Origin of the sequence: Enterobacter cloacae complex sp. IR53030, from assembly GCF_049238365.1 — a bacterium.
GTDB lineage: Bacteria > Pseudomonadota > Gammaproteobacteria > Enterobacterales > Enterobacteriaceae > Enterobacter > Enterobacter kobei.
The window spans coordinates 1-115343 of sequence record NZ_JBMKHA010000011.1 but is presented as its reverse complement, the minus strand read 5'-3'; the positions used below and the strand labels follow the sequence as shown (position 1 = coordinate 115343).

Here is a 115343-nt window from a genome sequence, read left to right as displayed (position 1 = left end):
TGACGCGGGCCCGGCGTGACGGTGATGACCCATCCGCCCGGCTTCACCACGCGAGCCAGCTCTTCCGCCTTGCAGGGCGCATAAATGCGGATAACAGCATCCATGCTGGCATCGTCAAACGGCAGCCGGTGGCTGGATGCCACGCAGAACGTCACGTCCGCGTAACGCTTTGCCGCCGCGCGAATGGCCACTTTCGACACGTCGAGACCGAATGTTAAGGCCCCCTTCTCACGCACCACTTCCGCAAACCGCGCGGTGTAGTATCCTTCTCCACAACCGATATCCAGCATGGCGGACGCCGAATCAGGCAACATATCATCCAGCATCTGCGCAACTGTCTCCCGCAGCGGCAGATAGTGTCCGGCATCGAGAAATGCACGGCGTGCCTGCATCATCTCCGCACTATCGCCCGGATCGCGGGAGCGCTTATGCTGCACCGGCAGAAGATTCACATATCCTTCTTTCGCCATATCAAACTGATGTCCCTGCGGACAACGATAACTTTTATCTGAGCGCATCAGCGACGCATGACAAAGGGGGCAACTGAAGGACATGGCAACTCCGGGGCATAAACCAAAGGGCGAAGTGTACCGCTATTCGCCCCGCTATAAAACGGCTGGATTACCGCATGACGATAAGGTGGTCAGAACCGGCCGGGAGGCCATCAGGTTTTATATTCTCCAGGCGCAGCACGTTGCCCATGATTTCGCTGAAAACCGGCGCTGAAACCGCTCCACCGTAGTACGCCCCGTTTTGAGGCTCGTTAATCACCACGACCAGCGCAAAACGCGGATCGCTCGCAGGCGCGACGCCCGCGGTATAGGCGACATATTTATCGACATATTTGCCGCTGTCATCAATCTTCTTCGCCGTACCGGTTTTTACCGCCACGCGGTAATCACGCACCGCGGCCTTAACGCCACCGCCACCGGGTAGCGCAACGCTCTCCATCATATGCTCCACCTCATGCGCGATCTCCTCCGGCATAAAGCGGTGCCCGATAACGGGGGGATCGATGCGGGTGATGGACAGGGGACGCTCCAGTCCAAATCCGCCAATCGTCGCATAGACGTGGGCAAGCTGGAGCGGCGTCACCATCAGGCCATAGCCGAAGGCAAAGGTCGCGCGGTCGAGCTGGCTCCAGTACTTACGCTGTGGCAACAGACCCGCGCTCTCCCCCGTTAAGCCAAGACCCGTGTTCGTGCCAAAACCAAAGTTCCGGTAGGTATCAAGAAGGTGCTGTATGGGCATCGCCAGCGAGAGCCGGGAGACTCCGGTATCGCTCGATTTCTGCAGGATCCCGGTCATCGTCAGCTCCGGGTAGTAGCCCACGTCGCGAATACGGTGTCCATCAAGTGTATAAGGATGGGTGTCAATCACGCTGTCCGGCTGGACCAGCCCCTGCTGCAGCGCCGTCATCAGCACCAGCGGTTTAACGGTCGAGCCGGGTTCGAACGTATCGCTAATAGCCCGGTTACGAAAATCGTTAATTGTCGCGCCTTCCCGGTTATTGGGGTTGAAGTCCGGGTAACTCGCCATGGCGAGTATTTCGCCGGTTGGGATATTGATCAATACCGATGCCCCTGACTCGGCCTTATTCCAGGCCACGGCATTATCCAGCGCGTCTTCGGTAATGGTCTGTAGCCGCTCGTCGATGCTGAGCTGAATGTTATGCGCTGGCGTGGGCGCAACTTCCGTCAGGTTTTCAACCACCCGGCCGTAGCGATCCTCCCTTACCTGTCGGACACCCGCTTTACCCGTCAGCTGAGTATTAAAGCTTTTTTCCACCCCTTCAATGCCCTGCCCGTCAATATTGGTGAAGCCAATCAGATTGGCCGCCACGTGGCCTGCCGGGTAAAAACGGCGCGATTCATCACGCAGGTTAATTCCCGGCAAATTCAGTTTATCAATCCATTTGGCCTGCGCAGGATCAACCTGACGAGCCAGGTAAATGAACCGGCCCCTGGGATTGGCGTTAATGCGCGAAGAGAGGGTATTCAGGGAGAGATGAAGCGCGCTCGCCAGCGCCTGCCAGCGATCGTCAAAACCAACGCCCCCTTTTGCGAGTACCGTTTTAGGGTCGGCCCATACGGCTCTGACGGGCACGCTGACCGCCAGAGGTCGGCCTTCACGATCCGTGATCATCCCTCGTGGAGCATCAATCGTCAGCTGACGCAGCGATCGCATATCTTCCTGCTTCACCAGGTTGTCTGGTTTGATGATTTGTAGCCAGGCAACACGACCCAGTAAAAAAGCCAGACTGCAGAAAATAGCAAAACAGAGCAGCGCAAAACGCGCTGGTGTGAAATTACCAGCGCTCATAATTAATTTCTTTTTCACCTGAACCCCAGAGCTGTTAAACAACGCTCTGATTTAACGGGAAAAGATGCGCTGAGGGAGGCGAAACTGTGCTTCTAACCTCGCAGCTTTGCAACAAGTTGCTAACGAGACAGAGGATAGTCATATTTTGAAAGATAGGGGCATAAAAAAGCCCCGCATTGTGCGAGGCTTTATGTCTGAGATTGAAGTGCTACGCGCTTCAGTCAGCAGCGGTTCGATCAGATAGCAGTTACGTTAACTGCAGCTGGGCCTTTCTGGCCGTCCTGAATTTCGAACTCAACGTTCTGGCCTTCAGCCAGAGTTTTGAAGCCGTTACCCTGGATTGCAGAGAAGTGTACGAACACGTCTTTGCTGCCGTCAGCAGGAGTAATGAAACCAAAACCTTTAGACTCGTTGAACCACTTAACTTGACCTTTAATCTTTGCCATTTGCAAAATTCCTTAGAGTGTTTTCTTAGCCCGCAGGCATTGACTGAGATAAAACTGAGACATTACTGCATGAGGCACTAATATAAGGTTCGGCAGAGAAGCGGTATTCAACGACAACGTGTTTACTCAGGACTTCTTTACTGAAAATGCCACACATAAACAGAACTGTACCTCGTTTGACCCAAAACGTGTTATCACACACTATGTTTAATATGGCAAGCCATTTTTAAACATGTCTCGATCCGCCGCACAAATTCGAACACTGTCTGTAAGGATTTGCACAATTATGCGCGATACACACAGACAGCTTAACGCTCTTACACAGGCTCTACGGTGCTTTCGCAAGCACTGTAATCTAAGACTTTTTTAACATAGCTCAATCATTACAATGCGTCCAGCAACCGTGAAAAGAAATCTTCGGAATTGATTGAGTTAGAACAAATTGTGAAAACTTATGCTTAAATCATTGCAACGGGGGCGTAATGTTTCAGGAAAAACTCAATGTTAATAATCCGCACCGAACTGTATTAAAATGCAGCAGGTAATAAGGAGGGTTATGCACCAAAATAATGAAATTTTTATGACGCTGCATCAAAACAAGGCAAGCAAAACGTTTCGATAAAAATAAAACATTTTTGAGCGTAGATACATACAGAATATATGCAACAATTCATCGCTTCGTTTATAAGGATAAATAATCGCCAGTTTTCAGTATCCTGAAAGTACTATTAACTGGTGCTAAATTATCTGCCTTACCACTTAACGCGTTTTCAGGGAGGGATTACACCTGGACTGAACCAGACCACAGTCCCTCCCGGGACACGGCAATCAGCGCTCAGCCACCAGACGGATAAAATCGTCCTGATCCTGGTTGTTTTCAGCGACAGCCTCTTTTGACTCGTCTTTCCCTTCCGGTTCGTTAGCCTCGCACAGACGACGCAGCAGCGCATTCTGACGCTTTTGCTGATCGAGCAGCGCTTCCAGCAGTTCAATCTGCTCGTTTGTACGGGAACTGGCACGGTTCACGAAAAACCAAATGACCAGACCCACCAGCAGAACAACCAAAGAGATCATCAGGGATGCTACATTCAGCAACCCTGAGTTCAGTAACTCACCCATTTCACCACCTCAATAAAAACGCCTATTTTACCACTGGTGCGAAGGAAGGAAATCACCTTAAGAAAAAATGCGTGCTACCACGGGATAAACTTATTGATTGCGCAAACGCCGCTAAAAAACTGTACATCCTGATCGCACATCACATTGATCGTCTGCGTCCATAACACCACGCACGCTATCAGTACGACAATCAGAATCACCCAGCGTATTTTTTTCACTCCACACTCCGTCTAAAGACCTGATACAACCAGGTTATCACGGTGACCTTAAACAAGGACTAACTGTACCAACATCAGGTCTTTTTCAGAATCCTGCACTTGTTTCATTACGTAAACCGTTTAGGCTAGCCTCATGATAACAACGATAAAAGAGGTAACAATGCGCGTAATTATTCGAACGATTATAGTACTGGCGATACTCTGGATTGGACTTTTGTTAACCGGCTACGGTGTGCTTGTGGGAAGCACCGAAAATGCAGCAGGCTTAGGTATTCAGTGTAAGTACGTAACAGCACAAGGCGTAAGCACGGCGCAGTATCTCCATTCTGATAGCGGCATCATTGGTTTAACCAACTGCCCGGTACTGAGAAAGATGTCCGTCGTGGTTGATAATGGCTAACTGGCCTGGTTAACCACTGACGAAAAACGCCGCAGAAAATGCGGCGTTTTTTTATGCTAAAACGCGTTAAAAGGGATAGTCGTGATAGCCCATCTGCTCGGAAATCTTACGCGCGGCAGTGTGCAGAATAGCCACATACTCGTGCAGACGCTCTTCTGAGAATCGCAGGGTTGGGAAAGAGATACTTAAACCCGCGATCACCACGCCAAAACGGTCAAACACCGGAACGCCGATGCAGCGCAGCCCTTCTTCCTGCTCTTCGTTATCTTCGCCGTATCCTTGTTCACGCACCTTGTCGAGTACCGTTAACAGTTCATCAGTATTGGTAATGGTTCGTTCCGTGCTGCGTTTATATTCCACACCATCAAGGATCTGCTTCACCTCTTCGCGATCGCGCCACGCCAGCAGAACCTTGCCAATTGCCGTGCTATAAAGCGGGTTGCGGCGGCCAATGCGCGAATACATACGCAGGTTGTACATGGAGTCGATTTTATGGATGTAAACAATGCTGTCTTCATCCAGTGCACCCAGGTGGATGGTCTCTTTGGTCAGACGGGAGATCTCACGCATCTGAATGTCCGCGCTGCGGATCAAATCAACGTTTTGCAGCGCCCGGGCACCCAGTTCGAACAGCTTTAGCGTCAGAGAGTATTTTTCAGACTCTCCTTCCTGCGCTACATAACCCAGTGACTTCATGGTTTGCAAAAAGCGGTAAACGGTGCTTTTCGACATCATCACACGCTGCGACAACTCTGTAATACCAATTTCACGCTCTTCTCCGAGCGCCTGTAAGATGCCAAACACTTTCAGCACGGAAGAAACAGAATCTGGCTGTTTATCCAAATCCGCAATTGCCATTTACCACCTCATAGAGAGTGTTTTATAAAAATCAGAACCGGTTTTTATTATAAATTCCTGTGATGTTACCTGCAATCAATGCGCGTTTGTTTCGTTACAAATCTGCGACATATAACGGCGTTAACAGTGCTAAAATCGTTACCCTGAGAATAATTTCACCCTGAGCTTTTTATCCCCGATGGAAAAGAACCTTTCCGATGGTCTGCCTTTGCCCCTGCGGTACGGCGCCATTGCTACGATTATTATTGGGATCTCAATGGCCGTCCTCGATGGCGCGATTGCGAACGTTGCCCTGCCCACTATCGCCAGCGACCTGCAGGCCTCCCCGGCCAGCTCGATATGGATTGTTAACGCCTATCAGATTGCGATTGTGATTTCCCTGCTCTCCTTCTCTTTCCTCGGCGACATGTTCGGCCACCGTCGGGTCTATCAGTGCGGCCTGGTGGTGTTCACCTTTACCTCGCTGTTATGCGCCCTGTCTGACTCATTGCACACGCTGACGCTGGCGCGCATAGCGCAGGGCTTTGGCGGTGCGGCGCTGATGAGTGTAAATACGGCATTGATCCGCTTGATCTATCCGCAACGCCACCTTGGACGCGGGATGGGGATAAACTCGTTTATTGTCGCGGTTTCCTCCGCCGCCGGACCAACAATTGCAGCAGCCATACTTTCTGTTGCCTCATGGCAATGGCTCTTTGCCATAAACGTGCCGCTGGGTATCGTGGCTATCTTCTTTGCCCTGCGTTTTCTTCCTGCTAACGGCCCCAAAAGTACCATGCCGCGTTTTGACGTCCCCAGCGCAGTGATGAATGCACTGACCTTTGGTCTGCTGATTACAGCCCTGAGCGGCTTTGCTCAGGGGCAATCCATGGCGCTTACCGGCATCGAGCTTATCGCCCTGCTGGTAACAGGATTCTTCTTTGTTCGCCGTCAGCTCGCCCTGCCCGTTCCTTTGCTGCCGGTAGATCTGCTGCGTATCCCCCTCTTTTCGCTCTCCATCTGTACGTCCATTTGCTCGTTCTGCGCTCAGATGCTGGCGCTGGTTTCTCTGCCCTTCTTTCTGCAAAGCGTGGTAGGACGTTCGGAGGTGGAGACCGGGCTGCTGCTAACGCCCTGGCCACTGGCGACGATGGTGATGGCGCCGCTAGCGGGTTACTTAATTGAACGTATCCATGCCGGTTTGTTGGGTGCGGTGGGACTGGCCGTCATGGCAACCGGCCTTTTCGCGCTGGCACTGTTACCGTCATCACCCAGCGATCTGGACATCGTCTGGCGCATGATCCTCTGTGGTGCGGGGTTCGGCCTGTTTCAGTCCCCCAATAATCACACCATCATCACCTCTGCGCCCCGTCACCGCAGTGGCGGCGCCAGCGGGATGTTGGGAACTGCGCGCCTTCTGGGGCAAAGCAGCGGCGCGGCGCTGGTTGCCCTGATGTTTAACCTTGCCGGGCAAAACGGTAACCACGTTGCGCTGCTCACCGCCGGCGCGCTTGCCACCCTCGCGGCCATCGTCAGCGGTCTGCGCGTTACCCAGCCCAGGGTTCAGGCATAAAAAAAGCCGGGCGGAGAATACGCCTGCCCGGCTTATTGTGACGCTTCGCGTTACTTCAGGTATTCCCCACTGCGCAGCGCTTCAATACGTTTATCCAGCGGCGGGTGAGACATAAACAGCTCACTGAGCGACTTTGATTTACCGTTGATGCAGAAGGCCATCATGCTGTTCGCTTCCTGCGGCTCGTAGCTGGTTTTCAGGCGCTGCAGGGCAGCAATCATCTTCTCGCGTCCCACCAGTTTCGCAGAGCCGGCATCCGCGTGGAATTCACGGTGGCGCGAGAACCACATGGTGATAATACTCGCCAGAATACCGAACACCAGTTCCAGCACCATCGACACGGCGAAGTAGATCAGCGGGTTACCGTTGCTCTCTTCACCTTCATCACGGTTGCCGCCCATAAAGCCCGCCGCAATCTGCGCCAGGATACGGGAGATAAAGATAACGAAGGTGTTCACCACGCCCTGAATCAGCGTCATGGTCACCATGTCGCCGTTGGCAATATGGCTGATTTCGTGAGCGATGACCGCTTCGGCTTCGTCACGGCTCATGTTTTGCAGCAACCCGGTGCTGACAGCAACCAGCGATGCATCACGACGGGCACCCGTGGCAAACGCGTTAATATCGGGCGCATGATAAATGGCCACCTGCGGCATGGCGATCCCGGCCTGACGGGATTGCTGAGCCACCGTATTCATCAGCCACTGTTCCATATCGTTACGCGGCTGCTCAATCACCTCACCGCCGACGGATTTCAGCGCCATCCACTTTGACATCAGCAGGGAAATGAACGAGCCACCAAAACCAAACAGCAGCGCCATAATCAACAGACCCTGAACGCTGCTCGACTGAATTCCTGTCAGGCTTAGCACGAGCCCGAAAACCACCATCACCGCCAGGTTGGTGAGCAGGAAGAGCGCGATTCGCATCATAATTTTCTTTTAACCTCAGTTTAACAAAGCGCACTATGCGATTACCCACATCGTATGGGTATTGCGGCTATTTTCAAGCATCCGGAGGGCGTAAGTCACCAGAAAGACACAACTTTACACAATTGGAAATCTGCCTGACGGAAGGATGCGGAACAAAAAGAAACAGGCACAATTTCTTGTGCCTGTTGGGGGATTATTTCGCCGGAGCGGGTTGCTCGGCAGGCTTATCTTTTTCCAGATTCGCCAGGTCGAGGGCAATATTCACCGTCTCGTCCAGGTAAGGATCCGGCTCCTGGTAATCTTTTGGCAGATCGTCCAGTTTCTTGAGCAGAGGCTTACCTTCACGCTTGAAGCGGTCGTTGATACGGGCCAGACGCGTGGCATCGTCTTCGTTGTTCTCTTTCTCACGCTGGGCGTAGTTCAGAGAAACAATATTCCGTTTATCCTTCAGGGCATTGAAACGCGCAATGTCCTTCATGATGTACTGGAATTCCGGATCTTTCGCGATGCGGTCGTTATGCGCTTTCAGCAGTTCAGGGCCAAATTGCGTCATATCACCCGCTTTCACGTAGGTCGCAGCATTGATGCTGTCCCACGGTAACGCGTTATCTTCAAACTTCTCGCCCGTTTCGGTCTCTTCCGTACCTGTCGGCATCATGATATCCGGCGTGACGCCTTTACGCTGCGTACTGCCGCCGTTGACGCGGTAGAACTTCTGAATGGTGTACTGCACTGAACCCAGCGCAGGCCATTCCGGACGCAGCATCTGATCGTAGATACGGTTCAGCGATCGATACTGCTGAACGGTGCCTTTACCAAAGGTTGGCTCACCCACGATCAGCGCACGGCCGTAGTCCTGCATTGCCGCGGCAAAGATCTCAGACGCAGACGCACTGAAGCGGTCGACCAGCACGACCAGCGGGCCTTTGTAGTAGACCACACCGTCGTTGTCGGCATCTTCACGGACTTTACCGTTGTTATCACGCACCTGAACCACAGGGCCAGACGGGATGAAGAGGCCAGAGAGCGATACCGCTTCTGTCAGCGCACCACCGCCGTTGCTGCGCAGGTCAATGATGACGCTGCTGACGTTCTGTTTCTCAAGTTTCTGCAGCTGAACCTTCACATCGTCGGTCAGCCCTACGTAGAAGCCAGGGATATCCAGGACACCCACCTTCTCTTTACCCACGGTTTTCACCGACATTTTCACCGCGCGGTCTTCCAGACGGATACGCTCACGGGTCAGGGTAACGATACGGGTTTTAGTGCCTTTACCCGCTGGTAGAATTTCCAGACGAACTTTGCTGCCTTTCGGACCTTTAATCAGCGCAACCACGTCGTCAAGACGCCAGCCAATGACATCGACCATGCCTTTACCGGTTTGTCCGACCCCGACAATGCGGTCACCTACGCTGATCGCTTTGCTTTTGGAGGCCGGGCCACCCGCCACCATGGAATTGATCACGGTGTAATCATCATCCATCTGCAGTACCGCACCGATACCTTCCAGAGACAGGCTCATTTCGGTATTGAACTGTTCGGTGTTGCGCGGGGAGAGATAGTTGGTGTGCGGATCGATTTCGTGCGCAAAGGCCGTCATTGCCAGAGAGAAGACATCCTCACTGTTGGTCTGCGCCAGACGACGAATGGCAAATTTGTAACGACGCGTCAGCGTGTCACGGATCTCTTTTTCATCTTTGCCGGTCAGCTTGAGACTCAGTTCGTCGTATTTGACCTTTCCGTCCCACAGCGCATTCAACTCGGCTTCATCTTTCGGCCACGGCGCTTTGCTGCGATCAAGATTAAAATTGTCGTTGCCGGTGAAGTCCATCGGACGTTCGAGCACTTTCAGGGCGTACTGATAGCGTTCAAAGCGGCGCTTTTGCGACAGGTTGTAGAGGTCATAGAAAAGATCCAGCTTGCCTGACCGCAACTCATCACCCACTTCGGATTTGCGCTTAGCGAACTGCTCGACATCACTGGCGAGCAAAACGTTATGGCTGTAATCCAGCAAGTTCAGATAGCGGTCAAAGATTTTGGCCGAAAAGGCCTGATCGAGATCGAACTGACGATAGTGCGAGCGGGTGAAACGAGACGTCACGCGCTCGCTCACCGTCGCGTGCTGCGTCTCTTCCTTGAGTACCGGAATTTGATCAACACGCGTGATATCGTCCACTGCGAAAGCATGGCCTGTTATAGCAAACAGACCCGCCAGCGCGGTGAGCTTAAAAAAAGTGTTCATGCCAGGCTTGGCCTCCGTTTCAGAACAACAAGTGTTCTGCGCGTACAATCATTGACATACCAGAAGTCAGCTGTACACGAACGCCATCTTTGGTGATTTCCAGTACGGTGGCGTCCATAGCATTGTTGCCCGCTTTGACCTTCAGCGCCTGACCCACGCTCAGCGCGTTGATGTCAGAAACCGGGGTATGGCGCGGCTCTTCACGAGGCGCACGTGGGGCTTTGGCTGCTGGTTTGTCTGCACGCGGTTTGCGATCGTTATTATCGTGACGACGCGGCGCAGGGCGCGGTTTACGCTCACGACGAGGCGCTTCTTCCTGGCCGTTTGCCGCTGCGGCTTCGCGTTTTTTCGCTTGCTGTTCTGCACGTTGTGCCTGAACGCGTGCTTTGGCTTCTTCAAGCTGCTTGCGTGCGTGTTCAACGTGCTGCTCGTCCAGCTCACCACAAGGGTTGCCGTCGAGATCCACGCGAGTCGCGCCCGGTTTGATACCGTACAGGTAACGCCAGCTCGAAGTATAAAGACGTAAGGCAGAACGCAACTGAGTTTTGCTGAGGTTCATTTCCCCCTCAACGCGCGCTACCAGATCCTGAAAAATACCGACTTTCAGGGGACGAGCTTCACCTTCCGCGCTGAAGCACTGCGGGAAACGCTCGGCCAGAAATGCGATAACTTCTTTACTGCTATTCAACTTAGGTTGATTTTCCATGAAATTTCCTGATTACAACGGACGTTGCCAACAAGCGCAGGCATGAACAGGCGTCATTATAATGACGCTATCAGTAAATGCTACGTTATCCGTTGATTATCCTGCGACGCTCGCAAAGAATTTTTGATAATCGGTGCCGGCAAGGACGTTTTCCAGATTCGCCACCAGCTCGCGCAGCCCTTGCTCGTCCTCGGTTGTGAAGCGACTGAAGACGGTACTGTCGATATCCAAAACGCCAATAATCTGATTTCTTACCACCAGCGGCAGTACGATCTCAGAATTACTGGCGGCATCACAGGCGATATGCCCGTCAAACGCATGAACATCTTCCACACGCTGTACCTGATTCTCGGCCACCGCAGTACCGCATACACCGCGCCCGACCGGAATACGCACGCAAGCCAGTTTGCCCTGGAACGGGCCAAGTACCAGCGTGTCACCTTCCAGGAGGTAAAAGCCAGCCCAGTTCACGTCAGAGAGACGTTCGAACAACAATGCGCTAGTATTTGCCAGAGTGGCTAAGAAGCTGGTCTCACCCGCCATCAATGCCTTAAAATCGCGGTTCAGATCCGCGTAGAATTCTGTTTTGTTCATTATTCAATCACTTAGTTGTCTTACAAAATTACCGCATAGCCTATTAAAATAAGCATTAAATGCGCTCATGCTCAAGATGAATCCGTTCATGAGTTAATATAACGTTCAACAATACTTATTTGTGCGCAGCTGATGGCCTTAAAAACAACCAAAATTACGCCGACAAAAAAGATAACGGTCCATACGGTAAGAGACGCTTTGCCTCGTGCACATTATCAGCGTTGCCCCCAGTGCGATACGCTTTTTATGTTGCCGAAGATGAAATCGCACCAAAGTGCCTTTTGCCCCCGATGTGACGCGAAAATTCGTGACGGCCGAGACTGGTCGTTAACCCGTCTGGCCGCCATGGCCGTCACCATGCTGCTGCTGATGCCCTTCGCCTGGACCGAGCCCCTGCTGAAGCTCTACCTGCTTGGCGTACGCATTGATGCCAACGTGCTGCAGGGAATCTGGCAGATGACCCGCCAGGGCGATCCGATTACCGCTGCCATGGTGCTGTTTTGCGCCGTTGGCGCGCCACTGGTGCTGGTTGCAGCCATTGCCTATCTGTGGTTTGGCAACATCCTGGGGATGAATCTTCGCCCGGTGCTGCTGATGCTGGATAAACTCAAAGAGTGGGTGATGCTGGATATCTATCTGGTCGGTGTGGGCGTGGCATCAATTAAAGTGCAGGATTATGCTTTTCTGCAGCCGGGCGTCGGGCTTTTTGCCTTTATCTGCCTGGTGCTGCTCAGCATCCTGACGCTGATCCACCTGAACGTTGAGCAACTCTGGGAGCGTTTTTACCCTCAGCGCCCTGCCACCCGTCCGGATGAGAATCTCCGCGTCTGTCTGGGATGCCATTACACCGGGTTGCCCGATCCCCGTGGGCGCTGTCCGCGCTGCCACATACCCTTGCTGCATCGACGCAATAACAGTCTGCAAAAATGCTGGGCGGCGCTGATTGCCTCCCTGGTGTTCTTGATCCCCGCCAATATGCTGCCGATTTCCATCATTTACGTGAATGGTGCCCGTCAGGAGGATACAATCCTCTCCGGCATTATCTCCCTGGCGCACAGCAACGTTGGGGTGGCGGCCATCGTCTTTATCGCCAGTATCCTGGTTCCTTTTACCAAAGTCGTGGTGATGTTCACCCTGCTCATCAGCATTCACTTTAAGTGTGAACAAGGATTACGAACCCGAATACTGCTTCTGCGATTTGTCACCTGGATTGGCCGCTGGTCCATGTTGGATCTGTTTGTGATTTCGCTGATGATGTCGCTAATAAATCGCGACCAGTTACTTGCTTTTACTATGGGACCCGCAGCTTTTTATTTCGGCTCTGCGGTGATATTGACTATTCTTGCTGTGGAATGGCTGGATAGCCGCTTACTTTGGGATGCACATGAGTCAGGAAACCCCCGCTTCGCCGACTGAAGCGAGAATTAAAACTAAACGCCGCATTTCGCCATTCTGGTTGCTGCCTGTCATCGCCCTGATGATTGCAGGCTGGCTTATCTGGACGAGCTATGAAGATCGCGGAAGTACCGTCACCATTGATTTCCAGACCGCCGACGGCATCGTCGCCGGACGAACCCCCGTTCGTTTTCAGGGGGTTGAAGTCGGTACGGTTCAGGACATCTCACTCGGAAAAGGGCTGAACAAAATTCAGGTGCGGGTCAGCATTAAATCGGACATGCAGGACGCGCTGCGCAGCGAAACGCAGTTCTGGCTGGTTACGCCGAAGGCGTCTCTGGCGGGTGTCTCGGGGCTGGATGCGCTGGTTGGCGGTAACTACATCGGTATGATGCCAGGCAAAGGCGAACCGCAGGATCACTTTGTCGCGCTGGATACGCAGCCAAAATACCGTCTCAATAACGGCGATCTGATGATCCATCTGCAGGCGCCGGATCTCGGCTCACTGAACAGTGGCTCGCTGGTCTATTTCCGAAAAATTCCGGTGGGTCGCGTTTACGATTACGCCATCAATCCGAACAAACAGGGCGTGACCATCGATGTGCTGATCGAACGCCGATTCACCAACCTGGTGAAAAAAGGCAGCCGCTTCTGGAACGTGTCTGGCGTAGATGCCGACCTCAGCCTGAGCGGTGCTAAAGTGAAGCTGGAGAGCCTGGCCGCACTGGTAAACGGGGCGATTGCCTTTGACTCCCCGGAGAACTCCAGCCCTGCTGCTGCCGATGATACGTTCGGGTTGTATGCTGATCTGGCGCACAGCCAGCGAGGGGTGATCGTCAAACTTGTTCTGCCCGATGCGAAAGGTCTGAAAGCCGGATCAACACCGCTGATGTATCAGGGTCTGCAGGTAGGTCAGCTCACCAAAATGACGCTCAACCCTGGCGGCTCGGTGACGGGCGAAATGACCGTCGACCCCAGCGTGGTCGATCTCCTGCGCGAGAAAACGCGTATCGAGATGCGCAGTCCGAAGCTCTCTCTTAACGATGCCAGTCTCAGCACTTTGCTGACCGGCAACACGTTTGAACTGATCCCCGGAGAAGGAAAGCCAAGCAACAACTTCGTGATCGCCCCGGCGGATAAAGCCCTGCTGCAAAAACCGGGCGTTGTGACGGTTACGCTAAATGCACCCGAAAGTTATGGTATTGAAGCCGGTCAGCCGCTAATCCTCCACGGTGTCCAGGTGGGTCAGGTTCTGGAGCGAACGCTTTCCGAAAACGGCGTGAGCTTCTCGGTAGCGATCGATCCGCAATACAGCAACCTTGTCCATGGCGACAGTAAATTCGTGGTAAACAGCCGCGTCGATGTGAAGGTAGGCCTGGACGGCGTAGAGTTCCTTGGTGCCAGTGCCAGCGAATGGGTTAACGGCGGCATTCGCATTTTGCCGGGCGATAAAGGCCCCATCCGCGAAAATTACCCGCTGTATGCCAACCTGGACAAAGCGATTGAAAACAGCCTGAGCGATCTGCCGACGACCACGCTGACCTTGAGCGCCGAGACGCTACCGGACGTCCAGGCGGGTTCTGTGGTGCTGTATCGCAAGTTTGAAGTCGGGGAAGTGATCGCCGTTCGCCCGCGTGCGGACGCGTTTGATATCGAACTGCATATCAAGCCGGAGTATCGCAAGCTGCTGACGCCAAACAGCGTCTTCTGGGCCGAAGGCGGCGCGAAAGTTCAGCTTAACGGTAACGGGCTGACCGTGCAGGCCTCCCCGCTCTCACGCGCGCTGCGCGGCGCCATTAGCTTCGATAACCTCAGCGGTGCAGGCGCAAACCTGCGTAAGGGCGATAAGCGTATTCTCTTCCCGTCCGAAACCGCCGCGCGTGCCGTGGGTGGGCAGATTACCCTGCATGCGTTTGATGCCGGTAAGCTGGCGGAAGGCATGCCGATTCGCTACCTGGGCATTGATATCGGCCAGATCCAGAAGCTGACGCTGATCACCTCCCGCAACGAGGTACAGGCCACCGCGGTGCTCTACCCGGAATATGTGCAGACCTTCGCCCGCACCGGTTCCCGCTTCTCGGTAGTGACGCCGCAGATTTCGGCCGCAGGCGTTGAACATCTCGACACTATTCTGCAGCCCTATATCAACGTCGAACCCGGCCAGGGCAATGCACGGCGTGATTTCGAACTGCAGGAAGCCACCATCACCGATTCGCGCTACCTCGGTGGCCTGAGCATTGTGGTGGAAGTCCCGGAAGCAGGCTCACTAGGCATCGGCACGCCGGTTCTGTTCCGCGGTATTGAGGTGGGTACGGTAACGGGTCTGACGCTTGGAACGCTCTCCGATCGTGTGATGGTGGCGTTACGTATCAGCGACCGTTACCAGCACCTGGTACGAAATAACTCGGTATTCTGGCTGGCATCTGGCTACTCGCTGGACTTCGGCCTGACGGGGGGCGTGGTGAAAACCGGTACCTTCAACCAGTTCATCCGTGGCGGTATTGCGTTTGCCACCCCGCCGGGCACGCCACTGGCGCCAAAAGCGCAGTCGGGGAAACACTTCCTGCTGCTCGAAAGCGAACCGAAAGAGTGGCGTGAATGGGGAACGGCTCTGCCGCGTTAATCTGAAAGGCTCCGGTGTCAACGCGCCGGAGCCTTTATGTTACACTGCGCACCTGAACTTTTCCCTGTGGTGTGCACGTGGCTCAAAACTCCGTATTTCTTCCTGAACAATTCCTTGCGCAAATGCGCGAGGCGCTTCCCTCTCACCTGTCGTTAGATGATTTTATCGCCGCCTGCCAGCGTCCGTTACGCCGGAGCATTCGCGTCAACACGCTGAAAATCAGCGTCGATGATTTTCTGACGCTGGTTTCCCCCTACAACTGGCAGCTTACGCCGGTGCCCTGGTGTGCAGAGGGGTTTTGGATCGAGCGCGATGACGAAGATGCCGTGCCGCTGGGAAGTACCGCAGAACATCTGAGCGGTCTGTTTTATATTCAGGAAGCCAGTTCGATGCTGCCGGTTGCCGCCCTGTTCGCAGAAGGCAACGCACCTGAACGCGTGATGGACGTTGCCGCCGCGCCCGGCTCGAAAACAACACAAATTGCCGCCCGGATGGGTAATCACGGGGCGATTCTTGCCAACGAATTTTCCGCCAGCCGCGTGAAAGTCTTGCATGCCAACATCAGCCGCTGCGGTATCCAGAATGTCGCCCTGACGCATTTTGACGGACGCGTGTTTGGCGCCGCCTTGCCGGAAGCGTTCGATGCCATTCTGCTCGACGCCCCCTGCTCCGGCGAGGGGGTGGTGCGTAAAGATCCCGATGCGTTAAAGAACTGGTCTGTGGAAAGCAATCTTGAGATCGCTGCCACGCAGCGCGAACTGATCGACAGCGCCTTTCACGCCCTGCGACCCGGCGGCACGCTGGTGTACTCCACCTGTACCCTCAACCGCGATGAAAACGAAGACGTCTGTCTGTGGTTGAAAGCGCAATACCCGGATGCCGTTGAGTTCCTGCCACTTAACGATCTGTTTGCCACGGCAGATGAGGCCGCCACGCCGGAAGGTTTCCTGCACGTGTTCCCACAGATTTACGACTGCGAAGGGTTCTTTGTGGCTCGTCTGCGCAAAACTCAGGCGGTGGCTCCCCTGCCAGCCCCGAAATTTAAGGTCGGCAATTTCCCGTTCGCCCCGCTGAAGGGCCGCGATGCTGTGCAACTTAAAGCCGCCGCCAACAAGGTTGGGCTGATCTGGGATGAGAATCTGCACCTCTGGATGCGTGATAAAGAGATATGGCTGTTCCCGGCACCCATTGAGCCGCTTATTGGTAAAGTCCGTTTTTCACGTATCGGGATCCGCCTAGCGGAAGTGCATAATAAAGGGTACCGCTGGCAGCACGAAGCGGTCATCGCCCTGGCGGACAGCGATAACACGTTTGAACTGACGCATCAGGAAGCCGAAGAGTGGTATCGTGGTCGCGACGTTTACCCGGAAACTACCCCGTCTCAGGATGAGGTTATTGTGACGTATCAGGGCTTCCCGTTGGGTCTGGCGAAAAAGGTCGGCTCGCGGCTGAAAAATAGTTATCCGCGGGAGTTGGTCCGCGATGGCCGGTTGTTTACGGGTAACAGTCCCACCGACTAAAAAAAAGCGCATTTTTTTACTGGCGATTTTGCTCTCCTTGTCTACGATCAAAAATGGATGCCCATACTGGTCATACCAGATTCTGAAAACCGACCCGGAGAGCACTATGACGAAAACCAGCGTGCGTATTGGCGCTTTTGAGATCGACGACGCAGAGCTGCGCGGCGAAGCACAAGGCGATCGAACGTTAAGTATTCCCTGCAAGTCCGACCCGGATTTGTGCATGCAACTCGACGCATGGGATGCGGATACCAGCGTCCCGGCGATACTTGATGGCGAACACTCTGTTCTTTACCGTGAGCATTACGATAGCAAAACCGATGCCTGGGTCATGCGCCTTGCCTGACCTAAAGAGAACCCGCCCGAAGGCGGGTTATTTATTACTGTAGCTGTGCCAGCGTGAAGTAACCGTCGAACACCGCTCCGGTATCAATATAGTGCAGGTTATCAAAATCATACCGCCTGTCGACGGGCGTATGCCCGAACCAGAAATGATCCGCACCGCTAATCCCCTGCCCTTTGCCCACCATAAAGCCCATCAACCTGTCGCGATCCCACAGCACGCGCTGGGCGCTCACCGGTTTTTGCCAGCGGTATTCCGCGGCGGGGTAATCTGCGTGCGCAATAACATTGAGACCGTTTGCGCAGGTTATCTCGATAATATGCGGCAATTCGCGGCAGGCGTTTAGTAACGTTCGCGCCAGCGCCTGCTGCTCGCGATCAAGGCGCGTAAACCACACTCCACCATTCATCGCCCACAGCGCAGAATCGTTATTGTCCAGACTTTCCATTGCCATTTGCTCATGGTTACCCCGCACGGCTCTGAACCATTTCTCATTGATGAGCTGCAGTGTTTTTACGCTGTCAGGACCGCGATCGATCAAATCGCCAACGGAAATAAGCAAATCCTCATACGGATTAAAATGGCGGCGTTTCAGTTCGTCCATAAGCCAGTGATAACAGCCATGTATATCGCTGACAACCCAGACGTGACGCCACATCCCACCCTCTATTCGCTGATACATAAGGCCTCCTTTAAACAGTATAGCCGCCGTATAAAAAGCAAAAGACGGGAGCGGTTCTTACAAAGTCAAACAAACGGTAAACCAACCAGAAATAAAGATCCTCACACTATTAATCCCTTATTCCTGGCTCCTTAGAATAGAGGCAGAAAAAAACGAGGGATCTTCACGTGTCTAATACACACCTGCATAACGATGTGTTCTACCCACATCGCACAAATATAATTTCCGAGCTGGTGAACGGCGAACGTGTCCCGGGACCCATCTGGCGGAAACGCGATTATCGGCTGAAGTTCCTTTTACGTTCGCTTCTGTTCTGGTCTTCCACCCGTCGCATGCTGGAAGCCCTTTCAGGGCGTGACGATTTCGACAAACTTCTCGCCGCTCAAATTACATTGCCCAGCAAGACCCATCGGCAGTATCTGATGCGTGGCCTGACCGCGAACGATCGCGCCGACGCTATCGTTAACCATTATTACTGGATCGATAGCCTGAAAGAGCGCGCCCTCGCCCAGGCGCTGACCAGCCCGCAGGAACAAACCGTTGTTCAGTTCCATGCAAAAGAGGGCGTGATCTATACGGTTAATGCATCCTCTGCCGGGAAAGCCGAGCGCGAAGGTGAGAGCACACTGTGGCTGCGCGATAACGAGGATACTTTGCTTGCCAGCCTGACCTTTAGCGTAGCCCGCAGCAACGGACAACGCGTAATAGTGATTGGCGGGCTTCAGGGCCCCCGCCGCTGCGTGTCGCGGGACGTCATTAAACAATCCACCCGCGCCTGTCACGGCCTGTTCCCTAAACGCGTGCTGATGGAAGTTCTTTTCCAGCTGGCCTTACAGTCATCTGTTAAGGCGATTTTTGCCGTCAGCGACGAGGGACACGTTTTCCGCGCATTGCGCTATCGCCTCAGCAAAGGCCGCCATTTCCACGCCAGCTATGACGAATTCTGGGATTCTCTGGGCGGTAAAAAGGTCTCCGGCTTCTGCTGGCAGCTCCCGCTGCAGATGGAACGCAAATCTCTCGACGAGATCGCGAGCAAGAAGCGTGCGGAATACCGCCGTCGTTTTGAATTGCTTGATGAAATTGAGGCGTCGGTAAAATCCCGCTTTTAACCGCAACAAGCACTTCCGCTAACATTACAAAGTATTCACGCTGTTTAAAAAAAGACTTATCAAGCCGAGCACCCTTGCTTATGTGTAGGGTGCTCAGTTAGCATTGTATGAAATGAAACAAGCTAATGCGTTGGAAAAAACGCGACGTAGACGGAAAAATTAAGGACTTCGATGATGGTTTATGACTGCTTCTTGTATTACGACGAAGATATGCTATTGGATATCAGGCTGAATACTCTAGGGGATGTGGTTGATCGCTTTGTTATCGTTGAATCAACGCATACTTTTACCGGCAAGAAGCGGCAACTGCACTTTGACATAAATAAATATCGTCAATTCGAAGATAAAATTATTTACGTTGTGCATGACGAAAAACCTATTATGAAAACATCTGACGATGAAAAGCAGATTCAAGATGCTATCACCGGGCAACATGATGGTCTTGTTGTGGATGCATGGGCGAATGAAGCTGCACAGAGAAATGCCATTATGCAAGGTTTGAAGCATGCCGAAGATGATGATTTGATTTTAATTTCCGATGTTGATGAGATCTTCTCACCTTCGGTTATCACATCTATAAACCCAAATAGGCTCTGCACAACCCTATATCAAAACTTTTATAATTATCAGTTTAACCTGCAGGTCTTTAATATCGATAATACCCCAAGAAAATGTAAATTACCTAGAGCCACAAAATATAAAAATCTCGTTGACTTTTTTGGCGGTGAACCTGAATCATTCAGAAACCTCAAACGCACCAGGAAAGTCAAAAGCTGGTCATGGTTTAAATGGAACTGGTTTAAGTTAAACAATCGAATTATTGACAATGGCGGATGGCACTTCTCATGGGTTATGACGCCTGAACGCATTTCTGAAAAAATGTCCACAATATCCCATACTGAATATGATCTTCCTGAGTTTAACAATCCAGAACATATTATGAAGGTTATTAAAAACGCGGAAGATATCTGGGGACGAGACAGGAAGTTAATCAAGCAAGAGCTGACAGCTCAAAACTTTCCTGAGTATCTTGTTAATAATAAAGTGAGCTTCAGAGATTTCATTATTTGATTTATGATTGCTGGATTTTCAGCGGGGCGGGGAGCGGGTTCGCCAACGTCCTACTGGCACCCCTTTTGCCTGATCAAAAATTTTTAACAAAGATCTCAAAAAACTCTGGACGTACGCAGTCCTGAGTATGTTATGGTTTGGAGAAGACAGGGAGTTGTCCAGCTATTATCTTGAGCTTCGGAGCATAACCGAAGAACTCCTTTGAGAAACATACAGATAAAAAGAGACCGAATACGATTCCTGTATTCGGTCCAGGGAAATGGCTCTTGGGAGAGAGCCGTGCGCTAAAAGTTGGCATTAATGCAGGCTAAGTCGCCTTGCCTTTTAAGAATAGATGACGACGCCAGGTTTTCCAGTCCACAGTTAAAGCGGCCAGAAAAAAAGCGTTAAATCATCATCAAAAACAAAAAACCGCAGTGCTTTCGCGAGCATCTGCGGTTTTTTATTGGAAACCTGAACGCTAGCAGAGCTTGTCAGCGCGTTCGATAAACGGTGTCAGGCTCATCTTCTGCCCTGGGTGAGCCGGGTCATCAATCTGGATCACGCTGATGGGCTGGCCGCTGCTCTTGCCGCTGGCCACCTGCTGCTCTGCAACCTCATTCAACGGGTATTGCACCAGCGTACTCGGGTTGATCGCGTATAACGCATGGCCCGGACGACAGGTCAGCATCACCTCTTCGCGATTAAACGCCCACTTGTCTTTACCCACTTCAAAACGGCTGACGGTGATCACCTGCGGCGCGGCCAGAGCGCTCCCCGTGCAGGCCAGCAATAAGAGCGAAAGTACTGTTTTTTTCATATGTTAGTTAACCTTGTCAGAAGGGTTCCCAGGTGGCGAACAGGCTGACCGCTGCCAGAACCAGCGCTCCCAGCACCACTTCTGCCTGTGTCATCCTGATAAAAAGCTGTTGTGCCCACCCGGAATCCGGACGAAACCGTGGCACCAGAAAATACCGATTTGCCAGCGCAATTGCCACCATCAACGCCACCAGCGCACATTTGAACAATAAAAGCTGCACGTAGCCAGCCTGCCAGGGAATATGGACGCCCAGAATCAAGAGCGAATTGATCGTCCCTGTGAGCAGCACGCCCGCGACGGCATAGTGGCCTACGCGAGAGAAACGCATCATGGTGTAGATGGCCGCGTTCTGCCAGCGCCCTTTTGCCAGATGCATGCAGAACAGCAGCGGCAGTAATCCGCCGAGCCAGGTTGCGGCACATAACAGATGAACGGCATGATTGAGACGCTGCACAGCCCCCAACGGACCTTCGTTCATCGTCGCGTGGCCTACCCCTGCCAGCAGGACAAACTGCCCCATTGCGAGCAGTAGCAGCCGGGAGCCTTTCAGCGGCGCAAGCCACGCGGCAGCAACCGTAATGGAAGCCAGGATAATTTGCCACAGCCAGACGCTGCCAAACTGCGTCCCCAGTACGCCGTGCCAGACTTGCGGGTTAAACACATCTCCCCAGCCATCGCCCATTAATCCGCCCTGAAGCATGAACATCAGAAGCGCAGCGGCCAGGCTGATTAAAGATGCCACCCGCTGCTGTAGCGCGAAACGCAGAGCCATCAGACGGTGGAGAGAGGAAGGCGCCAACCAGACGCTGTATAGCGCATTACCAAAAACGAGCATCAGCGCCGCGAAATGGATAAAGCGCAACCCAACATAGACCAGTGCCAGCATGCTATTTCACGCTAAAGTGATAGCTGCCTTTGGTTTTGTGGCCGTCGACGGAAACCACATGCCAGTCCACCCGGTAGGTTCCGGTCGCCAGCGTTTGCGCCAGCGGAACGATCAGTTGAGCCTTGTTCTTTTCGTCTCGCGTTACGGCTCCCGTTTTGACGACCTGCTTGTGCGCATCCGTCACCACCACACCGCTAAATCCCGGTTCGATACCTTCCGAAAAATTCAGCGTCAGTGACTGCGGAGCGCTCACCACGCTGTCTGCTGCCGGGCTCTGCTGTTTAAGATGCGCATGCGCCAGCACAGTAGGTGAGATAACGACTGATGCCAGAAAAACCAGCGCGCATACCGTGCGTGAAGTGGAAAATCCCATCGCGATCATTCCTTTTTGTTATGTCTTTATGCTAAAGAATAACGCTGTATAATAGACGAGTCGAGGATCATCCCACCTCCGCTTGTCATCGTCGCGCAATCGCGGTAACGTTGCCGCCGCATAAACAGGAGAAGGAAATGAAAATCAATCTGGCCGCCCTTCCTCAGGACGAGATGGATAAAGTGAATGTCGATCTCGCAGCCGCTGGCGTTGCGTTCAAAGAGCGTTACAACATGCCCATCGTGGCTGAAGTTGTGGAACGGGAACAACCCGCCCATTTGCGCGACTGGTTCCGGGAAAGATTAATTGCTCACCGTCTCGCTTCGGTCAACCTCTCTCGTCTGCCGTACGAGCCTAAAGTTAAATAAGCTTAACGAGTCGTTACACTTCCTTACGCGAAATCTGGCAGGATAAGAAAACCCTGATTAAATTAGGTGTATTCTTAAATCCCTGCGACTCAGTGTATAAGGAAGTCACGATGTCACAATGGAATATAGCGGCAGCCCAGTATGGCGGGCAGTATCACAGTGTTGATGAGCACGTTACCCATCACCTACGCTTCATTGCCGAAGCGGCACAGCAGCAGTGCGATCTGCTGGTCTTCCCGGAACTCTCCTTAACCGGCTCAGGCACAACGACGTTACCTCCCCCACCGTGCGACGCACAGCTGGAACCCTTGCTTGATGCGGCACATTTTTACCAGATTAGCGTTATTGCCGGGCTTCCCCTTGAGCGGAATGGCCAGCGTCAGAAAGGTCTCGTGCTCTTTACGCCCTCTCGGCCGAGCATCGTGCGCTATCAGCAAGGCGGCGGTGCGAGCCTGGTTCCGGGGGATAAACAGCTCACCATCATTGATGCGCAGGGCGATTCCCCCAATCTCGATCCGCAAGCAACGCTGTTCACCAGCAGCCAGTCGGTAAGGGACAACCGCTGGCGGCAGTCCATCAGCACCTTGCAACGCTTTGCACACAAATATGCCATTGCGGTATTAATGGCGAACGCCAGCACCGGCAGCGCATTATGGGATGAAAAAGGCCAGTTGATCGTGCGGGCGGATAAAGGCGAGCTGCTGTTGACCGGCACGCTTAACCGACAGGGTTGGCAAGGCGATATCATTCCTTTAGGCTAAGCGTTTTAAGCTCAGGAGATTTTCATGCTGCGCGTCATTGATACCGAAACTTGCGATCTTCAGGGCGGAATTGTGGAGGTCGCCTCGGTCGACGTCGTTGACGGAAAAATAGTCAACCCGATGAGCCATCTGGTGCGGCCCGATCGCCCTATTAGCCCGCAGGCCATGGCTATCCATCGCATCACTGAATCAATGGTGGCGGATAAACCCTGGATAGAAGACATTATCCCGCACTACTATGGCAGCCCATGGTATGTCGCCCACAACGCTAGCTTCGACCGTCGGGTTCTCCCCGACATGCCCGGGGAATGGATTTGCACCATGAAGCTGGCGCGTCGCCTGTGGCCTGGGATCAAATACAGCAATATGGCGCTGTATAAATCCCGCAAGCTCAGCGTCAGAACGCCTGAAGGGCTGCACCATCACCGCGCCCTGTATGACTGCTATATCACCGCTGCGCTGCTGATCGATATTATGAATACTTCCGGCTGGACACCGGATGATATGGCGACGATTACCGGCCGTCCTGCGCTGCTGACGACGTTCACCTTCGGAAAATACCGCGGGAGAGCAGTATCGGATATTGCAGATAAAGATCCGGGCTATCTGCGCTGGCTGTATAACAACCTCGACAAGATGAGCCCGGAGCTACGCTTAACCCTGAAGCATTATCTGGGTGAAGCTTAACGTTCAGCCTGGCCTGGAAGCGTATCCTGCGCCAGGCCGATCAAAAAGGCGTATTCCAGCGCCACCCCTTCATAAGATTTAAACCGCCCCGACTTCCCTCCGTGCCCGGAGTCCATATCGGTACAGAGCAGCAGCAGGTTGTCGTCGGTTTTCAGTTCCCGCAGCTTCGCCACCCATTTCGCCGGTTCCCAGTACTGCACCTGTGAATCGTGCAAACCGGTGGTCACCAGCATGTGCGGGTAGGCTTTCGCTTCCACGTTATCGTACGGGCTGTACGCTTTCATATAGCGATAATAGGTTTCATCCTGTGGATTCCCCCACTCTTCAAACTCCCCGGTCGTGAGCGGGATAGATTCGTCGAGCATGGTGGTGACCACATCGACAAACGGTACCTGCGCAACGATGCCCTTAAAACGCTCGGGACGCTGATTGATCACAGCGCCCATCAGCATGCCGCCCGCGCTGCCGCCCATGCCAAAGCAGAGCTGCGGATCGCCATAGCCTTGTTCAATTAAGGCGTCGCAAACGTCGAGATAATCATTGAACGTGTTTTGCTTTTTCAGGAATTTCCCGTCTTCATACCAGTGCTGGCCCAGCTCACCGCCGCCGCGAATATGAGCGATGGCAAAAACAAAACCGCGATCGAGCAGACTTAATCTGCTGCTGCTGAAGTCGGCATCCATGCTGGAACCATAGGAGCCGTAGCCGTAAACCAGGATAGGGTTTTTACCTTTCTGAAAATGCGCCTTGTGATACACGAGCGAAACCGGCACCTCGACACCATCGCGCGCGGTAACCCACAGGTGTTCGCTACGATAATTGTCGGATTCAAATCCCTTCACTTCTGTTTGCTTCAATACCTGGCGCTGGCCGGTATCCATATCCAGTTCGAACAGCGTATCCGGCGTGGTCATCGACGAGTAGCCATAGCGCAGCCGGGACGATTCAGGCTCAGGATTAAAACCAATCCAGGTGACGTAGGCCGGGTCGTCAAACGCGATCCCTATCACCTCGCGCGTTTTGCGGTTGATTTGCCGGATACTGGTCAACCCCCGCTGACGCTCTTCCACCACCAGCCAGTCGGTAAACAACGTGAACCCTTCGAGCATCACCTGTTCCCGCGCGGGAATAAGCACCTCCCACTTGCGCTCGTCGCGCACCTTGGTCTTATACAGGCCAAAGTTTTTTCCCTCGCGGTTTGAGCGCAGATAAAAGCTGTGCTGGAAGTGATCCAGACTGTACTCATGGTCTTTTCGGCGCGGCAGAAAGCAGAGCGGCTGGGCATCAGGCAGCTCGGCATCCAGCAGCAGCACCTCTGAGGTGGTAGCGCTGGCAAGGAAAATAATCACATAGTGGCGCGAGGACGTTTTATGCAGGCTGACATAAAACGTTTCGTCTTTCTCTTCATAGACCAGTTCGTCATCGGCGGAGTCCGTGCCTACACTGTGGCGCCACACCTGATAAGGCAGCAGCGTGGCGGCGTGCTTTTTAACGTAGTAGACCGTCTCGGAATCGTTCGCCCAGACAAAATCCGGGGAGACGTTTTCCAGCATTTCCGGATACCAGTTACCGGTATCCAGATTGCGGAATCGCAGGCCATACTGACGACGGGAGAGATAATCCTCCGCCAGCGCCATAATGGTGTTATCCGGGGAGATGGACATACCGCCCAGCGTATAAAACTCGCTGTGGGCGGCACGCTGGTTGGCATCCAGCAGAATATCCCATTCATCCCACTCGGCGCTTAATACCGACTGTCGCTGATAGATGGGATATTCACAGCCGGGCTCGTAGATATGCCGATAACGATAGCCGTTTTTGGTCCAGGGCGCGGAGATATCGCGCTGAGGAATGCGCTGCACCATTTCGTTCAGCAGCTGGTCCTGAAGCGCCTGCTGGCTGGACATGACCTTGCGACCGTAATCGTTTTCTTCATGCAGGTAGTCGAGTACCTCTGGCCGGGAACGTGAATCGTCCCGTAGCCAGTAATAGTTATCTATAAGCGTATCGCCATGGGTGGTGATCGCATACGGAGTACGTCGGGCTTTCGGTGGCATGACATCATTCTTTTAAGTTTTACACCCTATAAGGTTGGCAAAACCCGCGCATGATGCAAGCGAAACATGGCTACATCAGCGATAGCTAGCCCTGTAGCGTCTGTTTTTGCTCCCGGATATCCTGCTCGATCCCCTCGCGAACATCCTGAGGAATTTTCAACGCATCGCCCAGGGCGTTGAGATAGCTGCGTTCCATAAAGTGGTCAATATCAATGGCGGCACAGCTCAGGAAATAGAGTTCCAGCGCCTCTTCCTCATTCTGCACGCTTTGCGCCAGACGCTGCGGATCGAGCGGCTGCTCAATGGCCTGCGCCACCAGCGTTCTGCCCTGCTCCTCCACGCCGGCTTCTCGCATCTGCTGCTCGATAGCCGCTCGTTCTTTATCATCAATATGCCCGTCGCTTTTTGCGGCAAACACCAGCGCAAGAATGAGCCGCTCCGTACGCAGATCCAGCGGCGAAGTATCCTCCCCAAAGTGGGGTTCATCCTGGTGCGCCGCGCGTACCCTGTCCTTGTACTTATTCCACAGCACGGTACCGGCGATAGCGCCGCCACCGGCCAGCAACGCGCTGGTACCGTACTTTGCCAGCAGCTTACGTGAGGATTTATTGGCGACCAGCAGCCCTGCCAGCCCTCCGAGCGCCCCCGGTACCAGCAGTTTGCTTAGCCCCTGGTCGCCGGAACCTGATGTTTTCTGCCCTAACATGGATTGCAGTTGATTTAACCAGCCTGACATAGTTTCCCTCACTTAACGGTTAACATTTCCACAGCGTAAGCGAGCAGGCGTCAGGAAATGTCCGTCGAGGCTAAAGAAGCGCAAATTTCTCGTCGGCCTTTTTGCCCTGCGCAAGACAGACGCAAACGTTTTCGTTTATACTGCGCGCATCTTTTTCAGGGGGAATGTTATGACTCGTTTAGGAACCGCGCTGCGACCTGCGGCGACGCGTGTGATGCTGTTAGGATCGGGCGAGCTGGGGAAAGAAGTCGCCATTGAGTGCCAGCGTTTAGGGGTAGAAGTGATTGCCGTAGACCGCTACGCCGACGCGCCCGCCATGCATGTTGCCCATCGTTCTTATGTGATTAACATGCTGGACGGAGAGGCTCTGCGGACACTCATCACGCAGGAGAAACCGGATTTTGTGGTGCCGGAGATTGAAGCTATCGCGACCGATACGCTGATCGCGCTTGAACAGGAAGGTCAGCGCGTGGTGCCTTGCGCCAACGCAGCGAAACTGACCATGAACCGCGAAGGTATTCGCCGCCTGGCGGCAGAGGAGCTGGGGCTGCCCACTTCAAGCTACCGTTTTGCGGGCGATAAAACCGCATTCCTGCAGGCCGTCGACGAGATGGGTTACCCGTGCATCATTAAACCGGTGATGAGCTCCTCCGGAAAAGGACAGAGTTTTATCCGCGACAGCAGCACGCTGGACAAAGCCTGGGATTATGCGCAACAGGGTGGCCGTGCCGGAGCAGGCCGCGTGATCGTCGAGGGGGTGGTGAAGTTTGATTTCGAAATCACCCTGCTTACCGTCAGCGCCGTGGATGGCGTCCATTTCTGCGATCCGATTGGTCACCGCCAGGAGGATGGCGATTACCGCGAATCCTGGCAGCCACAGCAGATGAGCGCCCTGGCGCTGGAACGTGCCCAGGATATCGCCCGTAAAACCGTTCTGGCGTTAGGTGGTTACGGTCTGTTCGGCGTGGAGCTGTTTGTCTGCGGCGACGAGGTGATTTTCAGCGAAGTCTCCCCTCGCCCGCATGACACCGGTATGGTGACGTTGATATCGCAGGATCTCTCCGAGTTCGCCCTGCATGTTCGCGCCTTCCTTGGCCTGCCGGTTGGCGGTATTCGTCAGTACGGCCCGGCGGCCTCGGCGGTGATCCTGCCGCAGCTGACCAGTCAGAACGTGACGTTTGATAACGTCGAGGGCGCAACGGGCGCCGGGTTACAGGTACGTTTGTTCGGTAAGCCGGAGATCGACGGCACCCGTCGTCTGGGCGTGGCGTTAGCAACCGGGAATAACGTCGACGAGGCCATCGCACGCGCTAAAGCGGCGGCAGCGAACGTTAAGGTAGCAGGATAAAAAAAACGGGCCGAAAGGCCCGTTTTTCATACGATAAAAACTTATTGCTTCGCGCCTTCAACCGCTTCGCGAGCCAGTTTCGTGATGCGATCCCAGTCGCCCGCTTCCAGCGCATCCGCTGGCACCAGCCATGAACCCCCGATGCACAGCACGCTTTTCAGCGCCAGGTAGTCACGGTAGTTCGCCGGAGAGATACCGCCCGTCGGGCAGAAACGCACCTGAGAGAATGGGCCTGCAATCGCCTGCAGCGCTTTGGTGCCGCCGTTGGCTTCTGCCGGGAAGAATTTGAACTCTTTCAGGCCGTAGTCCATGCCCAGCATCAGTTCAGACACGGTGCTGATACCCGGGATCAAAGGAATAGTGCCTTCGGTCGCTGCTTTCAGCAGCGGCTCGGTCAGGCCAGGGCTGATAGCGAACTGAGCTCCGGCCTCCGTGACTTCTGCCAGCTGTTGCGCGTTGAGAACAGTGCCCGCACCGATGATGGCGTCCGGCACTTCTTTGGCGATAGCGCGAATCGCATCCATCGCGCAGGCGGTACGCAGGGTCACTTCCAGAACACGAACGCCACCCGCAACCAGCGCTTTCGCCATTGGCACAGCGTGCTCCAGCTTGTTTACCACGATAACCGGCACGACAGGGCCAGTGGTCAGGATTGCTTCTGCACTTGTTTTCCAGTTTTTCATCAGAGTTTTCTCTCGCCAGATCGTTAAAATCAAGTCGTCTTAAAACGTAATACAGGTCGCGCCCTGCTCCGCACCGGAGAGTTTCTCACGCAGCGCGCTGAACATTTCGCGTCCGGTCCCCACGCGCGATGCGCTCAGGTCAGGAATATGTGGCTGACGTGCCGCCAGCTCTGCTTCATCCACCAGCAGGGTTAACTCACCTGTCTGACCGTTCACGCGGATCATGTCACCGTCGCGCACTTTCGCCAGCAAACCGCCGTCATAAGCTTCCGGCGTGACGTGGATGGCTGAAGGCACTTTGCCGGATGCACCGGAGAGGCGTCCATCGGTCACTAACGCAATTTTGAAACGGCGGTCCAATAATACACCAAGTGGTGGCATAAGTTTATGTAATTCTGGCATGCCGTTCGCTTTTGGCCCCTGATGACGCACTACCACCACACAGTCTTTATCAAGCAGACCCGCGTCAAAAGCGGGTAATACGTCGTGCTGGCTTTCAAACACCACAGCCGGCGCTTCAATAACCTGGTTCTCTTCCGGTACAGCAGACGTTTTCATCACCGCACGACCGAGGTTGCCGCTCAGCACTTTGGTGCCACCATGAGGAGAGAACGGATTGTCGATGGTGGCAATCACCTGCGCATCGAGAGAGGCGGTCGCCCCGTCGCGCCAGTCCAGCTCGCCATTGTTCAGCCACGGCTCCTGGGTATAGCGCTTCAGGCCAAAGCCTGCCACGGTGTTGACGTCTTCATGCAGCAAACCGCCTTTCAGCAGCTCGCGCATCAGCAGCGGTACGCCACCCGCAGCCTGGAAGTGGTTGATGTCCGCCGGACCGTTCGGGTAAAGACGTGCCATCAGCGGCACCACGGAAGAGATCTCAGAGAAATCATCCCAGTTGATCAGAATGCCCGCCGCGCGCGCCATGGCCACCAGGTGCATGGTGTGGTTGGTCGAACCGCCGGTGGCCAGCAGAGCCACGATACCGTTGACGATCACTTTTTCGTCGACCATTTTGCCCATCGGCATCCATTCATTGCCGTTTCCGGTCAGACGCGTCACCTGACGGGCAGCGGCCTCAGTCAAGGCCTGACGCAGAGGTGCATCCGGCTGGATAAAGGACGAGCCCGGCAGCTGCATGCCCATAAATTCCACCACCATCTGGTTGGTGTTGGCCGTGCCGTAGAATGTACAGGTACCCGGCGCATGGTAGGACGCGGCTTCCGCCTCCAGCAGCGCCTGACGGTCTGCTTTTCCTTCCGCATACAGCTGGCGAATACGCACTTTTTCTTTGTTCGGCAGGCCGCTTGCCATCGGGCCAGACGGCACAAAGATCGCGGGCAGATGGCCAAACGACAGCGCTGCCATCACCAGTCCCGGAACGATCTTGTCGCACACGCCCAGGTACAGTGCGCCATCAAACATGTTGTGTGACAGGCCTACTGCAGCAGACATCGCAATCACTTCGCGGCTGAGCAGCGACAGCTCCATACCATCCTGCCCCTGGGTCACACCGTCGCACATAGCCGGCACGCCACCCGCGACCTGACCTACCGCATTCACGCTGTGCAGCGCGTTACGAATGATATTGGGATAGACCTCATACGGCTGGTGGGCGGAGAGCATGTCGTTATAGGAGGTAATAATGGCGATATTGTTACGCAACATGCTTTTCAGGGAGGCTTTATCATCGGGCTGGCAGGCCGCGAAGCCGTGCGCCAGGTTACCACAGGCCAGCTGGGAGCGATGGACGGTATTGCTCTTTGCCTGTTCAATCCGGGCGAGGTAGGCCGAACGGGTCTCCTTCGAGCGCTCAATAATGCGTTGTGTTACGCGTAACAATGTCGGATTCATAAAAGCTCCTCTAATTTATCTGTCCGGGCTCAGGAGTTTACAACGTCGCTGGCAGTTGTTAACACCGCTGAAACGCTTGCCGTCCGGAGCTCTGGGGCAAAATCACTTCCGGCAGTGTAATAAAAAAAGCGCCGCGGGGAAATCCACGCGGCGCTTAAAAGAATAAAAATTGTGCCACTAGCTGTGTTAGATCATGTTACCGGTAAAATAACACTTTCGGGCTAGTGGATTATCCTACTCAAACTCGTTCCAGGAGCGGCCATCACGGGTGATCATGGCCACCGATGCAACCGGCCCCCAGGTGCCCGCCTGATACGGTTTTGGCGCATCCTGATCGGCTGCCCAGGCTTCGGTAATGGAATCGACCCATTTCCACGCCTCTTCCACTTCATCGCGACGCACGAACAGCGCCTGGATACCACGCATGGTTTCCAGCAGCAGACGCTCATAAGCATCCGCGAGGTGCGTCTGGTTGAAGGTTTCGGAGTAGCTCAGATCCAGTTTGGTGGTCTGCAGGTTATGCTTGTGATCCAGGCCCGGCACTTTGTTGAGGATCTGGATATCAACCCCTTCGTCCGGCTGCAAACGAATGGTCAGTTTGTTCTGCGGCAGCTCCTGCCAGGACTCTTTGAACAGGTTCAGTTCCGGGTTTTTGAAGTAGACGACGACTTCGGAACATTTGGTTGGCAGACGTTTACCGGTACGCAGGTAGAACGGCACGCCCGCCCAGCGCCAGTCATCGATATCCACGCGGATCGCCACAAAAGTCTCTGTGTTGCTGGATTTGTTCGCGCCCTCTTCTTCCAGGTAGCCCGGCACTTTTTTGCCTTGCGCAAACCCGGCAGTGTACTGGCCGCGAACGGTCTTCTCGCGCACGTTGGAGCGGTCGATGCGGCGCAGCGACTTGAGCACTTTGACTTTGGCGTCGCGAATGCTGTCTGCCGTCAGGTCAGACGGCGGTGACATGGCGATCATGCACAGAATTTGCAGGAGGTGGTTCTGGATCATGTCGCGCATCTGGCCTGCCTGGTCAAAGTAACCCCAGCGGCCTTCGATACCTACCTCTTCCGCCACGGTGATTTCCACGTGGTCGATAGTGCGGTTGTCCCAGTTATTCACAAACAGGGAGTTAGCAAAACGCAGCGCCAGCAGGTTCAGTACCGTCTCTTTACCGAGATAGTGGTCGATACGGTAAACCTGACACTCTTCGAAGAACTCGCCCACCTGGTCGTTGATTTCACGCGAGGTTGCCAGAGAGGTACCCAGCGGCTTCTCCATCACCACGCGCGCCGGTTTGGCGTTCAGTTTGGCTTCGCCGAGACCTTTGCAGATGGCGCCGAACGTGCTTGGCGGCATGGCGAAATAGTTAATGGTGACACGGTTTTTCTGATCCAGCATGGCGCCCAGGCGGTTAAACGCGCTGACGTCATTGACGTCCAGGTTGCAGAAATCAAGACGACCGCTCAGAGTATCCCACAAACTTTCATCAATTTTTTCCTTCATGAAAGTTTCGAGCGCCTCGCGGACGACTTTGGTATAAGCGTCCTTATCCCAGTCGGCGCGCCCTACCCCCAGGATACGGGTATCCGGATGAATTTGGCCCGCTTTCTCCAGTTGATACAGGGAAGGCAGCAATTTTCGGCGTGCAAGATCGCCTTTCGCGCCGAAAATGACCAGGTCACATGCCTGGGCTGTTTGCGTTACCGCCATGTCATTCTCCTCAGTTGGATCACCTGGTACTTCTGCCAGGTATCGTTGTAATTTTATTACAATGCACTGTACTGCTTTTACGTCATTCCCGAAACCATTAGCACTTATCGTCTCGTGCGATACGGCAATTTTTCGCCTTGCAGCCGATTACGGGGGCATTATGACGCAACAAGCGTCGATAATTTGCGCAACAGGGTCATAGCAAAACCCGACATCGATCAAGTAATGAAAAAAAACAACAACATTATCTTGTCGACTGTTACCCTTTATGGAAGCCACAGGGGTAATATCGGCTAATCGAATGAAGATTTCATCCATTTATGAAATCGTTTCCACCCCCACGAGCGCCCTGTTAACAATGAATATGCTTGAAAAAATCCAGTATCAACTGGAACACCTTAGCAAATCCGAGCGAAAAGTGGCTGAAGTCATTCTTGCCTCTCCCGCTCAGGCGATTCATTCAAGCATCGCCGCGCTGGCTCAGGAAGCAGGCGTCAGCGAACCGACGGTTAACCGCTTCTGCCGTAGCCTGGAAACGCGCGGCTTTCCTGATTTTAAACTGCATCTGGCACAAAGTCTGGCAAACGGCACCCCTTATGTTAATCGTAATGTGGATGAAGACGACAGCGTAGATGCCTACACGGCGAAAATTTTTGAGTCAGCTATGGCCACGCTTGACCACGTTCGTCAGTCTCTGGATATGAGTTCGGTGAACCGTGCGGTGGATTTACTTACCCAGGCCAAGCGGATCGCGTTCTTCGGACTTGGGTCGTCGGCCGCGGTGGCGCACGATGCCATGAATAAATTCTTCCGCTTCAACGTGCCGGTGATTTATTCCGATGACATTGTGCTGCAACGCATGAGCTGTATGAATTGCAGTGAAGATGACGTCGTGGTACTCATTTCTCATACTGGCCGCACCAAAAGTCAGGTGGAACTGGCGCAGCTGGCCCGTGAAAACGATGCCATGGTGATCGCCCTTACCACCGCCGGTACGCCGCTGGCACGAGAGGCGACGCTCGCCATTACGCTGGACGTCCCGGAGGATACCGATATGTATATGCCTATGGTTTCCCGTCTGGCACAGCTCACGGTTATAGACGTGCTGGCGACCGGTTTTACCTTGCGCCGGGGCGCAAAATTCAGAGATAACTTGAAGCGAGTCAAGGAAGCGCTGAAGGAATCGCGTTTTGATAAAGAATTGCTCATAAAGAGCGATGTTTCCTTAAAGTAGATAACGAAGACGTAACCAATAATTACGATGTAATGATTTACGGCATTCGGTCCACTCTTTGCTGCCTTGCGGCAGATGAAGGCCGATTCAATGTTCACGCAACACCAAAGTTGTTTCAGTCAACGGAGTATTACATGTCCAGAAGGCTTCGCAGAACCAAGATCGTTACCACCTTAGGCCCGGCCACCGACCGCGATAATAACCTTGAAAAGATTATCGCCGCGGGTGCCAACGTGGTGCGCATGAACTTCTCTCACGGTACGCCAGAAGACCATAAATTACGTGCCGACAAAGTGCGTGAGATCGCCGCTAAACTGGGCCGCCATGTCGCTATCCTCGGCGATCTGCAGGGTCCTAAAATTCGTGTCTCCACCTTCAAAGAAGGTAAAGTTTTCCTCAATATCGGCGATAAATTCCTGCTGGATGCCAACCTGGGCAAAGGCGAAGGCGATAAAGAAAAAGTCGGGATTGACTATAAAGGCCTGCCAGCTGACGTGGTGCCTGGCGATATCCTGCTGCTCGACGACGGACGCGTACAGCTGAAGGTGCTCGAAGTTCAGGGAATGAAAGTGTTCACCGAAGTCACCGTCGGCGGCCCGCTCTCCAACAATAAAGGTATCAACAAACTGGGCGGCGGCCTCTCTGCGGAAGCGCTGACCGATAAAGACAAAGCGGACATCGTTACTGCGGCTCTGATCGGCGTTGACTACCTGGCAGTCTCCTTCCCACGCTGTGGCGAAGATCTGAACTATGCACGCCGTCTGGCCCGTGATGCAGGCTGTGATGCCAAAATCGTTGCCAAGGTTGAACGCGCGGAAGCCGTTTGCGATCAGGACGCCATGGACGATGTGATCCTGGCTTCTGACGTGGTGATGGTGGCCCGCGGCGATTTGGGTGTGGAAATCGGCGATCCTGAGCTGGTTGGTATCCAGAAAGCGCTGATTCGTCGCGCACGTCAGCTGAACCGCGCGGTGATCACCGCGACCCAGATGATGGAATCCATGATCACCAACCCAATGCCAACCCGTGCGGAAGTGATGGACGTCGCTAACGCCGTGCTGGATGGTACCGATGCGGTGATGCTGTCTGCGGAAACCGCTGCGGGCCAATATCCTGCTGAAACCGTGGCCGCGATGGCGCGTGTCTGCCTGGGCGCAGAGAAGATCCCAAGCATCAACGTCTCAAAACACCGTCTGGACGTGCAGTTCGACAACGTGGAAGAAGCGATTGCGATGTCTGCCATGTACGCGGCAAACCATCTGAAAGGGGTTACCGCGATCATCACCATGACCGAATCAGGCCGTACCGCGCTGATGACTTCCCGTATCAGCTCCGGTCTGCCGATCTTCGCCATGTCCCGTCATGAACGTACGCTGAACCTGACGGCGCTGTACCGCGGTGTGACGCCGGTGCACTTCGACAGCACCAATGACGGCGTGGCAGCCGCGCACGATGCCGTCAATCTGCTGCGCGACAAAGGTTACCTGGTGTCCGGTGATATCGTTATCGTGACGCAGGGTGATGTGATGAGCACCATCGGCTCAACCAACACCACCCGCGTTATGACCGTCGAGTAACAACATCTGTGTTAAAAAGCCCTCTCCATCTGGAGAGGGCTTTTTTTATTTCCTCGGATAAAGCTCTTTGCGTTTATAAGGTTCCGTTTCACCCGGCTTTCGCGTTTTAAGCAGCTTCAATATCCACGTGTACTGTTCGGTATGCGGCCCCACCAGGATTTCCACCTCTTCGTTCATGCGACGCGCAATGGTGCGATCGTCTGCGGTCAGCAAGTCATCCATCGGCGGGCGAACTTCAATGCTCAGACGGTGCGTTTTACCATCATAAACCGGGAAGAGTGGGATCACGCGGGCGCGACACACCTTCATCAGGCGGCCAATCGCGGGAAGTGTGGCTTTGTAGGTCGCAAAGAAGTCGACAAACTCACTGTGCTCTGGTCCGTGGTCCTGATCCGGCAGATAGTAGCCCCAGTATCCCTGACGTACGGACTGAATAAACGGCTTGATACCATCGTTACGCGCATGCAAACGACCGCCAAAACGACGACGTACGGTATTCCAGACAAAGTCGTAGATTTTGTTGCCCTGGTTATGGAACATGGCCGCCATCTTCTGACCCTGAGAAGCCATCAGCATCGCCGGAATGTCGACACCCCAACCGTGAGGAACGAGGAAAATCACCTTCTCGTCATTGCGACGCATTTCGTCAATGATTTCCAGCCCTTTCCAGTCAACACGGTCAACGATTTTTTCCGGCCCTTTCAGCGCCAGCTCTGCCATCATCGCCATTGCCTGCGGCGCGGTGGTATACATCGCATCGATGATAGCCTCGCGCTCGGCATCGCTTTTTTCGGGAAAACAGTAATAGAGGTTGATCTGCGCACGGCGACGCGCGCTTTTGCCTAAACGCCCGGCCAGACGGCCAATTTTCCCCAGCAGGGGATCGCGCAGCGCAGCAGGCAGCATAGCGATGCCTGCAAAGGTGTAGACCCCGAGCCAGGCGCCCCAGTTGCGCGGATGGCGAAAGGATTTTTCAAACTCAGGAATGTATTCAATATTGTTTTTTTTTGTTTCCATGCTGGTTCCAGGGTCTGGTGACGCAAAATTTTATTGATAGTGTAGCGAGGCAGTCGTCCACGCACAAAAGAAAAAGCCGGCGCATACTGACACCGGCTTTTTTCACAAAAACAGAAGGCTTAGTTTAAGCTCAGCTGCGGTATCACCTCTTTCACCTGCGCCAGGTAATCAGAACGATCTTTACCCGTCAGGCCTTCGGTGCGTGGCAGTTTCGCCGTCAGCGGGTTTACGGCCTGTTGGTTAATCCACACTTCATAGTGCAGGTGCGGGCCGGTCGAGCGTCCGGTGTTGCCGGAGAGCGCGATACGGTCGCCACGTTTCACTTTCTGTCCAGGTTTAACCAGCAGTTTACGCAGGTGCATATAGCGGGTGGTGTAGGTACGACCGTGACGCACCGCGACATAGTAGCCTGCGGCACCGCTACGTTTAGCCACGACCACTTCACCATCACCCACAGCCAGCACCGGCGTGCCCTGCGGCATGGCAAAGTCAACGCCACGGTGTGGTGCGACGCGCCCGGTAACCGGGTTCAGACGACGCGGGTTAAAGTTAGAGGAAACGCGGAACTGTTTAGCCGTCGGGAAGCGCATAAAGCCTTTCGCCAGTCCCGTACCGCTGCGGTCGTAGAACTTACCGTCTTCGGCACGGATGGCATAGTAATCTTTGCCATCAGAGCGCAGACGTACGCCCACCAGTTGGCTCTGCTCACGCTTGCCGTCGAGCATTTCGCGAGACATCAGCACGGAAAACTCATCGCCCTTCTTCAGCTTGCGGAAATCCATCTGCCACTGCATGGCTTTGATCACCGCACTGATTTCAGAGCTGGTGAGACCGGCATCACGGGCGCTGGAAACGAAGCTTCCGCCTACTGTGCCTTTCATCACGCTGTTCACCCAGTCGCCCTTCTGCATTTCACTGGTCATTTTGAAACCGTTTGCAGTGCGATCGTAGGTGCGGGTTTCACGGCGGGACATCTCCCAGGTTAACCGCTGGAGATCGCCATCCGCCGTTAAGGTCCAGGAGAGCTGTTGCCCTATTTTCAGGTTACGCAGGTCTTTATCTGCAGCAGCGAGCTGACTGATATTCCCCATGTCGATACCGTACTGGTTGAGCACGCTGCTCAGCGTGTCACCGGTAGAGACAACATACTCGTGGCTCCCGGCCTCGTTCTCGATTTTATCGTCCAGTTCATCCTGGGGAATCGCTTCATCTTCCTGAGCAGCCTGGTCGATAGGCTCACTGGCTTCAGGCAGTAAAGAACGGATCTCGCTCTTTTCAAGCTCGATGGTTTTGATGATAGGGGCAGAACTCGGGTGGTAAACATAGGGCCGCCAGACGGCGACCGCTAAGGTGAGTACTGTAAGCGACCCCAGCATAACGCGGTGGGGTCGAGGCAGATTGTTAAATGCCAGGGCGACAGAGCGGGCTATCTGTTGCACGTATTCACTTCCTCGTTAATCTCCTTTCAGGCAGCTCGCATACTGGTCCGCCAGTTGGCTGAGGAACTGCGAATAGCTCGCTTTGCTCAACTGGATATTCGTTCCTAGCGGGTCAAGGGTCCCCATGCGCACGGATGTCCCCCTGGCCACGGCTTCTACGACCGCTGGCCTGAACTGTGGCTCAGCAAAAACGCATGTCGCTTTTTGCTCAACCAACTGTGTTCTGATTTCATGTAAACGCTGCGCACCAGGTTGAATTTCAGGGTTGACGGTGAAGTGCCCATGCGGGGTCAAACCATAGTGTTTTTCATAGTAGCCATAGGCGTCATGAAAAACGAAATACCCTTTTCCTTTCAACAGTGCGAGCTCATTACCTACCTGCTTATCGGTTGCGGCTAATTGTGCCTCAAAATCCTTCAGGTTGGCGTCTAGTTTGGCTCGACTTTGCGGCATAAGTTCCACTAATTTGTCGTGGATTGCAACCGCTGAAAGCCGCGCTATCTCTGGGGAAAGCCAGAGATGCATGTTGTACTCACCATGATGGTGATCTCCATCACCTTTTTCACCCTCTGCCACGGGATGGTCATGTTCATCACCGTCGTCATCCGTGCCTTTCATGAGCAACGGTTTCACGCCGGAAAGCCCGGCAATCGCAACCTGTTTATCGCCTGGAATCTGTTTGGCCGACTTCTGCATAAACGCTTCCATCTCTGGTCCAATCCAGACGACTAAGTCCGCGTTTTGTAAGCGTTTTACATCTGAAGGGCGAAGAGAATAGTCATGCTCAGAGGCCCCGTCAGGCAGCAAAACCTGGGTTTCCGTCACCCCATCGGCAATGGCCGACGCGATGAATCCAAGCGGTTTAAGCGAAGCGACAACCGCCGCGTTAACATCTTGTGCGGTTGTACCCCAAAGGGCAGCGGATAATGCTGCGAAAAGAAGCGTATTTTTATGTAACATAATGCGACTAATCATCGTAGTGAATGCGTGGAATGTGATATTATAACATTCGTTGACTTCTTCAAGCTTAAATTGACATGACGACACTGGTTTCTCTCGATAATATTTCGGTCTCTTTCGGCCAGCGCCGCGTCCTCTCTGACGTGTCGCTGGATCTGAAGCCCGGCAAAATTCTGACGCTGCTTGGTCCTAATGGCGCAGGTAAATCCACGCTGGTACGGGTTGTACTGGGTCTGGTGACGCCCGATGAAGGTGTTATCACCCGCGAGGAAAAATTGCGTATCGGCTATGTGCCTCAGAAATTACATCTGGACGCCACGCTGCCTTTAACGGTGAGTCGCTTTCTGCGCCTGCGCCCCGGCACGCGGAAAGCCGATATTCTCCCGGCGCTGAAACGCGTACAGGCGGGCCACCTTATTGACGCGCCGCTGCAAAAACTTTCCGGGGGTGAGACGCAGCGCGTTTTGCTGGCGCGCGCGCTGTTGAGCAGCCCGCAACTGCTGGTGCTTGATGAGCCTACCCAGGGGGTGGACGTTAATGGTCAGGTCGCGCTTTATGATTTGATCGATCAGCTTCGCCGTGAACTGAATTGCGCCGTGCTGATGGTCTCCCACGATCTCCATCTTGTCATGGCGAAAACGGACGAAGTGCTGTGCCTTAACCATCATATTTGCTGTTCCGGCACGCCTGAAGTGGTCTCGATGCACCCGGAGTTTATCTCCATGTTTGGCCCTCGTGGCGCTGAACAGCTGGGAATTTACCGTCATCATCATAATCACCGCCATGATTTACAGGGACGAATTGTCCTGCGCCGGGGAAATGGACACTCATGATTGAACTGTTACTGCCCGGCTGGCTGGCCGGGATTATGCTTGCCTGCGCCGCGGGTCCACTCGGCTCGTTTGTGGTCTGGCGCAGAATGTCCTATTTCGGTGATACCCTCGCGCACGCCTCTTTGCTGGGCGTGGCTTTTGGTTTACTGCTGGATGTGAATCCCTTCTACGCGGTGATTGTCGTCACCCTGCTGCTGGCAGCCGGGCTGGTCTGGCTGGAGAAACGTCCGCACCTCGCCATTGATACGCTGCTTGGCATTATGGCCCACAGCGCGCTCTCGCTGGGTCTGGTCGTGGTGAGTCTGATGTCGAATATCCGCGTCGACCTGATGGCCTATCTGTTTGGCGATCTGCTTGCCGTGACGCCGGAAGATTTAATTTCCATCGCCTTCGGTGTGGTGGTGGTACTCGGTATTCTGCTCTGGCAGTGGCGTAACCTGCTGGCGATGACCGTCAGCCCGGACCTGGCCTTCGTCGACGGCGTGAAGCTGCAGCGGGTTAAGCTACTGCTGATGCTGGTGACGGCATTAACCATCGGCGTGGCGATGAAGTTCGTCGGGGCGCTGATTATTACCTCGCTGCTGATCATCCCTGCCGCCACGGCGCGCCGTTTTGCCCGCACGCCGGAGCAGATGGCCGGTGTGGCCGTGATTATCGGGATGATTGCGGTAACGGGTGGGTTAACCTTCTCGGCGTTTTATGACACGCCTGCGGGGCCGTCAGTGGTGTTGTGTGCGGCGGTGTTGTTTATTTTTAGTATGATGAAAAAACAACCGAATGCATGAATGAGCGATTACCGCTTTCATAGAGGGTCACGCTTCGCTTCATGCGCTGTGATCAACGCATGGCGGGACTTAAACCGCTGGAGTGCGCCCATGTTGGGTGCACACGTAAATAAGCCCCGATGAAATTATCGGGGCTTATTTTATTACCTGGTACACGTTGCTAAATGCAATTTGGCACCTGGGACGTTTATACCGCCTTCCATATCAAGACACTTGACAATACCATCGGTATCAACTTTTTTCAGCTGTCCGTTAAGGAAGGTGCGAATAAGTCACCAAACGCAAAAAAACGCCTATGTAAGTGATTGAATTTAATTGACTAAAAGTTTCATTTTCGTTGCGGAGGGTACTTATTCGCACCCTCCCTAATCGGTCAGCGTCGCAGGCGAAATTTAACATCCCGCCTGCTCATCATTACGGCATTGACGGTGGCGTAATGCCGAAATGATTCCACGCCCGCACCGTCGCCATACGACCACGCGGCGTACGCTGTAAGAATCCCTGCTGGATCAGATACGGCTCCAGAACATCCTCGATAGTTTCACGCTCTTCACCGATCGCCGCCGCCAGGTTATCCAGCCCGACCGGTCCGCCAAAGAATTTATCCAGCACCGCCAGCAGCAGTTTGCGGTCCATATAGTCAAAGCCTTCGGCATCGACGTTAAGCATATCCAGCGCCTGGGCGGCAATCTCTGCCGAAATGGTGCCATCGTGCTTCACTTCGGCAAAGTCGCGCACGCGACGCAGCAGGCGGTTGGCAATACGCGGCGTACCACGCGAACGCTTCGCCACTTCAAAAGCGCCCTCTTCGCTCATCTCCAGCCCCATATAGCGCGCGCTACGACCGACAATATGTTGCAGGTCCGGCACCTGATAAAACTCCAGACGCTGCACGATACCGAAGCGGTCGCGCAGTGGAGAGGTCAACGATCCGGCACGGGTCGTTGCGCCAATCAGGGTAAACGGCGGCAGATCGATCTTGATGGAGCGCGCAGCCGGGCCTTCACCAATCATGATATCCAGTTGGTAATCTTCCATTGCCGGATAGAGGACTTCCTCTACCACCGGAGACAGACGGTGGATTTCATCGATAAACAGTACGTCATGCGGTTCAAGGTTGGTCAGCATCGCCGCCAGATCGCCGGCTTTCTCCAGCACCGGGCCGGAGGTCGTGCGCAAGTTGACGCCCATTTCATTGGCAACGATATTCGCCAGCGTGGTTTTCCCCAACCCCGGCGGGCCAAAAATCAGCAGGTGATCGAGCGCATCGCCGCGCAGCTTTGCCGCCTGGATGAAAATCTCCATCTGGGAACGTACCTGCGGCTGGCCGATATACTCATCAAGCAGTTTCGGGCGGATCGCACGATCCACCACGTCTTCTGCCTGAAGGGTGCCTGCCGATACCAGGCGGTCTGCTTCAATCATCCTTTACCTCACAATGCAGCGCGCAGCGCTTCACGAATCAGGGTTTCACTGCTGGCATCCGGTTTGGCAATTTTGCTTACCATCCGACTGGCCTCCTGAGGTTTATAGCCCAGCGCCACCAGCGCGGCAACCGCTTCCTGCTCAGCGTCATCATCTGTTGACGGCGCCCCCGGTGACGTCAGAACCAGATCGGTCGCCGGGGTGAACAGATCGCCATGCAGACCTTTAAAGCGGTCTTTCATCTCAACAATCAGACGCTCGGCGGTTTTCTTACCAATCCCCGGGAGCTTAATCAGCGCCGCAGGATCTTCGCGCTCAACGGCATTCACGAACTGCGGAGCAGACATACCGGACAAAATCGCCAGTGCCAGCTTCGGTCCCACGCCGTTGGTTTTAATCAGCTCGCGGAACAGGGTACGTTCCTGCTTGTTGTTGAAGCCGTAAAGCAACTGAGCATCTTCACGCACCACGAACTGAGTAAAGACAATCGCCTCTTTACCCGCGTCCGGCAGCTCGTAGAAGCAGGTCATTGGCATGTGGACTTCATAGCCCACGCCACCCACTTCCAGCAGCACTAACGGGGGTTGTTTTTCAATGATGATGCCTCTGAGTCTGCCTATCACGTGACGCTCCTGCGTTCTGGAAAATGTTTGACTGGCGACATAATAAAAAAAGGCTGGATGTTTATCCAGCCTGATTTCTCTTTATCGTAACCTGCCTCGCGCCAGATTGAGCCGCGATTCACTCATTTGCATCGCGTTCTGGCTGACGTGACAGTGGGTAATCGCAATGGCCAGCGCATCGGCGGCATCGGCCTGCGGGTTCGCGGGAAGCTTCAGCAAGGTACGCACCATATGCTGCACCTGGCTTTTCTCCGCGCTACCTATCCCCACCACCGTCTGCTTTACCTGACGTGCGGCATATTCGAACACCGGAAGATCCTGGTTCACGGCGGCAACAATCGCCACGCCGCGCGCCTGCCCCAGCTTTAGCGCCGAATCGGCGTTTTTTGCCATAAAGACCTGCTCAATGGCAAAAAAATCAGGCTGAAACTGGGTGATGATTTCCGACACGCCCGCATAAATCAGCTTCAGGCGCGACGGCAGATCGTCCACTTTGGTGCGAATACAGCCGCTGCCGAGGTAGGTTAGCTGGCGTCCCACCTGGCGGATAACGCCATAACCGGTGACGCGCGAGCCGGGGTCAATCCCAAGGATAATCGACATCACGCGTCTCCCGTAAACGGCTTATACGATCTCATCAGAGAGTCGCTGCAACCTCATCAGAGATTTCACCGTTGTGATACACTTCCTGCACGTCGTCGCAGTCTTCGAGCATGTCGATCAGACGCAGCAGTTTTGGCGCAGTTTCCGCATCCATGTCCGCTTTGGTGGATGGGATCATGGAAACTTCAGCGTTGTCCGCTTTCAGACCCGCGGCTTCGAGTGCATCGCGCACGGCGCCCATCTCTTCCCACGCGGTGTAAACGTCAATTGCGCCATCATCGTAGGTCACCACGTCTTCCGCACCGGCTTCCAGGGCGGCTTCCATGATCACATCTTCGTCGCCTTTCTCGAAGGAGATGACGCCTTTTTTGCTGAACAGGTAAGAAACGGAACCGTCGGTACCCAGGTTGCCGCCGGTTTTAGTGAATGCATGGCGCACTTCCGCAACGGTACGGTTACGGTTGTCGGACAGACACTCAACCATTACGGCAGTACCGCCAGGGCCGTAACCTTCATAAATGATGGTTTCCATGTTCGCGTCTTCATCACCGCCTACACCACGTGCGATGGCACGGTTCAGGGTGTCACGCGTCATGTTGTTAGACAGCGCTTTATCCACCGCCGCGCGCAGACGCGGGTTAGAGGCCGGATCGCCGCCGCCCAGACGTGCCGCTGTCACCAGCTCACGAATGATTTTGGTAAAGATCTTACCGCGTTTGGCATCCTGTGCCGCTTTACGGTGTTTGGTGTTGGCCCACTTACTATGACCTGCCATAAAAAGTTCTCCAAAAATCGCGCCTTCTCAGGCAGCGTTAATTACAAATTCTTCAATCGCCTGCCGGTTGCTCCACGACTTGGTCAGTGCGGCGGCATCCGTCGCATCCACCCAGCGGTAGTTCAGGTGTTCGGTAAACACGATCTCCCGCTCATGGGGGAGCGCGAGACAGAACCACGATTCCGTATTGCGCTCAATGCCCGGCGCGTAGCGATGACGTAAATGGCTAAAAATTTCAAACTCCACCGTGCGCTGACAGTCCTTCAGGGTCAGTTGCTCGCGAGCAACATCAATGGTGACCTCTTCCTTTACTTCACGCGCGGCGGCCTGCTGCGCGGTTTCCCCCTCTTCCAGGCTGCCGGTAACCGACTGCCAGAAATCAGGATCGTCGCGCCGCTGCAACATTAGCACCCGCTTCGTGTCCTGGGCATAAATGACAACTAAGACAGAAACGGGAAGCTTGTATGTCATATCAGTTTTTCTCTTCCTTCTTCACCACCTCAATGCCCAGCTCAGCCAGTGCAGTCGGGTTAGCAAAGCTTGGCGCTTCGGTCATCAGACACGCTGCGGCAGTGGTTTTCGGGAAGGCAATAACATCACGAATGTTATCGGTGCCGGTCAGCAGCATGGTCAGACGGTCAAGACCGAAAGCCAGACCCGCGTGTGGCGGTGTACCGTATTTCAGGGCGTCCAGCAGGAAGCCAAATTTCTCACGCTGCTCCTGTTCGTTAATGCCCAGGATGCCGAACACGGTCTGCTGCATTTCGCCGCTGTGAATACGCACGGAACCGCCGCCCACTTCGTAGCCGTTGATCACCATGTCGTAGGCGTTTGCCACCGCATCTTCCGGAGACGCTTTCAGCTCTGCCGCCGTCATGTCTTTTGGCGAGGTGAACGGGTGGTGCATCGCGGTCAAGCCGCCTTCACCGTCGTCTTCAAACATCGGGAAGTCGATAACCCACAGCGGTGCCCATTTGGTTTCGTCGGTCAGGCTGAGGTCTTTGCCCAGCTTCAGACGCAACGCGCCCATCGCATCGGCAACCACTTTCTTGTTGTCTGCACCGAAGAAGATCATGTCGCCATCCTGCGCGCCGGTGCGCTCAAGGATCGCTTCCACGATGTCCGCATTCAGGAACTTCGCAACCGGGCTGGTGATCCCTTCCAGACCTTTCGCACGCTCGGTTACTTTAATATAGGCCAGACCTTTCGCGCCGTAGATCTTAATGAAGTTGCCGTAGTCGTCGATCTGCTTACGGCTCAGTGCCGCACCGCCCGGTACGCGCAGGGCTGCAACACGGCCTTTCGGATCGTTAGCCGGGCCGGCGAATACCGCGAACTCAACGGATTTCACCTGGTCTGCAACATCCACCAGCTCCATCGGGTTACGCAGGTCTGGTTTGTCGGAACCGTAACGACGCTCGGCTTCGGCGAAGGTCATGATCGGGAAATCGCCCAGCTCGACGCCTTTCACGTCATTCCACAGGCTACGCACCAGCGCTTCCATCACTTCACGCACCTGCTCGGCGGTCATGAAGGAGGTTTCCACATCGATCTGGGTGAATTCTGGCTGACGGTCAGCACGCAGGTCTTCGTCGCGGAAACATTTGACGATCTGATAGTAGCGATCGAAACCGGACATCATCAGCAGCTGTTTGAACAGCTGTGGAGACTGTGGCAGCGCGTAGAATTTGCCTTTATGTACGCGGGATGGGACCAGATAATCGCGCGCACCTTCCGGTGTGGCTTTGGTCAGCATCGGGGTTTCGATATCGAGGAAACCGTGGTCATCCATAAAACGGCGCACCAGGCTGGTGATTTTCGCACGGGTTTTCAGGCGCTGGGCCATCTCCGGACGACGCAGATCCAGGTAGCGGTATTTCAGACGCGCTTCTTCCGTGTTGACGTGGTTGGAGTCCAGCGGCAGCGCTTCAGCACGGTTAATGATAACCAGATCGGACGCCAGTACTTCAATGGCACCCGTCGCCATGTCTGCGTTGACGTTTTTCTCGTCACGCGCACGCACGGTACCGGTGACCTGAATGCAGAACTCATTACGCAGCTCAGAAGCCAGCTTCAACGCATCCGCACGATCCGGGTCGAAGAACACCTGAACGATACCTTCACGGTCGCGCATATCGATGAAAATAAGGCTACCAAGATCACGACGACGGTTGACCCAACCACACAGGGTGACCTGCTGTCCGACGTGGGACTGACGCAGCTGCCCGCAATATTCTGTACGCATGAGATATCCCTTAATTAGCCGCAGGCTAAATGTCGCCTGGAATGCAGGCTACTATGTCGCAGCTTTCTGTATGTCACAACTGGATGAAAAAAGGCGGCTATTATACTGGAAATTCCGCCGGACGATAAGAGCGAACCACGGCCTGACGGTCGTTTGCTGCACTCTTATTGCGCATTCTCACAAAAATTAACAAAATTATCCGACCCATTACAGGTCATCACGTCGTATGGTGTTACGGAAGTGATTCATTTAACGGGAGTAACGATGTTAACACTGGATGCCAGCAAAACCGCGCTTGTGGTGATTGATTTACAGGAAGGGATCCTGCCCTTTGCCGGTGGCCCGCACGCTGCGGATGATGTGGTTAGCCGCGCCGCTCGTCTGGCGGAAAAATGCCGTGCCAGCGGTGCCCCTGTAGTCATGGTGCGCGTCGGCTGGTCCGCTGATTTCGCCGAGGCGTTAAAACAGCCCGTTGATGCACAGGCGCCCGCCCATGCCCTGCCGGAAAACTGGTGGACGTATCCGGTGTCGCTGGGCAAACGCGACAGCGATATCGAAGTGACCAAACGTCAATGGGGCGCATTCTACGGAACCGATCTGGAACTGCAGCTCCGCCGTCGTGGTATCGACACCCTTATTCTGTGCGGCATTTCTACCAACATCGGCGTGGAGTCTACCGCCCGTAACGCCTGGGAGCTGGGCTTTAACCTGGTCATTGCAGAAGATGCCTGCAGCGCGGCTTCCGCGGAACAGCATCAGGGCAGCATGACCCATATCTTCCCGCGTATCGGACGCGTGCGCAGCACGGACGAGATCCTGAGCGCGCTATGATGTATGTGGGGTTACCCCAGTGGTCGCACCCGAAATGGGTGCGCCTGGGCATCACCGGCCTGAAAGAATATGCCCGACACTTCAACTGTGTCGAGGGCAACACGACCCTCTACGCGCTGCCTAAAGCGGAGATTGTTGAACGCTGGCGGGAGCAAACGACCGACGATTTCCGGTTCTGTTTTAAGTTTCCGGCGACCATCTCCCACAACGCCGCGCTGCGCAACTGCGGGGATTTAACCGAAGAGTTCTTTACGCGCATGTCGCCACTGGCGAACCGGATTGGGCAATACTGGCTCCAGCTTCCCGCCACGTTCGGCCCGCGCGATCTGCCTGCCCTGTGGCAGTTTCTGGATAGCCTGCCCCGCGAGTTTACCTACGGCGTGGAGGTCAGGCATGCTGAATTTTTTGCCAAAGGTGAAGCAGAAATAGCGCTCAACCGCGGCCTGCTGGAACGTGCGGTCAACCGTGTCATTCTTGACAGTCGCCCCGTCCACAGTGCAATCCCGCACAGTGAAGCGATTGTGGATGCGCAACGCAAAAAACCGAAAGTGCCGGTCCACGCCATCGTCACCGCGCAAAACCCGATGGTCAGGTTCATCGGTAGCGACAACATGCAGCAAAATCAGGCGATGTTCGCCGTCTGGCTGCAAAAATTAGCGAAGTGGGAGCAAACCACTACGCCCTATCTCTTTTTGCACACACCGGATATTGCGCAGGCACCCGAACTGGTCGATGCTCTCTGGCAGGCCTTGCAGGCCGCGGTTCCCGCCGTGGGCAACGCCCCCTCCATTCCACAACAATCTTCTCTTTTCTGATATCACCCCCTATCATAGTGAAGTGCCATCTGCCAAAAACAGGGAGTTTGTATGGTCAGCGCGCTGTATGCGGTGTTAGGTGCATTACTGCTGATTAAGTTTTCATTTGATGTTGTGCGTCTGAGAATGCAGTACCGCGTTTCTTATGGTGACGGCGGTTTTTCGGAACTGCAAAGCGCTATCCGCATTCACGGTAATGCGGTCGAATACATCCCCGTCGCCTTGATTTTACTGCTGTTTATGGAGATGAATGGCGCAGAAACCTGGATGGTTCACGTCTGTGGCCTGCTTCTGATTGCTGGCCGGCTAATGCATTATTATGGCTTTCACCACCGCTTATTCCGCTGGCGTCGTTCCGGCATGAGCGCGACCTGGTGTTCGCTTTTGCTGATGGTGCTGGCTAACCTTTGGTATATGCCGTGGGAGTTGGTTTTCTCCCTCCATTAGCGCACAATACGCCACTTTATTTTTCCCGGATTTTTACGTTATGTCAGATCGCGACACGCTTTTTTCCGCGCCTATCGCCAGCCTGGGCGACTGGACCTTCGATGAACGGGTAGCCGAAGTCTTCCCGGATATGATCCAGCGCTCTGTTCCCGGTTATTCCAATATTATCTCTATGATCGGTATGCTGGCTGAGCGCTTCGTTCAACCCGGCACGCAGGTCTATGACCTGGGCTGCTCGCTCGGCGCGGCAACGCTGTCGGTACGTCGTAACGTTCATCATGAAGATTGCCGAATCATTGCCGTCGACAACTCCCCGGCGATGGTAGAACGCTGCCGTCGCCATATTGATGCGTATAAAGCCCCTGTACCGGTGGAGGTCGTCGAAGGCGATATTCGTGAGATTGAAATTCACAACGCGTCGATGGTCATCCTGAATTTTACCCTGCAGTTCCTGGTGCCTGAAGACCGTCAGCTGCTGCTGGACAAAATTTACCAGGGGCTAAATCCCGGCGGCGCGCTGGTGCTTTCCGAGAAATTCAGCTTTGAGGATGCCGACGTTGGCGAACTGCTGTTCAATATGCACCACGATTTTAAACGTGCGAACGGTTACAGCGAGCTGGAGATCAGCCAGAAGCGCAGCATGCTGGAAAACGTGATGCTGACAGACTCCGTAGAAACCCACAAAGCGCGCCTGCGCAAAGCCGGATTTGAGCATAGCGAACTGTGGTTCCAGTGCTTTAACTTTGGCTCACTGGTGGCGCTAAAAGCCGGAGATGCAGCATGATTGAGTTCAGTAATTTCTATCAGCTGATAGCTAAAAACCATCTGTCTCACTGGCTGGAAACTCTGCCCGCGCAGATTGCCGCCTGGCAGCGCGATCAGCAGCACGGCCTGTTAAAGCAGTGGTCAAATGCGGTGGAGTATCTGCCGGAGCTGACCCCGCATCGTCTGGACCTGCTTCACAGCGTCACCGCAGAAAGCGAAGCACCGCTCCCGGCCGGGCAGATCAACCGCATCGAAACGCTGATGCGTAACCTGATGCCCTGGCGCAAAGGGCCTTTCTCGCTCTACGGGGTGAACATCAACACCGAATGGCGCTCCGACTGGAAATGGGATCGCGTTCTGCCTCATCTGTCTGACCTGACCGGGCGCACTATTCTGGACGTGGGCTGCGGCAGCGGTTACCACATGTGGCGCATGATTGGCGCGGGCGCGCATCTGGCGGTCGGTATCGACCCAATGCAACTGTTCCTGTGCCAGTTTGAAGCAGTGCGTAAACTGCTGGGCAACGACCAGCGCGCCCACCTGCTGCCGCTGGGAATTGAGCAACTTCCTGCCCTGAAAGCGTTTGATACCGTGTTCTCCATGGGCGTGCTCTATCATCGTCGCTCCCCGCTTGAACATCTGTGGCAGCTTAAAGATCAGCTGGTCAGCGGCGGCGAACTGGTACTGGAAACGCTGGTGATCGAAGGTGACGAACATGCTGTTCTGGTGCCGGGCGATCGCTACGCCCAGATGCGTAACGTCTACTTTATCCCGTCCGCGCTGGCATTGAAGAACTGGCTGGATAAGTGCGGTTTTGTGGATGTGCGGATTGCCGATGTCAGCGTGACGTCACTCGAGGAGCAGCGCCGCACCGACTGGATGATCACCGAGTCGCTGGAGCAGTTCCTTGACCCGGCCGACCACAGCAAAACCATCGAAGGCTATCCGGCACCGATGCGTGCGGTATTGATCGCGACGAAGCCGTAACCTTTTAGCCGGGTGACGGCTACGCCTTACCCGGCCTACGCGTCGCACGTTTTCTCCAAAATAGTTCAAGTTGCAGCAAGGCGGCAACGCAGCGAATCCCCGGGAGCTTACATCAGTAAGTGACCGGGGTGAGCGAGGCGGCCAACGCGGCTGCGGCTTGAAATATGAAGGAGAAAAAAAGGCCCCTGTGTAATTTGCAGGGGCCTGGTACAAGCAAGCATCATATTGGGCGACATGATGCGCGGTAAAAATCGGTACGTTGCTACACGTGATAGCGCTCAATCAGCGACTTCATTTCCGCAACCGACTCTCCATCTACACCGTAGCGTGAATACTCATCCGCTTCAGCATCCGTCGACATTGACAGCCCTGTATTGCGATAACGCATGGGTGAAGGTATCCATTTCCCCGCAGAGCTGTGAAGCTCTTCCACCCCGGCGTTTAAAAACCGTTCCAGATTGCCGGCACGGACTCCCGCACCCGCCATTATTATTGGAACACCGGAATGGGCTTTTAGTTCCGTAATTAATTGCAGACCTTTTTCAGCAGAAGACTGTTGCCCTGATGTCAGAACGCGCGCCACACCCAGTTCGGCAAGGGTATCAAACGCTTGCAGTGGTTTTTTGCACATATCAAACGCACGATGAAACGTCACGGCCATTCCTTTTGCGGCGTCCATCACCTGACGCATACGCGGCAGATCGACCTCACCGTCTTCATCCAGCAGGCCGGTCACCAGCCCGGGGAACCCGAGGTCACGAACAAGGGCGATATCTTCAAGCATGGCACTGAACTCACCCGACGTATAACAAAAATCACCGCCGCGAGGACGAATAATGGGGTGTACCGGAAGGGTGACGGCCTTACGGGCCGACGTCAGCACGCCGTATGAGGGCGTTAACCCTCCTTCTTTCGGGGCGGCGCACAGTTCAATGCGATCGGCCCCTTTCCGTTGCGCGGTGACGGCACACTCCACGCTATAACAACAAATCTCCAGCAGCGCCATCGACTCCTCCTTAAAATCGGCTTAACGCGCCATCATGGCACGCCTCTTGTTTTGGGTCTCAGCGACGAGTCACAACTCTCAGGCTTCGCTGGCAACGATCTGCTCAATGGTCCACGGATGAAATTTCATCGTCACCTGCCCGTCAGTCACGGCCAGCGTCGGATTAGGCAGACGCTCACGCTCGCCTTTGGGCGAACTTGTCTTCACAAAAATGCCCGGCTGGCTTAATCCCTCGTCTGAGAGCAGGGCCAGCGCGCGCGCGTTCAACGTTTCCGGCTCACCCGGCAGGACGATTTCGATATGCTCCCAGCCTTCGTGCGGGTAACGTTTTTCACCCGGCCATGGCAGTTCTACAACGGTGAATTGCCAGTGCGCCACGCAGACCGGTTCATGCAGTTTGAACAGACAAATGGGACGACCATTAATCATGTTCTCAGAAAGCAACTCACCACACTGTTCAAACCCGCGACGCCAGCGCTCGGCAGTCGCGTTTTGATGGCAGCGCAAAGAGATGTGATCGGCCTCAAGCGGCGCGATATCCAGACCAAGACGGGTGGCAAGTTCTGTGAACGCCTGGGTGAAGCGCGGTAAATCTGCGGAAATATCATGCAGTTCGTCAATGGATTGCCAGTTCGCCATACGTCAGTCTCTTTTCATGTCGCAAAGCCGCTAATTTACTCTGTTGCCCCGTTTCGACCAACCTCTGAATCGCGGTTTTTACGACTGCATGTTTATGCACCTCTTCTCTGGCTGGATTCTGAGCAATCTTCGGGCCCCGCAATGCTGACGGCAGAAGGCATTTGCAGTATACTCCCGCCCTAAATTCTTTAACTGGCGCGGGCGGTTGTAGGCCCGCATCAAAAACGTAAGGTATCCAGGTGAATATTCAGGCTCTTCTCTCCGAAAAAGTCAGTCAGGCACTGATTGCCGCAGGTGCGCCTGCGGATTGCGAACCACAGGTTCGTCAGTCAGCAAAAGTACAGTTTGGCGACTATCAGGCTAATGGCGTGATGGCAGTGGCTAAAAAACTGGGCATGCCGCCGCGACAGCTCGCTGAGCAGGTATTGACGCATCTGGATCTCACCGGTATCGCCAGCAAAACCGAAATCGCTGGCCCGGGCTTTATCAACATTTTCCTGGAGCCTGCATTCCTGGCAAGCCACGTTGACGCGGCGCTGAAATCAGACCGTCTGGGTGTCTCCCGACCACAAGCGCAGACGGTGGTGATCGACTACTCTGCCCCGAACGTGGCGAAAGAGATGCACGTTGGCCACCTGCGTTCCACCATCATTGGTGATGCCGCGGTGCGCACGCTTGAGTTTCTCGGTCACAAGGTAATCCGCGCAAACCACGTTGGCGACTGGGGTACCCAGTTCGGCATGCTGATTGCTTACCTGGAAAAACAGCAGCAGGAAAACGCGGGCGAAATGGCGCTGGCGGACCTGGAAGGGTTCTACCGCGAAGCGAAAAAGCATTACGACGAAGACGAAACCTTTGCCGAGCGCGCGCGCAGCTACGTCGTCAAGCTGCAGGGCGGGGATCAATACTTCCTCGAGATGTGGCGCAAGCTGGTGGACATCACCATGTCCCAGAACCAGCTCACCTATAACCGTCTGAACGTGACCCTGACCCGTGATGATGTGATGGGTGAGAGCCTCTATAACCCAATGCTGCCGGGCATTGTGGCGGACCTGAAAGCGAAAAACCTGGCGGTTGAGAGCGAAGGTGCAACGGTCGTGTTCCTTGATGAGTACAAAAACAAGGAAGGTGAACCGATGGGCGTGATCATCCAGAAAAAGGATGGCGGCTATCTCTACACCACCACCGATATCGCCTGCGCGAAGTACCGTTACGAAACCCTGCATGCTGACCGTGTGCTGTACTACATCGACTCCCGTCAGCACCAGCACCTGATGCAGGCATGGACTATCGTGCGTAAAGCCGGTTACGTACCGGATTGCGTTCCGCTGGAACACCACATGTTCGGCATGATGCTCGGTAAAGACGGCAAGCCGTTCAAAACCCGTGCGGGTGGTACCGTGAAGCTGTCTGACCTGCTGGATGAAGCGCTGGAGCGCGCCCGTCGTCTGGTGGCAGAGAAGAACCCGGACATGCCTGCCGACGAGCTGGAAAAACTGGCTAACGCCGTCGGTATCGGCGCGGTGAAATACGCGGATCTCTCTAAAAACCGTACCACCGACTATATCTTCGACTGGGATAACATGCTGGCGTTTGAAGGCAACACGGCGCCTTACATGCAATATGCTTACACCCGCGTGCTCTCGGTGTTCCGTAAAGCGAACATTGATGAAAACGTGCTGGCGAATGCGACCGTGACCATCACGGAAGATCGTGAAGCCCAGCTGGCGGCGCGTCTGCTGCAGTTTGAAGAGACGCTGACGGTTGTCGCCCGTGACGGTACGCCGCACGTTATGTGCGCTTACCTGTACGATCTGGCGGGTCTGTTCTCCGGCTTCTACGAGCACTGCCCTATTCTGTCTGCGGAAAATGAATCGGTCCGCAACAGCCGCCTGAAGCTGGCGCAGCTGACGGCGAAGACCCTGAAGCTGGGTCTGGATACCCTGGGTATCGAAACCGTAGAGCGTATGTAATACAAAAAACCCGGCAGCCGCCGGGTTTTTTATTATCAGAAATACTTCCGCAAATACTCCGTCAGACACAGAATCGCCATGGCCTGTCCATAGGGCATCGACGTCAGCGGGATTTGGCGATAAAACGCCAGGTCGCTGCCCATCCCCGTGCCGAACGACGTTTGCAATAACTCCCCTTCCGGCGAGATATTTTTCACGATGCCGCGAATCGCTTTTTCAGCAACGTCAGCATACGCAGGCGCAACATAGCGCTTACGCACCGCTTTCAGGATCCCGTAGGCAAACCCGGCCGTCGCGGACGCCTCCAGGTACGAGCCCGGATCGTCCAGCAGGGTATGCCACAAGCCGCTCTCGTCCTGACACTTTGCCAGCGCGGCAATTTGCGCATTCAATACCTGCACCAGATAACGGCGCACGGCGTTGTTTTCCGGCAAATCAATCAGTTCGAGGAAATCCGGAATCACGATGGTGAGCCAGCTGTTGCCCCTCGCCCAGCGGGCACGGGCAAAGTTATGGTTGCCGTCGTAACTCCAGCCGTGGAACCACAGGCCCGTCTCCCGGTCCATCAGGTTCTGCACGTGCAGCAGGAACTGATACACCGCCTCTTCAACGTACTCCGGTTTGTTTAGCAGTTTGCCGATTTTCGCCAGCGGCAACACCGTCATCATCAGCGTGTCATCCCACATCTGCTGATGATTCTCTTCCGCCAGGGTGATGTGCTGCATGCCACCGTGATCGGTGCGCGGCATCTCGGTCATCGCCCATTCCGCCCAGCTTTCCAGCCACGGCAGCCAGGCCGGGTTTTTGGTCTCTTCATAACGACAGGCCAGCGTCAGGAACGGCGACATCGTATTGACGTTTTTGGTAGTGGCACCTTCAGCAAAACGGTCAGCAAACCAGCTGTCGATAATGTCGCGCATGCCTGTGTCACCGGTCTGGCAGTAATACTGCCAGATACCGTACAAACCGACGCCGTGCGTCCATTCCCATCCGACCCAGCCTTTGGTGTCGATCACGCGCCCGTCGTCCAGCCGCAGCAAAAACTCACCCGTCTTGTCGTGGATATTGACCAGGTTATGCGTCACCTTTTGAATCAGTGCTTTCAGCTCATCTCTGGCAATAAAGCGTTCAGGTTGACGCAATAACGGGCTATGTTTGACAGGCCAAACTTTCATCATCTTAACCTCTGTTGTATGTCGAATTCAGTACTGCACGATCCTTCAGCGAAGGTGCGGCTGGCTTATTGCGATTCAGATAACCGATGTTGTTATTACCCCACAGTGACGCATACGGCATACCGGCCAGCATCTCGACAGTGGCGCGGGCGTGCGGCGTCGCTGATTCCGGTATCGCATGACCCCACGCACGCATTTTCGCGGTCTCCTCGCGCAGCGTGCTGTGGGTCTGTAAATTCAGTCTGAAGCGCATGGAAACGAGGAATCCGCAGAACAGCACCAGGAGGGTGCCCACACTCAGGATCATCAAAATGGTATGGCTCACTTCCGCAGGCTGCACTTTCTGACCGCTGACAAAGCCGGACATCTGCATCACGATGCCCACCAGCATCACCGCACCGGCCTGAGAGGCTTTACGGGTGAGGGTCATGATGCCGGCGAAGATCCCTTCGCGGCGCTGACCGGTGATCACTTCGTCCACATCAGCGATGTAGGTATAGGTATTCCACGGCACGTAGTTGATACCGCCGCGGCCAAGACCGGCAATGGCAGAAACCAGCAGCAGCAGAGAATAGATGTCGCTCAGCCCGGCATAATAGAGGACGGCGTAAGAAAGAGAGGCCAGGCCAAACAGTACCACCACCATGCGGTAGGACGGCGCAGGACCAAAGCGAATGCACAGCGGGATCATCCCGAGCACGGCGAGAAACTGGAAGATGGCCATCGTACCGAGCAGGTTAGAGGCCATTGAGGCTTCCTGCATCAGCACAAACACCACGTAGTAGGTGAAGACCGCGTTAAATACATCCTGCGCAATGTAGCCGCCGAGATACATGCCCAGATGCTGGCGGAAAATTTTAATTCGCAGCGTAGAACTCAATTCCACGAACAGACGATTAAGGCTCTGGCCCAGCGTCAGCTTCTTCTTCTCTTCTTCAGCCCGCAGCGCCGCTTCGGACCATTCCTCACGCGGACGTTCCCAGGTAAAGCACCAGACGAAAATGAGCATCAGGGCGCACAGAACGGAGAAAACCAGGCTTGCATAGAAGAAGGAGACCGCATTGTCTTTACCGAAATGCGTGAGCAATATCCCGGGCAGAAAGGAGGCCAGAATGGCGGACATCTGCGCCATGGAAATACGCGCCCCGGAGAACTTGGTTTTCTGTTTGAAGTCATCGGTCATTTCCGGTACCAGCGTCTCGTACGGCACCAGAATCATGGTGTAGACGATATCAAACACCAGATAAGTCAGCAGGTAATACCAGAAATTCATGTCCCCCACCCACATCAGCGAGTAGCTGAACACGCACGGGATCCCCAGCAGAATAAAGAATTTACGTCGACCAAAGCGCTTTCCGAGCCAGGTCGTACCGAAGTTGTCCGTCAAAAACCCCATTAACGGACTGACAACGGCATCCAGTACCCGTGCCGCGGCAAAAATGAACGTTGCTTCAATCGGTGTGAGTCCACAGAAGGTGGTGTAAAAATACAAAAGCCAGGCCGCCGTCAGGGCGGTGGTACCCGCCCCGAGGAAATCACCTGACCCGTATGCAAGATAATTTGCGAGTCCAATTTTACGTGTTTTCATTGCCGTCAACCCTAATCAATGTTGGGAGACTCCCTGTAAGCAAACCTCGTCCGGGAGCTTTTACACGGCTACAGTAAAGGCATCGACTTCCTGATACCTTTCTGTTTCTGCCATCACGCAGGGGGTGAATGGCAAAAATGCAAAGAGTATCGTCACGCGTGTCACTGATTTATAAAACAGCGTTTCTTTTTCATCAAAAGGTGAGGTCAGTTTTGCGAGCCAGCCATCAGTATTCCCTGATGGCTGGTGAAAAAGCGGGCAGTTAGCGGTAGTTTACAATGACAGAATTGCTCTGCACTTTTAGCGCCGGGATCAAACGTCCCCCGCCCGGCACTTCCCAGATAAAACGCAAAGGTTCAATGGCGGGCACGCCGTTGAACGCCTGCGTCGTGCCATTCTCTCCGTCGATTTCCGTACAGCGACTCTGGGAGCAGAGCCGCACCCGCAGTCCGGCTGGCGTTGGGCCAATCAGTCTGTAATTCCAGACCACCATCCCCATCAGACCGGAAACCGCTTCAGAGGGCGACAGCGGAGTAGAAGACATGGCGACACCCCGGTTGCTCAGGGTCACGCCCATGCTGCTTGCCTGCCAGGCGCCTTCCCCGGCCGCCTGTGCCGCCAGCGGGAAGAACATAATCCAAAGCCATTTAGCCATTATTTTCCTCCAATCGTCGCCGTCATGCGGATATGACGGTTATCCGACAACTCCATATTCGACAGCACCACCAGCTGGTTCAGGCTGCGACGCAGGAAGCGCGACAGCAGCGGACGCAGCGCATGGTTGACCAGCAGCACCGGTGGTGCCCCCAGCATCTCCTGACGTGCCAGCGCCTCCTGGGTCTGCTCCAGCAGGCGATCCGCCAGACCTGGCTCCAGGCCGCCCCCGCCCTGCAGAGCCTGCAGCAGCAGACGTTCAAGCGGCGTGTCGAGGCCAATCACCTGCACTTCTCCGGTTCCCGGGAACCACTGCTGCGTGATTGCACGCCCCAGCGCCACGCGCACCACCGCTGTCAGCTCGTGCGGATCGCTTTGCAGCGGCGCATGCTCGGCAAGGGTTTCCAGAATGGTTCGCATATCGCGGATCGGCACTTTTTCCTCGAGCAGGTTTTGCAGCACCTTGTGCAGCGTGGTTAACGTCAGCACGCCCGGGACCAGATCTTCCGTGAGCTTCGGCATCTCCTGCGTCACGCGGTCGAGAAGCTGCTGCGCTTCCTGACGACCAAACAGCTCTGCCGAGAATTGCCCAATCAGATGATTAAGGTGGGTTGCCACCACGGTACTGGCTTCGACCACCGTATACCCCTGGATTTGCGCCTGCTCTTTCAGCGCACTTTCAATCCAGATGGCCGCCAGACCAAAGGCCGGATCGACGGTTTGCTCGCCCGGCAGCGTGCCTGCCGCGGTGCCAGGGTTAATGGCCAGCCAGCGACCCGGGTAGGCATCGCCGCTGCCAATTTCGACCCCTTTCATCAGAATACGGTAGCGTGCAGGCGGCAGATCCATATTGTCACGGATGTGAACCACCGGCGGCAGGAAGCCCATATCCTGAGCGAATTTTTTACGGATACTGCGGATACGGCCAAGCAGCTCGCCATCCTGCTGAAAATCCACCATCGGGATCAGGCGATACCCCACTTCCATTCCCAGGGAATCTTCCAGCTGCACGTCGTTCCACGTCGCCTCGACGGCCTGAGTATTCTCCGGCATTTTCACCGGAACCGGATCCGCCGCCGGTTGGGTTTCACGGCCACGCATCCACCAGGCAAGGCCCAGCAGACCCGCCGTAAACAGCAGGAAGACGAGGTTTGGCATGCCCGGTACCAGACCAAGCAGACCCAGAACGGCAGCGGCCAGCAGCATTACGCGCGGGTTACTGAAGAGCTGGCCAACCATCTGCTCGCCAACGTCCTGATCGGTACTCACGCGGGTGACAATCACGCCCGCCGCCGTGGAGATGACCAGCGCCGGGATCTGCGCGACCAGACCATCACCAATAGTCAGCAGCGTGTAGCTTTCCGCCGCGTGGCCCATGTCCATGCCGTGCTGCAATACCCCCACCAGCAGGCCGCCCACCACGTTAATCACCATGATCAGAATGCCCGCGATGGCATCACCGCGCACAAACTTACTCGCACCGTCCATGGATCCGTAGAAGTCCGCTTCCTGAGTGACTTCCGCACGGCGTTTTTTGGCTTCATCTTCCGCGATTAACCCGGCATTCAGATCGGCGTCGATCGCCATCTGCTTGCCCGGCATCCCGTCCAGCACAAAACGGGCGCCCACTTCCGCAATACGTCCGGCACCTTTGGTGATAACCATAAAGTTGATGATCACGAGGATAACGAACACCACGATACCGATAGCGAAATTACCGCCGACCAGGAAGTGGCCGAAGGCCTCCACCACTTTACCTGCTGCTGCCGCGCCGGTGTGTCCTTCCATCAGAATGATACGCGTGGACGCCACGTTCAGTGCCAGTCGCAGCAGAGTGGTAAACAGCAGAATGGTCGGGAACGCGGCAAACTCGAGGGTCCGCTGAGTGAACATCGCCACCAGCAGCACCATAATGGAGAGCGCAATATTAAACGTGAACAGCAGATCGAGGATGAATGCCGGGAGCGGCAGAACCATCATCGACAAAATTAACAGGATGAGAATCGGCCCGGCGAGGATCTGCCATTGGGTCGATTTCAGGTTGCCGGGCAGGCGCAACATTGCCACCAGATTAGCCATCAGTGTCCTTCTCGTTCATAAAATCCAGCGCGGCAGGCACCGGAAGGTTCTCAGGTTTCACAGGCCGTTGACCCCCGGCCAGACGCCAGCGTTTCAACTGCCATACCCAGGCCAGCACTTCCGCCACCGCGGCGTAGAGTTGTCCCGGGATCTGTTGTCCGATTTCCGCATGGCGGTATAAGGCACGCGCCAGCGGTGGAGCTTCCAGGATCGGCACGCGGTTTTCGGTGCCAATTTCCCGGATACGAAGTGCGATCAGACCCGCCCCTTTCGCCACCACTTTCGGCGCGCTCATCTTGTTTTCGTCGTAGCGCAAGGCAACGGAATAGTGTGTCGGGTTGGTGACGATGACATCCGCCTTCGGCACATCCTCCATCATGCGCCGACGAGCGGCAGCACGCTGCATCTGACGGATACGCCCTTTAACGTGCGGGTCACCTTCCATCTGCTTATATTCGTCACGGATATCCTGACGTGACATCCGCAGTTTCTTGAAATGGCTATAAAGCTGGAAGATAACGTCAAAACCGACCATCGGGATAATGCTGAGCACCACCAGCAGCGCGCAGAGTCCAACCAGATTCAGGGCATTACTCATGGCAGTAAGGGGCGACTCGCTGATGAGGCGCATCATTTCGGGCCAGTGGTACCAGAGGAAGAACCCGGCAGAACTGCCCATCAGCACCGATTTGAGAATAGCCTTGAGCAGCTCGGCCCCGGTCTGCGCCGAAAACATTTTCGCAATGCCCGGCAGTGGGTTCAGCTTCGAAAATTTGGGCTGCAGTGATTTTCCGCTAAACACCAGACCGCCCAGCATGACTGGAGAGACTAGCGCCACCAGCACCACGCCGGTAATTAAGGGCAGCAGCGCAACCATGGCCCCTTTTATTAACTGAATAATCTGGCTGAGGATCAGATTCGGGTCATTGACCATACTGTGGTCAAAACGTAAGCCAGTTGAGAGCATTCCCGCCAGCTTGCGGGCGAGCGACTCCCCACCCCACCAGATAATGCACACCCCTACGACAAGGATCAGCAGGGAGGTCAATTCTCGGGATCGGGGGATCTGCCCTTCCTCACGCGCTTTTTCAAGTCGGTGGGGTGTGGGGGCTTCCGTTTTGTCGTCGTTCTCTTCTGCCACAGTGCATGCTCAGCCCATTACGTCACGGTTATCTTGCCACGGGAGGTTATCGCCAATGGGTAGATAAACCCCTATAATCATGCCCTGTTAACCACTTTAACGATTAAACGCTGTAGCGAGGCCGTTTGCCGTTCAAAAAACGTACAACTCAGGTTTGGCAATCACTTTTTAATACTGATTATTTTTTAAAAGTGTTTTTAATAAAAATAAATATAAAATTTTTAAAAACTGAGTTGGCCGGTTTCATCATCAAAATACGTCTATTTTTTGATCAAAATATACTTATGGATAATATTAAATCGAAAAAATTATAATTGATTTATATTAATGATGGTTTTTCTCCAGTATTAAAATTTTTTTCATGACGGTTATAATAATTAATATTAATCTTGACCCGCAATTACTTGAAGGAAATTACCCGCTATACTTCTGCACGGTGTCAATTGAGCCAAAATATTAAATTGAATACCTAACGTGTTTTTAAACTCAGGAGTTTTTGCAGATGGATTTCAAAAATAACTTTATGGCTGGCGCAGTACTTGCGGCCATTTCGATGGGCAGTTTTGCTGCCGAAATGAATGCGGGGACGGTCCACTTTACGGGAGAAATTATTGAACCGAGCTGCACCATTCAGGGTGATAGCGGCACGGACAGTACGGTCCCTCTGGGGACGTACCCTAAATCTCTTTTTAAGGCGGTCGGAACTGAATCTTCCCTGACCCCGTTCTCGATTACGCTCGCAAACTGCCCGGTAAAGAGCGATGGGCTGCCGGCAGTACAGCTCACCTTTAACGGCACGACGACCCTGACCAATACCTCTACGCTGCTGGATGTCAGCAAAATCACCACCACCGGTGAGACTGCCGCTACCGGTATCGGCGTCGCCGTTAGCCCGGCGGGAAAAGACACTCAACTTATCACCATGGATGGGGCAGAAGGACAGGTTTATATTCAACTGGCCACCCGTACTACCGATACCATTAAAGCCGACTTTAACGCCCGCTATAAGTCATTTGCCGCAACGGTGACCGCTGGCCCTGCCGATGCGGATATGACGGTGAATATTTTATACCGTTAATACCTGTTTATCTAATATTCAGCATGCCACTGATTAGATAATGACACGTAATGCATCATGCTCCGATAATAGTCCGAAAGCGGACTATTATCATTATTTCAACCTGCTCCAATAAGGGTTTCCCGTGCGCACATCCCTGCTGTTTTTATTATGCCTTCCCGTCATAACAAGTTCGTTTTGTCACGCCGCGGGAATACAAATCGGCCGCACCCGCATAATTTACGATGCTGCAAAAAAGGAAGTTGCCCTGCCGCTTACGAACAGTGAAAAAGAATTGCCCTGGCTGATCCAGACCTGGACAGACACTGGCGATGGCAAAACGCGTGGGCCCTTTATTGTCACGCCCCCCCTCTTTCGACTCGATCCTCAAAAAGAGCAAAGCCTGCGAATCACCTGGAACGGCAGCCCGTTACCGAAAGACAAAGAGACGCTGTTTTATTTGAATGTCCGCACGGTGCCCGCAACCGCCGCAGAGGATGCCGATAAAAACGTGCTACGACTCATCTACAAAACGCGACTGAAGCTGTTCTGGCGTCCCGTGGGGCTCAACGGGACGCCAGGCGAGTCCTGCAAGAATCTGCGCTTCGTTCGCCAGGGCCAGCAGCTGACGGTGATAAACGACAGTGCGTTTTACACCGTTTTTGACTCTCTCTCGCTAGGCTCGCAGAAGCTCGAAAGCGCCGATATGGTGGGGCCAGCATCACGCGTTGATATCCCTCTTCCCGACGCTGCACCGGCGAATGACGTCAGTTGGCGGTGCATTACCGATTACGGCAATGCCTCCGAAAAATACACGTTCCATCTGACCAGGGGATAAACGACAGAATGATTGCAGGACGTAATTTCTTGCCTGTTGGGGGAACCTTTCGGCTGAATTCGGTTACCCGCTGTCTGGCGAGTACCCTGATGTTAATGATTTTTTCCGCAGATGCCCGGGAGTATCTCTTTTCCCCTTCCTCACTCGAAGGGGACATGCTGACGCAGCAGGATATCGACCTCTCGCTTTTTACAAAATCGAATGCCCAGTTGCCCGGCACCTACTCTTCCGTCATCACAATCAACGATCGCAGGCTGAAGGATGCCAACATTCGCTACGTCAGCAGATCTGACGGGCGCCTGATCCCCCAATTGAGCCCCGCGATGCTGCGCGCCTGGGGCATTAATATCGACCGTTATCCTCCGTTGCTGAAGCGTCCGGCGGAGGAAACGCTCCCAGAGTCGCTGGATAACTATATTCCACAGGCGTCTGCAGAGCTTGATTTCTCAACAATGACGCTTAGGTTGAGCATCCCCCAGGCCGCGCTGGCTGATAACGGTCGCGATTTTATCGATCCCTCGCGCTGGGACGATGGTGTTCCCGTCCTGTTCAGCGATTATTCGCTGTCGGGCTCGCAAAGCAAAGAAGATCGCGAGGACAGCACAGAAAGCCGCTATCTGAATTTGCGTACCGGGGCGAACCTGGGCGGCTGGCGTCTTAGAAACTACTCAACGTGGAGCAAATCGGACGGCGATTCACAGTGGGATAACATCAACACGTTCCTGCAGCACGACATCGACGCGCTGAGAGCGCAGTTCACCGCGGGCGAGAGCAGCACGCGCGGCGAAGTGTTCGACAGCCTGCAGTATCGGGGCGTCAATCTCGCCACGGACGAAGAAATGTTGCCCTATAGCCAACGCGGCTATGCACCGGTCATTCGCGGCGTCGCCAGCTCGAATGCGGTCGTCTCGGTGCGCCAGAACGGATATCTCATCTACCAGCAGAACGTAGCCCCCGGAGCGTTTGAGATCAACGACCTTTACTCCACCACCAACAGCGGCGACCTGGAAGTGACGGTGAAAGAGGCCGACGGCACCGAACATCACTTTACTCAACCCTACTCAAGCATCGCCATTATGCAGCGCCCGGGACACATGAAGTATGAATTGACGGCGGGCCGTTATCGCGCAGACAGCGGGAGTGACCAAAAGGAGCCCGACTTCCTTCAGGGGAGCGTCATCTACGGCGTCAACAATCTGCTGACCTGGTTTGGCGGGCTAACCCTTTCGCAAGACTATAATGCCCTCAATACGGGCGCTGGCATCGCGCTGGGGCCGCTGGGTTCGCTCTCTACAGACGTCACCGCCGCCGATACCACGCTTGACGACGGCAGCAAGCATGTCGGCCAGTCCTGGCGCGTACTCTATTCGGGGAAAATTGACGCCACCGATACCAATTTCACGCTTGGCAGTTATCGCTACTCGAGTCGCGGGTATTACAGCTTTGCTGACGCTAATCAGAAGCAGGACGGACACGATAGCGATTTGCTCTTCCGCTATAACAAACGCAACCGCGTTCAGGCCAGTATCAGCCAGAACCTTGCTGGCGTCAGTCTCTATCTTAACGGCTACCAGCAGGACTACTGGGGGACGTCGAAAAAAGAACGCAGCCTGTCGTTAGGTTTTAACACCGTTCTGTCTGGGGTGAGTTATCACCTGGCATATACCTACAGTAAAACGAACGACGAGGAGGCCGACCGGATGGTCTCCTTCGGCTTTAGCGTGCCGCTAACTCGCTGGCTCCCCCGCGCGTGGAGTAGCTATAACATCAGCAACACCAAAAATGGCTACACCCGACACAATATCGGCGTCAACGGAACGCTGCTGGACGACGAACGTTTAAGCTATTCGCTGCAGCAAAGCCATTCTAATCACGATGGGGAGGATACCAGCAGCGTATATGGTACCTATCGTTCTCAATACGCCAACCTGAATGCCGGTTATTACGTCTCTTCCGGCAGCGCGGAGCAGATGAACTACGGGATCAGCGGGGCCATTGTTGCACACCCCCGCGGCGTTACGCTGGCGCAGCCGTTAGGGAGCCAGTTTGCCATTGTCAATGCCAACGGCGCCTCCGGTGTACGCTTCCAGAACCAGCAGGGTATTCAGACAGACTGGCTGGGTAACGCCGTTATCCCGTCCCTGACGCCGTATCAGGAAAATGCGATTCGTATCGACACCGCAAGCCTGCCCGAAAACGTGGAGAGCAGCGATACGTCAATCCGGGTGATCCCTTCACGTAATGCCGCCGTTGAAAGCCGATTCGATGCGCACGTTGGTTATCGAATGCTGATCGCGTTAACCCGCCCCGGCAATCAACGCGTCCCCTTTGGCGCAATCGTCACCAGCGCGAACGCGGACCTGAGCGGCATCGTGGACGATACCAGCACGGTATACCTGGCCGGCGTCGGCGAGCCCACACAGCTCACGGTGAAATGGGGAAAAGCGCCAGACCAACAGTGCGTCGCCCATATTTTACAGCAGGCAGAGGGATACACGGAGAGCCCTAACGGTATCCGTTCAACCCGCGCGCTTTGTCAGCAGGAAACAGCTTATGCTCACTAAAATGAAAAGACGGACCCTTACGGTTTCTCTGACCAGCACGCTGATGCTGGTATCAACGGGGGCTTTCGGCGCCGTCACGGTACTCAAAAATTGTTTCGGAGCCCCACAGACGTATTCCATTGATTACCATCATGAATTTACATCGACGGAAAACGTTGCAAACAACGATTATGATATTCCGGGTCACCTGGTCGGCGCAGGTGCCGACCTGGAAGCAAACTGCACGTGCCCGGGAAACATGTTTTCGTCAAGCACCGTCTACGAAAAAACCCTGGCTGGCAGTCCCCTTAACCCCGGCACCAGCGGTACTGGCTATCTAACGGATAAAATTGATGCCCACATTACTGGCTATGCGGATGCGATTAACTCCCCGGACGGCAGCTCGCTCACCCCAATCCCGATCAATGAGTACCCGACCCCGCGGGGAAATATGCTTACCGTGCTCGAATCGAGCCTGTCTAAAACAGAAGAAGAAAGCGACGTATGCAGCAATGACTCCCGGCCTGACGGTGGTGCCGCATCGAAACGCAAGTTTCGCTGGAACGTCGTGGCCGTGCTGCTGCACATAAAAAAACCGATCCTGGGTGAAGAGGTGATTCCGGCGACGCTCATCGCCCAAAACTACGCCTGCCTTTATATTGGCACCGGTGGAAGCTGCGACGCTACTCAGGCAGAACACGTCTCTGATATCTGGTTTGGCGGCACCCTTTCTGCACCGCTGAGCTGCACCATCAACGCAGGCAGCACGATTGAAGTCCAGTTTGGCAGCATCGTCAGTAAACAGTTTACCCGCAAAGGGCAACCGCCTCAGGGCTATGCCCTAAAAAGCGTCGATATTAACTACCACTGTGACGATAACGCCGTTGGTAATAATGACCGGATAAAGCTCACCCTGACGGCCGACCAGGGCATAGTGGATAGCAGTACGCCCTACATTGCTAAGCTGCTTGAAAGGGACGATCTGGGCGTGCGGGTGTACGACGAAAATAGCCAGAACGTGGCGCTGGATGGGACTTATGCATTTCCAGTAAATCTGGACGAGCAGGGAAACGGCAGCGTTAAAATACAGGCGGTTCCCGTCAGCACCACGGATGCCACGCCCGCACCGGGGAGCTTCGAAGGAAACGTCACGGTGAAGATGGATCTGCGCTAGAACAGACCCTCAGGTTACGCAGGCAACCTGAGGGTAACGGCACCAATCAGAAGCCGAGGCTGTCCAGCAGATCGTCAACCTGATCCTGGCTTGCCACCACGCCCGCTTTGCTGGCGTCGAGCTGTGGGCCATTGAGCAGGCTTTCGTTCTCGCGTTTTGGACGGGCTGCCGGTTCCGGAATGTTCTCCAGCAGAACCATCAGCAGCTGGCGTTCAATCTCCTGAATCACATCCATCATGCGCTTGATCACCTGACCCGTCAGGTCCTGGAAATCTTGCGCCATCATGATATCCAGCAGTTGGGCGTTGGTGAAGCTGGTGTGGCCCGGCACATCCCCCAGGAACTGACGGGTATCGGTCACCAGCTCGCGGGCATTCGCCAGCTCAATCGGGTTCTCGAACCACTCGTCCCAGCGTTGGGTCAGCGCTTTCGCGCCTTTTTCCATCGCATCCTGATGGGGCTGCGACGCTTCAACGCTGTTCAGCGCACGTTCTGCCGCCTGGGCGGTCATCTGCACAACGTAGTCCAGACGATCTCGCGCGTCAGGAATCGCTTCCGCCGCTTCCGCAATCGCCTGATCCAGACCCAGCTCACGCAGGCTGTCACGCAGCATGCGCGTCAGGCTGCCAATACGGACGATGATATCGCTCGGCGAGTGTTCTTCAACGGGTTTCATAGCAGGTTGCAACATTTCCATCACCTCACATGCCGAGTTTCTCGAAGATCTTACCGAGCTTCTCTTCCAGGGTTGCCGCGGTGAATGGCTTCACCACATAGCCGCTTGCGCCCGCCTGTGCAGCAGCAATGATGTTCTCTTTTTTCGCTTCTGCGGTGACCATCAGAACCGGCAAGGACGCCATTCCCGCATCGGCACGAATGGTTTTCAGCAGCTCCAGACCGTCCATGTTTGGCATGTTCCAGTCGGAGATAACAAAACCAAACCCACCCGCCTGCAGTTTGTTCAGCGCATCAACGCCGTCTTCTGCTTCTTCAACGTTGTTGAAGCCCAGCTCTTTCAGCAGGTTGCGCACAATGCGACGCATGGTGGAAAAGCCATCCACAACCAAAAACTTAAGCTCTTTATCCGCCATAAAATAATACTCCTGAGTCAAATACGTATTGCCTGTCCGGCACTGATTTTCGCCAGCATCTGCTGGCTTACCTGGCTAAGATCGACCACTTCGCTCACGCCACCCATATTGATGGCCTCGCGCGGCATGCCGAACACCACACAACTTGCTTCATTCTGCGCAATCGTCCAGGCGCCAGCCTGGTGCATTGCAAGCATTCCGGCGGCACCATCGTTGCCCATCCCCGTCAGGATCACCCCAACGGCGTTGCGCCCCGCATGTTTCGCCACCGAATGAAACAGCACATCCACCGACGGACGGTGCCGGTTGACCGGCGGTCCGTCATGAATTTTGATTTGATAGTTTGCACCGCTGCGCGCCAGCTCCATATGCTTATCACCCGGGGCGATATAGGCATGTCCCGGGAGCACTCGCTCGCCGTCTTCCGCCTCTTTCACGCTGATCTGACACAGCTTATTCAGGCGTTCGGCGAACGAGCGGGTAAAGCCTGGCGGCATATGCTGGGTAATCAGAATACCCGGACTTGAAAGCGGCAATGGCTGGAGTACATGACGAATTGCCTCTGTTCCTCCGGTTGACGCCCCAATCACCAGCAGTTTTTCCGAGCTGAGTAACGGGCCGGCCTTCAGGGTTGCCGGGGCGGCCATTGGCTTATGGGCCGCCAGTTTTGCCCGCGATGCGGTACGAATTTTCTCCGCGATCATCTCGCTATACGCCAGCATCCCCTCGCGAATACCGAGCTGCGGTTTGGTGACAAAATCTACCGCCCCCAGCTCCAGCGCGCGCAGGGTGATTTCCGATCCTTTCCCGGTCAGGGAGGAGACCATCACCACCGGCATCGGCCGCAGCCGCATCAATTTCTCCAGGAAATCGATGCCATCCATGCGCGGCATCTCGACATCCAGCGTGAGCACGTCGGGGTTATATTTTTTAATTAAATCCCGCGCGACCAGCGGATCGGGCGCCGTTGCTACCATCTCCATGTCGCTGTGGCTATTGATGATTTCAGTCATGATCTGACGCATCAGCGCTGAATCGTCGACAGACAATACCCTGATTTTACTCATGCTTTTTCCTTACTCAGCGCATATACCGTTTGCCCACGCAGGCTAAACTCTCGCGCGAGGTTGCTGAAGTTTTCCGAGTGCCCGGCAAACAGTAAACCGTCAGGCTTGAGCAACGGAACAAACCGACGCAGAATGTCCTGTTCCGTCGTTTTATCAAAATAAATCATGACGTTACGGCAAAAAATGGCGTCGAATGGCCCCGGCACGTTGTACTGCTTGTCCAGCAGGTTAACGGGCGCGAATTCGACGCAATTCGCCAGCTCCTGGCGTACGCGTACCAGGCCTTCATGCGGGCCTGTCCCACGCATGAAATATCGCTGCAACTGCTGCGGCGACAGCGTTTTCAGTTCGTCCTGCCGATACACGCCGTTGCGCGCCTTCTCCAGCACCTCGGTGTCGATATCGCTGGCGTAAACCTTCCAGCGCCCGGGCGCCATCCCAAGCGTGTCGGCAAGTGTGATTGCCAGCGAGTACGGCTCTTCACCGGTCGAGGCGGCCGCACTCCAGACGCGATACTCCCCGGTACGACGCCGCGCGTGCTCTGCCAATACCGGGAAGTGGTGGGCTTCGCGGAAAAAGGCCGTCAGGTTAGTGGTTAACGAGTTGATAAAAGCCTGCCACTCTGCGCTGTTCTGGTTGGCTTCGAGCATGCTCAGATAGCGACCAAAATCATCCAGCCCCAGCGTACGCAAGCGCCGCACCAGACGGTTGTAGACCATGTCCCGCTTATGATCCGCAAGCACGATCCCTGCACGCTGGTAGATTAACTGACATATCCGACGAAAATGCGCGTCGGACATCGCGAGGCGCTGTGTCATCTGCAACAATAATGACGTTTGCCCAGGGGGCATTGGTGATGTCATAGCGCCTTCTTAATTACATTCAGGATACAACTGGCACGGCCTGCGACCGCCCGACTTCTGTTACTGCTTCAACGTGCTCTTTCACATTAAATACCGCGACCAGCCCGGTGAGACGATCCGCCTGGCTGGCCAGCTGATCGGTTGCCGCTGCCGCTTCCTCAACTAACGAGGCATTCTGTTGCGTCACCTGATCCATCTGGCTGACGGCCTGAGCAACCTGCTCAATGCCGCGACGCTGTTCGTCCGACGCAGACGCAATCTCGCCCATGATGTCGTTAACCCGCGTGACGGAGGTGACGATCTCATGCATGGTATGCGCCGCCGTATCCACCAGGGCTGAGCCTTGCTGGACGCGTGATACCGACTCTTCAATCAGGACCTTAATCTCTTTCGCCGCGTTGGCACTGCGGCTGGCCAGGTTACGCACTTCCCCCGCCACGACCGCAAACCCACGCCCCTGTTCACCGGCGCGCGCCGCTTCAACCGCGGCATTCAGCGCCAGAATGTTGGTCTGGAACGCGATACCGTCGATCACGCTGATGATGTCACCAATCTTTTGCGAGCTGGTGGCAATCTCCTGCATGGTGCTGGCAACGTGAGAGGCCTGATCGCCCCCTTTTTTCGCCGTCATTGCCGCCTGTTTTGACAGGTCAGACGCCTGACGCGCGTTATCGGCGTTCTGGCTGACCGTCGCGGTCAGCTGCTCCATGCTGGCCGCCGTCTGCGCCAGCGAGGCCGCCTGCTGCTCGGTGCGGGAAGAGAGATCGTTGTTGCCTGCCGCAATCTCTGAGATCCCGGTGTGCATGGCATAACTGCCCTGACGCACATCGGAGACGGTTTCCCGCAGGGCACCCTGCATCGCCTTCAGGCTGGCAAAGATCGCCGAAATTTCGTTCTTACCGAACACCGCCACCGGACGCGCCAGATCGCCCTTCGCAATACTGTCGAAGTGGCTGCTGATAATCGCCAGCGGCTGCACAATCATTTTGCGTGACCAGAGCAGTGCCCCACCGGTCAGTAGCCCCGCCAGAATCACGACGACGCCAAAGATCACACCCGACATGTGATAGCTGATACGGCTGTCTTCCTCTGCACGTTGAACAGACTGGTTAATATCCTGCTGCCACGCGTTAAAGCTGCCGTCGAACGCATCCTGTGAGGCCTGCACCGGCGCGGTCATAAAGTCCGAGAGCTGGTTGTTCTCAAGCCAGGTCGCCTGGTGGTCCAGATCGCTGTACCACTGTTCAAAGTTCTTCTTCATGGCGGCTTTCAGCGCGTGCTCTTTCTCGCTGCCCGCCGCCTGCGCCGTGAAAGCGTTAAACTGTGCGCCAGCCTGTTTCAGGCTGCTTCGCGCGGTGGCCATCAGCGCTTTAATGTCATCCGGCGGATAGCTCAGCGCGGTTAAGGTGCCCGCCTTGTTCAGCGCAGTGCTTGCCTGCAACAGCACGGCACGCGTTTGTGCCAGTGCGGAGCGCTGCTGATTACTCGCCTCAACATCCTGCAAATTCTGATAGCCATCGCGAAACGCCCAAAAAGACAACCCGTTACTGCCAACCTGCAACACACCGCAAAGGATCAGAATCAAAAACAGTGTGGTCGAGATACGAATACGATTTAACATCCACGCTCCCATCAAGCGGCAAGCAGCCGCGGTTTAATTGTCAGTCAAAATGTTTCCCAGTTTTCATCTTGTCCGGCCGGTGCAGCACGCAGGCGAGTTGCCGTCGATTCGGCGGCAGGCGCTTTATACGTGGCTTGCGCAGTGACCGTATTTCCAGCGAGTGAAGCGAGACGAAACGCCGAGACGGCCATCTTCAGACGGCTCGCCTGGTCTTCAAGGGCAGCGGCCGCGGCCGCGGACTCCTGCACCAGCGCGGCGTTTTGTTGTGTCACGCGATCCATTTCCGATACCGCCAGGGCAACCTGGTCGATACCACGACTCTGCTCATCAGATGCAGAGGCGATTTCACCCATGATGTCCGTTACGCGGGTAACAGCATTCACGATGTCATTCATGGTCTCCCCGGCGCTTTCCACCAGTACCGAGCCGGTATCCACGCGGGAGACGGAGTCTTCAATCAGGGCCTTAATCTCTTTCGCCGCGTTGGCGCTGCGGCTGGCCAGGTTGCGTACTTCCCCGGCAACCACCGCAAACCCGCGACCCTGCTCACCCGCCCTCGCCGCTTCCACGGCGGCGTTCAGCGCCAGGATATTGGTCTGGAAGGCGATGCCGTCGATGACGCTGATGATGTCGGCGATTTTCTTCGAGCTGTCGGCAATTTCGTGCATGGTTTTCACCACGCCATCCACCACGCGGCCGCCGCGCTGCGCCGTCTCGGAGGCGCTTTCAGCCAGCTGAGAGGCCTGACGGGCGTTATCGGCGTTCTGCTTCACGGTTGCGGTGAGCTGCTCCATGCTGGCAGCGGTCTCTTCCAGCGCGGACGCCTGCTGCTCGGTACGGGATGAGAGATCGTTATTCCCCATCGCAATTTCGCTGGTGCCGGTATAGATGGCATCCGTGCCGCTACGCACGTTGGCGACGGTATCGATGAGCGAACGCTGCATATGGTCAACGCTGTTTGCCAGTTCGGTGATCTCATTGCGCCCGGAAACGGTTAGCGTTTTGGTTAGATCGCCACCGGCAATTTCACGAATGTGGGCAATGACGCGACCGAGAGGATTCAGCAGGATGTGGCGAATGCCGTACCACACCGCGACCAGCACAATGACCAGCGCCAGCGCCATTACGGCCATCTGCCATTTTGCAAAGCGGTAATCATTCTGGCTGGCAGTAAAGGCCGAGTGATAGAGATCACCACTGGCCTTCGCATATTCCCCGAGCGCGGCGCCGAGTGCGTTTTGCATTCCCTGCGTGGGCTGCGCGAAATAGGCGTCCATATTGCCGCTCTCCAGGAACTGGATCAGCTCCGTCAGGCCAGCAAAGTAGGCGTTGTATTTTTCGTCAATGTTCTGGCTGACCTGCGCCATAGCAGGCTGCGGCGCGATCTGTTTGAAGGCGTCGTAATGTTTAGCAGCGTCTGCGAGGGTGGTACGGGCATTTTTCAACAGATCGGTTTTCGCGCTGCTCTGCTGATTGTTGGGGTCCATCATCATGCGCGCGGACGAACGGCTCAGGTTGATACGCGTTTGCAGCATCAGATCCCACGTCGAGGTGAGTTCACTCTGCTGCAGGCGAAGATCGTTCGAGGCGGCGAAACTGTCCTGGTTCTGTTTTAATGACGAGAAAAAAAGCCCGCCGGAGATAAGCTGAAGTAGTGCGAAAATGACCAGCACCATCATAAGCATTGTGACAACGCGGATACGGTTCAACATACAACACCTTCTCATAGATTTATTAACGGTGTTATCGGCACAGGCCACAGGAACTTTACATTTGCGAAAGGGAAAAGCGTGGACTAAAACGCGACGTCAACAATCAGCGTATCGGTGTAGGTGCCAGCGGGAGGCGTAGTCTGACTGGTCAGGACCTTCGCGGTGTAGTTGTAGGTGCGCAGTAAACCGTCGGTGCTGACCTGGGACGCGGTCGCGCTGGTCCAGCGTTCGGCACCGCTGCCGCCCCAGCGGTTGGTGGTGGCTTCTTTATAAATGTCATAACTGAGGAAGTTGCTGCCGCTCACCATACGCCGTACGTTGTTCAGGGCGTTGGCACCATTATTAATGCCAATGGTGTAGGTGCTGCCTTTAGTACAGGTCACGGCAATGGCTTGCGAGACGGTGGGGAAACTTTGCACCAGCGGCGCGCTGTTAAAGTTCACGTCCGGCGTGGTCATGGCGCTGCAGTCATTGGTGACGGTCATGTTCAGCAGAATACTGGTTGTTGCGGTTCCCGACTGGGGAGACGTACAAAGGCTTCCAAGACCGACGGCACAGACGTTGTAATTGATGCTGAAGGTCAACAGCACCTGGTAAGGCCCGGCCGTCACGTTTTGCCCGGCGACGGTGCGAAAATAGAGCGGTATGTTGTACCGCTTTGAGCCAAGCAACCCCAGCAGGGTATTACCGCTCCAGGTATACGATTTACTTATCTGCACTTCGCTACTGCTCGCACAACCCGATAATCCACACAGCCGGGTGGGGATCACATCCGTAATACTCGTGTCGTCGGTGCGTTTCAGGTTGGCGCGGCTGTTGCCCGAAACCGACGCCGCGGTGTAATTCAACGTCACCGAATCGTTGGTCAGAATATTCAGTACCGCATCGCATGCCACCACCAGCGTACCGGTGGTTTCCACCTCCCCGGTTCCGCTAAGCGCAAACGACGTGACGCTGCCAAACGAGGCATTGACCGTACTGATGGTACACGCCGCCCAGCCCCCGCCGGAGAACAGCAGCAGCATCAACAGCAGCCAGCGTTTCACGGGCCCTCCCGACACACCAGCGGACCGTAGGTTTGCAGCTTATGCTGCGGATTAGGCCCCACGTTCAGGGTCGCCGTGCAGCGCTTCCCGGCAGGCGTGATCACCTCAAGCGGATTGACGTCGCTGAGATTCTCCAGCCAGGCGATCCCGTCATAGCCCACCACCGCATTACTGCGCGAGGCTCGCCGCACCTGGCTTCCAACCGGAATCGCTTGCCCTCGCGCATCATGCAGAATGACGCTTGCCACTCGCTCCTGCTCCATCGGGAAATCCACCAGATAACCGCTGTGACGACGGATGGCAATCCGCCGCTCTGTCTCTTTCAGCCGGGTATCCGCAGGCAGATTCAGCGTATCAATCCGGTAGCTTGCCGGGTAATACGCCGACACCCCGCTGACCAGCAGGTAACCGTTGTTATTCGTTTTACCCACGGGCTGGTTCTCATAGCTGACGGGCACGTCCGGATGACCGTCGGTGCTGATCACCACAAACGCATCGTTGATTTTGTTCGCCGCAAACAGCTCTCCGTCCATCAGGACAATCGCGCCCATTGCCTCGCCCCACCAGGTCATGGTGTCTCTTTCGCCGTAGCCGCCGCCCTGCAGTTCGATGTTGTTATTGCGCCAGCCCAGCGTACCCTGCTGATAATCACTGGATTTTGACTGGTTTGCCCAGGCCATGTTCCAGCTAAAACCACCGTCAGAAGGCATGGAGTGGTTATAGTTAATCCGCTGCGTGCTGCCCGCATCCGGGGTGTTCTCAACGGTGACGGCAGCGCTGTCGCGTGCGCCCAGCGGCACCTGCAGCGAGAGCGCAACCGTCCAGTCCCCCCGCTGCTGGTCCCGGCTGCCGGCCAGGTAAATACTGCTTGCGCCCCACAGATTTCGGCTCCATGAGAGATTCAGGAGCTCCGTTTTTTGGCCGTCAAAGCTCTCTACGCCGATCCAGGCCGCGCCAATATTGCCATACTGCCCCATGTTAAACGTCAGGGAATACTGGTCCGTATTGCGGCTAAGGCTGGCGATGGGTTTGTCGTTTTCGTCATACACCGTCGGCTGGTCATAAAGGGCAAGATTGCCAAAACCGCGATCGCGACGCGTGTGCTGGGTGGCCACGCTGAACTCGCTGGTATTGTACTGGTAACCCCAGTTGATTTGCCCGCCGTTGTCTCCGCGCATGCGGCTTTGTGAGTAAGAGGTGTTCACTACGCCAAACTGGCCGAGTTTGATCACCGTCCCTGCCCCGCCCAGCGCCAGCTCCTGCGCCCCTTCCGCATGGCCCTCCAGCGTCAGCCAGTCGGTCACCCCGTAGCGATACGAGCCGCTACCGGCAGCAGGACCGTAGTCAAAATTCCTGATGCCATAGTTACGGCGCAGGCTGCCGAGCGTCACGGCGCCATCACTCAGCCCTTGTTTGAGCAAATCGCTGGTGACATAAAACGGTAGCGTGGTACTCACCTGACGGCCCAGCGCATCGGTGGTGACCAGCACCGCATCCCCGGCACCGTTGATATAGGGCAGATTGGTCAGGGTGAAGGGGCCAGGCTGAAGCTGGGTTGAGCCAGAGCGATAGCCGTTGATAAACAGATCCACCGAGGTAGGCACCGCGGCTTCACCCGAAAACTCCGGCAGCGGCCATGTCACCAGGTCCGGGCGCAGGGAGAAATCACGTCCGTAGCTAATACCGCCCATCCGCACGCTGGAGGTCCAGCTCAGGGCATCGCTGATCACGTCCCCCGCGCTCAAGGTGGTCGCGTCATCCTCACGGGTTATCAGCAGCGTCGTGTCATAGCGAACATACCCTTCCTGTTGACCGTCGTTTCCGGTGAAATTTTTCCGGGCGTAGCCGGTGGAGGAGAACGAGCCGTTCTCGTTGAAGTAGCGGAATTCATGCCAGAGCGACGCCTGACCGCCGATATGTTCCGTGTGGTTGGTATACAGATCGTAATTCAGCAGCGCCCCGCGCCCATAGTGCGGTTTGGTCTGCGCCGTTTGGGCACTGAAAGGCGTCACCCGGGCACTGATCCAGTCGCGGGGAACGGTCAGCAACAGGCGCTGTGCGGCACTGTCATACGCCACACGAACCTGACTCAGTGAGGCGAGATTCACCTCGCCGGCGGGCACATGCTCCGGGGGGAGCCCCGCGCGCAGCAAATCGGCGCTGGAGATAAAGAAAGCGCCGTTACGTTGCGTCACGGGTACCACCAGACCGGTGTCGTAGTGGTTGAGCACGAGGGCAAGCTGGAAAACCGCCTCATCATTTACCGCCTGCGCCTGAGGAGGCGGCGGTAAACTGTCGTCACCGGGATCGGCCCAGGTTGTGGTGCTGACGCAAAGCAGTAGCATCATTGCCGGCTTCAGTTGACGGGCGTCGACTGCCATTGTTCATCCCTGGCATTAATCTGCGCGCTCATCCGGTCCGGCTGACGAACGCCAGCGGGTATTGGCCAGCTGCGGGTGCTGCCCGGGAGGACGTAACCCAGTAATCCCTCCGCTACGGTGCGTTTCTGTCCGCCCTGCTCCAGTGACACCTGGCTTAATCTGACATGCACATCCCCCTGATTACGTACCTGTAATGCAGGCTGTCCTCCCTCGTGGGTCACGCGCCAGCTCAGATTTCGGGTCTCGGCCAGGGCATGATGCGCCCCCTCTTTAAGGGTCGGGATACCCTGTCCGTAGACAAACAGCGGAATGGAATAGCGCATCTGTAATTTAAGGCCGATGGAGGGTTCGGCTTTCGCGTCGGGCTGGGGAATTTCATCAACAATAATGCGGTAGGCTTGTTCGACCCCGACAGGGACTGCGCTCTGTTTGATAAGGCGAATCAGCTGTTTATTGCCTTTCTGAATGGTGACAATGGGCGGGCTGGCGACCACGTCCTGCTGCGCGCTGTAGCGTTCGTATCCCCCCTCCTGCTTCCAGCGCACAATACGCACCTGCATCGTCGTTGCGCTGTTTCCCTGGTTCTGGATCCACAGCTCCGTGGCGTTGGCATCTGCGGCAAGCCAGGGATCGATGGGCCAGAGCAGAATGGTGGCCGCCGCCTGCGCCTCGCCTGTGGCCGCGACGCCTGATAAAACACCCGCCAGACACAACTGCCGGAACAATGGCTTCATCGACTCTCTCCCTTTATTACCATGACAAGGTCACGGTGAGCTGATCGGTATAGGTTCCTGCCGGGCTAAAGCCGGTCAGTAGCGCCACGCCAAACAGCGGCAGCGCGATGTTATTGCTGTTGGTATAGGTCACCGGTATTGCCTGGTTAACGCCAATTTCGCTGTTGGCGGCCAGCGAGCTGCTGCTGTAGAGCCGGTACGGCACCAGTTCTGTTCCTCCGGACCGCTTCATCCGACGGACGGATGAATAATTTTGACCGCCATTAATGCTCATGCTCAGCGCCACGCCCGGCGTACAGGCGATAGACAACGCCCCGTTTGGCACAAAGCTGGTACTGACTGGCGCGCTTTCCACCCCGTTATGGGTGCCAAAATCCAGCGTACCGAGAAGCCCCCCGCTACCGGTGGCCACCGCGCAACCCGGTACAATGGTCGCGCTGACCTTAAAGGACTGCGATGTCACCGCCCCCGCAGCAGGTATCAGCAACAGCCCGACGATCAGCGCGAAAAAAGGCTGCACGCTTCCCTCTGCGCGTTTGCGCAGACCTGTAAAAGGGGCCTTCATGGCAGTGCAGATCTAATAGGTCACGCTGACGTTAATCGTGTCGGTATAGGTGCCGGGTACCACCGTTACGCTGTTCCCGCCTCCGGTAATGCGGCCGTACAGGGTATAACTGTCGACCCCACCTGCCGTAGACGCGATCGGCAACGCGGTGTTATTGGCAATCACAGAGTTGAACCCGCTGTCGCTGTAAAGGCTATAAGCCACACCCTGTGCCGCGTTGGCCGTATTGACCAGGTAGCGCTCAGGCGTCCCTGGCGACCCCACCACGGAGCCAGGGGCGGTGGAATGGGTATTGCCGGTTATCGCGACCGTATAGCTGGCGGTCGTACACTGGACGGTAAAGGTGTTTCCGCCGCTGGCGCCGCTCAACTGCGTCGTAAGGGTGGAAAACGTTGCGGGATGGGTACCAAAATCGAGCGTCCCGAAGTTAATACCACTTTGCGTGGGCGATCCGTTTATCAGGCAGCCGTTTGTCAGCGTCAGCGTCGCCCCGATGGTGCCGCTGCTGGTAACGGCCAGTGCCTGATTAACTACGGTCGTAGTCAGTAATGTGCCTGCACAGATCAAAAGGAGTTTTCTTTTCATTTACCACCCTCCAGAAGACGTCTCCGTTCCCTTGCAACATTTTATTTTTAACGTTCAAGATGTTAGCCCCGCTTAACGTTCCTCTGAGGGGGTTATTGAGAATTTAGTTTACGGATATCGCTTCGACCACCCGACGCAGGGTAGTCACAACCTATGTCTTATTGACAGCATTTATTTTTTAAAAACAGAAAGTTAAACCGAAATAAAAGAATATTCGGGCGCGAAGCCTGAGGATATATCCGCAAAAGTGTGATAAGCGTCACAATATATCGTCTGCACATTAACAACAAAATTAATAAAACTTAAAAACTTGTTGTATCCCCCTACACTTTGCGTCAATTTATGTGCCGAATAATTTCCCGCGCAGTAATAAAAAATCTATATGTATCGGCGCGGGCGACATCTAAAGCGCATAGAGGGTCTTTTTTCGTGGCAAGTGCAAACAAACTCACACTCTTCATCGTGATATTCATGCTGGCGGGTATTCTTTCAGGAGCAGCAATTCATGAATACGCATCTGCGGATGCCATTAAAGCCTGGTCGGATAATATTACCCTGCTGACCGACATCTTCCTTCGTCTGATCAAAATGGTTATTGCACCCTTGGTCTTCAGTACGCTGACCGTCGGCATTATGAAACTGGGCGAAACCTCCACCATTGGCCGCGTTGGCGGTAAAGCGATGGTGTGGTTTATCAGCTCATCGGTGCTCTCCATTCTGGTCGGACTGTTTATCGTCACGCTGGAGCATCCGGGAAGTGGTCTGAACCTGACGATCCCAACCGAAGCGGTAGATACCGGTCTGGCCGTTGGAGGCATGACGCTGAAAGCGTTTCTGTCTCACACTATTCCAACCAGTATCGCAGGCGCGATGTCGAACAATGAGATCCTGCAGATTGTGGTGTTCTCAATGTTCTTCGGTATCGGCGGTGCGTCGCTGGGGCAGAAATTCAACGCGCCGCTGGTTGCCGCGCTGGATGTGGTTTCCCATATCATGCTGAAGGTAACCGGTTACGTGATGTACGTTGCGCCGCTGGCCATCTTTGCGGCGATCTCCTCCGTCATTGCCACTCAGGGCTTAGGCATTCTGTTGAACTATGCCTCCTTTATTGGCGGTTACTATGTTGCCATCCTTCTCACCTGCCTGGTATTGCTCGCCGTGGGCTATATGGTTTTGAAAAAAGAGGTGTTTCGCCTGGTCAGCATGTTGAAAGACCCGGTACTGGTGGCGTTCACCACCAGCAGTTCTGAAGCCGCCTACCCTAAAACGCTGGAGCAACTGGAGCGTTTTGGCTGCTCACGCAATATCGCCTCTTTTGTTCTGCCAATTGGCTACTCCTTCAACCTGGTGGGGTCGATGGTGTACTGCTCGTTCGCGTCGATGTTTATCGCCCAGGCGTATAACATTCACCTGAGTTTCTCAGAGGTAACGGTACTGATGTTAACCCTGATGCTGGCGTCAAAGGGGATTGCGGGCGTACCGCGTTCGTCCCTGGTGGTGCTGGCTGCGACCATTCCAAGTTTTAATATCCCGGTAGCGGGCATTCTGCTGCTGATGGGGATTGACCACTTCCTGGATATGGGGCGTTCAGCCATTAACGTGCTGGGGAACGGGATTGCGACCGCGATGCTGTCGCAGAATGAAGGGGCGCGGGAAGCGGAAGCTGAGCTGGTAAAGCAGGAAGCGTAAGGGGCTAAAAAAGCCGGGTGGCGGCTTCGCCTTACCCGGCCTACAAATGGCTCGAACACGTAGGCCGGGTAAGCGTCAGCGCCACCCGGCTTTGTTTTATGCCACGTGATTCGCCGCGATATCCAGCAGCGCCATCTCTTCGCTGTTCAGCAGCTTCTCAATGTTCACCAGAATCAGCATACGCTCGCCGAGCGCACCCAGACCGGTCAGGTATTCGGTCGACAGGGTGACCGCAAACTCCGGCGCAGGGCGAATCTGGTCAGAGGTCAGAGAGAGCACGTCAGATACGCCATCCACCACGATACCCACCACGCGCTGCCCCAGGTTCAGGACGATCACCACGGTGTTGTCATTGTAGTCAACGTCGCCCTGGCTGAACTTCACGCGCAGATCGACGATGGGCACAATGACGCCGCGCAGGTTGGTGACACCTTTAATAAAAGCAGGTGTGTTAGCGATGCGGGTAACCTGATCGTAACCACGAATTTCCTGCACTTTAAGGATATCGATGCCGTACTCCTCATCGCCTAAAGTGAATACCAGGAATTCCTGTCCTGATGGCTCGCCCGCCAGTTTCGTTACATTACTCATACCGGTCATGTTTTTACCTTCTACTTAATCAGGCGGCTGTGTACGCCACACGTTGTTCACGATTTAATCCCTGAAGCGCCGACACATCGACGATCAGCGCCACGCTACCATCACCCAGAATGGTCGCGGCAGAAATACCAGGCACTTTGCGGTAGTTGCTTTCGAGGTTCTTCACCACCACCTGATGCTGACCAATCAGCTGATCAACCAGCAGCGCATAGCGACGGCCCGCACTTTGCAGGATCACAACGATGCCCTGCGTGGCCTCGGTCTTCGCGCCGTCCACTTCGAACACTTTCCACAGTTCCACCAGCGGCAGATATTCCCCGCGCACTTCGAGCACGCGCTCACCGCCCGCCAGCGGATGCAGATCTTCTTCACGCGGCTGCAGGGATTCCATCACCGCGTTCAGCGGAAGAATGAACACTTCGTCTGCCACTTTCACGGACATCCCGTCGAGGATCGCCAGCGTCAGCGGAAGCAGGATGCGAATGGTGGTGCCGGAACCCTGCTTAGACTGGATCTCAACGTGGCCGCCCATCTCCTGGATGTTACGTTTCACCACGTCCATGCCGACGCCGCGCCCGGAAACGTCAGTCACCTGCTCTGCGGTAGAGAAGCCGGGCGCGAAGATCAGCATCCCCACTTCTTCATCGGTCATGTTTTCGTTGACCGCCATGCCCTGCGAAATCGCCTTCGCCAGAATACGCTCGCGGTTAAGACCCGCGCCGTCATCGGTCACTTCGATGCAAATATTCCCGCCCTGATGTTCCGCAGAGAGAATCAAATTGCCCACCGGCGATTTTCCGGCAGCAATGCGGTTTTCCGGCAGTTCAATACCGTGGTCGAGGCTGTTACGCACGAGGTGCGTTAACGGGTCGATGATGCGCTCGATCAGGCTCTTATCCAGCTCGGTGGAGCTACCCATCAGCGTCAGTTCAATCTGTTTATTCAGTTTGCTCGCGAGATCGCGTACCAGGCGCGGGAAGCGGCTGAAGACATATTCCATCGGCATCATACGGATGGACATGACAGATTCCTGCAGATCGCGGGCGTTACGTTGTAACTGACCCATGCTGGTGATCAGATCGCCATGGGTAACCGGGTCCAGTTCATTAGAACGTTGTGCCAGCATCGACTGGGTGATCACCAGTTCGCCCACCAGGTTGATCAGCTGGTCAACCTTCTCAACGGCAACGCGAATACTGGTGGATTCGCTGGAGCGCGCGGCCGGTTTTTCACCACGTGCAGGTGCAGCAGCGTCTTTTGGCACCGCTTTCAGCGCCGGGGCCGCAGGCGCGACAGCCGGGGTCGGAGCCTGAGCGATGACGGCCACCTCTTCCTGCGCTACTGGAGCTTCCGCTTCGGCGGTTTCGGTTTCGGTTTCGAAGGCAATCTGGTCGGCTTCAATCACAAAGCACAGCACCGCCACGATATCGTCCTGACCAATCCCGTCATCAAGCGTAGCGGCGAGGCTGTCTTTGCCTTTCACGACATTGCTTAACGTCGCCAGGTTACCCAGCTCTTCTTCCAGCAGGTTAACCTCATTCTCTTTCAGGCGTGAAAGCACAACACGCAATTTGCCCGCTTGCGCAGCGGCTGGCGCGGTTTCACCGGCACCAACCGCATCGACAACGCTCAGTTTTGCAGCAGGGACAACGGCTGCTGCGACCTCACCTTTTGCTTCCAGAGCGAGCTGGCGAAGCGCATTGCAGATATATTCAAAGCTGGCGGCATCAGGCTCTGCCGAACTTTTATAGGCGTCGAGCTGTTCCTGCATAATATCTTTGGTTTCCAAAAACAGGTTGATAATGTCGGTATTGAGCTGCATCTCACCGCGTCGTGCTTCATCCAGCAGGTTTTCCATTAAATGGGTTGTTTCCTGCAGGATGGTAAATCCAAACGTTCCGGCTCCGCCCTTAATGGAATGCGCCGCACGGAAGATGGCATTGAGCTGCTCGGAGTCCGGTGCTTCGGGCACCAGGTCGAGCAAATGTTGCTCCATATCGGCCAACAATTCGTCGGCTTCATCAAAGAATGTCTGGTAAAAATCGCTAATATCCATGCTCACGCTATCACCTCGGATTGGCTGGTGGCGATGTTGGAACGGCAGCCGAAGGAACGGCCCCAGGCTGTTTTAAATCGTCCAGTGACTCATTCTGACTTTCGGCGTTTTCATGCAGGATGGCCTGCTCCGCCTGCTGGTTCAGCACTAAAAGACTGATACGACGGTTGATGGCGTCATCCGGCCCGCGGTCGGAGACGCGCATGGTTGCTGCCATGCCGACCACGCGCAGTACCTTGCCATCATCAAGCCCACCGGCCACCAGCTCGCGACGCGAGGCGTTGGCACGATCGGCAGAAAGCTCCCAGTTGCTGTATCCCTTCTCCCCACTGGCGTACGGGAAATCATCCGTGTGGCCTGACAGGCTGATTCGGTTAGGAATGCCGTTCAGCACCGGTGCAATAGCGCGCAGAATATCGCGCATGTACGGCTCAACCTCGGCGCTGCCGGTTTTAAACATCGGACGGTTCTGGCTATCAATGATCTGAATACGCAACCCTTCCTGCACCAGATCGATTTTCAGGTGCGGTCGCAACGCACGCAGTTTGGGGTCAGCCTCAATCAGCTGATCGAGATCGCCACGCAGTTTTTTCAGACGCGCCTGTTCCATCTTCCTCTTCAGCTCGTCGATGTTCGGCTCTTTTTTCACCTCACCCTTCTGCTGGGTGTAATCATCACCGCCGCCAGGAATGGGGCTGTCGCTGTTAGAGATACGCGGCCCACCGGTCACTGCCGTCGCCAGCGGCGTACGGAAATATTCGGCAATCTGGATCAGTTCTTTCGGGCTGGAGATGGAGATCAGCCACATCACCAGAAAGAACGCCATCATTGCAGTCATAAAGTCGGCGTACGCGATTTTCCACGAGCCGTGCGCGCCATGCCCACCGCCCTTGTGCTTGCGTTTTTTTACGATGACGATCGGATGGGACTGGTTTTTCATGCGTCCTCAGTTGTCGTCTGTTGGTTTGGGTTTTTCACCGCGCGCACGTGTTCTTCAAGTTCGATAAACGACGGACGCTCGCTGGAGTAAAGCGTTTTACGGCCAAATTCAACCGCGATCGGCGGCGCATAACCATTGAGGTTTGAGAGCAGCGTGATCTTCACGCACTGCATCATTTTGGTGGTTTCCGCGCTCTTCTGGCGCAGGACGCTGGCCAGCGGAGAGATAAAACCATAAGCCAGCAAAATACCGAGGAAGGTCCCTACCATCGCATGGGCAATCAGCGCGCCCAGTTCGGCCGCCGGACGATCCGCCGACGCCAGGGCATGTACCACCCCCATCACCGCCGCAACGATACCGAAAGCCGGAAGCGAGTCACCCACCAGCGCCAGGCTGTTGGCCGGCACTTCAGATTCGCTTTCGTGGGTTTCGATCTCTTCATCCATCAGCGCTTCGATTTCGAAGGTATTCATATTGCCGCTAATGATGAGTCGCAGATAATCGACGATGAAATCCAGCATCATGGCATCAGCCAGAATGCGCGGATAGCTGGCAAAAATTTCGCTCTCTTTCGGGTTTTCAATATCCCGCTCAAGAGAGAACATCCCCTGCTGACGTGACTTCGCCATTAGGCGATAAAGCAGCGCCAGCAGATCCATATACATGCTTTTGGTATATTTCGAGCGACGGAACAGCAATGGAATGGCTTTCAACGTGCCCTTGATGGATTTGCCGTTGTTACCAACGATAAAAGCCCCTACCCCTGCGCCGCCGATGATAATAAGTTCAGCCGGTTGATAGAGTGCTCCAAGGTGCCCGCCGGTCATCATGTAACCGCCGAAAACTGTACCGAGAACTACCAGGTAACCTAATAAGATAAGCACGACATCATCCTTCCGCTAGTGACTATGGCAAGGACGTTCAGTTCGTAGCGTTTACCGTTTGAGGGGTAAAAAAAAGCAGCGGTAATGACTTACCGCTGCTGGAATCTTGCCCACACGTTCGGGTTAAACAGCTTGTTCGATCTGTTCATCCAGCAGTTGTGGAATAATATCGGCAGCATCCCGGGAAAGTTTACGTCTTTTTACTGCGCGGGATGGAGGCTGGCATAAACTACAGGCGAAGCTGCCAACAGGCTGATGAGCATGGGTAATAAAATTGCCATCGCAGCAATTACAGCGCGACAGTTCAAGCATTCCGCTCTCAACAAAACGTACCAGCGTCCATGCTCGGGTCAGTGCCAGCAGGGGGCCTTCGTCCTGCTGCGGGCATTGTTCAAGGTAAAGTTTATACGCTTTGATCACGGCGTCGACGCCGCTACACAAACCGGTTTTCAGAAGGTATTGCCAGGCGTTACAGAACATCGATGCGTGGATATTTTGCTCCCACGTCATAAACCAGTCTGTCGAAAACGGCAACATGCCTTTCGGCGGGGGACTACCACGTAACTCTTTATACAGTTTAATGAGGCGACCACGGCTCAGCTGAGTCTCGCTTTCCAGCATTTGTAAACGAGCACCCAGCGTAATCAGCTCCATGGCAAGCTGTATGTCACGCGCTTCCTGAACAATGCTTTTCTCGCTCATTGCTAGGCCCTTTTCTTACGGGCTGCGTCATCAGGCTGGCTGATTTCGTTAAGCAAGCGAGTGGAGAGAAGAATACCGGTATGGATCTGTTGCAGATCGTCAACACGGGATTCCTGCGTCAGACGCGTGATCGTCTGCGGATTGTCAAAACGGAACTGGCAAACCAGTTGATTCGTTTCGGCCAGTTTTACCATCTGCGGGAGGGTTAAACCACCCAGCATGGTTGCCATTTCTTCGTTAATACCCAGACGAAACATCGCGGACGCTTTGTCCTGACTAATTAAACGCTGCGCGAGCAGTAAATATGACAAATTGATGTCATAGATATGTTTTAGCAACTCGGATGTATGCATTGTTCCCATCCCGAATAACCAACTATTATTTTTATGCGGAAAGACCGCACCCCGTGATGTCGCCGGGAAATCACCCGGTATAAAAAGAAAAGGCTAAATGCATAGTTGAATCTAGGTTTGTATTCATCGAAACGCGCAAGAGTCGAAACGCAGTAACGTCTCTTACGTGGTTTATCATTTCTTACAAATAACTAAGATTTTTCCTAATTCGACGCAAACTCTACTCGTCAGATTTGCCACATACAATGCAGCCACCCTCAAATTTAAAAAAATGTGATCCACGTCACACAATTTAAGTGAATATCCTCCATAAATCCATCAGTATGACTTGTAGTTTGTTCATTTTTTGCCCATTTGGCACAGTTTTGTATTCTTAATCGACGAATAGTCATGCAGAAGGGTGAAGCGAACTGGCATGTATCGTGCTTTTCCTGCCGTGAGCGCGCCCCGGAAACCTTCACAAGATGCTCATCTTAAGGAAACATTTTTCTTACCGTGAAAAAACATAGAGTTATGCAAGCCGCCCATAAAAATTGTTTCAGAGCGTGATCATTCGAAATATGTTTATAACGGGTTAAAACGATTTAACAGCAAAAGAGGGAAATTGTGTGATTTACGTTAAGTTGTTAATTTTTTTCATTTAGACGCGTTTTTCAGTTATTCTTCTTATAAGAATAATTAATGAATAATTATGATAAGCTTCACACTAATGTCGTAATCCCCTCTTGCAGATCCTGGTCATTCGCGGTAATGGTGATCACACGCTGTCTTTCAGACATCTAAGGAGTGCGACATGAGTTACTCCCATCTGCTTGTATCTGTTGCTGTTTCCCCCGAAAGTCATCTGCTTGTTTCCCGGGCCGTGTCCATCGCCAGGCCCAGCAATGCGCGAATTAGCCTCATCACGCTTGCAGCCGAACCCGAGATGTATAATCAGCTGGCAGCCCCCATGCTGGAAGATATTCGTGAGGTATTGCAGGAAGAAACACAGCAATTTCTGCGAGAGTTGGTAGAAAAGGCACAATATCCTGTTTACGAGACCGTAATTGCGACCGGTGAACTTAATGCTCATATTCTCGACATGTGTCGCAAACAGAATATTGATTTAGTGATTTGCGGGAACCATAACCACAGCTTTTTATCTCGCGCAGCTTGCGCGGCAAAATCTATTGTCGCGTCAAGCCAGGTTGATGTGCTGTTAGTGCCGCTTGGGGGGTCGTAAACCCCCCGGAGGAATATCAGGCGAGTTTAGGGAATGTTGCGATCTTTTTTTGCAGATCGCCTTCATGGCTTTGCGGCGTTATTTCGCGGAGATCCTGAATAAAACGCGCCTGCCAGTGATTAATATCGTTCTTACGGATCGTTTCCATCATCTCAGCATGGCGTGAAATGCGCTCCGTCAGCGGCATGGTCAACGCGCGGTTGAGGGCATTAGCCACGTCATCCCTATCGTAAGGGTTCACGATAAGCGCTGATGTGAGCTCATTCGCCGCCCCGGCAAACTGGGAAAGCACCAGTACCCCCGGGTCCGCCGGGTCCTGAGCCGCCACATACTCTTTTGCCACCAGGTTCATCCCGTCACGTAACGGGGTGACCAGCCCGACGTCTGCATAGCGGAAGACTTTCATCAGGATTTTGCGGTCAAAATGCTGATTCAGGTAAAAGAGCGGCGTCCAGCCAAGCTGACCATAGCGACCATTGATGCGCCCCGCTTCCGTTTCCAGCTGGTGACGAATATCCTGGTAGGCCTGAACTTCACCGCGCGACGTTGGCGCTATCTGGGTATAACGAATTTTACCGTGGTGCTGAGGGTATTTATCCAGCAGCGTTTCATAGGCCAGGAAGCGTTCCGGTAGTCCTTTGGAATAATCCAGACGCTCTACCGAGAAGATATTCTTCACATGCTTGAGTTCATTCTTCAGCTGCGCCAGCTTCGGCGGCAGCGGGCCGGAAGCCTGATCCGCAATCTCGTCGGGTTCAATCCCAATCGGATACACTTCGGTGTGGAAGGTTTTCCCCCACGCCGTATGGGTCTTGCCGCCTTTTGTCATCAGTCGCGTTTTACCTGACACCGAATCCAGGAACGCGAGGCGGTCATTTTCGGTCTGGAAGCCCAATAAATCGTAATCACACAGCCCCTCCAGCAGCGCTTCATGCGGCGGCAGTGCGGTAAAGATCTCCGGCGTCGGGAACGGTATGTGCAGGAAGAAGCCAATCCGGTTGTTTACTCCCCTTTTACGCAGCTCTCGGGCGAAGGGCAGCAGGTGGTAATCGTGGATCCATAAAATATCGTCTTCCTCTATAAGAGGCAGCAGTTTATCCGCCAGCAGCGCGTTGACGCGCGAGTACCCTTCGAAGGATTCACGCTGGAATTTGACCAGGTCAAGACGGTAATGAAACGCAGGCCACAGCACGGCGTTGGAGAATTGCGAGTAATACTCGTCATAGTCTTTCTCTTTCAGCGCAAAGGATGCCCACGTGATATTCCCACGCGTCACTTTGTTAAGCGGTTTCTCTTCTTCACTGATTTCACCACTCCAGCCAAACCACAGCCCGCCAGCAGCTTTTAAGGCACCTAACACCCCTACCGCCAGGCCACCTGCACTGGATTTTTTATCATCAGGCGGTGCAATTCGGTTAGAGACCACGACTAAGCGACCCATAATGGTTTCCCCCTTTGTTTTGCGCTATTTGTTGTTGTTGCTGGTTAGCGATATCAGATATCCACTGCCAGACGGCGTCGACATTTGCCAGACGCCATTCTGCAACAGTGTTACCAGGCCCCACCTTAACGGCGATCCCTCCGGCCTGATTCACCACGCGAAATCCAGCCTCGTCGGTCAGATCATCGCCTAAAAATACCGGTATACGTCCCTTAAATGGCGGTTCCGCCATAAACGCCGCAATAGCAGCACCTTTATTAATCCCCTCAGGTTTTATCTCAACGACACACTTCCCCGGCTGCAGCGCGAGCTGCGGGTGTGCATCGACCACGCTACGGGCAATCGCAAATATCGCTGCTTCATGATGCGGTGCCTGCCGATAGTGCAAGGCGAATGCCATGCCTTTCGCTTCCAGTTCCGTACCCGGGAGTGACGCCAGCGCCGTGGAGAGTTCAGTGTGTAACGCCTGAATTAAGGTATCGGGGAGTGATACAACATGCAGTTGATCATGGATATCGCGGCGCTCCGCTCCGTGTACACCGGCTAGCGGAAAGTGGTAAGGACTGGCGAGCACATCCAGCTCGGCCATTGAGCGCCCTGAAATCAATGCCAATGCGCCCTCGTTCAGTCGAGAGAGCTGCTGCAAATTCTCTAGCACCGTATCCGGTACGACCACGTCGTCAGGATGCGGCTGGATCCCGGCGAGCGTCCCGTCGAGGTCAAAAAAGAAAGCATATTTTCCGGGCAGTACAGGCGGTGCGGTTAACGAGTCAGCCACCCTTTTCCTCCTTACAGTTGATGAGAGGTAAACGCCTTTACCTCTTTCATAGCCATGTAAGTATAGACAGTGTGATGGGGCTCGCCATTTGACAACCGCCCCGCCAGCAAAACTGGCGAGGCGGTTCAGGGGTCAACTATGGTTATAAGTTGAGCAATAAAAAGTCAGCGTCGGGGTTACACGGTACGCTTTGCTTTTTGCTTGTAACGGTCGAATATCACCGCCGCCAGCAGGATCAGACCACGCACCACGTACTGAGAGAACGGCGAAATATTCAGCAGGTTCATGGCGTTCTCTACCGTCCCTAAAATCAGGATACCGGCCACCACATATGAGATTTTTCCGATGCCACCCTTGAGGGAAACACCCCCTAAAACGCAGGCAGAAATGACGATCAGCTCATAACCAATCGAGGTCATTGGCTGGCCGCTGGTCATACGCGAGGCCAGAATAATCCCGGCGGCGGCAGAAACCAGTCCCGAGAGGACAAAGATAATAATCTTGGTGCGCACCACCGGCACACCGGCCAGACGTGCGGCTTCTTCATTGCCCCCGATCGCCAGAGTATTGCGGCCAAACGTGGTCCGGTTGAGCAGGAAGCCGAACAGGATCAGGCAGGCCACGGTGAGCCAGATTGGCGCAGGCAGGCCCAGCCAGTTGGCGTAACCCAGCGTAAAGAAGCGCTCGTCCTCAATCCCGACCGCTTTACCGTCGGAGATGATATAGGCCAGACCTCGCACAATTTGCATCGTCGCAAGCGTGGTGATCAGGGCGTTAATCTTCAGACGAGCAATGACAAAACCGTTCACCAGGCCGCTAAGCACGCCGAGTAACAGACCCGCCAGCACGCCAATCCACAGGCTTTCTGTCATGTTGATCACCACGGCGGTGGTCACGCCCGCACAGGCGATAACAGAGGCCACCGACAGGTCGAAATCACCGGAGGCCAGACAGAACAGCATACCGCAGGCCACCATGCCGGACATGGAAATGGCCAGGCCCAATCCTTTCATATTAATGAAAGTGGCAAAGTTAGGGACGAAGATCGCGCATGCGACGAAAAGTGCGGCAAAGACCACCAGCATGCCGTACTGATCCCAGATACGACCAAAACTAAAAGCCGACTTCGGCGCTCCGGATGTAGTAACAGAGGACATCATTAACTCCTTACTCAGGCGACTGCCTGGCTGACTTTAGGCATGGCGAGGTTCAACGCCTGTTGTTCATTCGCCTGTTCATGAAGTAATTCACCGGCGATTTCGCCTTCACGCATCACCACAATGCGGTCGGCAACGCCAAGCACCTCCGGCAGATCGCTGGAGGCGAAAAGTACCGCCACGCCGCGTTTTGCCAGTTCATAGATCACGTTATAAATCTCGTGTTTTGCGCCCACATCGATACCGCGCGTCGGCTCATCCAGCAAAATGACCTTCATGTCTTCCGACAACCAGCGGCCTAAAATGGCCTTCTGCTGGTTCCCCCCTGACAAATTCATAATCAGCTGTTCCGGGCCGGGCGTTTTAATATTCAGCGAGCGAATATGGTGGTCGGCATTGCTCGACTCCCAGCTGTCGTTTATCAGGCAACCCGCGCGAATAAACTTACGGCGGGCGGAAATATTGATGTTGTCACGCACCGAATGCACCGGAATGATCCCTTCCGCTTTGCGGTCTTCCGGACAGAGCATCATTCCTGCCCTGATTGCGTGGGCGGGTTTCTGGATATCAACCTGCTCACCGTCGATGGAGACCCGCCCTGCGGAAATGCGGGTCCCCCCGAACAAGCCTTTCATTAATTCGCTGCGCCCCGCCCCTACCAGGCCAAACAGCCCGACGATCTCGCCGCTGCGGACGGATAATGAAACCGGTGTTCTCACGCCTGGCGCTTTCACGTTTTCCAGCCGCAGGCGTTCAGGGCCATACTCGCGCGGCTTCCAGTGATAGATATCGCCCAGATCGCGCCCGACCATCGCCTGAACAAGCTGGTCATGGTTAACCTGCTGCATATCGCTAAAGGTGCGCACATAGCGCCCATCTTTAAAGACGGTAATGGCATCGCTCAGGGCAAATATCTCTTCCATGCGGTGCGAGACATACAAAATGGTGCGTCCTTCCTGTCGCAACTCGCGGATCACGCGGAACAGGTTTTCGATTTCACGCTTGGAGAGCGAGCTGGTGGGTTCATCGAAAGCAATAATTTTGGCGTTGCGCGCCAGCGCCTTGGCAATTTCAACCATCTGCCACTGGCCGATGGAGAGATATTTCAGCGGCGTCTGGGGATCAACATCCAGACCAAGATGTTTAAGCTGCAGCCCCGCTTCATAATTAAGTAGCGAACGGTTCACCACGCCGCCTTTGTGCGGAAGCTGGCCTAAATAGATATTTTCCGCCACGGTCATCTCGGGAATAAGGTGCAATTCCTGATAGATAATGGCCACCCCGGCATTAAGCGCCGCCGTGGTATCGGCAAAGGCCATCTCTTCGCCGCGAATAGCCAGCGTGCCGGTTGTTGGCGCGTAGTTGCCGCTGAGGATTTTTAACAGCGTGGATTTCCCCGCTCCGTTTTCCCCCATCAGGGCGTGAACCTGTCCGGAATAGCAGTCAAAGCTGATATCGGTCAGCGCATTAACACCGGGGAACGTTTTCCCGATGCCGCGAAAAGAGAGATAGGGATGAGACTGTTGCATAACGACTCCGTGATTCCTGTAGTCTGTACGTCTGGCCCCTTACGGCGAGTAAGGGGCACAATCACAGCGTATTACTTACCGCCCAGTCCTTTTTTCGCCAGTTCCTCTTTGAAGTTGTCGCGGGTGATCAGCACCACGTCGGTCACTTCGGTAAATTTCGGCGGTTCAGCGCCTTTGGTTACCCAGTTGTAGAGCATTTCGCTGGATTTGTAGCCGTGGACATCCGGGCTTGGCAGCAGAGAACCGTAGAAGCCGGTGGCCTGCGCTTTGGAAAGCTCACTGACGGCGTCAACGCCGTTGATGCCAATCCCGATCACATCGGGCGCTTTAAAGCCCTGGCCTTCTGTCGCACGGACCCCACCCAGCACGGTGTTATCGTTCATACCGACCACCAGCCAGTGCTTCACTTCCGGGTGCTGAACCAGCATGGAGTTCGCGGCGTCAAATGCCCCCGGGATATCGTTGGATTTGGTCGGGACTTTATAGATCTGTTTCTCCGGGAAACCGGCCGCTTTCAGCGCGTCCATTGAGCCCGTCGTGCGACGACGTGCTGTGTCCAGCTCATCAGCGGTAATGGCCATGACGGCGGTCTCTTTCACATCCCAGCCGCGTTTCTGCATTTCTTTATAGAGTTCCTGACCCTGACGTTCGCCGATTTTGGTCGCCGCCATCATGACCAGCGGCACGCTGTCCATCGGTTTGCCTTTGGCATTCACGAACTGATCGTCAACGGCAATGACTTTCATGTCATAACCGCGGGCTTTCGCCGCAATGGCGGACCCCAGTTTCGGATCCGGTGTACAGATAACAAAACCTTTTGCACCGCTGGCCGCCAGGCTGTCGATGGCGTTCAGCGTTTTCTCACCGTCGGGCACGGCGATTTTAATCACTTCAAAACCTAAATCTTTCCCGGCTTTATCTGCGAATTTCCACTCGGTCTGGAACCAGGGTTCTTCGGGCTGTTTTACCAGAAAACCGAGTTTTAAATTCTCAGCGATAGCGGATTGTGACATAACGGCAGCCAGACCGATGGCCGCCAGCGCTTTAGTAAATTTGTGCATGGTAAACTCCAGCTTTAGCATTCTTTTCTGTAGGGAATATTTGCGTGCTTCTTATTTAATCGGACTTAAAACAAGGCATTAGCGCTTACCTCGTCATAAGCGTTATTGCTGGTGATAGTTTTAGCGGGAAATTAATCATCCATAAGAGAGCCCCATCACACCGCAGAATTACAGTAATTGCGTACATAAATTCAGCGAAAAATGACATAAAAAAGGCAGGATTTGTCAGACAAATAAAAGAGGGGTTAGCAGAATTATCCATAAGATTAGCTAAGAAGTCCCTGATGCCATTAGACCGGTCACGCCGGGGCTAAGGGTTGAAAGGAACATCCTGCTTGCCATCAAAAAAACACACTCGCGCTGAAAATATATTTCCCGGCAAAAATTGATTTAGCGCAATTTTAATGAAACATCATATATGCGAAATGAATTATCTGTATTTATTGCTTTCCCAGATAATTATTCCGGCGCAATACTCCCGAAACACAAACCGTAGCACTAAAAACATACTATCTCTTTATTATCAGTAAGATAGTGAGATTTCATTTCATGGGAATCTATTTGCATATTTGTACTATATTAAATTTTGTAATGTATGGTAAAAACAGCGGGATTAAGACTTTTCTTAAATTAAAGACAACGGTATGCTTATTTATATCGAACACAGGAAGTGAATTTCGGTCAGCTTTGGCACTGTAGAATCTCTTTTTCTGCTCTATTTCTTCGTATTTGCCTGGCGCTCAGGTTAAGGAAGGTGCGAATAAGTCACCAAACGCAAAAAAACGCCTATGTAAGTGATTGAATTTAATTGACTAAAAGTTTCATTTTCGTTGCGGAGGGTACTTATTCGCACCCTCCTTAAGCAACGGACATCACGTCCCACAGTCTATAAGGATATGAGTATGGCTACCCAAACGATGATGCAAAAACTTAACGCGCAGATGAACCTTGAGTTTTACGCCTCAAATCTACACCTTTACCTCAGTGCGTGGTGTTCCGAGAAAAGCCTTACGGGCTCTGCCACGTTCTTTCGTTCACAGGCCCAAAGCAACGTCACCCACATGATGCGCGTCTTTAATTTCCTGAAAGCGGCGGGGGCAAACCCGGTTGTTAAAGCCCTGGAGGGAATCAACGATAATTACTCTTCTCTGGAAGAATTGTTTGAAAAGACGCTGGAAGAGTATGAACAGCGTTGCACGACGCTCAACAAGCTGGCCGATGAAGCCAGAGCGCAGCATGACATGACCACGCTGAAATTCCTGCGCGATATGGATAAAGAGCAGCAGCAGGACGGAATGCTGCTGAAAACCCTTGCGGACGAGATCCATAATGCGCAACAGGCAGGTTTGTGCCCGGAACAAACCGATCGCCACCTGCTCGACATTGTCACAGTGCAGCATCACTGACGCTTTTGACCTGCTCCCGTTCGGAGCAGGTTACCTTCCCTGCGCCAACCTTCTGCTTTTGCTGAGATTTAACAAATCAGATCTCGCTCCCAATGATTAACCACACAACATGTAATGATTTATTTAATTACATAATCATTGACGAGGGAGCAGCATGATCACCATTGAGTTTATTGTCATTCTCCTCTGCCTGCTGACGGGTACACGTTTCGGCGGCATGGGGCTTGGGTTAATCAGCGGGATTGGCCTTTTTATTTTGTGTTTTGTCTTCGGTCTCCAGCCCGGCAAGCCGCCGGTTGACGTGATGTTGACCATTCTCGCCGTGATTGGTTGTGCAGCCACCCTGCAAACTGCCGGCGGGCTCAATGTCATGATGCAATTTGCCGAACGCCTCCTGCGCAAACATCCGCAGCACATCACGCTTCTCGCCCCGTTTACCACCTGGATGCTGACCTTTCTCTGCGGTACCGGCCATGTGGTCTACACCATGTTCCCCATCATTGCGGATATCGCCCTGAAAAAAGGGATCCGACCCGAGCGCCCAATGGCCGTGGCATCGGTAGCATCGCAGATGGCAATCACGGCATCACCGGTTTCCGTCGCCGTCGTGTCGCTGGTCTCCATCCTGGCCGCCCAGCATGGAATCGGTCACGCGTGGGGGATCCTGGAAATACTCGCCGTGTCGGTTCCCGCTTCACTTTTTGGTGTCGCCATTGCTGCCCTGTGGAGTTTACGCCGCGGGAAAGATTTGTCTGACGACAGGGAGTTTCAGGAAAAACTAAAAGATCCAAAGCAGCGTGAGTTTATCTATGGCGGTACGGAGACGTTAATGAATCAACGTTTTCCGAAGCAGGCTTACTGGTCGACCTGGATTTTTCTTTGCCGGTATTGCCGTGGTTGTCCTGCTCGGGGCCTTCCCCGAACTGCGCCCCGCCTTCGAGCTGAAAGGCAAAATGACGGCGCTGTCGATGAACCTGGTCATTCAGATGATGATGCTCATTGCCGGTGCCGTGATGCTGATGGCCTGCAAGGTCAATGCCTCAGCCATTTCTAACGGCGCGGTATTTAAGGCCGGTATGGTGGCGATTTTCTCGGTGTTCGGGGTGGCGTGGATGAGCGATACCTTTTTCCAGGCGCATCTCGACGAGTTAAAACTGGCGCTGGAAGGCGTGGTGAAAAGCCATCCGTGGACATATGCCATCGTGCTTTTCCTGGTGTCGAAACTGGTGAACAGCCAGGCGGCTGCCCTGACGGCCGTGGCGCCAATGGGGCTGATGCTGGGGATCGATCCAAAAATGCTGATCGCCTTTTTCCCGGCGTCATACGGCTATTTTGTTCTGCCGACCTATCCCAGTGATTTAGCCTGCATCGGCTTCGATCGCTCAGGAACCACCCGCATCGGCAAATTCATCATTAACCACAGCTTCATTCTGCCCGGGTTAATCGGTGTGAGCTGCGCGTGTGCGGCGAGCTACCTGCTGGTACAGACTTTCTTTTAAAGGCATCAACGGGCGACTTACGCGGTCGCCCGTTTGCAGATATTAATGCGACTCGCCCTGCGGGGTGAAGCGCAGCTCAATCAGCGCGATGGCTTTCTGGATCGCACGAAGCGTCACCGGGTCAGCGGCGGCAGGATGGCTGGTGAAATCAATGTTTCTCAGCTGCGTGGACATCTTCTCGCGGACTTCAACCGGGGCAATAACATCCAGAACATCAAGGATTTGCTTAATAACCAGCTGACAGGCAACAACGTCAGAGACCAGTTCCTGATCGGCGCTCAGGTTTTGTGACATGGGGCTTCTCCTTATTTAAAGGCCGCCATAGTATCAAAACGCAGCCCCTGACATCTCCCCTTCGTCACCAGCAGGGACAAAAAAACCCGCCGAAGCAGGTTTTTTTTATCAGAACATGGCGCCCGGCGGCACGTCTTTAAAGGTGCGGCAGTAATTGGCCCACATACTTTTGAGAATTTTGCGCAGTTTCATTGTGATGCTCCATTAACTTGTCATACAGCTTTATCGTCAATGCGCCTATAATATGACCACCATCACAAAAATCAATGTTTTTGTGATGTGCGTCACAATTAAATTTACTGCAACACCTGTTAGCCAGCAAAACCGCGAACAAAATCAAAGAGAGAAGGCAGATCGTCCGGCTATTCCTGGCATTGGGCTACGTCTCTGCGGGTACGATAACGTATCTCCATCCACTCAGAGCGAACCATGAAAAGAGTCATCGTAGCCGGTACGATCCTGCTGCTCGCGGGATGCAGCGTTAACCGTCAGGCGGAAATCAGTAGCCTCGACGCACCAAACGGCATTGTCCGCCTCGATTACGGTCAGGCCGTGCTGCAAAATGCCTGGTCTGACGAATATGTAAATAACGGCACCGCAGTGAAAGCCTGCCAGGGTATGGGGTATGCCACCGCGTCTGCCTACGGGCAACCCGTCAAAACCTGTACGCTGATAAGCGGCTCTTTGTGTCTTAACGAAAGCGTGACCATTCAGTATAAATGCATGGGTTATGCCGTTAACCCTAAGTCAAATAATCCCTGGTATTAATCCAAGCTGCCAGCGTTTGCTGGCACTTTATTTAACTAAGAACAAAAACAATTCGCATTAATATAAAACCGACAATGCGTTTTATTCCCATTCGTATTTTGAAGTAATGAATATTTATTTTACGTTTTGCAAATAATTAAATAACAAATTATAGTGTCGCTCATTGTGAACCAGTAATAATAACCCGGAGCGTCACCATGCTGAAAACTGAAATGATCGACAAGCTCAATGCGCAAATGAACCTTGAGCTCTTTTCATCCCTTCTCTACCAGCAGATGAGCGCCTGGTGCAGCTACCACAGCTTTGAAGGTGCGGCCGCGTTTCTGCGTCGCCATGCGCAGGAAGAGATGACCCACATGCAGCGCCTGTTTGATTATCTGACCGGCACCGGCAGCCTGCCGCGCATTGAGACCGTGGCCTCGCCTTTTGCCGAGTATAATTCTCTCGATGAACTGTTCCGCGCCACCTACGAGCACGAACAGCTGATCACGCAGAAAATTAACGAACTGGTTCATGCGGCAATGACCAGCCAGGATTATCCAACCTTTAATTTCCTGCAATGGTACGTGGCAGAACAGCATGAAGAAGAGAAGCTGTTTAAATCCGTGCTGGATAAATTATCCCTGGTGGGTAAATCAGGTGAAGGTCTTTACTTTATTGATAAAGAACTTTCCACTCTCGATACACAGAATTAATTTCAACGCGGTGCGGGTTTCCTGCACCGCGTTAATTTACATACATCCTGCGCAGCTGGTACAGCGCCAGTCATGGGGATTGACGGCCTGATAAAAATAGCGGTAGCTGGCCGTCTCAAGCGGAATACCCACCTCGAAAAACAGGTCTGTCAGCCAGTCAACGTTTTCGATAATCCACTCATCTTCCTGTAAGCCTTGTGCAAAGGTTTCATCTTCAGGATCAATAACCGAATAGATTGCCCAGGTGCCCATATCCTTTTCGCGGCGGGACTCAGGCAGCGTCAGAGGCTGGTTCTGCCAGCTCATTATCCAGTGTCCATGGCACAACAGATTGCCTCCCCGGCTCCATGCCGCTTTAAATGGATTCTCCCCCGCCATAAAAAACCCTCACATTATTTTATTATTTGCACGAGTTGTTTACGTTACGCCTGAAATTTGCGCCGTGACATTGCTCTTATGAAGTAGGCATCGCCCCATTAAGGATCACAGCATGCCTAATCTGTAAATATTTTATTACACACCTTGTAACGGTGATTTGACGAATTACGGCTTTTCCCTTACTCTGCGCCGCAGAAATTGTCGCGATTCACCATCGTTGTAGAGGAAAGCGTGAGAAACAGAACCCTGGGAAGTATTTTTATCGTCGCCGGAACGACGATTGGCGCAGGAATGCTGGCAATGCCCCTGGCTGCTGCAGGTGTGGGATTCGGGATGACGCTGCTGCTTCTTGGCACACTCTGGGCGCTGATGTGTTACACCGCGCTGCTACTGCTTGAGGTTTACCAGCACGTGCCCGCCGACACCGGTCTGGGTTCACTGGCGGCGCGCTACCTGGGACGCTACGGTCAGTGGATAACCGGCTTTAGCATGATGTTCCTGATGTACGCCCTGACTGCCGCGTATATTAGCGGGGCCGGGGAGCTCATCGCCTCCAGCGTCAATGACTGGTTTGGCTCTGACATTACCCCGGCGACGGGGGCAATCTTCTTTGCGCTCATCGGCGGCGGCGTGGTCTGCGTGGGGACCTCGCTGGTCGATCTGTTCAATCGTTTTCTCTTCAGCGCCAAAATTCTGTTTCTGATTGTCATGCTGGTCCTGCTGGCACCGCATGTGCACAAGGTTAATCTGCTGACGTTGCCGCTGGAAAAAGGGCTCGCGCTTTCCGCTATCCCGGTGATTTTCACCTCGTTTGGCTTCCACGGCAGCGTACCGAGTATTGTCAGCTATATGAACGGTGATATTCGCAAGCTGCGCCGCGTGTTTGTTATCGGCAGCGCGATCCCGCTCATCGCCTATATTTTCTGGCAACTGGTGACGCTGGGCAGCATTGACTCTTCAACCTTTATTGGACTCATGGCGCAGCACGCTGGCCTGAATGGTTTTCTGCTGGCACTGCGCGAGGTCGTCACGTCTCCTCACGTGGAGCTGGCGGTCCACCTGTTTGCCGACCTGGCGCTGGCGACCTCGTTCCTGGGCGTGGCGCTCGGCCTGTTTGATTACCTGGCCGACCTGTTCCAGCGTCGCAATACGGTTAGCGGGCGGTTACAGACGGGGGTAATTACTTTCCTGCCGCCGCTCGCGTTTGCGCTGTTTTACCCACGCGGGTTTGTGATGGCGCTGGGTTACGCCGGCGTGGCGCTGTCGATCCTGGCGCTGTTACTCCCTTCCCTGCTGGCATGGAAGAGCCGCCAGCAGCATCCTCAGCAGGGGTACCGCGTGGCAGGAGGAAAACCGCTGCTGGGCATTGTGTTTAGCTGTGGGGTGGTGATTATTCTGGTGCAGGTATTGATTGCCGCCGGCATGTTGCCGGAAGTGGGTTAAATAAAAAAAGGGGCTATCTTTAGCCCCTTTTTTATCAATGCAAACAGCAGCTCTTAAACTTCTTCCCGCTGCCGCAAGGACACGGATCGTTACGCCCGACCTTCGTACCGTTCACAATCGGCTTCTTTGCTTCCGGCTGCTGCGGGTTATCTACCCAGTATTGATATAAACGCAGTGCCGCTGGCTGGATGCGCTCAATGCTGGCGATATAGTCTTCTTCGCTCAGTTCATCCAGCTTCTCGCTGTTCTCTTCCGTACCGTGCAGGGCAATCACCTCGAGATCGGCCTTCAGAGACTCCGGCAAGGCTGACCAGTCCGTCAACGCCACGCCGCGCATATAGCCATAGCACCACTCTTCCACCACGGTGTAGCTCTCACCGTCGACGTCGTTATATCCAAACATCGGCTCAAACTGGTCCGGGTATTCGCTCAGCCGCTCAGCAATGTCGTTCATATGCTTAAAGCAGAGATCGATAAAACGGTTCATTTCACGATCGTTTTTCCAGCGCGGAATGTATTTCTCCCCGCCCCACACGGCCACCAGCCAGGTATCTGGCTCAACGACAACAGGGCCGGAAAGCACTGCGGTAAGCATGCCGTCCAGTTCGGATACATCAATCACGGACGCATCGTCATGGCCGTAAGACATGAGAGTCTCTTCCAGCCATGCCATTTCGCTTTCATTTAATGGACCTTCCGTCATCGCGGACACTCCTGATAAAAAGGAAAAGATCCTAACACAGTTCTTACGCCGTTCCCGGCTGAAGTTTAGGTCTTTATTGCTGCAAAAGTGTGCAAATCGTGACCCTTGCACAACTTATGGGCTTTAATGTTAACGATATGTGATCTCCGCTGTAATTTCTTCTCCTGCCGCAGGGCGGCAGAACGCGGCGCTCTATACTCAAAGATGTCATAACCCCGTCAAGGGGTTAACCATTCTGGCAACGTTTTTGCTTGCTGTTCTTCGCGCGACGCTGCGCATGGAAACCTCGCCGTATCATGCAGGATGCCGTTCGTTTAGTGCATTTTGTTCTTGCCCGTGTTTTGGATTGGCTGCGCCCTGGGCGTTCAGGTTTACGCCGTGGTGCAAAAACCTCTTTGCTAAGGAACATAATAATGTCGCTGAAATTAATCAGAACTCCCCTGTCTCTTGTGTTAGCTGGTTGTCTGGTGACGGCGTTTTCCGCCCGGGCAGATATCGTGATTGGTGTCGCCGGGCCGTTTACGGGACCCAATGCCACCTATGGCGATCAGTACTGGCACGGCGCAACGCAGGCCGCTGAAGATATTAACGCTGCCGGCGGGATTAACGGTGAGAAAATCAAGCTGGTTCAGGGTGACGATGCGTGCGAGCCTAAACAGGCCGTGGCTGTCGCCAACCGCTTAGTCGACCAGGATAAAGTCAACGCCGTTGTCGGCCATTTCTGCTCCTCATCGACCATGCCCGCCTCTGAGGTGTATAGCGATGCGGGGATCATTTCCATTACCCCCGGCTCGACGAACCCGCTGATCACCGAACGCGGTATGAGCGATATGTTCCGCATGTGCGGCCGCGATGACCAGCAGGGCCAGGTTGCCAGCGACTTCATCATTGATAAGCTGAAAGCCAAACGCGTGGCGATCATTCATGATAAAGACACCTATGGGCAGGGGCTGGCAGACGCCACCAAAGCGGCACTGGCGAAACGCGGGGTCAAGGATGTGATGTACGAGGGGTTATCGCGCGGTGAAAAAGACTTTAACGCGCTGGTGACGAAGATTGGCGCGCAAAAACCGGACGTGGTGTTCTTCGGTGGCTGTCACCCGGAAGCCGGTCCGCTGGTTCGCCAGATGCGTGAACAGGGCGTGCAGGCGAAATTCTTCTCCGGCGACTGCATTGTTAATGAAGAGATGGTGACGGCGGCGGGCGGTCCACAGTATACCAACGGCATTTATATGACTTTCGGTAAAGATCCGCGCCTGATCCCGGACGGTAAAGCAGTAATTGAGAAATTCCGCGCCGCTAAATTCGAACCGGAAGGTTACACCCTCTACTCCTATGCTTCCGTGCAGGCCATTGCTGCTGCGTTTAAAGCCACGGGCGGCAAGGACTCCGCCAAAGCCAGCGAGTGGCTGAAAGCGAATACGGTCGACACGGTGATGGGTAAAAAAGCCTGGGACAGCAAGGGCGATCTGAAAGTCTCCGACTACGTGGTTTACCAGTGGGACGACAAAGGAAAATATAAGGAAGTGCAGTAACGGGACGGAATCACGCTCAACGTCGGCGGGCCTGCCTGCCGGCGCGTAATAAACATCAGGCTGCACACCACGTGCAGCCTATAAAACGAGCGCGCTAAGATGAGTACATTCTTCCTGCAGCAGTTAATCAATGGCTTAACGCTGGGCTCCGTCTACGGCCTCATCGCCATCGGCTACACCATGGTGTATGGCATTATCGGGATGATCAATTTCGCCCACGGCGAAGTGTATATGATTTCCGCTTACCTCTGCGCCATTGGCCTGGCGCTACTCTCTTTCTTCGGCCTGCAGTCATTCCCCCTGCTGATACTGGGAACGCTGGTATTCACCATTGTCGTTACGGGGGTGTACGGCTGGACCATCGAGCGTATTGCTTATAAGCCGTTGCGGAACTCTACGCGCCTGGCGCCGCTTATCTCTGCCATCGGGATGTCGCTTATCCTGCAAAACTACGCGCAGCTGAGCCAGGGGCCGCGCCAGCAAGGGGTGCCAACCATGCTCGACGGCGTACTTCGTCTGCATCTGGGCGAAGGTTTTGTGCAAATAACTTATACCAAAGTATTTATCCTGGTCGCCTCGTTTGCCGGCATGCTGGTGCTGACCTGGATAATCAACCATACCCGGCTGGGGCGGATGTGCCGCGCGGTACAGCAGGACCGTAAAATGGCCTCGATTCTGGGGATCAACACCGACCGGATTATCTCCCTGGTCTTTGTCATTGGTGCGGCCATGGCGGGCCTGGCAGGTGTGCTCATCACCATGAATTACGGCACCTTTGATTTCTACGTCGGGTTTGTGATTGGCATTAAGGCGTTTACCGCAGCGGTGCTCGGCGGGATTGGATCCCTGCCGGGCGCGATGCTCGGCGGGTTGATTCTGGGCGTCGCCGAGGCGCAATTTTCCGGCATGGTGAACTCCGATTATAAAGATGTGTTCTCGTTTGGCTTACTGGTCTTGATCCTGATTTTTCGCCCTCAGGGTCTGCTTGGCCGCCCGATTGTCGCCAAAGTGTGAAGGAGAATACGATGACCTCTCACGGCTTTTCGCTTAAGTGCTGTATTCTGGACGCCATTTTTTCTGGCTTGATTGCGTTAATCATTTTTGGCCCGATTGCCGGCGTGGTGCTGGACGGATACAGCTTTAACTTCGCCGGACAGCGACTCGCATGGATAGTCGGCATCGTTATGCTGGGTCGTTTTCTGCTGAGCGCTTTTTTAAGTACCGCCCCAGGCGCACGTTTCCAGGCACGTTTTGAAGCCGACAGCGCAGGTGTTTATGTCCGGCCACCGGAATACAAAAGCCGCATGCGCTGGATTATTCCCCTGGTGATTGCCGTTGCCATTTGCTTCCCGTTTGTCGCCACTAAATATGTGCTGACCGTCGCCATTCTCGGGCTGATCTACGTGCTTCTTGGGCTGGGGCTGAACATCGTCGTGGGTCTGGCGGGTTTGCTGGATCTGGGGTATGTCGCTTTCTATGCGATTGGTGCGTACGGACTGGCGCTGGGGTATCAGTATCTCGGCTTAGGCTTCTGGAGCATGCTGCCGCTGGCGGCCATTATGGCCGCTGCCGCGGGCGCCCTGCTCGGTTTTCCGGTACTGCGCATGCACGGTGACTATCTGGCCATTGTCACCCTCGGGTTCGGGGAGATCATTCGCCTGATCCTGAACAACTGGCTGACGTTCACCGGTGGGCCTAATGGCGTGTCGGCCCCTCCTCCTACCTTTTTCGGCCTTGAGTTTGGACGACGCGCAAAAGAAGGCGGCGTGCCTTTTCACGAGTTTTTCCACCTCACCTATAACCCGAACATGAAGTTTATCTTTATCTATACGGTGCTGTTTCTGGTGGTAATGCTGGTGCTCTATATCAAGCACCGCCTGACGCGGATGCCGATCGGCCGGGCGTGGGAAGCCCTGCGGGAAGACGAAATTGCCTGTCGCTCCATGGGGCTCAATCATGTGCTGGTCAAGCTTTCGGCCTTTACGCTGGGCGCATCGACTGCTGGCATCGCCGGGGTATTCTTCGCCACCTATCAGGGGTTCGTGAACCCGACATCGTTTACCTTCTTTGAATCCGCGCTGATCCTCGCCATTGTGGTACTGGGCGGCATGGGGTCTACGCTTGGCGTGGTGCTGGCTGCCTTTGTGCTGACGGTCACGCCGGAACTGCTGCGCAGTTTTGCCGAGTACCGGGTCCTGCTGTTTGGCATGCTGATGGTGGTGATGATGATCTGGCGTCCACGCGGTTTGATCCGCATTAACCGCAGCGGATTTGCCGTGCGTAAGGGCGTCGCGCCATGAACGAAACGATATTGCGCGTTGAACATCTGATGATGCACTTCGGCGGGATTAAGGCGCTAAACGACGTCAACCTGGACGTGCAGCGCGGTTCCATTACTGCCCTGATTGGGCCAAACGGGGCGGGAAAAACCACCGTATTTAACTGCCTGACAGGCTTCTACAGAGCCTCCGGCGGCAATATTTTATTTACCAGCCGCAATAAGACGACAAACGTCATTCAGGTACTCGGGCAAAAATTTCAGCCGGGTGACTGGATTAACCCCGCGCAGTTCGGGCAGCGTCTGTTCTATAAAATGTTTGGCGGAACCCACCTGGTCAACCGCGCCGGGCTGGCGCGCACCTTCCAGAACATCCGTCTGTTTCGCGAGATGTCGGTCGTGGAAAATCTGCTGGTCGCACAGCATATGCGCGTTAACCGTAATCTGCTCGCCGGGATCGTTAATTCCCCGGCCTACCGTCGGGCGGAAAGCGACGCCCTCGACAGAGCTTTCTACTGGCTGGAAGTGGTCGATCTGGTGGACTGTGCCAATCGCCTGGCGGGAGAGATGTCGTACGGTCAGCAGCGTCGCCTGGAGATCGCCCGGGCAATGTGTACCGGACCGGAGATGATCTGTCTCGACGAACCTGCCGCCGGGCTAAACCCGGTTGAAACGCATAAGCTGAGCAGCATTATTCGTTTTCTGCGGGATCATCATGACATCACGGTATTACTGATTGAGCATGACATGGGGATGGTGATGGAGATTTCGGACGATATTATCGTGCTCGACCACGGTGACGTGATTGCCAGGGGGAAACCTGCGCAGATCCAGCATGATGAAAAGGTCATTGCCGCCTATCTGGGCACGGATGAAAGCGAGGTCACCCTATGAGCGAACCGCTGCTGGCCTTCCGCGAGGTGGATGTATTTTACGGCGTGATTCAGGCGCTGAAACAGGTCTCACTTGAGGTGAATACAGGAGAAACCGTGGCGCTGATTGGCGCAAACGGCGCGGGTAAATCGACATTACTGATGTCCATCTTTGGCCAGCCGCGTATCCGCAACGGACAGATCCTTTATCGCGGCGAAGACATCAGCCATAAATCCACCCACTACGTCGCCTCCGGCGGCATTGCTCAGGCACCTGAAGGCAGACGTATCTTTCCGGATATGACCGTCGAAGAGAACCTGCTGATGGGGACCATCCCGATTGGCAACCAGTTTGCGGCCGAAGATATGCAAACGATGTTCGATCTGTTCCCTCGCCTGAAAGAACGGCGTAAACAGCGCGCGATGACCCTGTCCGGCGGAGAACAGCAAATGCTGGCTATTGCCCGGGCGCTGATGAGCCGTCCGACGCTGCTGTTGCTGGATGAGCCCAGCCTGGGCTTAGCCCCGATTGCGGTGAAACAGATTTTCCAGACGCTGCGCGAGCTGGCCCGCAACGGGATGACGATCTTCCTGGTGGAGCAGAATGCGCACCACGCGCTGAAGCTTTCCGATCGCGGGTATGTGATGGTTAACGGGCAGATCCGCCTGAGCGGCAGCGGCGAGGATCTGCTGGGCAATCAGGAGGTGAGGAAGGCGTATTTGGGTGGGGTGTGACGACACGATGTTCATGCACCATTGAACCAGCTTTATACTGTAACATCGGCAATTCAGCGGCATTTCATGACGTTTATCGCTGCACTTATCCTCCTTTAAGCCACAACAATGCTTTCACTGAAACAGGATAAAAGAATTTACTCGCGTAAATTCTTTTTATAGGCAATAAGCGTCCTTATGCGATAAAGTAATAAGGTGAAATTATCACATTATTTTCGCAGCAAAACTATTAGCTAACAGGTGATTTCATGAAGAAATTTATTAAATGGATTTTTTATATCTTTATTGCTTTGATGATTCTGGGATATATCGTCGGTAAAAACGACAAATCGGAAGCAGGCGCGACTTCGTCTTCTGCACCAGTTGCGGATACGCAGAAGTCAGTACCGCAAAAAGAAGTGTTTACGACCTCCGCAAAACAGCTTTTTAAAGCTTATGAAGAGAATGAAGTCGCAACCGATGAAAACATGAAAGGTAAGCTCATCTCAGTCAACGGGGTTGTTCAGTCCATTGATAAAGATTTTACAGACTCAATTATCATCGGCTTACAAACAGACAATCAGTTCATGCCTGCACGAATGGAGATGGAAAACTCAGAAAAGGCTACTGCCGTAGCATTGAAAAAAGGACAGCAGGTCACTGTGATTTGTAAAAAAATGATCCGAGTAATGGGTGCACCTTCTGGGCGAGATTGTATATTCGCAAAATAACGAATCGGGAGGGTTACCCTCCCATTCCATTCTTCCGAACACCTGCTGTCGCCCACATCATGCCATTCACCAATACCTGACATGCTTATATAATCCCCCTTATTCCACACACCAACTCCGTTGCAGTATCGGGGCAACATAACAATATGTTGACGCAATGATGTAATCGGTAAGCTGTACTTGCGAAAAGTGGGAATAATGGGAGAGTGAAATTAGAAAATAAAAAAACCACCTTTCGGTGGTTTATACGACACTGCTTATTGCTTTGATTATTCTTTGTTTCCCATGGTAGCCGGAGTGGGACTTGAACCCACACAGCGCGAACGCCGAGGGATTTTAAATTCTACGTAGGATCAATGAGTTACATAGCAGTGCATTGCGAAACTTTGCTGACGTTGAATGGTCGTCTTTGCAACCACTGGCAGAAAATGGATAGCCGTAGATTGCGTTGAGCACAGAAACAGCACAGGGTAATCGTCTACCTGGTCCTGTAAAGGAGGTTGTTGCCACACAAGCTAAAGCGCTTGACCTGCCCCCAGTATTCGGTACAACTGTCAGTTAGTAATGGACTGACCCCACCCCGGTAGACGATCCTGCCCTATAGTTTGAGTATAGGGGGAGCATATGGGCACACCACGGTCAATCAACCAATGACTGAGCAAATCAGGCTCAACATTACGGTTGTTAGGACGCGTGTGCCAATCGCCTAGATAACGATAGCCCAATTCCTCAATAAAAAACCTGACTACGCGCTGTTGAGTTGCGCGTTCACGTTGTCCGACAGTTGTCACTGTTCTTATTACCTTTAACTATTTATGCCAATTCAGACTCAAACGCTGCATCATTCGCTTCAGCCTCTGCGCCATCAATTAATGCCAAGACTCGGTCAAGAAAGCGTTGCGCTTCGTATACATCTGTTGCTTGCCGCAGATAATGAGGTATTCGTTCAACAAACTCGGAACGTGATAAAGGCTGATGTTCCAGCAAAGCCTCAAGCATTGCGGGCCGCAACAAACGACGATCAGCATCAACATTAGGAAGCTCAACCTCAATGACATGTGTGGCAAAATACTTAAGTTGCTCCTTAAGCCCCAAATTGGGCATAAGAGAATCAATTGAGTCAGACGCCACTTCAGCGCTTGACTCAATCGTTTCTACATATTCATAGGAAGGTACAACAACGTCTGGAGCCAATGTTTTAAGCTCATGGAGTTTACGGATAATCGGAGATAGAACCTCATCAGGATTACTGAACCAATCAGTGGACCAAATGCGGCTAATTCTCCAACCCAAACGCTCCAGAACCTCTTGACGCAAACGGTCACGATCACGAGCAGATTTAGCTGAGTGATAAGCCGCACCATCACACTCTATGCCCATTAAGTAACGGCCAGGACAACCTGGATCTTTCACAGCTAGATCAATAAAGAATCCTGCAACCCCTACCTGAGGTTCACACTCAAACCCAGCGTGATTGAGTGCTTCCATTACAGCAACCTCAAAGTCACTATCTGGAGCCCTGCCGGTATGCGTTGTGAGGGAATCTAGTTTGCCACTTTCGGCAAACTGTAAAAAACCTTTCAACGAAATAACACCAAGTTTACTGGTTTCACTCGTCAATACATCTTCAGAACGCATTGAACTAAACACATGCATCCGTTTTTTTGATCGAGTGAAAAGCACATTCAAGCGACGCCAGCCAACATCGGAATTGATAGGTCCAAAGCGTTGATAAACCTTTCCACCATGCTCAGAAGGTCCATAGGTAAAGGAAATAAAGATTACATCACGCTCATCCCCTTGAACGTTCTCAAGGTTTTTCACAAAAAGTGGCTCTTCCATGGCATATAAGCCATCGATTGCATCGTTAAATTCAGGGCGATTTCGGCGCAATTCATCGATAGCGCGCTCAATTTGATCGCGTTGCTTGGAACTCATGGCCACTACCCCGAGTGACTCACCCGGCCGGTGTTGCGCATGATGAAGTACGGCCTCAGCAACTGCTTGGGCTTCTTCAATATTGTGTTGATTGGAGAACCGACCTTTTGACACATAGGTAAATTTAATCCCATACTCTGGAGACTCAGCATTTGGGGAAGGGAATATCACCAAATCACTGTTATAAAAATGGCGGTTAGAGTATGCAATCAACTTTTCATGTCGTGAACGATAGTGCCAACGCAAACGTCTCATAGGAAACAGTGGCAAAGCAGCATCCAAAATGCTGTCAGTATCACTTAAAGCCGCGGCATCATCGTCATCTTCTCCGTCGGCACTTCGATCAAAGAAACTGGTTGGTGGTAGCTGTTTCGGGTCACCAACGACCACTAGTTGCTTGCCCCTCGCGATGACACCCAATGCATCCTCTGGCTTCACCTGAGACGCTTCGTCCATCACCACCAGATCAAATTCCATTCGTCCAGGTTCTAGGTAATGAGCTGCTGACATTGGCCCCATCATGAAACAAGGTTTAATTGCAACCAGCGCATTACATGCACGGTTAACCAATTGCCTAATTGGAATATGTCTGGTTTTTTTACCCAACTCATTTTTGATCAAAGCTAGTTCTGTATATTCACTTTTCTTACCACCAGAATTCCCTTCTGGTATATTTCGGCAAGCAATTTTTGCTGCAATCCGCTGACGTTGTAATTCAATCAGTTTTTTGTCGTAATCTTTAAATGACTTCTGCAAAGCATTGCGCTGTGAGCCGGAAACTCTCATCAATTCAGGGTGGATGTGAATAACCTCCCGCGCCAGCTGGTCATGAATTGCTAATGCTAAACCCAATTCAACTTTTTCAATCGGGAGCGAGCCCGCAAGTACAGCACTCCAGATTCGCTGCAATCCATTTTCATGCATCTGCTCGTAACAACGAATAAAGTTAACCCACCCGTTCAACCAACGGGGTTGCTGTATTGCTCTTTCGTTGCGCTCGATTAATGTATTAAGAGAACCATCAGTCGACTTGAGCCACTGACTCCGCTCTAACTTTGTTTCTAGCGCATATAACTCAGCATTTTTAATCTGTTCATTCCATTTCGAAACTATTTCCCCACCATCACGACATAGTAAATCGTAATCACTACCACTAGCCAAATGTCTGATCTGGGTAGCCAAGGATACGCAATTTATCTTATCAACCAGTTGCTCGGCAAAATTCAGCGTGTCGTTAATAGTGTCTAACGTCAGTTGATTATTTTTATACGCACCGCAAGCCAATGGGGTTAATTGTAAAAACGCCCCTAACTGTAACGAGTCATTTTCAAGGGATATCTGAAGATCGTTTATGTTTTGCAAAATCTCGGAGGAATGAGTCATCTGCTCTAATGATATATCTGGATTGATAAACCATCCCTGCAAGGCAATGAGAGTATTCCGCACCTGTCGGTAAGATTGCATCAATACACCTTGCTCACCTAACCAAGATGCATGTTCTTCCAACAAGCTAGAAATACGCGGTAATAACTTAGCCTCGTGCTCGACCTGTTTAACCAAAGTCATTAATCTTGAGCTAATCTGCGATTTCTCGATTAAATGCACACCTTTGATAATCTCACCATCTAGGTTAAATAATCCAGAGCCTATCGGAACTCGCTTTCCAAAACCTATCCCGTAACAAGCTCGGACCTTCTTGTACCAATCACGCAATAACATGAGTTGTTCACAGTCGGTGTCCAACCCTCGGAATGCATTACCAAGTTGATTACCAAAGTCACTTTGTTCAAACCGTTGTAACAGCTCCGAATACTTGAGCAAATCAGCTGAGCAGCGTTTTAACTCAGCAAACTTAGTGTCAGGCTTACGAGATTGCGCCATGAGCAGTGCCTTGGCACTACGCCAATCACTCTTAAACCATGCAAATAATCCCCCTTGCTGGATAACAGCAACGGCATGCGCGAGCATCTCTTGGGAAGGCAACTGGTCCAATTGATACAAAGTAGATAGACCATCTCTTAAAGGACGCAATGTTTCGATTTGACACATTAAGTCGCGCAATACTGCATCGATATCATCATCATCAAAAAGAGGATCTCGAACTCTAATAAGCTCAGTCGGTAAAGCACCCAGAATCGACAACAACTCAGAGCAGAATAGCAATCCAGCTTGCGAATCATCGATATACGAAGCAATACCATCTGGCAAAGCATTTTTGAAATCGTTTAATTGCGCATAAATAGATGATAACTCATCATGAATTGATTGGATGGATTCAAGCCACCTGACCAAATCACGTAAAGTGAAATCCTCTGCTGCACCATATTTTTCCAGCTCTTCACGAGGAAAGTCACACGATTGTCCTTGTTCTAAAAGTCGTAGCTTTTGAGGCTCGATAACCTGGCTCAAGGCCACATAATGACCTTGTAGCAACTCGAACCTATATAAATAGTGACGCACCCGTGCAATGGCATCGGGTGAATCTAGCTCACTAAGTGCTGGGAAATGCTCTGAACCACACAACACTGGAAGATTCGACTGATCTTCTACCAATTGCTCAATATATTGAAGCGTATTAAGGCTTTCGCCTTCTAACGCCCACTTATCTACATATTCTTGATAGCTATGTTGAAAGTCGATAATTGATGTCTGCCAAGTTTGTAGCAAATCGACTATACGAGCGCTGTCAAACAATTGAATTTGTGTGTTATTCACACCGCTCCAAGGGTGCTCATATATTTCTGCATTAGCCCCCACCTGCTCACGAACCTCTTTGTAGATGCGGCTAAACTCTACTATTTGGTCACGCAGCCGTAATTGGGTCACTTTATCCAACTGCTTCCCGGAAAGGTTTTCGATATGAAGTGCTGTTGCATCAATATCTAATTTGTGACGATAACGGGTTGCACCACTCAAAATCTGATGGATCGTTTTGCCTGTTTGCGCCCATTGGTTATTGATCAATGCGGCATATTCATTGAGCTGCTGCTTAAGATCTTCATAACGCAAAATCTGAGCATCAATCTCTTCCATAGTAGGCATGGTCGCCTGACTCACCAAGCGAGCATTAATATCATCCAGCACCTTGCGCTTATGAGTTTTATGACTGTGCAACTCTAAGCAAAATTGACCTAGCCCCGCACGATCCAAGCGACGTTTGACGACCTCCAGTGCAGCCATCTTCTCTGCCACAAACAGGACTTTCTTACCGTTGAGCAGAGCTGCTGCAATCAAGTTGGTGATCGTTTGTGATTTGCCACTACCAGGAGGGCCCTCAATGACTAAGTTTTGACCACGGATAGCATCGATCAACGCACTGTGCTGCGAGCTATCCGCATCATCGATTAGTGGAACCTTGTCATGAATATCAGGGTAACTATCGATGCAGTACTCATGCTGACCGAAGCCACCAGGTAAGCCGGAATTCTCTTGACCACAGCTCTGACTGGTGAAAAAGCGACGAATTACTTCATGAGACAATATATTGCGCTTGTCACAAGGCCAGCGGGCAGGATCGAGGTCAAGATACATCATCATCTTGCCAAAATTGAGCAAGCTAAGTGCACCATAACGTTTCACAGACCATTTAGGTTTGTGCTGCTCTACAACCTTCTTCACCGAAGCAAAATAAGACTCTGGAGTTTCCTCTTCATTGAACAAAGGAAGAGCGAGGCCAAAGTCAGCCTGAAGTTTTTCCTTCAAAGAGAGATTGGGCAAAATATCTTCACCCGTGTAATAAAGTTGAAACTTGTAAAGACCATCCTTCGGATCTAATTTTCCTCGTTCACATCTCACCGGAATTGTAAATAACGGTGCATAACGTGCCTTTTCAGAGGAATCGCTTTCATACCACTCAAGGAACCCTAACGCCAAATACAAGATGTTGGCGCCACTCTCCTCCAAAGCAGTTTGAGCCTTACCATAGATGGCGCGCAAACAAGCTTCCAGTTCATTTGGATAAAGCAGAGCCTGTATCCGATTATCGTCATGAGAGGGATTGGAAGAAGATATACTAATCTCATTCCCAGCCTTTGCTTGTCGTTCAAAATCCTCAAGCCCTTCATAGCCTGCTAAGCAGCACGCCTCCTTCAACGCTGACAAAGCTATACCTTGATTAACGTATTCAGAACGAATCCCTGTTAATTTTCCATTCTGGCCTTGGGCATATTGCAAGATAAACTGATGGGCTTTTTCCAGCAACTCTCTATCTGAATCAGAAACAACCGTTTTATGGCTATCTGGTAAATCAAAATCTGTACGGATTCCTAAGACGTGCGCCCAATCCTTAGCGCTAGGATGAGCTCTTAACTGTATATCTTTACCATCTGGCCCAACTTTGAGATAGCCATGCTCTAACAGCTGCGCTCTAGTTGGATCGGGCACAGGAGCAAATTCCATCGGGATTTCCGAGCAAAGGGTTTCATAAAGCTGTTCTGGTAATTCATCAACAATACGTAGTGAAGACCCTTTTTGAGTGATAGGGAAATTCAAAAGTCGATTTCGAGACGTAAGGTCCAATAACTTCTTACGCATAGCCTCGAGGGAAGTCAGAATAAAATCTGAGCCTCCTTGATTGAGTTCCTCTGCTGTAGAGGTATCTACAGTCGACATAATGTTCTCCATTTCTTAGGGTCCACAAGTAAAACGTTTTATGCTGATGCATCACAAAAAGACCGCAGTAAACTGCTGCAAAGAAGAGGAGATTTTTAGTCTCCCCTTCTTTATCAATCAGATCATACAATCAACTTAACGCCCATTAGTTGATAGCAGCCAAATTTCATAAACAGATTCAATCCGTTATTGCTGAATTTGATTGGATAGTAAGACCTGCAACATATCTTGTTGATGCACAGCTATCTCATCTTCCAGCCAACGACCTTTATCTTTCATCAGCCGAATCATAGCAAGCAATTTAAGACTATCAGTCTGGTTATTGGCAAGGCTTGCTTCAAAGTGCTCCTGCTTCTGTTGCGGCTGGAAGTTACTCAAGCGCGAGTTCTTGCTGTGGCTGATAAGGCAAAGGTTGCCAAACGAATGGAGTGCACTCTGCTCAACCGGTTTATAGCCATCCATCGGATGCTGGGGTGAGAAGTGCTCCACCGAGCTGCGGAAAGTGAACTCAAAGGGGCCAGCAACTTTGTCGCTATTCCGATCTCGTACCCACAGCAGATAGTCGAGGAAGTTGAAGACAAAGTTGTTCTCGATATGACCGAAGCGAAGTTTGGATGTAATCACCTTGTGCCAACTCTCATCCACATTCATGGCGGGCAACAGGGCGTTATCAAGGTAGAGCATCTGGTAATAGGAAGCCCCTTCACCAGGCGCCAAAAAGCGCTGGAAGACAAAGCGGCGAGCCTGACTCTCCAGATAGGACAGATAAGCCCCGGCATCCACCGGTTGATCAGGGTGACAATTGTCGAACAGATATCTCAGTGCACCATTCAGCCAATGTTTGTAAACCAGGGTCGGGGTCGACACATGAAACGCCGACAGCAACATCAGGACCCGCCGGTTAACACCAGAGAAACCATTCTCATTTTCATCCTTGTCAAAGGTATTGATGTAACTGACGCTCTTTTCCGAATACCAGTGCAGCCGCTTCAGACTCCAACTATCCTTGCCATCGGCAAACTCGCGCTTGATGATGAACTGATCAAACAGATACTTGCTCTTTAACAGGCCATAGATAAAACGCTGAACTGCCGCTACTGGATCCGGTTGCCTTATCACTCGCAGCTCAAACTGATCGACCAGTTGTTTATCATCAAGCGGCACCCCCTCCGTATCACCCGGGTCGCGGCTCACGAGTCGCAGCACATGGAGCAAGAAGTTGGAGAAGTTGATGACGCTGTTAAAGCGCTCGGAGCCTGCGCTCTCCTCCTCCACCGTCTGCTCACCATCAAGCTTGTCATCCTGCAAAATGGCCAACAAGGTGCGCCCTTGGCTACCGGCAGCTGCACGGCTTTTATCGGCAGCGTCGGCCGTGTTTGGGGATCCTAGCAGATCAAGCAGATGGGCAAAATCACGGGGCACAAACTGACCCCAGTCGCTCTCACCAAACAGACGGTGGCGCTCTTGCGGGGTAAAGCCGTACTGGATATAGCGCTCCATATTGGCGCAGGCATCCCATACCCGGGTCAGGATATGAATACTTTGGCGACGATGCTCTTCCTCGGGTATCTGGTTCAGCGTCTCCATCAGCCGCGCCTTGATCACTTCATGCTTTTCCAACTGCTCGCCGCGATTGTTCATCGCCTCGAAGAAGTGATTGAGATCGGTATCCTTGGGTACTTCGATACGAGAGATCTGCACATGCTTGAAGAGGTAGTCGCAAAAGGCCGTCAGTTTAGCCTCTACCAAACCAAGATCCGCCATTGCCTTGCCAATCAGCTCAAAACCGTTCACCAAACCTTCATTGAAGGTACTCCCCCGCAAATCGTAGGGGGCAACACCCTGCCATAAGCGCTCGAAGGTATGGCTCGATATCGGGCGACTCTCAAAAGCGAGGTTGATGGTCTGATACCAGCTCATATCCACCGAATCTATCGCGTGATGTTTGAGCCAATTGGCCAGCAGAGAGAGGGTAGTAAAGCGCTGCTGGCCATCGATTACCTCGAAACTGCCATCGTCCCGGGCAAACACCACCAGGGTGCCGATATAGTAGGTTTGCGGCCCCTTACCACTGACCAATTTTTGCTGATAATCCAGCACATCCTGCAGCAGCTGGGTGATCTCTCCCTCACCCCAGGCATAGTTGCGCTGGTACATGGGCACCAGATAGCGGGCGCGATCTTCAAGCAGTGCACGAATGGAAAAGGGGCGAACGCCTGCATCATTCATAATATTTCATCTCCCGAAACAGCCCGACCAGCTCATCTTCGGCACCATTGCGATTGTTCTTGTTCTCTCGACTGCTCATGCTAGGCAAAGGGAAGCCGTGCAGATCTCCCGGCAGACGAGCATCACGAATGGCACGGATCAGATTGTGCTCCAGCACATAGTTATCCATGGTTGCCAACTGCACTACCTGCTGGCGGATGCGGCAGCGATAGGCCCAGATAAAGCACTTCTCGATGGCCAGTGACAGCCCTTGGCTGCCGAACTTGTCGATATAGAAGATCAGGGCGCAGTCGAACATGGCCCGCACATAACGATCCCCGGTGCGGTGGCGACGCTCGTAGCTGCCCAGGGTCGATAGCACCTTGCTGGCCATCGGTGTCAGCGTTTCGCCGAGCAGGGTGGCAGATTGCGCCTTGCCGGAATCAGACTCCTCGGCCACGATGGCGGCCACCCGCGTCTGGTAGTACTCGGCCATCTCGAAAAAGCGCCGACCATTGATGATCATCTGGTCGAGATGAAAGGGAAACGTCATGTACTGGCCGTCAATCTTGCGCTGGTACTGGCTGTTGTACTCATCGACAAAGTGGTGGGCGATGCGCAGCGACTCCACGTAAGGATAATGCCCTACCCGATCTAGGTTGACCCCCTTGAAGAGATCCACCTCCCCCTTGCCAAAGTAGCGGGCCGACTTGCCCTCGGCCCACTGGCGTACCCGATAGAGATAGAGGGCGAACAGATTGGCCAGCTCGTCGCTTGGCAGGCGCTCCCAATGGGCGACCGCCTCGGCCTTGAGATTGGCCTCATGACCGGCAAACTCGCGCAGGTGAAATGCCTTGAGCAGATCGTGAGGAGCCAGATCGCGCCCCCGGGCATTTTGCGAATCGAAGAACTGGAACGCCTCCGAGATATCCTGCAGTACAAAGCAGACCACCTGACAGCGGTTGAGCAGAAAGTCAATTTGCTGCTCGTCAAACTCAGGGCGGGCCACCAGCCGACGCAACTCCAGATAGTTGCGTCTGAGGTTGAACTCCGAATCCCGGCTGGGGAAGCGCTGGCGCTGCATAAACGCATCGATAGGTCCACGCAAGACCTGCAATTGCTCACGCAGATCCTGACGTTGAAACCGGATACTCTTCTCTTTGCCACTGCGATTTTCGTTATCCAGCACCTCGATCAGCGCCTTGACGGTCAACATCAGGGTCAGGGTGCGTTGCTGACCATCGACGATATCAAGCATCTCGCCCTGCTCACTATCGGTGTGCTGATGAAATACCACCGAGCCCAGCCGGTAGGCGCTCTTGTCCTGATGGGTTGCCAAATCGGTAAAGAGATCCGAGATATTCTTGGAGCCCCAGCGGTAAGGTCGCTGATAGCTTGGGATGGCCAGTTGGGGAATGGCCAGCAACTGGCGTACCGACTGCACTTGATTATTAATGCTCTCCATCATGTCTCCTGCGGTATGAAGTGGTCAACAAAAACTGGCCAGCGTCGCCATAGTGCGTTCACCGAATACGTGCGCAACAACCGTCTTCCGGAGCCTGTCATACGCGTAA

The 115343-nt window shown here is 53.9% G+C and carries 102 protein-coding genes and 3 pseudogenes (1 of these 105 running past the window's edge); 39 read left to right on the top strand and 66 right to left on the bottom strand.

Annotated elements, in window-relative coordinates; translation table 11 throughout:
* The 6 genes and pseudogenes from rlmA to mgrB form a co-directional block, all read right to left on the bottom strand.
* A protein-coding gene (rlmA, locus tag ACOTXR_RS13225) for a 23S rRNA (guanine(745)-N(1))-methyltransferase (RefSeq protein WP_058690978.1) crosses the window boundary here: on the bottom strand, positions 1 to 554 show its 5' portion. It extends 262 nt beyond the left edge of the window; 554 of the gene's 816 nt are visible here — the first part of the coding sequence; its start codon is at positions 552 to 554; its stop codon lies beyond the left edge, outside the window.
* Between the two features lie 67 nt (positions 555 to 621).
* Entirely contained in the window at positions 622 to 2340 is a 1719-nt protein-coding gene (gene ftsI / locus ACOTXR_RS13220) for a peptidoglycan glycosyltransferase FtsI (RefSeq protein ID WP_058690979.1), read from the bottom strand.
* A 218-nt stretch (positions 2341 to 2558) separates the two neighbouring features.
* A complete protein-coding gene (cspE, locus tag ACOTXR_RS13215; RefSeq protein WP_001062678.1) occupies positions 2559 to 2768 on the bottom strand; it encodes a transcription antiterminator/RNA stability regulator CspE in 210 nt (69 codons plus the stop codon).
* A gap of 12 nt (positions 2769 to 2780) precedes the next feature.
* Positions 2781 to 2925 (bottom strand): annotated as a pseudogene (locus ACOTXR_RS13210) (DUF2627 domain-containing protein).
* Between the two features lie 671 nt (positions 2926 to 3596).
* Positions 3597 to 3887 (bottom strand): YebO family protein, encoded by a 291-nt coding sequence (locus ACOTXR_RS13205; protein ID WP_014884285.1) that lies wholly within the window; start codon positions 3885 to 3887, stop codon positions 3597 to 3599.
* A gap of 74 nt (positions 3888 to 3961) precedes the next feature.
* Positions 3962 to 4105: a PhoP/PhoQ regulator MgrB gene (mgrB, locus tag ACOTXR_RS13200; protein WP_014884286.1), complete on the bottom strand. Its 144-nt coding sequence runs from the start codon at positions 4103 to 4105 to the stop codon at positions 3962 to 3964.
* A gap of 160 nt (positions 4106 to 4265) precedes the next feature.
* On the opposite strand from mgrB, the gene ACOTXR_RS13195 reads away from it, so the two are divergent.
* Positions 4266 to 4505 (top strand): YobH family protein, encoded by a 240-nt coding sequence (locus ACOTXR_RS13195; RefSeq protein WP_014884287.1) that lies wholly within the window; start codon positions 4266 to 4268, stop codon positions 4503 to 4505.
* Between the two features lie 66 nt (positions 4506 to 4571).
* On the opposite strand, the gene kdgR is transcribed toward ACOTXR_RS13195, so the two are convergent.
* Entirely contained in the window at positions 4572 to 5363 is a 792-nt protein-coding gene (gene kdgR / locus ACOTXR_RS13190; RefSeq protein ID WP_014884288.1) for a DNA-binding transcriptional regulator KdgR, read from the bottom strand.
* A gap of 178 nt (positions 5364 to 5541) precedes the next feature.
* Between kdgR and ACOTXR_RS13185 the strand changes: the two genes are divergently transcribed.
* Complete coding sequence (locus ACOTXR_RS13185; RefSeq protein ID WP_014884289.1) at positions 5542 to 6915, top strand: MFS transporter; 1374 nt, start codon at positions 5542 to 5544, stop codon at positions 6913 to 6915.
* Between the two features lie 50 nt (positions 6916 to 6965).
* Here the strand turns inward: ACOTXR_RS13185 and htpX are convergent, their stop codons facing one another.
* The 4 genes from htpX to ACOTXR_RS13165 all read right to left on the bottom strand — a co-directional run bounded on the left by htpX (position 6966) and on the right by ACOTXR_RS13165 (position 11389).
* The gene (gene htpX / locus ACOTXR_RS13180) at positions 6966 to 7847 is read right to left on the bottom strand and encodes a protease HtpX (RefSeq protein WP_014884290.1); all 882 of its coding nucleotides are present in this window, start codon (positions 7845 to 7847) and stop codon (positions 6966 to 6968) included.
* Positions 7848 to 8040: 193 nt separating this feature from the next.
* On the bottom strand, positions 8041 to 10089 hold the full coding sequence (gene prc / locus ACOTXR_RS13175; RefSeq protein ID WP_058690980.1) for a carboxy terminal-processing peptidase: 2049 nt from the start codon (positions 10087 to 10089) through the stop codon (positions 8041 to 8043).
* A gap of 19 nt (positions 10090 to 10108) precedes the next feature.
* A complete protein-coding gene (proQ, locus tag ACOTXR_RS13170; protein WP_014884292.1) occupies positions 10109 to 10795 on the bottom strand; it encodes an RNA chaperone ProQ in 687 nt (228 codons plus the stop codon).
* Positions 10796 to 10891: 96 nt separating this feature from the next.
* A complete protein-coding gene (locus ACOTXR_RS13165; RefSeq protein WP_014884293.1) occupies positions 10892 to 11389 on the bottom strand; it encodes a GAF domain-containing protein in 498 nt (165 codons plus the stop codon).
* Positions 11390 to 11521: 132 nt separating this feature from the next.
* Here ACOTXR_RS13165 and yebS point away from each other — a divergent pair, with 132 nt between their 5' ends.
* The 4 genes from yebS (at position 11522) to ACOTXR_RS13145 (ending at position 17273) form a co-directional block, all read left to right on the top strand.
* On the top strand, positions 11522 to 12805 hold the full coding sequence (gene yebS / locus ACOTXR_RS13160) for a membrane integrity lipid transport subunit YebS (RefSeq protein ID WP_023330643.1): 1284 nt from the start codon (positions 11522 to 11524) through the stop codon (positions 12803 to 12805).
* Positions 12774 to 15407 (top strand): PqiB family protein, encoded by a 2634-nt coding sequence (locus ACOTXR_RS13155; protein WP_014884295.1) that lies wholly within the window; start codon positions 12774 to 12776, stop codon positions 15405 to 15407. The genes yebS and ACOTXR_RS13155 overlap by 32 nt, the downstream gene beginning before the upstream one ends.
* 77 nt (positions 15408 to 15484) lie before the next feature.
* Positions 15485 to 16927: a 16S rRNA (cytosine(1407)-C(5))-methyltransferase RsmF gene (rsmF, locus tag ACOTXR_RS13150; RefSeq protein WP_045134186.1), complete on the top strand. Its 1443-nt coding sequence runs from the start codon at positions 15485 to 15487 to the stop codon at positions 16925 to 16927.
* Between the two features lie 106 nt (positions 16928 to 17033).
* Positions 17034 to 17273 carry a YebV family protein gene (locus ACOTXR_RS13145; protein ID WP_008500472.1) on the top strand — a complete coding sequence of 80 codons (240 nt, stop codon included), beginning with the start codon at positions 17034 to 17036 and terminating at the stop codon, positions 17271 to 17273.
* Between the two features lie 34 nt (positions 17274 to 17307).
* Here ACOTXR_RS13145 and pphA read toward each other — a convergent pair whose 3' ends face one another.
* Positions 17308 to 17952 carry a protein-serine/threonine phosphatase gene (pphA, locus tag ACOTXR_RS13140; protein WP_058690981.1) on the bottom strand — a complete coding sequence of 215 codons (645 nt, stop codon included), beginning with the start codon at positions 17950 to 17952 and terminating at the stop codon, positions 17308 to 17310.
* Between the two features lie 167 nt (positions 17953 to 18119).
* Here pphA and ACOTXR_RS13135 point away from each other — a divergent pair, with 167 nt between their 5' ends.
* Together ACOTXR_RS13135 and ACOTXR_RS13130 are read left to right on the top strand one after the other, a co-directional pair.
* The gene (locus tag ACOTXR_RS13135) at positions 18120 to 19061 is read left to right on the top strand and encodes a VirK/YbjX family protein (RefSeq protein ID WP_014884298.1); all 942 of its coding nucleotides are present in this window, start codon (positions 18120 to 18122) and stop codon (positions 19059 to 19061) included.
* 174 nt (positions 19062 to 19235) lie between these two features.
* On the top strand, positions 19236 to 20132 hold the full coding sequence (locus tag ACOTXR_RS13130) for a benzoate transporter (RefSeq protein WP_058690982.1): 897 nt from the start codon (positions 19236 to 19238) through the stop codon (positions 20130 to 20132).
* A 460-nt stretch (positions 20133 to 20592) separates the two neighbouring features.
* Here the strand turns inward: ACOTXR_RS13130 and ACOTXR_RS13125 are convergent, their stop codons facing one another.
* The 3 genes from ACOTXR_RS13125 to yobA are packed head-to-tail and all read right to left on the bottom strand — an operon-like array spanning position 20593 to position 22190.
* Positions 20593 to 20931 (bottom strand): YebY family protein, encoded by a 339-nt coding sequence (locus tag ACOTXR_RS13125; RefSeq protein WP_014884299.1) that lies wholly within the window; start codon positions 20929 to 20931, stop codon positions 20593 to 20595.
* Between the two features lie 16 nt (positions 20932 to 20947).
* The gene (gene copD, locus ACOTXR_RS13120; RefSeq protein ID WP_023330712.1) at positions 20948 to 21817 is read right to left on the bottom strand and encodes a copper homeostasis membrane protein CopD; all 870 of its coding nucleotides are present in this window, start codon (positions 21815 to 21817) and stop codon (positions 20948 to 20950) included.
* A 1-nt stretch (position 21818) separates the two neighbouring features.
* Positions 21819 to 22190, bottom strand: coding sequence for a CopC domain-containing protein YobA (yobA, locus tag ACOTXR_RS13115; RefSeq protein ID WP_058690983.1), 372 nt, complete (start codon positions 22188 to 22190; stop codon positions 21819 to 21821).
* A 137-nt stretch (positions 22191 to 22327) separates the two neighbouring features.
* Here yobA and ACOTXR_RS13110 point away from each other — a divergent pair, with 137 nt between their 5' ends.
* The 3 genes from ACOTXR_RS13110 (at position 22328) to exoX (ending at position 24006) form a co-directional block, all read left to right on the top strand.
* Positions 22328 to 22558, top strand: coding sequence for a DNA polymerase III subunit theta (locus tag ACOTXR_RS13110; RefSeq protein ID WP_013096102.1), 231 nt, complete (start codon positions 22328 to 22330; stop codon positions 22556 to 22558).
* Positions 22559 to 22668: 110 nt separating this feature from the next.
* Entirely contained in the window at positions 22669 to 23319 is a 651-nt protein-coding gene (locus ACOTXR_RS13105; RefSeq protein WP_058690984.1) for a carbon-nitrogen hydrolase family protein, read from the top strand.
* Between the two features lie 24 nt (positions 23320 to 23343).
* Entirely contained in the window at positions 23344 to 24006 is a 663-nt protein-coding gene (exoX, locus tag ACOTXR_RS13100; protein ID WP_014884303.1) for an exodeoxyribonuclease X, read from the top strand.
* Here exoX and ptrB read toward each other — a convergent pair.
* Together ptrB and ACOTXR_RS13090 are read right to left on the bottom strand one after the other, a co-directional pair.
* Complete coding sequence (gene ptrB, locus ACOTXR_RS13095; RefSeq protein ID WP_222834559.1) at positions 24003 to 26063, bottom strand: oligopeptidase B; 2061 nt, start codon at positions 26061 to 26063, stop codon at positions 24003 to 24005. The genes exoX and ptrB overlap by 4 nt on opposite strands.
* An 85-nt stretch (positions 26064 to 26148) precedes the next feature.
* On the bottom strand, positions 26149 to 26799 hold the full coding sequence (locus tag ACOTXR_RS13090; protein WP_200923575.1) for a tellurite resistance TerB family protein: 651 nt from the start codon (positions 26797 to 26799) through the stop codon (positions 26149 to 26151).
* 169 nt (positions 26800 to 26968) lie between these two features.
* On the opposite strand from ACOTXR_RS13090, the gene purT reads away from it, so the two are divergent.
* A complete protein-coding gene (purT, locus tag ACOTXR_RS13085; protein ID WP_023330716.1) occupies positions 26969 to 28147 on the top strand; it encodes a formate-dependent phosphoribosylglycinamide formyltransferase in 1179 nt (392 codons plus the stop codon).
* A 41-nt stretch (positions 28148 to 28188) separates the two neighbouring features.
* Here the strand turns inward: purT and kdgA are convergent, their stop codons facing one another.
* From kdgA to zwf, 3 genes are all read right to left on the bottom strand, one after another.
* Positions 28189 to 28830, bottom strand: a complete 642-nt coding sequence (kdgA, locus tag ACOTXR_RS13080; protein WP_014884307.1) for a bifunctional 4-hydroxy-2-oxoglutarate aldolase/2-dehydro-3-deoxy-phosphogluconate aldolase — start codon at positions 28828 to 28830, stop codon at positions 28189 to 28191.
* Positions 28831 to 28869: 39 nt separating this feature from the next.
* On the bottom strand, positions 28870 to 30681 hold the full coding sequence (gene edd / locus ACOTXR_RS13075; protein WP_058690987.1) for a phosphogluconate dehydratase: 1812 nt from the start codon (positions 30679 to 30681) through the stop codon (positions 28870 to 28872).
* Positions 30682 to 30915: 234 nt separating this feature from the next.
* A complete protein-coding gene (zwf, locus tag ACOTXR_RS13070; RefSeq protein WP_014884309.1) occupies positions 30916 to 32391 on the bottom strand; it encodes a glucose-6-phosphate dehydrogenase in 1476 nt (491 codons plus the stop codon).
* Between the two features lie 358 nt (positions 32392 to 32749).
* On the opposite strand from zwf, the gene ACOTXR_RS13065 reads away from it, so the two are divergent.
* A complete protein-coding gene (locus tag ACOTXR_RS13065; RefSeq protein WP_032629265.1) occupies positions 32750 to 33625 on the top strand; it encodes a MurR/RpiR family transcriptional regulator in 876 nt (291 codons plus the stop codon).
* Between the two features lie 134 nt (positions 33626 to 33759).
* Positions 33760 to 35202 carry a pyruvate kinase gene (gene pyk / locus ACOTXR_RS13060; protein WP_008500455.1) on the top strand — a complete coding sequence of 481 codons (1443 nt, stop codon included), beginning with the start codon at positions 33760 to 33762 and terminating at the stop codon, positions 35200 to 35202.
* A gap of 45 nt (positions 35203 to 35247) precedes the next feature.
* On the opposite strand, the gene lpxM is transcribed toward pyk, so the two are convergent.
* The 3 genes from lpxM to znuA all read right to left on the bottom strand — a co-directional run bounded on the left by lpxM (position 35248) and on the right by znuA (position 38618).
* Positions 35248 to 36219 carry a lauroyl-Kdo(2)-lipid IV(A) myristoyltransferase gene (lpxM, locus tag ACOTXR_RS13055; protein WP_023330719.1) on the bottom strand — a complete coding sequence of 324 codons (972 nt, stop codon included), beginning with the start codon at positions 36217 to 36219 and terminating at the stop codon, positions 35248 to 35250.
* Between the two features lie 119 nt (positions 36220 to 36338).
* Entirely contained in the window at positions 36339 to 37658 is a 1320-nt protein-coding gene (gene mepM, locus ACOTXR_RS13050; protein WP_058690988.1) for a murein DD-endopeptidase MepM, read from the bottom strand.
* A gap of 15 nt (positions 37659 to 37673) precedes the next feature.
* Positions 37674 to 38618, bottom strand: a complete 945-nt coding sequence (znuA, locus tag ACOTXR_RS13045) for a zinc ABC transporter substrate-binding protein ZnuA (RefSeq protein WP_222834560.1) — start codon at positions 38616 to 38618, stop codon at positions 37674 to 37676.
* A 77-nt stretch (positions 38619 to 38695) separates the two neighbouring features.
* Between znuA and znuC the strand changes: the two genes are divergently transcribed.
* The gene (gene znuC, locus ACOTXR_RS13040) at positions 38696 to 39451 is read left to right on the top strand and encodes a zinc ABC transporter ATP-binding protein ZnuC (protein WP_014884314.1); all 756 of its coding nucleotides are present in this window, start codon (positions 38696 to 38698) and stop codon (positions 39449 to 39451) included.
* Positions 39448 to 40236: a zinc ABC transporter permease subunit ZnuB gene (gene znuB, locus ACOTXR_RS13035; protein WP_014884315.1), complete on the top strand. Its 789-nt coding sequence runs from the start codon at positions 39448 to 39450 to the stop codon at positions 40234 to 40236. The genes znuC and znuB overlap by 4 nt, the downstream gene beginning before the upstream one ends.
* A gap of 414 nt (positions 40237 to 40650) precedes the next feature.
* Here znuB and ruvB read toward each other — a convergent pair whose 3' ends face one another.
* From ruvB to aspS, 6 genes are all read right to left on the bottom strand, one after another.
* Entirely contained in the window at positions 40651 to 41661 is a 1011-nt protein-coding gene (gene ruvB, locus ACOTXR_RS13030; RefSeq protein WP_014884317.1) for a Holliday junction branch migration DNA helicase RuvB, read from the bottom strand.
* Positions 41662 to 41669: 8 nt separating this feature from the next.
* Positions 41670 to 42284 carry a Holliday junction branch migration protein RuvA gene (ruvA, locus tag ACOTXR_RS13025; protein WP_023330723.1) on the bottom strand — a complete coding sequence of 205 codons (615 nt, stop codon included), beginning with the start codon at positions 42282 to 42284 and terminating at the stop codon, positions 41670 to 41672.
* 81 nt (positions 42285 to 42365) lie between these two features.
* Entirely contained in the window at positions 42366 to 42887 is a 522-nt protein-coding gene (gene ruvC / locus ACOTXR_RS13020) for a crossover junction endodeoxyribonuclease RuvC (protein ID WP_014884319.1), read from the bottom strand.
* Between the two features lie 34 nt (positions 42888 to 42921).
* Positions 42922 to 43662 carry a YebC/PmpR family DNA-binding transcriptional regulator gene (locus ACOTXR_RS13015; protein ID WP_014884320.1) on the bottom strand — a complete coding sequence of 247 codons (741 nt, stop codon included), beginning with the start codon at positions 43660 to 43662 and terminating at the stop codon, positions 42922 to 42924.
* Between the two features lie 27 nt (positions 43663 to 43689).
* Entirely contained in the window at positions 43690 to 44133 is a 444-nt protein-coding gene (gene nudB, locus ACOTXR_RS13010) for a dihydroneopterin triphosphate diphosphatase (RefSeq protein WP_032636195.1), read from the bottom strand.
* 1 nt (position 44134) lies between these two features.
* Positions 44135 to 45907 carry an aspartate--tRNA ligase gene (aspS, locus tag ACOTXR_RS13005; RefSeq protein ID WP_058690989.1) on the bottom strand — a complete coding sequence of 591 codons (1773 nt, stop codon included), beginning with the start codon at positions 45905 to 45907 and terminating at the stop codon, positions 44135 to 44137.
* Positions 45908 to 46171: 264 nt separating this feature from the next.
* Here aspS and ACOTXR_RS13000 point away from each other — a divergent pair, with 264 nt between their 5' ends.
* The 5 genes from ACOTXR_RS13000 to cmoB are packed head-to-tail and all read left to right on the top strand — an operon-like array spanning position 46172 to position 49752.
* Entirely contained in the window at positions 46172 to 46738 is a 567-nt protein-coding gene (locus ACOTXR_RS13000; RefSeq protein ID WP_014884323.1) for a hydrolase, read from the top strand.
* The gene (locus tag ACOTXR_RS12995; protein WP_222834561.1) at positions 46735 to 47553 is read left to right on the top strand and encodes a DUF72 domain-containing protein; all 819 of its coding nucleotides are present in this window, start codon (positions 46735 to 46737) and stop codon (positions 47551 to 47553) included. The genes ACOTXR_RS13000 and ACOTXR_RS12995 overlap by 4 nt, the downstream gene beginning before the upstream one ends.
* A 51-nt stretch (positions 47554 to 47604) precedes the next feature.
* The gene (locus ACOTXR_RS12990; RefSeq protein ID WP_014884325.1) at positions 47605 to 48000 is read left to right on the top strand and encodes an MAPEG family protein; all 396 of its coding nucleotides are present in this window, start codon (positions 47605 to 47607) and stop codon (positions 47998 to 48000) included.
* 40 nt (positions 48001 to 48040) lie between these two features.
* Positions 48041 to 48784, top strand: a complete 744-nt coding sequence (gene cmoA / locus ACOTXR_RS12985) for a carboxy-S-adenosyl-L-methionine synthase CmoA (protein ID WP_058690990.1) — start codon at positions 48041 to 48043, stop codon at positions 48782 to 48784.
* Positions 48781 to 49752, top strand: coding sequence for a tRNA 5-methoxyuridine(34)/uridine 5-oxyacetic acid(34) synthase CmoB (gene cmoB, locus ACOTXR_RS12980; protein ID WP_058690991.1), 972 nt, complete (start codon positions 48781 to 48783; stop codon positions 49750 to 49752). The genes cmoA and cmoB overlap by 4 nt, the downstream gene beginning before the upstream one ends.
* Before the next feature lie 262 nt (positions 49753 to 50014).
* Here the strand turns inward: cmoB and cutC are convergent, their stop codons facing one another.
* Together cutC and ACOTXR_RS12970 are read right to left on the bottom strand one after the other, a co-directional pair.
* Positions 50015 to 50758, bottom strand: a complete 744-nt coding sequence (gene cutC / locus ACOTXR_RS12975; RefSeq protein ID WP_023330728.1) for a copper homeostasis protein CutC — start codon at positions 50756 to 50758, stop codon at positions 50015 to 50017.
* A 78-nt stretch (positions 50759 to 50836) separates the two neighbouring features.
* Positions 50837 to 51397, bottom strand: coding sequence for a VOC family protein (locus ACOTXR_RS12970; RefSeq protein WP_058690992.1), 561 nt, complete (start codon positions 51395 to 51397; stop codon positions 50837 to 50839).
* Positions 51398 to 51636: 239 nt separating this feature from the next.
* Here ACOTXR_RS12970 and argS point away from each other — a divergent pair, with 239 nt between their 5' ends.
* On the top strand, positions 51637 to 53370 hold the full coding sequence (argS, locus tag ACOTXR_RS12965; protein ID WP_023330729.1) for an arginine--tRNA ligase: 1734 nt from the start codon (positions 51637 to 51639) through the stop codon (positions 53368 to 53370).
* Positions 53371 to 53405: 35 nt separating this feature from the next.
* On the opposite strand, the gene ACOTXR_RS12960 is transcribed toward argS, so the two are convergent.
* The 5 genes from ACOTXR_RS12960 to flhB all read right to left on the bottom strand — a co-directional run bounded on the left by ACOTXR_RS12960 (position 53406) and on the right by flhB (position 60007).
* Complete coding sequence (locus tag ACOTXR_RS12960) at positions 53406 to 54545, bottom strand: glycoside hydrolase family 88/105 protein (protein WP_058691018.1); 1140 nt, start codon at positions 54543 to 54545, stop codon at positions 53406 to 53408.
* Between the two features lie 4 nt (positions 54546 to 54549).
* Entirely contained in the window at positions 54550 to 56133 is a 1584-nt protein-coding gene (locus ACOTXR_RS12955) for an MFS transporter (RefSeq protein WP_058690993.1), read from the bottom strand.
* 262 nt (positions 56134 to 56395) lie between these two features.
* Entirely contained in the window at positions 56396 to 56788 is a 393-nt protein-coding gene (gene flhE / locus ACOTXR_RS12950) for a flagellar protein FlhE (RefSeq protein ID WP_047027920.1), read from the bottom strand.
* Positions 56788 to 58866, bottom strand: coding sequence for a flagellar biosynthesis protein FlhA (gene flhA / locus ACOTXR_RS12945; protein ID WP_014884334.1), 2079 nt, complete (start codon positions 58864 to 58866; stop codon positions 56788 to 56790). The genes flhE and flhA overlap by 1 nt, the downstream gene beginning before the upstream one ends.
* Complete coding sequence (flhB, locus tag ACOTXR_RS12940) at positions 58859 to 60007, bottom strand: flagellar biosynthesis protein FlhB (RefSeq protein ID WP_023330732.1); 1149 nt, start codon at positions 60005 to 60007, stop codon at positions 58859 to 58861. The genes flhA and flhB overlap by 8 nt, the downstream gene beginning before the upstream one ends.
* Before the next feature lie 502 nt (positions 60008 to 60509).
* Between flhB and ACOTXR_RS12935 the strand changes: the two genes are divergently transcribed.
* From ACOTXR_RS12935 to ACOTXR_RS12920, 4 genes are all read left to right on the top strand, one after another.
* Complete coding sequence (locus ACOTXR_RS12935; RefSeq protein ID WP_014884336.1) at positions 60510 to 61085, top strand: fimbrial protein; 576 nt, start codon at positions 60510 to 60512, stop codon at positions 61083 to 61085.
* 124 nt (positions 61086 to 61209) lie between these two features.
* The gene (locus ACOTXR_RS12930) at positions 61210 to 61902 is read left to right on the top strand and encodes a fimbrial biogenesis chaperone (protein WP_023330733.1); all 693 of its coding nucleotides are present in this window, start codon (positions 61210 to 61212) and stop codon (positions 61900 to 61902) included.
* A gap of 89 nt (positions 61903 to 61991) precedes the next feature.
* Positions 61992 to 64466: a fimbria/pilus outer membrane usher protein gene (locus ACOTXR_RS12925; RefSeq protein WP_148663886.1), complete on the top strand. Its 2475-nt coding sequence runs from the start codon at positions 61992 to 61994 to the stop codon at positions 64464 to 64466.
* Entirely contained in the window at positions 64456 to 65619 is a 1164-nt protein-coding gene (locus ACOTXR_RS12920) for a fimbrial protein (protein ID WP_023330735.1), read from the top strand. Before ACOTXR_RS12925 ends, ACOTXR_RS12920 begins: the two co-directional genes overlap by 11 nt.
* A 46-nt stretch (positions 65620 to 65665) precedes the next feature.
* On the opposite strand, the gene cheZ is transcribed toward ACOTXR_RS12920, so the two are convergent.
* The 11 genes from cheZ to ACOTXR_RS12865 form a co-directional block, all read right to left on the bottom strand.
* Complete coding sequence (gene cheZ / locus ACOTXR_RS12915; protein WP_014884340.1) at positions 65666 to 66310, bottom strand: protein phosphatase CheZ; 645 nt, start codon at positions 66308 to 66310, stop codon at positions 65666 to 65668.
* A gap of 10 nt (positions 66311 to 66320) precedes the next feature.
* Positions 66321 to 66710 (bottom strand): chemotaxis response regulator CheY, encoded by a 390-nt coding sequence (gene cheY / locus ACOTXR_RS12910; protein ID WP_058690994.1) that lies wholly within the window; start codon positions 66708 to 66710, stop codon positions 66321 to 66323.
* A gap of 17 nt (positions 66711 to 66727) precedes the next feature.
* Positions 66728 to 67777, bottom strand: a complete 1050-nt coding sequence (locus tag ACOTXR_RS12905) for a protein-glutamate methylesterase/protein-glutamine glutaminase (RefSeq protein WP_014884341.1) — start codon at positions 67775 to 67777, stop codon at positions 66728 to 66730.
* On the bottom strand, positions 67774 to 68640 hold the full coding sequence (gene cheR / locus ACOTXR_RS12900) for a protein-glutamate O-methyltransferase CheR (protein WP_421767041.1): 867 nt from the start codon (positions 68638 to 68640) through the stop codon (positions 67774 to 67776). The genes ACOTXR_RS12905 and cheR overlap by 4 nt, the downstream gene beginning before the upstream one ends.
* 19 nt (positions 68641 to 68659) lie before the next feature.
* Complete coding sequence (tap, locus tag ACOTXR_RS12895; protein WP_014884343.1) at positions 68660 to 70261, bottom strand: methyl-accepting chemotaxis protein IV; 1602 nt, start codon at positions 70259 to 70261, stop codon at positions 68660 to 68662.
* Between the two features lie 44 nt (positions 70262 to 70305).
* Positions 70306 to 71973, bottom strand: coding sequence for a methyl-accepting chemotaxis protein II (gene tar / locus ACOTXR_RS12890; RefSeq protein WP_058690995.1), 1668 nt, complete (start codon positions 71971 to 71973; stop codon positions 70306 to 70308).
* 83 nt (positions 71974 to 72056) lie between these two features.
* A complete protein-coding gene (locus ACOTXR_RS12885) occupies positions 72057 to 73019 on the bottom strand; it encodes a Csu type fimbrial protein (RefSeq protein ID WP_023330739.1) in 963 nt (320 codons plus the stop codon).
* Entirely contained in the window at positions 73016 to 75400 is a 2385-nt protein-coding gene (locus ACOTXR_RS12880) for a fimbria/pilus outer membrane usher protein (protein ID WP_058690996.1), read from the bottom strand. The genes ACOTXR_RS12885 and ACOTXR_RS12880 overlap by 4 nt, the downstream gene beginning before the upstream one ends.
* On the bottom strand, positions 75376 to 76134 hold the full coding sequence (locus ACOTXR_RS12875; protein WP_014884347.1) for a fimbrial biogenesis chaperone: 759 nt from the start codon (positions 76132 to 76134) through the stop codon (positions 75376 to 75378). The genes ACOTXR_RS12880 and ACOTXR_RS12875 overlap by 25 nt, the downstream gene beginning before the upstream one ends.
* A gap of 16 nt (positions 76135 to 76150) precedes the next feature.
* Positions 76151 to 76699 carry a Csu type fimbrial protein gene (locus ACOTXR_RS12870; protein ID WP_032636170.1) on the bottom strand — a complete coding sequence of 183 codons (549 nt, stop codon included), beginning with the start codon at positions 76697 to 76699 and terminating at the stop codon, positions 76151 to 76153.
* 12 nt (positions 76700 to 76711) lie between these two features.
* On the bottom strand, positions 76712 to 77284 hold the full coding sequence (locus tag ACOTXR_RS12865) for a Csu type fimbrial protein (RefSeq protein ID WP_023337442.1): 573 nt from the start codon (positions 77282 to 77284) through the stop codon (positions 76712 to 76714).
* A gap of 429 nt (positions 77285 to 77713) precedes the next feature.
* Here ACOTXR_RS12865 and ACOTXR_RS12860 point away from each other — a divergent pair, with 429 nt between their 5' ends.
* Positions 77714 to 78973, top strand: a complete 1260-nt coding sequence (locus tag ACOTXR_RS12860; protein ID WP_014884350.1) for a dicarboxylate/amino acid:cation symporter — start codon at positions 77714 to 77716, stop codon at positions 78971 to 78973.
* A 96-nt stretch (positions 78974 to 79069) separates the two neighbouring features.
* On the opposite strand, the gene cheW is transcribed toward ACOTXR_RS12860, so the two are convergent.
* The 6 genes from cheW to flhD form a co-directional block, all read right to left on the bottom strand.
* Positions 79070 to 79573, bottom strand: coding sequence for a chemotaxis protein CheW (gene cheW, locus ACOTXR_RS12855; protein WP_014884351.1), 504 nt, complete (start codon positions 79571 to 79573; stop codon positions 79070 to 79072).
* 19 nt (positions 79574 to 79592) lie between these two features.
* A complete protein-coding gene (gene cheA, locus ACOTXR_RS12850) occupies positions 79593 to 81635 on the bottom strand; it encodes a chemotaxis protein CheA (RefSeq protein ID WP_058690997.1) in 2043 nt (680 codons plus the stop codon).
* A 4-nt stretch (positions 81636 to 81639) separates the two neighbouring features.
* Positions 81640 to 82569: a flagellar motor protein MotB gene (gene motB / locus ACOTXR_RS12845; protein ID WP_014884353.1), complete on the bottom strand. Its 930-nt coding sequence runs from the start codon at positions 82567 to 82569 to the stop codon at positions 81640 to 81642.
* Positions 82566 to 83453, bottom strand: coding sequence for a flagellar motor stator protein MotA (gene motA / locus ACOTXR_RS12840; RefSeq protein ID WP_008500417.1), 888 nt, complete (start codon positions 83451 to 83453; stop codon positions 82566 to 82568). The genes motB and motA overlap by 4 nt, the downstream gene beginning before the upstream one ends.
* Before the next feature lie 123 nt (positions 83454 to 83576).
* Entirely contained in the window at positions 83577 to 84155 is a 579-nt protein-coding gene (flhC, locus tag ACOTXR_RS12835) for a flagellar transcriptional regulator FlhC (protein WP_014884354.1), read from the bottom strand.
* Positions 84156 to 84157: 2 nt separating this feature from the next.
* Entirely contained in the window at positions 84158 to 84508 is a 351-nt protein-coding gene (flhD, locus tag ACOTXR_RS12830) for a flagellar transcriptional regulator FlhD (RefSeq protein ID WP_013096050.1), read from the bottom strand.
* Between the two features lie 793 nt (positions 84509 to 85301).
* Between flhD and uspC the strand changes: the two genes are divergently transcribed.
* Positions 85302 to 85730 carry a universal stress protein UspC gene (uspC, locus tag ACOTXR_RS12825; RefSeq protein WP_014884355.1) on the top strand — a complete coding sequence of 143 codons (429 nt, stop codon included), beginning with the start codon at positions 85302 to 85304 and terminating at the stop codon, positions 85728 to 85730.
* 16 nt (positions 85731 to 85746) lie between these two features.
* Here uspC and otsA read toward each other — a convergent pair whose 3' ends face one another.
* The 5 genes from otsA to araF all read right to left on the bottom strand — a co-directional run bounded on the left by otsA (position 85747) and on the right by araF (position 91696).
* Positions 85747 to 87171 carry an alpha,alpha-trehalose-phosphate synthase gene (gene otsA, locus ACOTXR_RS12820; RefSeq protein ID WP_014884356.1) on the bottom strand — a complete coding sequence of 475 codons (1425 nt, stop codon included), beginning with the start codon at positions 87169 to 87171 and terminating at the stop codon, positions 85747 to 85749.
* Positions 87146 to 87949 (bottom strand): trehalose-phosphatase, encoded by an 804-nt coding sequence (otsB, locus tag ACOTXR_RS12815; protein WP_048997441.1) that lies wholly within the window; start codon positions 87947 to 87949, stop codon positions 87146 to 87148. The genes otsA and otsB overlap by 26 nt, the downstream gene beginning before the upstream one ends.
* 176 nt (positions 87950 to 88125) lie before the next feature.
* Positions 88126 to 89106 (bottom strand): arabinose ABC transporter permease AraH, encoded by a 981-nt coding sequence (gene araH, locus ACOTXR_RS12810; RefSeq protein ID WP_014884358.1) that lies wholly within the window; start codon positions 89104 to 89106, stop codon positions 88126 to 88128.
* A 14-nt stretch (positions 89107 to 89120) separates the two neighbouring features.
* Positions 89121 to 90635: an L-arabinose ABC transporter ATP-binding protein AraG gene (gene araG, locus ACOTXR_RS12805; RefSeq protein WP_078310276.1), complete on the bottom strand. Its 1515-nt coding sequence runs from the start codon at positions 90633 to 90635 to the stop codon at positions 89121 to 89123.
* Between the two features lie 71 nt (positions 90636 to 90706).
* Entirely contained in the window at positions 90707 to 91696 is a 990-nt protein-coding gene (gene araF / locus ACOTXR_RS12800; RefSeq protein WP_008500409.1) for an arabinose ABC transporter substrate-binding protein AraF, read from the bottom strand.
* A gap of 902 nt (positions 91697 to 92598) precedes the next feature.
* Here araF and ACOTXR_RS12795 point away from each other — a divergent pair.
* Positions 92599 to 93102 carry a non-heme ferritin-like protein gene (locus ACOTXR_RS12795; RefSeq protein ID WP_014884361.1) on the top strand — a complete coding sequence of 168 codons (504 nt, stop codon included), beginning with the start codon at positions 92599 to 92601 and terminating at the stop codon, positions 93100 to 93102.
* 154 nt (positions 93103 to 93256) lie between these two features.
* Positions 93257 to 94601 (top strand): annotated as a pseudogene (locus ACOTXR_RS12790) (anaerobic C4-dicarboxylate transporter).
* A 42-nt stretch (positions 94602 to 94643) separates the two neighbouring features.
* Here ACOTXR_RS12790 and ACOTXR_RS12785 read toward each other — a convergent pair.
* Both ACOTXR_RS12785 and azuC read right to left on the bottom strand, forming a co-directional pair.
* Entirely contained in the window at positions 94644 to 94895 is a 252-nt protein-coding gene (locus ACOTXR_RS12785; protein WP_014884363.1) for a DUF2766 family protein, read from the bottom strand.
* Positions 94896 to 95003: 108 nt separating this feature from the next.
* Positions 95004 to 95087 (bottom strand): stress response protein AzuC, encoded by an 84-nt coding sequence (gene azuC, locus ACOTXR_RS12780; protein WP_014884364.1) that lies wholly within the window; start codon positions 95085 to 95087, stop codon positions 95004 to 95006.
* A 237-nt stretch (positions 95088 to 95324) separates the two neighbouring features.
* Between azuC and yecR the strand changes: the two genes are divergently transcribed.
* Together yecR and ftnA are read left to right on the top strand one after the other, a co-directional pair.
* A complete protein-coding gene (gene yecR / locus ACOTXR_RS12775) occupies positions 95325 to 95663 on the top strand; it encodes a YecR family lipoprotein (RefSeq protein WP_014884365.1) in 339 nt (112 codons plus the stop codon).
* A 197-nt stretch (positions 95664 to 95860) separates the two neighbouring features.
* Complete coding sequence (gene ftnA, locus ACOTXR_RS12770; RefSeq protein ID WP_058690999.1) at positions 95861 to 96358, top strand: non-heme ferritin; 498 nt, start codon at positions 95861 to 95863, stop codon at positions 96356 to 96358.
* 36 nt (positions 96359 to 96394) lie between these two features.
* On the opposite strand, the gene ACOTXR_RS12765 is transcribed toward ftnA, so the two are convergent.
* Positions 96395 to 96736, bottom strand: coding sequence for a hypothetical protein (locus ACOTXR_RS12765; RefSeq protein ID WP_023330745.1), 342 nt, complete (start codon positions 96734 to 96736; stop codon positions 96395 to 96397).
* A 231-nt stretch (positions 96737 to 96967) separates the two neighbouring features.
* Between ACOTXR_RS12765 and tyrP the strand changes: the two genes are divergently transcribed.
* A complete protein-coding gene (tyrP, locus tag ACOTXR_RS12760; RefSeq protein ID WP_047344692.1) occupies positions 96968 to 98179 on the top strand; it encodes a tyrosine transporter TyrP in 1212 nt (403 codons plus the stop codon).
* Between the two features lie 34 nt (positions 98180 to 98213).
* Here tyrP and ACOTXR_RS12755 read toward each other — a convergent pair whose 3' ends face one another.
* Positions 98214 to 98882, bottom strand: coding sequence for a YecA family protein (locus ACOTXR_RS12755; protein ID WP_014884369.1), 669 nt, complete (start codon positions 98880 to 98882; stop codon positions 98214 to 98216).
* A gap of 413 nt (positions 98883 to 99295) precedes the next feature.
* On the opposite strand from ACOTXR_RS12755, the gene ACOTXR_RS12750 reads away from it, so the two are divergent.
* The 6 genes from ACOTXR_RS12750 to ACOTXR_RS12725 all read left to right on the top strand — a co-directional run bounded on the left by ACOTXR_RS12750 (position 99296) and on the right by ACOTXR_RS12725 (position 105012).
* On the top strand, positions 99296 to 100417 hold the full coding sequence (locus tag ACOTXR_RS12750; protein ID WP_014884370.1) for a branched-chain amino acid ABC transporter substrate-binding protein: 1122 nt from the start codon (positions 99296 to 99298) through the stop codon (positions 100415 to 100417).
* A gap of 99 nt (positions 100418 to 100516) precedes the next feature.
* Entirely contained in the window at positions 100517 to 101431 is a 915-nt protein-coding gene (locus tag ACOTXR_RS12745) for an ABC transporter permease subunit (RefSeq protein WP_014884371.1), read from the top strand.
* 11 nt (positions 101432 to 101442) lie between these two features.
* Complete coding sequence (livM, locus tag ACOTXR_RS12740; RefSeq protein ID WP_058691000.1) at positions 101443 to 102717, top strand: high-affinity branched-chain amino acid ABC transporter permease LivM; 1275 nt, start codon at positions 101443 to 101445, stop codon at positions 102715 to 102717.
* Positions 102714 to 103589 (top strand): ATP-binding cassette domain-containing protein, encoded by an 876-nt coding sequence (locus ACOTXR_RS12735; protein WP_014884373.1) that lies wholly within the window; start codon positions 102714 to 102716, stop codon positions 103587 to 103589. The genes livM and ACOTXR_RS12735 overlap by 4 nt, the downstream gene beginning before the upstream one ends.
* Entirely contained in the window at positions 103586 to 104302 is a 717-nt protein-coding gene (locus ACOTXR_RS12730; protein ID WP_058691001.1) for an ABC transporter ATP-binding protein, read from the top strand. The genes ACOTXR_RS12735 and ACOTXR_RS12730 overlap by 4 nt, the downstream gene beginning before the upstream one ends.
* 248 nt (positions 104303 to 104550) lie before the next feature.
* Positions 104551 to 105012, top strand: a complete 462-nt coding sequence (locus ACOTXR_RS12725) for an OB-fold protein (RefSeq protein ID WP_014884375.1) — start codon at positions 104551 to 104553, stop codon at positions 105010 to 105012.
* A gap of 813 nt (positions 105013 to 105825) precedes the next feature.
* On the opposite strand, the gene hhe is transcribed toward ACOTXR_RS12725, so the two are convergent.
* From hhe to ACOTXR_RS12705, 4 genes and pseudogenes are all read right to left on the bottom strand, one after another.
* A complete protein-coding gene (hhe, locus tag ACOTXR_RS12720) occupies positions 105826 to 111561 on the bottom strand; it encodes a DUF4011 domain-containing anti-phage protein Hhe (RefSeq protein WP_222834563.1) in 5736 nt (1911 codons plus the stop codon).
* A 186-nt stretch (positions 111562 to 111747) separates the two neighbouring features.
* Positions 111748 to 113790: a DUF262 domain-containing protein gene (locus tag ACOTXR_RS12715; RefSeq protein WP_222834564.1), complete on the bottom strand. Its 2043-nt coding sequence runs from the start codon at positions 113788 to 113790 to the stop codon at positions 111748 to 111750.
* The gene (locus ACOTXR_RS12710; RefSeq protein ID WP_000443938.1) at positions 113783 to 115234 is read right to left on the bottom strand and encodes a DUF262 domain-containing protein; all 1452 of its coding nucleotides are present in this window, start codon (positions 115232 to 115234) and stop codon (positions 113783 to 113785) included. The genes ACOTXR_RS12715 and ACOTXR_RS12710 overlap by 8 nt, the downstream gene beginning before the upstream one ends.
* Positions 115235 to 115273: 39 nt before the next feature.
* Positions 115274 to 115343, bottom strand: a pseudogene (locus ACOTXR_RS12705) (IS1 family transposase); the annotation flags it as partial.

Excerpts from the sequence above, each read along its gene's own strand:
- cspE (WP_001062678.1), bottom strand. The coding sequence starts at position 2,768 with ATGGCAAAGATTAAAGGTCAAGTTAAGTGGTTCAACGAGTCTAAAGGT.
- ACOTXR_RS13205 (WP_014884285.1), bottom strand. The coding sequence starts at position 3,887 with ATGGGTGAGTTACTGAACTCAGGGTTGCTGAATGTAGCATCCCTGATG.
- ACOTXR_RS13195 (WP_014884287.1), top strand. The coding sequence starts at position 4,266 with ATGCGCGTAATTATTCGAACGATTATAGTACTGGCGATACTCTGGATT.
- kdgR (WP_014884288.1), bottom strand. The coding sequence starts at position 5,363 with ATGGCAATTGCGGATTTGGATAAACAGCCAGATTCTGTTTCTTCCGTG.
- ACOTXR_RS13185 (WP_014884289.1), top strand. The coding sequence starts at position 5,542 with ATGGAAAAGAACCTTTCCGATGGTCTGCCTTTGCCCCTGCGGTACGGC.
- htpX (WP_014884290.1), bottom strand. The coding sequence starts at position 7,847 with ATGATGCGAATCGCGCTCTTCCTGCTCACCAACCTGGCGGTGATGGTG.
- prc (WP_058690980.1), bottom strand. The coding sequence starts at position 10,089 with ATGAACACTTTTTTTAAGCTCACCGCGCTGGCGGGTCTGTTTGCTATA.
- proQ (WP_014884292.1), bottom strand. The coding sequence starts at position 10,795 with ATGGAAAATCAACCTAAGTTGAATAGCAGTAAAGAAGTTATCGCATTT.
- ACOTXR_RS13165 (WP_014884293.1), bottom strand. The coding sequence starts at position 11,389 with ATGAACAAAACAGAATTCTACGCGGATCTGAACCGCGATTTTAAGGCA.
- yebS (WP_023330643.1), top strand. The coding sequence starts at position 11,522 with ATGGCCTTAAAAACAACCAAAATTACGCCGACAAAAAAGATAACGGTC.
- ACOTXR_RS13155 (WP_014884295.1), top strand. The coding sequence starts at position 12,774 with ATGAGTCAGGAAACCCCCGCTTCGCCGACTGAAGCGAGAATTAAAACT.
- ACOTXR_RS13145 (WP_008500472.1), top strand. The coding sequence starts at position 17,034 with ATGACGAAAACCAGCGTGCGTATTGGCGCTTTTGAGATCGACGACGCA.
- pphA (WP_058690981.1), bottom strand. The coding sequence starts at position 17,952 with ATGTATCAGCGAATAGAGGGTGGGATGTGGCGTCACGTCTGGGTTGTC.
- ACOTXR_RS13130 (WP_058690982.1), top strand. The coding sequence starts at position 19,236 with ATGGTTTATGACTGCTTCTTGTATTACGACGAAGATATGCTATTGGAT.
- ACOTXR_RS13125 (WP_014884299.1), bottom strand. The coding sequence starts at position 20,931 with ATGAAAAAAACAGTACTTTCGCTCTTATTGCTGGCCTGCACGGGGAGC.
- copD (WP_023330712.1), bottom strand. The coding sequence starts at position 21,817 with ATGCTGGCACTGGTCTATGTTGGGTTGCGCTTTATCCATTTCGCGGCG.
- yobA (WP_058690983.1), bottom strand. The coding sequence starts at position 22,190 with ATGGGATTTTCCACTTCACGCACGGTATGCGCGCTGGTTTTTCTGGCA.
- ACOTXR_RS13110 (WP_013096102.1), top strand. The coding sequence starts at position 22,328 with ATGAAAATCAATCTGGCCGCCCTTCCTCAGGACGAGATGGATAAAGTG.
- ACOTXR_RS13105 (WP_058690984.1), top strand. The coding sequence starts at position 22,669 with ATGTCACAATGGAATATAGCGGCAGCCCAGTATGGCGGGCAGTATCAC.
- exoX (WP_014884303.1), top strand. The coding sequence starts at position 23,344 with ATGCTGCGCGTCATTGATACCGAAACTTGCGATCTTCAGGGCGGAATT.
- ptrB (WP_222834559.1), bottom strand. The coding sequence starts at position 26,063 with ATGCCACCGAAAGCCCGACGTACTCCGTATGCGATCACCACCCATGGC.
- ACOTXR_RS13090 (WP_200923575.1), bottom strand. The coding sequence starts at position 26,799 with ATGTCAGGCTGGTTAAATCAACTGCAATCCATGTTAGGGCAGAAAACA.
- purT (WP_023330716.1), top strand. The coding sequence starts at position 26,969 with ATGACTCGTTTAGGAACCGCGCTGCGACCTGCGGCGACGCGTGTGATG.
- kdgA (WP_014884307.1), bottom strand. The coding sequence starts at position 28,830 with ATGAAAAACTGGAAAACAAGTGCAGAAGCAATCCTGACCACTGGCCCT.
- edd (WP_058690987.1), bottom strand. The coding sequence starts at position 30,681 with ATGAATCCGACATTGTTACGCGTAACACAACGCATTATTGAGCGCTCG.
- zwf (WP_014884309.1), bottom strand. The coding sequence starts at position 32,391 with ATGGCGGTAACGCAAACAGCCCAGGCATGTGACCTGGTCATTTTCGGC.
- ACOTXR_RS13065 (WP_032629265.1), top strand. The coding sequence starts at position 32,750 with ATGAATATGCTTGAAAAAATCCAGTATCAACTGGAACACCTTAGCAAA.
- pyk (WP_008500455.1), top strand. The coding sequence starts at position 33,760 with ATGTCCAGAAGGCTTCGCAGAACCAAGATCGTTACCACCTTAGGCCCG.
- lpxM (WP_023330719.1), bottom strand. The coding sequence starts at position 36,219 with ATGGAAACAAAAAAAAACAATATTGAATACATTCCTGAGTTTGAAAAA.
- znuA (WP_222834560.1), bottom strand. The coding sequence starts at position 38,618 with ATGTTACATAAAAATACGCTTCTTTTCGCAGCATTATCCGCTGCCCTT.
- znuC (WP_014884314.1), top strand. The coding sequence starts at position 38,696 with ATGACGACACTGGTTTCTCTCGATAATATTTCGGTCTCTTTCGGCCAG.
- znuB (WP_014884315.1), top strand. The coding sequence starts at position 39,448 with ATGATTGAACTGTTACTGCCCGGCTGGCTGGCCGGGATTATGCTTGCC.
- ruvB (WP_014884317.1), bottom strand. The coding sequence starts at position 41,661 with ATGATTGAAGCAGACCGCCTGGTATCGGCAGGCACCCTTCAGGCAGAA.
- ruvC (WP_014884319.1), bottom strand. The coding sequence starts at position 42,887 with ATGTCGATTATCCTTGGGATTGACCCCGGCTCGCGCGTCACCGGTTAT.
- ACOTXR_RS13015 (WP_014884320.1), bottom strand. The coding sequence starts at position 43,662 with ATGGCAGGTCATAGTAAGTGGGCCAACACCAAACACCGTAAAGCGGCA.
- nudB (WP_032636195.1), bottom strand. The coding sequence starts at position 44,133 with ATGACATACAAGCTTCCCGTTTCTGTCTTAGTTGTCATTTATGCCCAG.
- aspS (WP_058690989.1), bottom strand. The coding sequence starts at position 45,907 with ATGCGTACAGAATATTGCGGGCAGCTGCGTCAGTCCCACGTCGGACAG.
- ACOTXR_RS13000 (WP_014884323.1), top strand. The coding sequence starts at position 46,172 with ATGTTAACACTGGATGCCAGCAAAACCGCGCTTGTGGTGATTGATTTA.
- ACOTXR_RS12995 (WP_222834561.1), top strand. The coding sequence starts at position 46,735 with ATGATGTATGTGGGGTTACCCCAGTGGTCGCACCCGAAATGGGTGCGC.
- ACOTXR_RS12990 (WP_014884325.1), top strand. The coding sequence starts at position 47,605 with ATGGTCAGCGCGCTGTATGCGGTGTTAGGTGCATTACTGCTGATTAAG.
- cmoA (WP_058690990.1), top strand. The coding sequence starts at position 48,041 with ATGTCAGATCGCGACACGCTTTTTTCCGCGCCTATCGCCAGCCTGGGC.
- cmoB (WP_058690991.1), top strand. The coding sequence starts at position 48,781 with ATGATTGAGTTCAGTAATTTCTATCAGCTGATAGCTAAAAACCATCTG.
- cutC (WP_023330728.1), bottom strand. The coding sequence starts at position 50,758 with ATGGCGCTGCTGGAGATTTGTTGTTATAGCGTGGAGTGTGCCGTCACC.
- ACOTXR_RS12970 (WP_058690992.1), bottom strand. The coding sequence starts at position 51,397 with ATGGCGAACTGGCAATCCATTGACGAACTGCATGATATTTCCGCAGAT.
- ACOTXR_RS12960 (WP_058691018.1), bottom strand. The coding sequence starts at position 54,545 with ATGAAAGTTTGGCCTGTCAAACATAGCCCGTTATTGCGTCAACCTGAA.
- ACOTXR_RS12955 (WP_058690993.1), bottom strand. The coding sequence starts at position 56,133 with ATGAAAACACGTAAAATTGGACTCGCAAATTATCTTGCATACGGGTCA.
- flhE (WP_047027920.1), bottom strand. The coding sequence starts at position 56,788 with ATGGCTAAATGGCTTTGGATTATGTTCTTCCCGCTGGCGGCACAGGCG.
- flhA (WP_014884334.1), bottom strand. The coding sequence starts at position 58,866 with ATGGCTAATCTGGTGGCAATGTTGCGCCTGCCCGGCAACCTGAAATCG.
- ACOTXR_RS12935 (WP_014884336.1), top strand. The coding sequence starts at position 60,510 with ATGGATTTCAAAAATAACTTTATGGCTGGCGCAGTACTTGCGGCCATT.
- ACOTXR_RS12925 (WP_148663886.1), top strand. The coding sequence starts at position 61,992 with ATGTTAATGATTTTTTCCGCAGATGCCCGGGAGTATCTCTTTTCCCCT.
- ACOTXR_RS12920 (WP_023330735.1), top strand. The coding sequence starts at position 64,456 with ATGCTCACTAAAATGAAAAGACGGACCCTTACGGTTTCTCTGACCAGC.
- cheZ (WP_014884340.1), bottom strand. The coding sequence starts at position 66,310 with ATGTTGCAACCTGCTATGAAACCCGTTGAAGAACACTCGCCGAGCGAT.
- cheY (WP_058690994.1), bottom strand. The coding sequence starts at position 66,710 with ATGGCGGATAAAGAGCTTAAGTTTTTGGTTGTGGATGGCTTTTCCACC.
- ACOTXR_RS12905 (WP_014884341.1), bottom strand. The coding sequence starts at position 67,777 with ATGAGTAAAATCAGGGTATTGTCTGTCGACGATTCAGCGCTGATGCGT.
- cheR (WP_421767041.1), bottom strand. The coding sequence starts at position 68,640 with ATGACATCACCAATGCCCCCTGGGCAAACGTCATTATTGTTGCAGATG.
- tap (WP_014884343.1), bottom strand. The coding sequence starts at position 70,261 with ATGTTAAATCGTATTCGTATCTCGACCACACTGTTTTTGATTCTGATC.
- tar (WP_058690995.1), bottom strand. The coding sequence starts at position 71,973 with ATGTTGAACCGTATCCGCGTTGTCACAATGCTTATGATGGTGCTGGTC.
- ACOTXR_RS12880 (WP_058690996.1), bottom strand. The coding sequence starts at position 75,400 with ATGGCAGTCGACGCCCGTCAACTGAAGCCGGCAATGATGCTACTGCTT.
- ACOTXR_RS12875 (WP_014884347.1), bottom strand. The coding sequence starts at position 76,134 with ATGAAGCCATTGTTCCGGCAGTTGTGTCTGGCGGGTGTTTTATCAGGC.
- ACOTXR_RS12870 (WP_032636170.1), bottom strand. The coding sequence starts at position 76,699 with ATGAAGGCCCCTTTTACAGGTCTGCGCAAACGCGCAGAGGGAAGCGTG.
- ACOTXR_RS12865 (WP_023337442.1), bottom strand. The coding sequence starts at position 77,284 with ATGAAAAGAAAACTCCTTTTGATCTGTGCAGGCACATTACTGACTACG.
- cheW (WP_014884351.1), bottom strand. The coding sequence starts at position 79,573 with ATGACCGGTATGAGTAATGTAACGAAACTGGCGGGCGAGCCATCAGGA.
- motB (WP_014884353.1), bottom strand. The coding sequence starts at position 82,569 with ATGAAAAACCAGTCCCATCCGATCGTCATCGTAAAAAAACGCAAGCAC.
- flhC (WP_014884354.1), bottom strand. The coding sequence starts at position 84,155 with ATGAGCGAGAAAAGCATTGTTCAGGAAGCGCGTGACATACAGCTTGCC.
- flhD (WP_013096050.1), bottom strand. The coding sequence starts at position 84,508 with ATGCATACATCCGAGTTGCTAAAACATATCTATGACATCAATTTGTCA.
- uspC (WP_014884355.1), top strand. The coding sequence starts at position 85,302 with ATGAGTTACTCCCATCTGCTTGTATCTGTTGCTGTTTCCCCCGAAAGT.
- otsA (WP_014884356.1), bottom strand. The coding sequence starts at position 87,171 with ATGGGTCGCTTAGTCGTGGTCTCTAACCGAATTGCACCGCCTGATGAT.
- araH (WP_014884358.1), bottom strand. The coding sequence starts at position 89,106 with ATGTCCTCTGTTACTACATCCGGAGCGCCGAAGTCGGCTTTTAGTTTT.
- araG (WP_078310276.1), bottom strand. The coding sequence starts at position 90,635 with ATGCAACAGTCTCATCCCTATCTCTCTTTTCGCGGCATCGGGAAAACG.
- araF (WP_008500409.1), bottom strand. The coding sequence starts at position 91,696 with ATGCACAAATTTACTAAAGCGCTGGCGGCCATCGGTCTGGCTGCCGTT.
- ACOTXR_RS12795 (WP_014884361.1), top strand. The coding sequence starts at position 92,599 with ATGGCTACCCAAACGATGATGCAAAAACTTAACGCGCAGATGAACCTT.
- ACOTXR_RS12785 (WP_014884363.1), bottom strand. The coding sequence starts at position 94,895 with ATGTCACAAAACCTGAGCGCCGATCAGGAACTGGTCTCTGACGTTGTT.
- azuC (WP_014884364.1), bottom strand. The coding sequence starts at position 95,087 with ATGAAACTGCGCAAAATTCTCAAAAGTATGTGGGCCAATTACTGCCGC.
- yecR (WP_014884365.1), top strand. The coding sequence starts at position 95,325 with ATGAAAAGAGTCATCGTAGCCGGTACGATCCTGCTGCTCGCGGGATGC.
- ftnA (WP_058690999.1), top strand. The coding sequence starts at position 95,861 with ATGCTGAAAACTGAAATGATCGACAAGCTCAATGCGCAAATGAACCTT.
- ACOTXR_RS12765 (WP_023330745.1), bottom strand. The coding sequence starts at position 96,736 with ATGGCGGGGGAGAATCCATTTAAAGCGGCATGGAGCCGGGGAGGCAAT.
- ACOTXR_RS12755 (WP_014884369.1), bottom strand. The coding sequence starts at position 98,882 with ATGACGGAAGGTCCATTAAATGAAAGCGAAATGGCATGGCTGGAAGAG.
- ACOTXR_RS12750 (WP_014884370.1), top strand. The coding sequence starts at position 99,296 with ATGTCGCTGAAATTAATCAGAACTCCCCTGTCTCTTGTGTTAGCTGGT.
- ACOTXR_RS12745 (WP_014884371.1), top strand. The coding sequence starts at position 100,517 with ATGAGTACATTCTTCCTGCAGCAGTTAATCAATGGCTTAACGCTGGGC.
- livM (WP_058691000.1), top strand. The coding sequence starts at position 101,443 with ATGACCTCTCACGGCTTTTCGCTTAAGTGCTGTATTCTGGACGCCATT.
- ACOTXR_RS12735 (WP_014884373.1), top strand. The coding sequence starts at position 102,714 with ATGAACGAAACGATATTGCGCGTTGAACATCTGATGATGCACTTCGGC.
- ACOTXR_RS12730 (WP_058691001.1), top strand. The coding sequence starts at position 103,586 with ATGAGCGAACCGCTGCTGGCCTTCCGCGAGGTGGATGTATTTTACGGC.
- ACOTXR_RS12725 (WP_014884375.1), top strand. The coding sequence starts at position 104,551 with ATGAAGAAATTTATTAAATGGATTTTTTATATCTTTATTGCTTTGATG.
- hhe (WP_222834563.1), bottom strand. The coding sequence starts at position 111,561 with ATGTCGACTGTAGATACCTCTACAGCAGAGGAACTCAATCAAGGAGGC.
- ACOTXR_RS12715 (WP_222834564.1), bottom strand. The coding sequence starts at position 113,790 with ATGAATGATGCAGGCGTTCGCCCCTTTTCCATTCGTGCACTGCTTGAA.
- ACOTXR_RS12710 (WP_000443938.1), bottom strand. The coding sequence starts at position 115,234 with ATGGAGAGCATTAATAATCAAGTGCAGTCGGTACGCCAGTTGCTGGCC.